The organism is Streptomyces sp. NRRL B-1140 (assembly GCF_001280065.1).
Taxonomy (GTDB): Bacteria; Actinomycetota; Actinomycetes; order Streptomycetales; family Streptomycetaceae; genus Streptomyces.
This window is the reverse complement of sequence record NZ_LGEA01000036.1, coordinates 115,343-229,107: the sequence shown is the minus strand read 5'-3', so window position 1 is coordinate 229,107 and position 113,765 is coordinate 115,343. Positions and strand designations below refer to the sequence as shown.

Genomic DNA, 113,765 nt, shown 5'->3' with positions numbered 1-113,765 from the left:
CCAGGAGCAGCAGCATCGCGGGCAGGTTGACCAGGAAGACCGAGCCCCACCAGAAGTGCTCGACGAGCACCCCGCTCATCACCGAGCCGAGCGCGATGCCGGCCGTCATCACCCCCGACCACACGCCGATCGCCTTGGTGCGCTGGGCGGGGTCGGTGAACATCGTGCGCACGAGCGCCATCGTGGAGGGCATCAGGGTCGCGCCGCCGATGCCGAGGACCGCGCGGGCGGCGATCAGGGTCTCGGCGCTGTTCGCGTAGGCCGCGACCAGGGAGGCCGTGCCGAAGGCCGCGGCGCCGATCAGCAGGAGCCTGCGGCGGCCGACGCGGTCGCCGAGGGAGCCCATCGTCATCAGCAGGCCGGCCAGCACGAAGCCGTAGATGTCGAAGATCCACAGCTGCTGGGTGGCGCTCGGTTCCAGGTCGGCGCTGATCGCGGGGATCGCGAAGTAGAGGACGGAGACGTCCATCGAGACCAGCAGCAGAGGGAGCATCAGCACGCCGAGGGCCGTCCATTCACGGCGGCCGGCGAGGACGGGAGGGGGCGGGTTCGTCGTCATGAGCAGGACTGTACGAGCGTATTAAACGCTTGTCTAGTACGACTGTTTAATACGTCCGTCTGGATCCCGGGATAGGGTGGCGGGCCATGGGACACCGTGAGGATCTGCTGGAGGGCGCCAAGCGCTGCCTGCTGGCGAAGGGCTTCCTGCGCACCACCGCGCGCGACATCGTCAAGGAGTCGGGGACCAACCTGGCCTCGATCGGCTACCACTACGGCTCGAAGGACGCACTGCTGGCGCAGGCGTACGTCGAGATGGTGGAGGGCATGTCCGACGCCTTCGAGGGCGGCGGTGAGCTGCGGGGCGAGCCGGGGTCACTGGAGCGCTTCACCGACGTGTGGGCGAACATCATCGCGACCATGCGGGAGCCCGGCTCGCTCTGGCGGCTCAGCATGGAGATCGTGGCCATGGGGGATCAGCTGCCAGAGGTGCGGGAGCACCTCGTGCGGGCTCAGCGGGAAGCGGCGCGCGGCATCCTGCCCCTTTTCCAGGGCGGTTACGAGGACGACGTGACGGACGAGCAGGTGGACACCCTCGGGTACTTCTATCTCACCGTCATGATGGGCCTGATGGCGCAGTGGTCCTTCGACCCGGAGCACGCTCCGGAGGCCGAGCAGCTCGCGGCGGGGCTCCGCCGGGTCATCGAGGCAGCCGAGGGGAAGTGACGCCTCACCCGGGCGGGCCGGCCCTCACAGCCGGTGTGCCTTGAGGACCATGTGCAGCAGCAGGCGGTCCTCGCCGTCGTCGAGGTCGAGGCCGGTGAGCTTCTCGATCCGGGACAGGCGGTAGTACAGGGTCTGGCGGTGGATGCCCAGCTCGGCGGCGGCACGGGCGGCCTGGCCCGCGCAGTCGAGGTAGACCTCGGCGGTCCGGGCGAGTTCCTGGTGGACCGGGGCGAGCAGGGTGCGGGCGACGGGGTCCTGGGCGACTTCCGGGGGCAGGGCGGTGAGCAGCCGGAACGGCCCGATCGACGCCCACTGCGCGACCGGCCCGAAGCGTGCCTCGGCCAGTGCCGCCCGGGTCGCCGCCGAGGCCTCCCGCCAAGCGGTCGCCGACTCGGCGAGGCCGGAGCGGGGGGTGGCGATACCGGCGGCCCGTGCCGGTGCCGGGTCCGAACCGCCACCGCCCGGCCCGCCGGCCTCCGGGCCGCCTCCTCCTCGTGCCCGCTCCAGCAGCCGTCCCGCCGCCGTGGTCGCCGGAGTCAGGACGTCCGGGGAGCGCAGGCGGATCAACACCGCCAGGCACTGCGCCGTCGCCCCCCACGGCACGGTGCACAGCGCCGTCGCACCCGGGATCGCGCGCACCGACGGAGCCTCGTCCGGGTCGGCCGAGGGCCAGGGGGCGACGCACACCAGGGCGTGGAGGCCGTCGGCGCGGGGGCCGAGGGCGGTGCGGAGCTCGGCGACGGCCATGTCGCCCTGCCAGCCGGGCTCGGCGGTCAGGACGGCCCGGAGTTCGCGGCTGAGGTCGGCACCGTGCTGCGCCTCGTCCGCGAGCAGGGCGCCTATGCGGGCCGTGACCCGCATGGCGGCGGACAGCTGCCGCTCGCTCGGGCCGGGATCGTCGTCCAGCAGCCAGACGTAGCCGTGCACCACACCCCGGTGGCGGACGGGGAGACAGATCCGGCCCCGCAGGACCCCGGCCTCGGGTGTCGGCGGGATACGGACCGGTTCCGTCGCGCGGGTGATGCCGAAGCCCTCGAACCAGGCCCGGACCGCCGCCGTCGAACGGCGGGTGAGGATCGAGCGGGTACGCACCGGGTCCAGGGCCGACGGATCGAGGTCGCCCTCGCTGTCGTAGGCCCCGAAGGCGATCAGCTCGAAGTCCCGGTTCTCCAGGGTCGCGGGCGCGCCGAGCAGCTCCGAGATCTCGTCGACCAGCTCCTCGTAGTCGCCCCTGTGTTCCGACGTCACCGGGGCATTGTCGCGCACTTCCCGGGCCCTTCATACATCTGTCTGAGATCTGTGGCACGGATGCGTGACAGCTGTCGATGGCCGACGATCGGAGGGATCCTTAGGTTTCACGGTGGTTCTCCGTGCCGTACCCGACGCGTCGTCCGCGAGGGGTCCGGCCTTCACGTTGCTGGTGCTTGGAGGTGCCCCGTGCTGGGTCCCGTGATTCTCGCCGCGTCTCGCAGCGACCGGATGCGACGCCTGATCTCGGCGGCCCCGGTGACCAAGCAGGTCGTCGACCGCTTCATCCCGGGCGAGGACGTCGACGACATCGTCCCCGTCGTCCGCGACCTGACCGAGCAGGGGCTGGAGCTGACGATGGACGTCGTCGGCGAGGACATCACCAACCCCGCGCAGGCCGCCGCCGCCCGGGACGCCTACCTGGAGCTCGTCGACCGCCTCAAGCCGCTGGAGCTCGGCACCCGCGCCGAGATGTCGGTGAAGCTGTCGATGTTCGGGCAGGCGCTGGAGGGCGGCCACGAGCTGGCGCTGAGCAACGTCCGCCCGGTCGTCGAGGCCGCCGCCGAGATCGGCACGACGGTCACGCTGGACGCCGAGGACCACACCACCCTCGACTCGATGTTCGCCATCCACGAGGAGCTGCGGAAGGACTTCCCGCAGACCGGCTGCGTCATCCAGGCCTACCTGTTCCGCACCGAGGCCGACGCCCGCCGCCTCGCGGAGAGCGGCAGCCGGGTCCGCCTGGTCAAGGGTGCGTACAAGGAGCCCGCCTCCGTGGCCTACCAGGACAAACACGAGATCGACCGGGCATATGTGCGCGTTCTGCGGACGTTGATGCGGGGGGAGGGGTACCCGATGATCGGGTCCCACGACCCGCGCCTGATCGCGATCGGCCAGGAACTCGCCCACCAGGCCGGGCGAAAGCCCGACGCGTACGAGTTCCAGATGCTCTACGGCATCCGCACCGAGGAGCACCTGCGGCTGGCCGCCGAAGGCCACCGGATGCGCGTCTACACCGCGTACGGCACCGACTGGTACGGCTACTTCATGCGCCGTCTCGCGGAGAAGCCGGCCAACCTGCGCTTCTTCGCACGCAGCATGCTCACCAAGGGCTGACAGCCCTTAAGGGCCGAGACCGACACACCGCTCAGTAAGGAGTTACGGAAAACATGGACGCTGTGACCCAGGTCCCCACCCCCGTCAACGAGCCGGTGCACGGCTACGCCCCCGGCTCGCCCGAGCGGGCCCGGCTGGAGGCCAAGCTGAAGGAGCTGGCCGACAATCCCGTCGACCTGCCCTGCACCATCGGCGGCGAGAAGCGGATGGGCGGCGGCGAGGCCTTCCAGGTCGTCCAGCCGCACAACCACCGGGCCGTGCTCGGCACGTACCGCAACGCCACGCAGGCGGACGCCCAGGACGCCATCGACGCGGCCCTGGCCGCCGCGCCCGCCTGGCGCGCCCTGTCCTTCGACGACCGCGCGGCGATCATCCTGCGCGCCGCCGAGCTGCTGTCCGGCCCCTGGCGTGAGACGCTCGCCGCCTCCACCATGCTCGGCCAGTCCAAGACCGCCCAGCAGGCCGAGATCGACACGCCCTGCGAGCTGATCGACTTCTGGCGCTTCAACGTCTCCTACGCCCGCAAGCTCCTCGCCGAGCAGCCCCCGGCCAACTCCCCGGGCGTGTGGAACCGTCTGGACCACCGCCCGCTTGAGGGCTTCGTCTACGCGATCACGCCCTTCAACTTCACCGCCATCGCGGGCAACCTGCCGACGGCCCCCGCCCTGATGGGCAACGTCGTCGTCTGGAAGCCGTCCCCGACGCAGACCCACGCCGCCGTGCTGCTGATGCAGCTGCTGGAGGAGGCCGGTCTGCCCAAGGGCGTCATCAACCTCGTCACCGGTGACGGCATCGAGGTCTCCAAGGTCGCCCTGGAGCACCGCGACCTCGCCGGCATCCACTTCACCGGCTCGACCAAGACCTTCCAGTACCTGTGGAAGACGGTCGGCAACAACATCGAGAAGTACCGCACCTACCCGCGCCTCGTCGGCGAGACCGGCGGCAAGGACTTCCTCGTCGCCCACCCGTCGGCCGACCCGGCGATCCTGAAGACGGCGTTCACCCGTGGCGCGTTCGAGTTCCAGGGCCAGAAGTGCAGCGCCACCTCCCGCGCGTACATCCCGGCCTCGATCTGGAACTCGGGCTTCAAGGAGGAGCTCGCGGCCGAGGTCGACGGCATCAAGATGGGCGATGTCACCGACCTGTCGAACTTCATCGGCGCCGTCATCGACGAGCGTGCCTTCGCCAAGAACAAGGCCGCCATCGACCGCGCCAAGGAGGACGCCACCTGCACGATCGTCGCGGGCGGCACCTACGACGACTCCGAGGGCTATTTCGTCCGCCCGACCGTCATCGAGTGCACCGACCCGGAGAACGAGGTCTTCCGCACCGAGTACTTCGGCCCGATCATCGCCGTGCACGTCTACGAGGACGACACGTACGACGAGATGCTGACCCAGATGGAGTCCGTCTCCGACTACGCCCTCACCGGCTCGGTCATCGCGAACGACCGCGCGGCGGCGGCCTACACGGCCGACAAGCTCCGCTACGCGGCCGGCAACTTCTACATCAACGACAAGTCGACCGGTGCCGTCGTCGGCCAGCAGCCCTTCGGCGGCGGCCGCGCCTCCGGCACCAACGACAAGGCCGGCGCCCCGCAGAACCTGATGCGCTGGACCCTGACCCGTGCCATCAAGGAGACCCTGGTCCCGCCGACCGACTACACGTACCCGCACATGGGCTGACACCCCCTGCGCACCGACGGGCCAGGTCGAAAAGACCTGGCCCGTCGGCGTGTGCGCGGGGAAGACTGGTCCGGTGACCACCCGCACCCGCACCACCCACACGGCCGACCTCGCCGCCGCCGAACTCCGCGCCGTACGGGCGCTGCTGGACGCCGCGTTCGACGGCGACTTCGGCGACGAGGACTGGGACCACGGTCTCGGCGGTATGCACGTCCTCGTTCATGACGGCTCGGGGCTCGCCGCGCACGGCGCGGTCGTGATGCGCCGGGTGCGGCACCGCGGCCGGTGGCTGCGGGCCGGGTACGTCGAGAACGTCGCCGTCCGCGCCGACGTCCGGCGCACCGGCCTCGGCGGGCAGGTCATGGCGGAGCTGGAACGCGTCGTCGACCGTGCCTACGACTTCGGCGCCCTATCCGCCAGCGACCAGGGCGCCCGCCTCTACACGTCCCGGGGCTGGCGGCTCTGGGACGGCCAGGTGCACGCCCTCAGCCCGCTCCACGGCATCATCCGTCTGCCGGAGGAAGAGGACAGCACGTACGTGCGGCCCGCCCTCGCAGGTCCGCTCGTTTCCGTGCACGAGCTGGTCTTCGACTGGCGCGACGGCGACGTGCTCTAGAGATCACCGCAGGTCAGCACGGTGGGACCCAGTCCACCGTCTCAGATAGTAGGAAGTCCGAGTAATTGTGGAGACAGACGCTCCACGCTCCCTTACTTTTGTAGGAGCCGAACGTCTCGCTCGACCAAGCGAATGGCGGTCGTGAGCCGGGCCCTGTGCAGGCAATCCCTGCGGCACCGCTCCCCGCCCCTTCCGGCGTCTCGTATCTCTCCCTGTGCACTCCGTGCTGTCGAAGGAGTCGATTTCCCATGGCCGAGACGACCGTCCGCCGCCGAGTCCGTCACGTCTCCCGCACGACCGAGTCCGACCGGAAGAACGCCGCCGCAGCGCTCCAGCGCGCCCTCGACCGCAGGGACAACGGCGGATCCAGCGGTCACTGAGCCGCAGCATCGCCGCAGGTCCGGGAGCCGCCCCGACGAGGCGCGGTGCGGGGCCTCACGCCCCGCGCCGCACCTCGAAGTGGTCGATGCGCTCACCGTCCGACGTCAGCGCCGACACCTTCAGCCCCGGCCTGGTGCCGCTGACCGCCTCCACCGAGAGGAACGAGAAACCGCGGTAGCGCACCCGTGACCACTGCGCCGATTCCGCCTTCGTGCCCTGCGACTTGGTCCACCGGAACGTGGCGACCGACTCGTGCTCCGCGGTGTTGCCCTCGTAGCTCTCCTTCACGCCGTCGGGGAAGCCGTACAGCTCCTTGCCGCCGCCCCCCGCGGTGACGTACACGATCCCGTCCCGCCTCGGGTCCGTCGTCCCGCCGACCGGCACCGGCCGGCCCACCTCGCCGCCCTTGATGGCGTCGGTGCGTTCGTAGACGTGGTTGTGCCCGTTGATCACCAGGTCCACCTCGTGCCGGGCGAACAGCGGCAGCCACTCGGCGCGCACCCCGCCGTCGGAGGCGTGTGTGGACGTCGAGTACGCGCAGTGGTGGAACAAGACGACGATGAAGTCGACGTCCTTGGAGGACCGCAGTTCGCCGAGCTTCGCGTCCAGCCACTTCGTCTGCCGCCCCTCGGTGTAGCCGAAGTTGGCGGGGATCTCGTGCGACACGTCGTTCGCGTCCAGCGCGACCACGCCCACGTTGCCGTAGGTGAAGGCGTACACGCCCGGTGCCGTACGTGCGTCGAAGCCGCTGTCCGGCAGGGAGAACCGGGCGAGCTGGCCGCCGTAGCCGTCCGGTGAGTACCAGGCCTCCATGTCGTGGTTGCCGGTCGTCACCATCCACGGCACCGACCGTGCCACCGGCTCGGTCTGCTCGAGGAACCGGTCCCACTGGCTCGCGTCGAAGACGTCCGACTCCTTGCCCTTGCCGGTGGGGTCGGCGTAGCAGATGTCGCCGGCATGCAGGTGGAAGGCCGGCTCACGGCGCAGCAGCGTACGGTCGTTGAGGGCCGCCTCGTCGCCGACGCCCTGGTCTCCGAACGCGGTGAACACGAAACGCCCGGGCGGGCTCGCCGGTGCCGTGCGGAAGGACGTGACACTCGACCGATGCCGTGGGGAGGCCGGGTCGAAGCCCTCGTGGCCGACGCCGTAGTAGTACGTCGTGCCGGGGCGCAGCCCGTCCAGCGCGGCGTGCAGGTAGTACTGCTCGACCGCCGCCCGCACGCCCTTCAGCTCCGGGGTGCGCAGGTCGCGCAGCTCCGCCTCGACCTTCTGGCCGAGGTCGTCGGGGCGCAGACCGACCCGGACGTACGGCTTCTTCACCGCGAGCGGCACCTGCCAGGAGATCCGCATCTGGGTCTTCGGATCGGCGCCGAAGGCCAGATGGCGGCCGAAGGGCGTGATCAAGGAGCCGGGGGCCTTCGACGTGGCGGGCGACGGGCTTCCGGTCGCCGTGGCGCCGCCCTGCCCCGAACGGGAACCGGATCCGGAGCCGCAGCCGGTCAGCAGGCCGCTCGCCACCGCGCCCGCGGTCACCAGGGTGCGCCGCCGCGTCAGCCGCGTCCGCAGGTACTCGTGCTGCTCCGCCATGCTCATCCGGCGCGCGAGTTCGGGCGGGATACCGAAGTGGGGGATCTCCATGGGAAGTGAATGTCCCAGCAAAGGCCGACAGCCACACCACATACGGGTGAACGGCACCGGACGGACGCGTGCCGTCCCCCCGGGTGGGTGCCTGCCGGGGTGTCCGCATCACGGACACCGTGTGTCATCCCATGGGACGAGGAGTAGGGTGCCCGCATGTCTCGCAGCATCAATCTCGCAGTGATCCCCGGTGACGGCATCGGCCAGGAGGTCGTGGCCGAAGGCCTGAAGGTCCTCTCCGCCGTCCTTCCGCAGGATGTGAAGCTGGAGACCGAGGAGTACGACTTCGGCGCCCGGCGCTACCACGCCACCGGTGAGACCCTCACCGACGCCGACCTCGACGCCCTCAAGCGGCACGACGCCATCCTGCTCGGCGCGATCGGCGACCCGACCGTGCCCTCCGGCGTGCTGGAGCGCGGTTTCCTGCTCAAGCTCCGCTTCGCCTTCGACCACCACGTCAACCTGCGCCCCTCGAAGCTGCTGCCGGGTGTCGCCACCCCGCTCGCCGGCGAGCCGCAGATCGACTTCGTCGTGGTCCGCGAGGGCACCGAGGGTCCGTACACCGGCAACGGCGGCACCATCCGCAAGGGCACCGAGCACGAGGTCGCCACGGAGGTCTCCGTGAACACCGCCTTCGGTGTCGAGCGCGTGGTGCGCGACGCCTTCGCCCGTGCCCAGGCCCGCCCCCGCAAGAAGCTCGCACTGATCCACAAGAACAACGTGCTGACCTTCGCCGGGCACCTGTGGACGAACATCTTCAACAAGGTGGCCGAGGAGTTCCCCGAGGTCACCACCGAGTACATGCACGTGGACGCGGCGACGATCTACCTCGTCACGCAGCCCGAGCGCTTCGACGTGATCGTCACGGACAACCTCTTCGGCGACATCGTCACCGACCTGGCCGCGGCCGTCTCCGGCGGCATCGGCGTCGCGGCCTCCGGCAACATCAACCCCTCCGGTGAGTTCCCGTCCATGTTCGAGCCCGTGCACGGCTCGGCCCCGGACATCGCCGGGCAGGGCAAGGCCGACCCGACCGCCACCGTGCTGTCCGTCGCCCTGCTCCTGCGCCACCTCGGCTACGAGGCCGAGGCCGCCCGCATCGACGAGGCGGTGGCCGCCGACCTCGGCGAGCGCACCGACAAGCCCGCCCGTACCACCTCGGAGATCGGCGACGCGCTCGCCGTACGCGTAGCCGGCTGACCCGCCGCCGCTTTCACGCAAGCCGCCGGGTCGCATCCGCGCCCGGCGGCTTCCGCATGTTCCCGCCGGGTGCCACCATCGACCACCGGGCCGCAGTCACCCCGTTCCTCCCGCCGCCGCCCCCGGGCGATAATCGAACGCGAGGCCGCGCAATGAGGGAGTGCTCGGACGTCCTAGCACTGGTCACCATCAGAGCAGTACCGAGCGCGGCCCGTCACTACAACCGGTGAAGGACATCAACCCATGACGACGCCCACGATCGAGCTCAAGCCCTCCGCCCATCCGCTCTCCGCCGCCGAGCGCGAGCAGATCCTGGCCAACCCCGGGTTCGGCCGCCACTTCACCGACCACATGGTGACGATCAAGTGGACGGAAGGCCGCGGCTGGCACGATGGTCAGCTCGTGCCGTACGCGCCGATCTCCCTCGACCCCGCCACCACGGTCCTGCACTACGCACAGGAGATCTTCGAGGGGCTGAAGGCCTACCGGCAGCCCGACGGGTCCGTCGCCACCTTCCGCCCCGAGAAGAACGCCGAGCGGTTCCAGCGCTCCGCCCGCCGGCTCGCGATGCCCGAGCTGCCGGTCGAGACGTTCATCGAGGCGTGTGACGTCCTGGTGCAGCAGGACAAGGCATGGGTGCCGGCGCACGGCGGCGAGGAGTCCCTCTACCTGCGCCCCTTCATGATCGCCACCGAGGTCGGGCTGGGTGTGAAGCCCGCCAACGAGTACCTGTTCCTGGTGATCGCCTCCCCGGCCGGGGCCTACTTCCCCGGCGGTGTGAAGCCGGTGTCCATCTGGGTCTCCGAGGACCGGGTCCGTGCCGTTCCCGGCGGCATGGGTGACGCGAAGACGGGCGGCAACTACGCGGCGTCCCTGCTCGCGCAGGCCGAGGCCGCCACGAAGGGCTGCGACCAGGTCTGCTACCTCGACGCCGTCGAGCACACGTGGGTCGAGGAGCTGGGCGGCATGAACCTGTACTTCGTGTACGGGAACAAGATCGTCACGCCGTCCCTCACCGGGTCGATCCTGGAGGGCGTCACCCGGGACTCCCTGCTCGCCGTCGCCCGTGACCTCGGGTACGAGGCCGAGGAGGGCCGGGTCTCGGTCGAGCAGTGGCAGCGGGACTCGGAGAACGGGTCCCTGACCGAGGTCTTCGCCTGCGGTACGGCCGCGGTGATCACTCCGGTCGGTACGGTGAAGCGGGCTGCGGCGGAGTGGAAGCAGAGCGGGGGAGAGCCGGGCGAGGTCACGCTCCGGCTCCGCCAGGCGCTGCTCGATATTCAGCGGGGTACGGCCTCGGACGCCCACGGCTGGATGCACAAGCTGGGCTGAGCACCCCTGGCACCCGGGGGCTCCGCCCCGGGACCCCCGGGCCTATGCCCACCCACCGCCCGCATCGGTCGGGCAAGACGCCTGACCGGCGGCGGTGCCCGAATCGGCCGGGCGGGAAGCCGTGCTCGCCACGTCCCCGGGCCCCGTCGTCACCGAGCCCGGGGACGTCAGCGTGTACACCACCCCTCCCACCACCCCCGAGAGCAGGAAACTGCAGTCCACCCCGCCGGTCAGGGACAGCAGCGGCCCCTCGTACGACGGCAGGGACACCGCCAGGACGCCCACCGTCGCCCCGGCCGCCCAGGACAGGGTCGCCGGCACGTTCCAGCCGGCGCGGTACCAGTACGCGCCGCCCCGGGCGCGGCGGTTGAAGACCTGGAGGGCGTCCGGGTCGTAGACCCCGCCGCAGCGGGCGAAGCCGATGAGGGTGATGACCGCCCAGGGCGTGCCGATGGCGGTCAGCAGCAGCACGAAGGACGTCATCGCGTCCTGCGCGGTCGAGTAGTAGTGCCCGGCGAAGACGCACCCCGTGGCGACGGCCGCGACCACGTACGTCGCCCGGGCCCGGGAGGCGCGCGGCAGGATCGCGTCCAGGTCGAGGCCCATCGAGTACAGCATCAGCCCCGCGTTGCCGACCGATCCGGCCGAGGCCGCGAGGAGCAGCGGGACGAGGTACCAGGACGGGGCCGCCTCGACCAGCGGGCCGGCGTAGTCGAGGGCCGCCCCGGTCGCGTACGCCGTGAACGTGCCGAAGAGCTGCGGCACCAGCAGGCCCAGCGTCAGCCCGAGCCAGGTCGCGTGCAGGACCCGGCGGGAGGAGTGGCGGGCCGGGGAGATGTAGCGGGTGTAGTCGCCGAGCAGCGTGATGAACGCGACCGGCCCGGACAGTCCGGCGGCCACGGCCGCGAGCAGCCAGGTCGGCCAGAAGCCGCCCAGGAGATAGCCGCCGGCCTCCGGGAGCGCGGCGGTGGTGAAACCGGGGGCGTAGGCGATCACGCCCAGCGCCAGCAGGGCCGTCATGCCGAACGCCAGCAGCCGTGACATCGCGAGCAGCACCCGGTAGCCGTACACCGCGCCCGCGACCGTGGCCGCGGCGAGCAGCCCGTAGACGATGCCGTACGACACCCCGCCCTGCGGCAGCCCGGCCAGCCGGCCCAGGACGCTCACCATCACGTCCCCTCCGATCCACACGGTCAGCGCCGTGTAGCCGAGAGCCAGGAGCAGACCGACCACCGAGCCGACCAGCCGCCCGCGCACCCCGAACTGGGCGCCGGAGGAGGTCGACAGGTTGGTGCCGGTGCGCAGCGAGACCAGGGCCAGCGGGGCCGTGAACAGCACGCCCACCACGGTGCCTGCCAGCACCGCGCCGACCGACGACCACCAGTCCAGGCCGAAGGAGGGCGGCAGCCAGCCGAAGACGATCACGCCCAGGCAGAGGTTCGACCCGAGCAGGATCGAGACGAGGTCGCGTGGCCCGCTGCTGCGTTCCTCCTCCGGGATGGTGTCGACTCCGTGCTGTTCGATCGGCATGCTGGTCTCCCTCGATTAGAACGACGTTCAATGTGATGTGTGCATTGGTCTATCGTCAACCTTTCGGCAGAGGGAATTTCGCGTTTAGAGTGGTGCTCTAACTGGAGGGAGTGACATGCGACTGACCCCGACCGAACGCGACCGGCTGCTGCTCTTCGGCGCCGCCGAACTCGCCCGCGCCCGCCGGGCCAGGGGGCTGAGGCTCAACGTGCCCGAGGCGACCGCGCTCATCGCCGACACGGTGTGCGAGGCCGCCCGGGACGGCAGGCGGCTCGCGGAGGCGGTCGAGGCCGCCCGGTCCGTCCTCGGGCCCGAAGACGTGCTGCCCGGCGTCGCCGACGTCGTGACGGAGGTGCATGTCGAGGCCGTCTTCGACGACGGCTCCCGGCTCGCGGTCGTGTCCGGCCCCATCGGCGGCGGCTCGGGACCGGACGCGCCCGGCGCGCTGCTGCCCGGGCCGGAGCGGCCCGAGCGCGAGCCGGCCGAGCGGCTCACGGTCACCAACACCGCGACCGTGCCCGTCTCCGTGACCTCCCACTTCCACTTCTTCGAGGCCAACCCCCGGCTCGACTTCGATCGCGGCCGGGCCTACGGCATGCGGCTCGCCGTGCCCGCGGGCTCCTCCGTCCGGTTCGGGCCGGGGGAGAGCGCCGAGGTCGGGCTGGTGCCGATCGGGGGCGAGCGGATCGCCATCGGGTTCGCCGGGCTCGTCGACGGGCCGCTGGACGCACCGGGGGCGAAGGAGGAGGCGCTGCGCCGGGCCGCCGCCTGCGGCTATCTCGGCGTACCGGGCACCGCTGATCAGGAGGCCGTGCGATGAGCCGTCCAGGAGGCCACCCCGCCCAGGCCCGTCGCCTCACGCCGTACGAGTACGCCGCTACCCACGGGCCCCGTGCCGGTGACCGCATCCGTCTCGGCGACTCCGGGCTGGTCGTCCGGGTCGAGTCCGACTCCCAGCTCCAGGACGACGAATTCCTCGCCGGGTTCGGCAAGACCGCCCGCGACGGACTGCACCTCAAGGCCGCCGCGGTCCGCGAGACCTGTGACGTCGTCATCAGCAACGTCGTCGTCATCGATGCCGTGCAGGGCGTCCGGAAGGTCTCCATCGGCATCCGCCAGGGCCGCATCCACGCGATCGGGCGGGCCGGCAACCCCGACACCCTGGACGGGGTCGACGTCGTCGTCGGCACGGGCACCTCGATCGTGTCCGGCGAAGGCCTCATCGCCACCGCCGGGGCCGTCGACACCCACGTCCACCTGCTGTCGCCGCGCATCATGGAGGCCTCGCTCGCCTCCGGCGTCACCACGGTCATCGGGCAGGAGTTCGGACCGGTGTGGGGCGTCGGCGTCAACTCGCCCTGGGCGCTGCGGCACGCGTTCGGCGCCTTCGACGCCTGGCCCGTCAACATCGGCTTCCTGGGCCGGGGTTCGTCCTCGCACGAGGCACCCTTGGTCGAGGCCCTCGCCGAGGGCGGGGCGAGCGGCTTCAAGGTGCACGAGGACATGGGCGCCCACACCCGGGCGCTGGACACCGCCCTGCGCGTCGCCGAGGAGCACGACGTCCAGGTCGCCCTGCACAGCGACGGGCTGAACGAGTGCCTGTCGGTGGAGGACACCCTGCGCGTGCTGGAGGGCCGGACCATCCACGCCTTCCACATCGAGGGCTGCGGCGGCGGGCACGTTCCCAACGTGCTGAAGATGGCGGGCGTGCCGAACGTCATCGGCTCCTCCACCAACCCGACCCTGCCCTTCGGCCGGGACGCCGTCGCCGAGCACTACGGCATGATCGTCTCCGTCCACGACCTCAAGACCGACCTGCCCGGCGACGCCGCCATGGCCCGGGACCGCATCCGGGCCGGAACCATGGGCGCCGAGGACGTCCTGCACGACCTCGGCGCGATCGGCATCACCTCGTCGGACGCGCAGGGCATGGGACGCGCGGGCGAGACCGTCCGCCGCACCTTCGCCATGGCCGGGAAGATGAAGGCAGAGTCCGGCGCTCCGGACGAGGGCCACGACAACGAGCGCGTCCTGCGCTACATGGCGAAGCTGACCATCAACCCCGCCCTCGCACACGGGCTCGCGCACGAGGTCGGGTCCATCGAGACCGGCAAGCTCGCCGACATCGTGCTGTGGCGGCCCGAGTACTTCGGCGCCAAGCCGCAGCTGGTACTGAAGGCCGGCTTCCCGGCGTACGGCGTGGTCGGCGACCCGGGCGCGGCGACCGACACCTGCGAACCCCTCGTCCTCGGACCGCAGTTCGGCGCGTACGGGGCGACACCGGCCGACATCTCGGTGGCGTTCGTCGCACAGGCCGCGCTCGACCAGGGGAACGACACCATGCCGACCCGGCGCCGCAGGGTCGCCGTGCGCGGCACCCGCGGTATCGGCCCGGCCGACCTGCGCCTCAACTCCCGCACCGGAGCCGTCGACGTCGACCAGCGCACCGGTCTCGTCACCCTCGACGGCGAGCCGCTGCGCTGCGAACCCGCCGAGTCCGTCTCCCTCAACCGTCTCTACTTCCTCTGAGGATCAACGATGTCCGCAGCCGCCGACGGCTTCCGCATGCCCGCCGAATGGGCTCCGCACGAGCGCACCTGGATGGCCTGGCCCGGCCCGAACCAGACCTTCGGCGACCCCGGGGAGCTGGCCGCCGCCCGGCTCGCCTGGGCCGCGGTCGCCCGGGCCGTCCGCCGCTTCGAACCGGTGACGGTGGTGTGCGGCCCGGGGCAGTCGGTCCAGGCGCGTGCCCTGCTGGGCGACGGCGTCGACACGGTCGAACGTGACCTCGACGACGCCTGGATGCGCGACATCGGCCCCACCTTCCTGACCGACGGGAAGGGCGCACTGGCCGCCGTCGACTGGACGTTCAACGGCTGGGGCGCCCAGGAGTGGGCCCGCTGGGAGCACGACGCGAAGATCGCCGCGCACGTCGCCGACCTGGCCGGGGCCCGGACGTACGCCTCGGAACTCGTCAACGAGGGCGGGGCGATCCAGGTCGACGGAGAGGGCACCGTCCTGCTGACCGAGACCGTCCAGCTCGGTCCGGAGCGCAACCCGGGCTGGTCCCGCGAGCGGGTCGAGGCCGAGATCCACGCCCAGCTCGGCACCCGCAAGGGCATCTGGCTGCCGCGCGGCCTGACCGGCGACTATCCCCCGCACGGTTTCGGCACCCTCGGCCACGTCGACATCGTCGCCTCCTTCGCCCGCCCCGGTGTCGTCGTGGCGCACTCCCAGCCCGACCCCGCCCACCCCGACCACGAGATCACCCGGGAGGTCATCGGTCTGCTGAAGGCGCAGACCGACGCGCGGGGCCGCCGCCTGGAGGTCGTCGAGGTCCCCGCCCCGACCGTCCTGGAGGCCGACGGTCACTGGGCCGACTACTCGTACATCAACCACTACCTCTGCAACGGCGGGGTGGTGCTGTGCGGCTTCGACGACCCGCGCGACGAGATCGCGGCCGGCATCTTCCGCCGCCTGTTCCCCGAACGGACCGTGACCCTGGTGGACGCCCGTACGATCTTCGCGGGCGGTGGCGGCATCCACTGCGTCACGCAGCAGCAGCCGAGGATCTAGGAGTTGCACATGGCCGGTGGGCGAAGGCAGGCCCCGCCCCGCGAGGACGTCCTCGCCGCCGCCATGGAGATGATCGCCGAGCGCGGCCTGGAGAAGCTCACCATGGCCGCCCTCGGCCGCGAGGTCGGGATGAGCAGCGGCCATCTGCTCTACTACTTCGGCTCCAAGGACGAGCTGCTGCTGCGCACCCTGGAGTGGAGCGAGGGCCGGCTCGGGATCGAGCGGGGGCGGCTGCTGACCCGGACCGTGCCCGCCCGTGAACGCCTCGACGCCTACGTCGACCTGTACGTCCCCGACGGCCACCGCGACCCGCACTGGACGCTGTGGCTGGAGGTCTGGAACCGCTCGCAGAACGCCGATGAGGACGCCCGCGACCGGCAGGCCGCCATCGAAGGCGCCTGGCACCGCGACCTGGTCGCCTTGCTCGCCGAGGGCATCTCGCGGGGCGAGTTCCGCCGCGTGGACCCGGACCGGTTCGCCGCCCGCCTGCGGGCCCTGCTGGACGGCTTCGCCATCCACGTCGCGATCGGCCTGCGCGGCACCGACCGGACGCAGATCCTCCGGCACGTGAGCGAGTTCCTCGCCGACAGCCTCCTCGCGGACGGCTGAAGGCCCGCCCGGGTCGTGCCCGTCCGCGTCCGTCACTTGAGGTGACCGACCGCATCCTGAGACGGCGGTGAGTGGAGCGCGGGGGTGTGGCACACTTCCCCCGTGCTCTCGTTCGCCATGATTATTGGCAGCAGGCGCGCCGGTCCGCAGTGACCACACGTACGACCAGGTACGGGTGGACACCGTCGTCCTCGACCCGCGCGCAGACCTCTCGCACCCGCGAGAGGTTTTTCGCATTTCTGGCCCACCCACAGCCGGAGGCGAGAGCGCGAGGGAGTATGTGAGGGCGGTGGAGCCGGTCATTCCGGTACGACCGAGATCCCCTTCTCAGGAGCCTTGAGACCATGACCGAAACCAGCGAGCTCGACGATTCGTTCCACGTCTTCGACACCACCCTGCGCGACGGCGCCCAGCGGGAGGGCATCAACCTCACCGTCGCGGACAAGCTGGCCATCGCACGGCACCTGGACGACTTCGGCGTGGGCTTCATCGAGGGCGGCTGGCCGGGCGCCAACCCCCGGGACACCGAGTTCTTCGCCCGCGCCCGGCAGGAGATCGACTTCCGGCACGCCCAGCTCGTCGCGTTCGGCTCCACCCGCCGCGCCGGCACCACCGCCGACCAGGACCCCCAGGTCAGGGCGCTCCTGGAGTCCGGCGCACCGGTGATCACGCTTGTCGCCAAGTCGCACGACCGCCACGTCGAGCTCGCGCTGCGCACCACCCTGGACGAGAACCTGGCGATGGTCCGCGACACGGTGTCCTTCCTCAAGGAGCAAGGCCGCCGGGTCTTCATCGACTGCGAGCACTTCTTCGACGGCTACCGCGCCAACCCCGAGTACGCCAAGGCGGTCGTCCGTACGGCCTCGGAGGCCGGCGCGGACGTCGTCGTGCTGTGCGACACCAACGGCGGCATGCTCCCGGCCCAGATCCAGGCCGTCGTCGCCACGGTCCTCGCCGACACCGGCGCCCGGCTCGGCATCCACGCCCAGGACGACACGGGCTGCGCGGTCGCCAACACCCTGGCCGCCGTCGACGCCGGCGCCACGCACGTGCAGTGCACGGCCAACGGCTACGGCGAGCGCGTCGGCAACGCCAACCTCTTCCCGGTCGTGGCGGCCCTGGAGCTCAAGTACGGCAAGAAGGTCCTGCCCGAGGGCCGTCTGCGCGAGATGACCCGCATCTCGCACGCCATCGCCGAGGTCGTCAACCTCACCCCCTCCACGCACCAGCCCTACGTCGGCCTCTCGGCCTTCGCCCACAAGGCCGGACTGCACGCCTCGGCGATCAAGGTCGACCCGGACCTGTACCAGCACATCGACCCCGAGCTGGTCGGCAACACCATGCGGATGCTGGTCTCCGACATGGCCGGGCGGGCGTCCATCGAGCTCAAGGGCAAGGAGCTCGGCGTCGACCTCGGCGGCGACCGCGAGCTGGTCGGCCGGGTGGTCGAGCGGGTGAAGGAGCGCGAACTCGCGGGCTACACCTACGAGGCCGCCGACGCGAGCTTCGAACTCCTGCTGCGCGCCGAGGTCCAGGGCAGGCCGCTGCGCTACTTCGAGGTCGAGTCCTGGCGGGCCATCGTCGAGGACCGGCCCGACGGCTCCCATGCCAACGAGGCCACGGTCAAGCTGTGGGCCAAGGGCGAGCGCATCGTCGCCACGGCCGAGGGCAACGGACCGGTCAACGCCCTCGACCGGTCCCTGCGCGTGGGCCTGGAGAAGATCTACCCCCAGCTCGCCAAGCTGGAGCTGGTGGACTACAAGGTCCGCATCCTGGAGGGCAAGCACGGCACGAACTCCACGACCCGCGTGCTGATCTCCACGTCCGACGGCGCGGGCGAGTGGTCGACGGTAGGCGTCGCCGAGAACGTCATCGCCGCGAGCTGGCAGGCCCTGGAGGACGCGTACACCTACGGGCTGCTGCGCGCGGGGGTCGATCCGGCGGAGTAGCAGCGGGCCGGCCGGGGCCCCGGGGCGCGTGTCACATCGCCGTGTCCCGGGACCTCGGCCCCGGGACCTCACCGCCGCGGTCGCGGCCCGGGGTCCGGTCGAGGCGGAAGAGGCCCGCGGTGTGGGCGCGCTGGCCGGTGGCGGTGCTGCTGGTGGAGCGCGTGAGCTCCTCGACGCCGTCGGCCAGGTAACCGACCCACGCCGTGCCCTCGTCCTCGATGATCCGCTGCGCGTCGGTCCGCAGCCGTTCGATCACCCCGAGCAGGGCGGCCTGCTCCTTGTCGCTGGGGGAGTCGGTGGTCCTCAGGAACGCCTGCGCCCAGTCGGACTGCGCCTTCTTCAGGATCTGCTGCAGCGCCATCTCAGCGCGGATGTAGCGGGTCCAGGACGCCGAGAACCCGAAGATCCGGTCGAAGAGCACACAGCCCGCCCCGCCGGCCAGGAACACGAACCCCCACTCGGGCTGCACGGTCGTGGGCGAGGCCGCGTGCACCAGCGGCGTTATCGTGCCGACGATGCCCAGCAGCGTGGCGAGCGCCCGCAGCGAACGCGACCACAGCGACGGCCCCCGGCGGCGGGCCAGATACCAGCCGATCGCCGACGTCACCTCCGCCTCGGCATGCCGGAACAGCTCCCACAGCAGGTCGGCGCGCGTACGCGACCGGTCCAGCTCGGTCAGTTCGGACACCGTCATGTCCGCAGCCCTGCGTCGTCCGAACATGTTCCGCTCCCGCCCCTCTGGATGGCCAGGGGCATCCTAGGCGCAGCCGCGCCGGTAGATGCCCCTCTCGACGGATAACCCTTTCTGTACCGTTTCGGGTACTTTCGAACATATGAGGGCCGCACTGGTGCGTACCGTCGTACGTCTGCTGATCGTGCCGTTCGCCGCCGTACTGGCGGTGCTGCTGGCCGGTGCGCCGGGCGCGCACGCGGCCACCGACGTCTCCCAGGTCGCCCGGGAACTGCGCGAGAATCCCGTCTACGTCGATCCGGCCGCCTCCGGGCAGCTCGCGGAATCGGACGCCGAGGCGCTCGCCGACAAGATCAAGGACGCGGACAAGCCCGTCCTCGTGGCGGTCCTCCCGGCCGGCTACCCCACACAGGACCTCTTCCGGAACCTGCGGACCCAGACCGGCATCACCGGCCTGTACGGCATCCACCTCGGCGACCGGTTCGACGCCCGCGCCGACAGCTCCGTGATGAGCAGGCAGGCGGTGTCCAACCTGGTCGCGGCGGCGCAGGACGGGGGTGACACCAAGGCCCAGCTGAACGACTTCGTCGACGACGCCCTGCGCAACGTGGGCGGTTCGGCGCCGAGCAGCTGGAGCGACGGCTCGGGCACGGACGTGCCGGTCGGCGGCCTGATCACCATCGGAGCCCTGGTCGCGGCAGGCGGCGCGGGCGCCTACGCCGTGGTCCGCCGCAACCGGCGCCGCCACGAGGAGGAGCAGCGGGCCGCGCTGGAGAAGCTGCGGGTGGTCGTCGACGAGGACATCACCGCGTTCGGCGAGGAACTCGACCGGCTCGACTTCCACCCCGGGGAGCCGGGCGCCGACGACGCCATGCGCACCGACTACGAGCGTGCCCTGGACTCCTACGAGCAGGCCAAGTCCCTCATGGCGGCCGCGACGAAACCGGAGGACGTCCGGGCCGTCACCCAGGCCGTGGAGGACGGCCGGTTCTCCCTGGCCCGGCTCGCGGCCCGCCGCGAAGGCGGGGCCCTGCCGGAGCGCCGTCCCCCGTGCTTCTTCGACCCGCGCCACGGCCCCTCCGTCGCCGACGCCACCTGGACGCCACCGGCGGGCACCGCCCGCGAGGTCCCCGTCTGCGCTGCCGACGACAGGCGCCTGGCCGAGGGCCGCGACCCGGAGATCCGCGAGGTCGACACCGACCACGGCCGCCGCCCCTACTGGGAGGCCGGACCGGCGTACGGCCCCTGGGCGGGCGGCTACTTCGGCGGCGGCCTCCTGCCCGGCCTCCTCGTCGGCACCATGCTCGGCAGCATGATGGCCGGCCCCGCCTACGCGGCCGACTACGGCTCCGGCTACGGCGACTTCGGCGGCTACGGCGGTGGCGACGTCTCCGGCGCGGACTTCGACCCCGGCGACTTCGGGGGCGGCTTCGGAGGGGGGTTCGGAGGCGGGGACTTCGGAGGGGGCGGGGACTTCGGGGGCGGGTTCTGACCAGGGCCTGATCTGCGCGGCAGGTGGAGCGCCCGGCCAGGGCTTGATCTGCGGGGCCGGTGGGCGGTGACGCCGGGGTCCGCCCGCGAGCTCAGCGTCGTAGCGGCGCCCCTTGTCCCGCGGCCCGCTCCCGCGCCCGCCCCGTCACTCCGGCGACCGCGAACGCCAGCCCCACCAGAACCGCGCTGACCCACACCGGCGCCCGGTACCCGAAACCGGCGCCGATCACCGCGCCTCCTGCCCAAGGGCCCAGCGCCGCGCCCACGTTGAACGCCGCCGTCGCGAAACCACCGGCCAGGGTCGGCGCGCCCTGCGCCGCGTACAGCGCCCGGGCGATCAGCCGCCTCACCGCGTGCTTCCCCGACGCCATCACACTGGCGCGCGAAAAAAGCCGCGCACTGCCCGGGCAGCGGACAGAAGCTGTCCTGCTTCCGCCCTACCGTGGTGCCATGACCGGCTCCGAGGACATCGGCCCCCTGTCGTTCGAGGACGCGACCGATCTGGACTCCTGGCTCTCCGCCCGTCCGGCTCCGCATCCCGGCCTCTGGGTCAGGATCGCGAAGAAGGGCTCGGGCATTCCCTCCGTCAGTGCCGCGGACGTCAACGACCTGGCCCTGTGTCACGGGTGGATCACCGGGCAGCGCAAGGGACTGGACGAGGCGTACTACCTCCAGCGGATCACGCCGCGGCGTCCGGGCAGCCTCTGGTCACTCGTCAACGTCCGGCGGGTGGAGGAGCTGACCGCCGCCGGGCGGATGCGGCCCGGCGGGCTCGCGCAGGTGACGGCCGCGCGGGCGGACGGGCGGTGGGAGGCGGCGTACGCGTCGCAGCAGGAGGCCGAGGTTCCCGAGGACCTGGCGGCGGCGCTGGAAGAAAGCCCTCGGGCCGCGGCGGAGTTCGCGGCCCTCGGGCGGACGGACCGGTACCTGGCGATGCTCGGCGTGCTGCGGGCCAGGACGGCGCGGAGCCGGGCCGCACACGTGGCGGCGGCGGTGCGGAAACTGGAGTCGGCGGGCCCGGACGGCTGAAACCCCAGCAGACCGAGCGGGCCCGGCGCCCCTCGGTGCCGGGCCCCGAAGCCGCGTGTCAGAGGGTCGACGCCGCCGAGGCGATGGCGGAGGCGAAGGTCGAGACCTCCGTGTAGACACCGGGAGCCTTGGGCCGGGCGCAGCCCTCACCCCAGCTCACGATGCCGACCTGGATGAAGTTGCCGGCGTTGTCCTTGCGGAACATCGGGCCGCCGGAGTCGCCCTGGCAGGTGTCGACACCGCCCGCGTCGAATCCGGCGCAGATCTCCTCGTTGGCGACGAGGCCGCTGTAGAGGCCGCCGTAGGCCTTGCACGCGGCGTCGCTGACGAACGGCACGGTCGCTTTGAGGAGGTAGCGCTGCTGGGAGCCGCCCTCGCGGTTCGCGCCCCAGCCGGCGACGGTGAAGTCACCGGTGTTGTACTGCGTCGTGGTGGCGATCTTCAGCGTCGGCAGATTGATGGGCTGGGCGAGCTTGATGAGCGCCCAGTCCTTGCCGGTGCCGTTGTAGCCGGGAGCACGCAGCACCTTGGTGGAGCGGACCTGGATCCGGCCCGTGGTGGACTGCAGGTCGACGACCCCCGCGGTGGCGGTGATGCCGGTGTTGTTGCCGGAGCTGCCGACGCAGTGCGCGGCCGTGAGCACGATCTGCTGGGTGTAGAGCGCGCCGCCGCAGCCCATGGAGAGCCGGACCATGAACGGGAATTCGCCCTGTGCGGCCCGGGTCCCGCCGACGACGGGCGACGGGGCGGCCTGTGCGGCGGAGACGGGCTGGAGACTGGCGATCGCGAGCGCGGCGGCGCCGAGGACCGCGCATCTCTTGAGGGCTGTGAGAAGTCTCTTCAACGTGATGCCTTCCGTGGGGGGTTGACTGGGGAGGTGCAACCGAAGCATCAGATTGACGAGCGCATGACAGCAGCAAGGGCAAAAAGAACGTCCATGTGCTGGCATGGACTGGTCAAAATATTGCTGCTGGATTATGGGAACGCCGACCGTCTTCGCACAAGGGGCGGGAACCGGCCAGACCGGCCCGGCGATGATTCACCGGGCCGGTCCCGCGGGACTCACGCGTTCCTGATGGCCGAGATGTCGAAGTTCAGCTTGATCTTGTCCGAGACCAGGACACCGCCGGTCTCCAGCGCGGCGTTCCACGTCAGGCCCCACTCGGAGCGCAGGATCTCCGCCTTGCCCTCGAAGCCGACACGCTCGTTGCCGAACGGGTCCTTCGCGGCGCCGTTGAACTCGAGGTCGATGGCGAGCGGGCGGGTGGTGCCGAGGATCGTCAGATCGCCGGTGACCCGGTAGTCGTCACCGCTCAGGGCCTCCACGCCGGTGGAGCGGAAGGTCATGGCCGGGAACTCGTCCGTCTTGAAGAAGTCCGCGCTCTTGAGGTGGCCGTCCCGGTCGGCGTTGCCGGTCTCGATGCTGTCCATCACGACGTCGAGGGAGGCCGTCGAGCGCGACGGATCGGTGCCGTCGAGGCGGAGCGTTCCGGTGAAGTCCTGGAAGCCGCCCTTGACGTTCGTGACCATGGCGTGCCGGGCGGTGAAGCCGATCGTCGAGTGCGCGGGGTCGATCGTGTAGTCGCCGGTCAGAGCGGCCAGCTCGGGGTTCACGGCGGTCGCGGCGGTGGCGGTGCGGGTGTCGGTGCGGCCGAAGATGCTCATGGTGTACGCCTCCTGTGCGTGATGTTGAATCTTTAACTACTCCAACGCGACCCACCGTAGACCTATTCCGTTCAATGTTCAACATCTTCGGGAGGGGGCGTTCCCGGCGGGCCTTGCCGCGCTGTCCCGTTCCACCGCTTGGCGCAATCCCACGGTCCGCGAGGGTGAGTCGCCGCGCGTGGTGCACGACGGCCCGGCTTCGGGCGGCCCGGGGGCCGAGGGCCCGTCGCAGCCGGAGCGCCTGGCCCCCCGGCCGGTGCCCGGTGCGGTGGCGGTGTCCCGCGAGACGGGGTTCCGTGTCAAGGGAGCACATGGAGACAGCCGAGACCACGGCGGACGCCCAGCGCAGGGAGAGCGACTCGTGACACTCACCGGCTCCGGCTCGGCCTTCGACCCCCCGGCGGATCCCGCTCCGCGACGCTCCACGGCCCCCGTCCCCGCCCGCGTGCACCAGTACGGGCCACCGCGACGGCTCGACCGGCCCGTGGCCCTGGTCACCGGCGCGTCCTCCGGCATCGGGGCGGCCACGGCCCGGCGTTTCGCGATGGACGGCTGGCACGTCCTGCTCAGCGGACGCGACCGGCACCGCCTGGAGCAGACGGCGTCCGGAACCTCGGCCGTCGTGCTGCCCGCCGACCTCGCCGCGCCGGAGGGGCCGCGTCTGCTGGCCCAGTCCGCGCTGCACGCCACCGGCCGGATCGACGTTCTGGTCGCCGGGGCGGGCATGGGCTGGGCGGGCCCCTTCGCCGCCATGCCGCACACCGACATCGACCGGGTCCTGACCCTCGACCTCAACGCCACGCTGCACCTCGTACGGGAGGTGCTGCCCGCCATGATCGCCGCCGGGCGGGGCCGCGTGGTGCTGCTCGGTTCGCTCGCGGGGTGCGTGGGCCTGCGCGAGGAGGCGGTCTACTCCGCCGCCAAGGCAGGGCTCGCCGCCTTCGCCGAGGCGCTGCGCCAGGAACTGCGCGGCACGGGCGTGGGCGTCACCTTCGTCGTGCCCGGAGCCGTGGACACGGCCTTCCACACCCGCCGCGGCAGGCCCCACGACGGCACCCGTACCGGTCTCCTCTCGCCTGGCTGCGTGGCCGGCACGATCCGGGAGGCCGTCCAGCAGAACCGCGACGAGGCCTACGTCCCCACCTGGCTGACCGTCCCGGGCCGCGTCCGCGGCCTCGCCCCGGGTCTCTACCGCCGCCTGCTGAACCGCTTCGGCTGACCGGCGAAGAACTCGTGTCGCGGTCGGGGCCGGCGTGCCTGGCCGTCTGACCGGCCTCGGGTCCGTGCCGTCGCCCGGTGAGCCGTTTCGGGACCGGCGCCCGGGCGCACGGCGCCGAGCTGCTCGGCGGACTCGTGGACGGAGGTTCTTCAGCCGCTTCCCGAGCGGCGTCGTCGGGCCCGTTCCGCGCCACTGCGACCGACGGGCTTCGGGTTCGCGCCGCCTGCCGAGTGGCTTCGGCTGACCCGCCCCGGGCTTGTGCGACCCCTGCCGAACCTCTGCTGAACCGCTTCGGCAGCCCCGTGCCGGGCTCGTACCGCCGCCCGCCGCCCGCCGCCCGCCCCCGCTGCCCCGGCCCGCCGAACCACCCGGCGCCCCCGCCCGCCGCACGGCTCACCGGCGTCGGGCCCTTCCTCCGTTCCGGTCACCCCGGCCGGATCCGTCGTTCAGGTGACCGGATCCCCGTGGTAGGGCATGAGCATGGCTCCCCAGCGTCGCGTCTTCACCCGCCGAGGGGCCGGGGCCACCGCCCTCCGGCCCGGCCGCCGCGCCCTGCTGCTGGCGGCCGCCGCCCTCGCGGCGGCCGCGGCGCCCGTGCGCAGAGGCGCCGACCTGCCCGGTGACCCGTACGACACCCTCCGCCGCCGCTGGCTCGGCATCTCCCTCGGCACCGGCTACGACCCGGCCGCCGAACCCTACGCGGCCCGGCTCGCTCAGACCGGCGCACTCGCCCGCGATCTGCACGCGAGCATGGCGCCGACGGCGCGTTCCCTCTGGACAGGCCACCCCTTCGACCCGCCGGCCGGCATCACCCTCGCCTACAGCCGCCTGTGGACCATGACGCAGGCCTACGTCCAGCAGGGCACCGGCTCGACCGCGGACCCCGGCCTGCTCGCCGGCATCCTGCGCGGCCTCGACCACCTCACCGCCACCGTCTACAACCCTTCCACCACCCGCTACGGCAACTGGTGGGAGTGGCAGATCGGCAGCCCCCGCCTGCTCACCGACATCACCGCCGCCCTGTACGACGAGCTGGGGGAGTCCCGCGTCGGCGCCGCCTGCGCCGCCGTCGACCACTTCGTCCCCGACGCCGCCCTCCGCGACTACAGCGGCACCTCCACCGGTGCCAACCGCGTCGACCTGTGCCGCTCCGTCGCCCTGCGCGGCGTCCTCGGCCGCGATCCCGCCAAAATCGCCCTCGCCCGGGACGCACTCTCCCCGGTCTTCCCCTATGTCACCCGGGGCGACGGCCTCCACGCCGACGGCTCCTTCGTCCAGCACACCTGGGTCGCCTACTCGGGCACGTACGGCCAGGTCATGCTCGACGGTCTCGGCCGGCTCCTCGCGCTGCTCGCGGGATCCGCATGGGAGGTCACCGACCCGAACCGGAGCATCGTCCTCGACAGCGTCGAGCGGGCCTACGTGCCGCTCCTCCACGACGGACTGGTCATGGACAGCGTCAACGGCCGGGCCATCAGCCGCGGTCTCCTCACCGCCGACGACCGCAAGATCCTGCGCAGCGACCACTACCACGGCCACCAGCTCATCGCCGCGATCGCCCTCCTCGCGGCCGGCGCGAGCCCGGCGGCACGGGACCGCTGGCACGCTCATGTCAAGGGCTGGATCGAACGGGACACCGTCAGCCCGATCCTGACGGCGCCCCAGTTCGGTGTCGCCGACCTGGCGCGGCTGCACGGCATCGCCGCCTCACCCGCCCCGGCCGCGCCCGAACCCGCCGGGCACCACCTCTTCGCCGCCATGGACCGTGCCGTCCACCGCGGGCCCGGCTTCACCGTGAACATCGCCATGGCCAGCGACCGCATCGCCTACTACGAGTGCGGCAACGGTGAGAACCCCCGCGGCTGGCACACCGGCGCGGGCATGGTCGCCTGGTGGTCCGGCACCAGCGACCAGTACACGGACTGGTTCTGGCCGACCGTCGACTGGTACCGGCTGCCCGGCACCACCGTCTCCACCAGACGGCTCGCCGACCGCGAAGGCGGCGAGTGGGGCACGGCCCGCCCGGACACCCGCTGGGTCGGCGGCACCACCGACGGCACGTACGCGGTCCTCGGCCAGCACCTCAAGGGCCTCGGCTCCACCCTTCGGGCCCGCAAGTCCTGGATCTGCGTGGAGGACGCGGTGATCTGCCTCGGCGCCGGGATCACCTGCTCCGACGGCGTCCCGGTCGAGACGATCGTCGACAACCGCAACCTCGGCGCGTCCGGCACCCAGCGCTTCGTCACAGGTCCGCACTGGGCCCACCTGGAGGACCACGGTGGCTGGCTCCTGCCCGGCCATGAGCCGAAGACGCTGCGCGAGGACCGCACCGGCGCCTGGTCCGACATCAACACCGGCGGCACGCGGGAGCGGCGCACCCGCCGCTGGCAGACCCTGTGGCTCGACCACGGCATCGACCCCGAGGACGCCACGTACGCCTATGTCCTCATGCCCGGCGCCTCCCGCCGGGCGGTCGCGCGCCGGGCCGCCGACCCCCACTGGATGTCGGTGCTCGCCAACGACCCCGGCCGCCAGGCCGTCACCGTGCCCTCGCTCGGCTGCACGGCCGCGAACTTCTGGGAGCCCGGCACCGCGGGCCCCCTCACCGCGTCCGCCGCCGCCAGCCTGCTGACCGTCGTCAGGGGCCGCACGGCTACCCTCTGCGTGAGCGAACCGCCCCGCACCGGCGAGCCGCTGGAGATCGCCTGGGACCGCCCGGTCCGACGGGTGAGCCGGGTGGACGAGACCGTCGAGGTGCTGTCAGCCGGCCCTGTGCTGCGTCTGCGTGTCACTCCGGGGACGGTATGCGCCACCCATGTGTGTGAGCTGACTCTCGCCTGACCGCTTTGTGCGACCCCTACAAGCGACACGCCCTCTGAGCAGTCAGAAAGGGTCAACCCCGTCAGAGTTCTGTTCAGGGGTACCAGGAAAACACGCCGGAGACTGTGAGGAGTCGACGGCCCGCATTCCACGGTTGACTTCGTAAGGTCACTACATGACCGTTTTGGATGAGGCGCCGGGTGAGCCGACCGACGCGCGCGGACGCGTGGCCGAACTGCACGAGATCCGTGCGCAGGCGGTGGCCGGACCGAGCGAGAAGGCGACCGCGGCGCAGCACGCCAAGGGCAAGCTGACCGCGCGGGAGCGCATCGAACTCCTCCTGGACCCGGAGTCCTTCCGGGAGGTCGAGCAGCTGCGCCGACACCGCGCCACGGGCTTCGGCCTGGAGGCCAAGAAGCCGTACAGCGACGGTGTGATCACCGGCTGGGGCACGGTGGAGGGCCGTACGGTCTTCGTCTACGCCCATGACTTCCGTATCTTCGGCGGCGCCCTGGGCGAGGCCCACGCCACGAAGATCCACAAGATCATGGACATGGCCATCGCGGCCGGTGCCCCGCTGGTGTCGCTCAACGACGGCGCGGGCGCGCGGATCCAGGAGGGCGTCTCGGCGCTCGCCGGCTACGGCGGCATCTTCCAGCGCAACACCAAGGCCTCGGGTGTGATCCCGCAGATCTCGGTGATGCTCGGCCCGTGCGCCGGCGGCGCGGCCTACAGCCCCGCCCTCACCGACTTCGTCTTCATGGTCCGCGAGACCTCGCAGATGTTCATCACCGGTCCTGACGTCGTCAAGGCGGTCACCGGCGAGGAGATCACACAGAACGGCCTGGGCGGCGCCGACGTCCACGCCGAGACCTCCGGTGTCTGCCACTTCGCCTACGACGACGAAGAGACCTGCATCGCCGAGGTCCGTTACCTCCTCTCCCTGCTCCCGCAGAACAACCGCGAGAACCCGCCCCGCTCGGAGTCCTCGGACGCGCCCGACCGCCGCTCGGACGTCCTGCTGGACCTGGTCCCCGCGGACGGCAACCGGCCGTACGACATGGCCAAGGTCATCGAGGAGATCGTCGACGACGGCGAGTACCTCGAGGTCCACGAGCGCTGGGCCCGCAACATCATCTGCGCGCTGGGCCGGATGGACGGCCAGGTCGTCGGCATCGTGGCGAACCAGCCCCAGGCCCTGGCGGGCGTACTGGACATCGAGGCCTCCGAGAAGGCGGCCCGCTTCGTTCAGATGTGCGACGCGTTCAACATCCCGATCATCACTCTTCTGGACGTACCCGGCTTCCTGCCCGGCGTCGACCAGGAGCACGGTGGAATCATCCGCCACGGCGCGAAGCTGCTGTACGCCTACTGCAACGCGACCGTGCCCCGGATCTCGCTGATCCTGCGCAAGGCCTACGGAGGTGCGTACATCGTCATGGACAGCCAGTCCATCGGTGCCGACCTCACCTACGCCTGGCCGACCAACGAGATCGCCGTCATGGGCGCCGAGGGTGCCGCCAACGTCATCTTCCGCCGCCAGATCGCCGAGGCCGAGGACCCCGAGGCCATGCGGGCCCGCATGGTCAAGGAGTACAAGTCCGAGCTGATGCACCCGTACTACGCGGCCGAACGCGGCCTGGTCGACGACGTCATCGACCCCGCCGAGACCCGCGAGGTGCTGATCAAGTCCCTCGCCATGCTCCAGACCAAGCACGCGGACCTGCCGTCCCGTAAGCACGGCAACCCGCCGCAGTAACCCGGCGGACATCTTCCTCACGGAGACTGACACCCATGGAATCGCCTGACATCCGCGTCGAGAAGGGCCACGCCGAGCCCGAGGAAGTCGCCGCCATCACGGCCATCCTCCTGGCCCGCGCCGCCGCCCGTCCCACCGACCCGGCCCCGGCCCACCGAGGCCGCATCAAGGCCGGCTGGCGCCGCCTGGAACGCGAGCCGGGCTTCAGGGCCCCGCACAGCTGGCGCTGACCCACAGCTCGAAAAGAGGCCCCTCCACACGGAGGGGCCTCTTTTCCTTTTCTGGCGACGCCCAGGGGTGCATGCCTCAGGGGCGCGGGGAACTGCGCGACAAGCCCCCACCAACCCGCACCCGGCAACGCAACAGCCCCCGGCAGCCCAGAGGCCGCCAGGGGCTGTCCCACAGCAGGAGAATTAACGCAGTCGTGCCATCAGAGCGTGCTCGACCAGCGTGATCAACGCCGACTTCGCGTCCGCGCGGTGACGGGCGTCGGTCGTGATGATCGGGGTGTCAGGACCGATCTGGAGCGCCTCGCGCACCTCGTCCGGCGTGTACGGCTGCTGTCCGTCGAAGCCGTTCAGCGCGATGACGAAGGGCAGGCCGCTGTTCTCGAAGTAGTCGACGGCCGGGAAGCAGTCGGCGAGCCTCCGCGTGTCGACCAGCACGATCGCGCCGATGGCGCCGCGCACCAGGTCGTCCCACATGAACCAGAAGCGGTCCTGGCCCGGCGTACCGAAGAGGTACAGGATCAGGTCCTGGTCCAGGGTGATACGGCCGGTCGATGCCGGCCGAAGCGGACGTCATGACGGCCTCGGTGCGCAGCGGGTTGATCTCCGAGACGGCACCCACGAACGTGGTCTTGCCCACGCCGAAGCCGCCAGCCACCACGATCTTCGCGGACGTGGTGGAGCGGGAAGGCCCTCCGCTAGAGCTTGCGAAGTCCACTGAGCACCCTTTCGAGCAGTGTCACGTCTGGCTGGCCGCCGGCGTTCTCGTCGCCGCCGGGCTGATGGATGGCGACCAGTCCCGCCTCCGCCAAGTCGGCGACGAGGATCCTGGCCACGCCGAGAGGGATCGTGAGGAGCGCCGAGATCTCGGCGACCGACTTGATTTCCCGGCAGAGGTTGCAGATCCGCTGATGCTCGGGCAACTGGCCCTGCATCTGGTGCGGCTGCGCAGTGGTGTGCACCAGCGCCTCGATGGCGAGCTGGTAGCGGGGGCGGGTCCGGCCGCCGGTCATGGCGTACGGACGCACCAGGGGGTTGTTCGACGCCCCGGCGGGCGCCGGCTCGGGGGTGCGGCGCTGCGGCTGCACAGGCTGGATACGCGGGGCCGGCGGCTGGTCGTACGGCGAAGGGCCGGGGCCCTGCGGCGCGTACGGCTGCCGGTGGCTCGGTGCGGAGGGGAAGTTGTAACGGTTCGGGTTCTGACCACCGTCGCCCTGGCCCTGGGCAGGGCCGTACGACCAGTTGCCCGAAGACGAACCGCCTGGGGGTGTTGCCACTTTCTCCTCCTCCGACTGTGCCTGGCACCCATCGCTGTGGAGCCGCGTCCCGAAACCTTACGGCCCCGGGACGCCAAAACGCACCGTCCGTCTACTAGTTGAGCAGGCTCCCCTGGAGCTCTGCACGAAGGTCCGGTGTCAGGACCGTACCGGCTCGGTCCACCAGCAGCGCCATCTCGTACCCGATGAGGCCGATGTCCGCCTCCGGGTGAGCGAGCACGGCCAGCGACGAGCCGTCGGATACGGACATGATGAAGAGGAATCCCCGCTCCATCTCCACAACCGTCTGGTTCACCGCGCCTCCCTCGAAGATCCGGGAGGCGCCTGCCGTCAGAGACGTCAGACCGGAGGCGACGGCCGCGAGCTGGTCGGCGCGGTCGCGGGGGAAGCCTTCGGACATCGCCAGAAGGAGTCCGTCGGCGGAGACCACCACCGTGTGGGACACCCCCGGGGTGTTGTCCACGAAGTTGGTGATCAACCAGTTCAGGTTCTGTGCCGCCTGGCTCATCGGGCTCACACTAACGCTCCTGGTTGTAGGTGCTGTCAGGACCGAAGCCCTGGCCGTTCGTTTCACTGCCTGCGCTGCGTCCGCGCTGGACGCCTCGACGCAGGTTGCTCAGCCTGCCCCGGACGTCCTCCGGGGCGCGGGAGACCTGTGGGCCTCCCTGGTGGGTGCTTTCGGCGGCACCCTCGATCAGGTTGGCCTTGGGTACCCGCCTCGGCAGGCCGGAGGAGGTGACCCCGCCCGCCTTGGGCTTCCGGAGCTGCGAGGCCTGCTGCCACCGCTCGTCGTTGGCCGAGCGCCAGTCGTCGCCGTTGCTCTCCGGAGCGGAGGCCGGCGGCTCCTGGCTCACGTGCCGTGCGCCACCCGTACCGTTCGCGCCGCTCGCGGCGGGTCCACGGCGGGGAAGCCCGGCGTCGGTCATCGTGTGAGCGGCGGAGGGGCTCGATCCCGGACGGTCGAAGCCTACGCGGTCCTGCTCACTTGCGTCAGCGGCCTGCGCAGATTCCGTTTCCTGGGCCTGAGAAGGGTACTGGTTCGGGTAGCCGTTCCGGTAACCGTCCTGCTGGGGCCAGTCGTCCTGGTGACGCCGCTGCTCGAACGCGGCGAAACCGCCCGCGCCGCCCGCACCCTGCCCCGAGGGCTCCTCCTGCGCCGGCTCCGCATAGGAGGGCTCCGGGTAGCCGCCGTTCGGCGAGAAGGTGTCGTTCTGCGGCGCGCTGCCGTTCGGCGCGTAGTACTGCTCGTCGTAGGCAGAGCGCTGCGGCTCCTCGTACGCCGTGTGCCGCTGCTCGTCGTACGACTGCTGCTGCTGCTCGTACGGCGCCTGGCGGTCGTACGCGGACGGCTGCTGCTCCGGGTAGCCGCTCTGGCCGGCGTCGTAGGCCTGCGGGGCCTCGTAGCCCTGCTGCTGTCCGTTGTACTCGTCGCGGTAGCCGGTCGCCTGGCCGGACTCCTGGCTGCTCTGGCCGGGGAGCGCGGGCTGCTCGTGCGACTGGGACTCCAGGGCCGCCCGGCGCTCCTCGCGCATCAGGGAGCGGCCTACGGGGTCCAGCTCCCGTATGTCGTCGGGGACGTCGGAGTAGCGGCTGTCGTCGAAGCCGAGTTCCGCGGCCGTGCGCATGGGCTGCTGGTTGAAGTTCTCGCCGCCGCCACCGAAGTTCTGCTCCGGGATGATCTGCGAGACGGTGAACTCGTCGCGGTCCACGTGCTGCTCGCCGCCACCACCGTGGGTGATCGCGTCCGGCAGCATGACCAGCGAGGTCGTGCCGGCCTGCTCGCCCGAGGGGCGCAGCTGGACGCGGATGCCGTGCCGGTCGGAGAGCCGGCCGACCACGAACAGACCCATGCGCTGCGAGATCGCGGCGTCGACGGTCGGCGGGTTGGCCAGCTTGTGGTTGATGTCCGCGAAGTCCTCGGCGGTCAGGCCGATGCCCTTGTCGTGGATCTCGATCATGACGCGGCCGTCGGGAAGACGGGTCGCGGTCACGCGGACCTTGGTCTGCGGGGAGGAGAACGTGGTGGCGTTCTCCAGCAGCTCGGCGAGCAGGTGCACGAGGTCGGTCACGGCGCGGCCGTGGATCTCGGCCTCGGGGACGCCGGAGAGCTCGATGCGCTCGTACTGCTCCACCTCGGAGGAGGCGGCGCGCAGGACGTCGACCAGCGGGACCGGCTGGTCCCAGCGGCGGCCGGGCTCCTCGCCGGCGAGGACCAGGAGGTTCTCGCCGTTGCGGCGCATACGGGTCGCGAGGTGGTCCAGGCGGAAGAGGTTCTCCAGCTGGTCCGGGTCGGCCTCGTTGTTCTCCAGGTCGGTGATCAGGGTCAGCTGGCCCTCGATCAGCGACTGGTTGCGGCGCGAGAGGTTGGTGAAGATCGCGTTGATGTTGCCCCGGAGCAGGGCCTGCTCGGCGGCGAGCCGGACGGCCTCGCGGTGGACCTGGTCGAAGGCCCGGGCGACCTCGCCGATCTCGTCCGTCGTGGCGATCGGGATGGGGGCGACGCGGGTGTCGACCCGGCCGGGGTCGGTGCGCGAAAGCTGGTCGACCAGCATCGGCAGACGCTGCTCGGCGATACCGAAGGCGGCGTTGCGCAGCTGTCGCATCGAGCGGCTCATCTGGCGGGCCACCGCACCGGCCAGGATGAAGGCCAGGAGCAGGGCGACCACGACGGCGGCACCGGTGATGTAGGCGTCACGCTGGGCGTCGCCGGCGATGTCGGAGGCCTCGCTCACCGCGCGGTCGGCGAGCTCGGTCTCGATCTTGTCGTACGCGTTGTACTTCAGCGTGGTGACGGCCCACCAGTTCTGCGCGGTGATGCCCTGCTGGGCGAGGGCGGCGCGCTCGCTGGGGTCCGTGGAGGGCAGCGACGCGATCCTGGCCACCATCGTGGTGGGGCTGGCAGGCGGCGGCACGTAGTCCGGGTCCTTGGCCTTGGCCTCGGCGGCCATCCTCGCGCCGTCGGCCTTGATCTGCTTCTCGGCCGCCGTCAGCTTGGCGAAGTCCGCCTCGGTGCCGCCGCTCTCGTACTCCTGGATGGCGATGCGCTCCAGGTAGGCGTACGAGGACAGGGCGATGCGCTGGCTGGCCAGGTTGCCGCCGTCCGGACCGGGCTTGATCAGGATGTGCATGCCGATGGAGCGCTGGAGGGACAGCGCGCCCTTGGTCAGCGAGATCGCGTAGACGGTACGGCCGTAGCTGGTGATGTTGCCGGTCCCCAGGCCGAGTTCGTTGGCGAACTCCAGCAGCCTGTGCTCGACCTCGACGTAGCCCTCTTCGGTCTGCACGCCCTTGAGCTGGCTGGTGTAGGCGGCCGCACGCAGCTGCGCCAGCCTCGGTTCCGCCTCACGGAAGCGCTCCAGGCGCCGCTCGAGGCCCGGCCGGTCGGGCATGTTCTTGACGGCCTCGTCGAAGGCGTCCGCGGCCTTGTCGGTGTTCGCACGGGCCTTGACGACCGTCGGGTCCTTCGTGCCCTTGCCCTGCAGCAGGGGCGCGGCGGTCACGTCGCGCTCGGTGAGCAGTTCGTTGCCGTAGGCCAGGGCGGCGCGGACCAGGCGCGCGGTGTTCTCCGCGTCCTCGGCCTCCTGCCAGGTGTCGATCGAGCTCTTCACCTGGAAGCCGCCCATGACGAGGCCGACCACCACGGGTATGAGCAGGATCGCGTTCAGCCTGGTCGCCACACGCCAGTTGCGCGGGGAGAGACGGCCGCCGCTCTCGGCGGGCGCGGCCGTCGGTTCCGAACCGGGCACGGGGGCGGGCGCCGCTGTGCGCGGCGGCGGGGTGAAGTTGCCCCGGGCCGACGGCTCGGGACTGTTCTTGCTTCGCCTCACTCGACCAACAACCTCTCGGCGGTCGGCACCAACGTTGTGCCGCAGTGTTCAGAGCCCAAGACGCCAGCGACGGACGAGGGCGTCATTGACTATTGGGCAGTTCAGGCATTCCAGCACGACGACCTGCGCTCTTCCAAACAGTCCGAGGCGGGGAATCGATGGGATGTAAGCCCCAGATAAAACGGTCATAAAGAGCGAGCCCCGCCAAAAGGCGGGGCGATTGTGCGCGCAGCGAGACCGGATGTGCGCGACGCGTGGCCGTACCACCCGATTCCTCTGCCGAAACGTTATGAACACCGTGGCCGACCGTGTCAAAGGACACAGTCGGCTCCGGTGTATCTACGACAACTGCCGTACAGCGCTTCTGAATTGTGCTACCTCAGCCGTGCCATCAGGGCGTGCTCGACCAGCGTGATCAGGGCAGACTTCGCATCGGCCCGGTGTCGGGCGTCCGTCGTGATGATCGGGGTGTCCGGTCCGATCTGCAGTGCCTCACGGACCTCTTCGGGCTGGTAGGGCTGCTGGCCGTCGAAACCGTTCAGCGCGACGACGAAGGGCAGGCCGCTGTTCTCGAAGTAGTCGACGGCCGGGAAGCAGTCGGCCAGGCGCCGGGTGTCCACGAGCACCACCGCGCCGATGGCGCCGCGCACCAGGTCGTCCCACATGAACCAGAAGCGGTCCTGGCCCGGCGTACCGAACAGGTACAGGATCAGGTCCTGGTCCAGGGTGATACGGCCGTCGATGCCGGCCGAAGCGGACGTCATGACGGCCTCGGTGCGCAGCGGGTTGATCTCCGAGACGGCACCCACGAACGTGGTCTTGCCCACGCCGAAGCCACCGGCCACCACTATCTTCGCGGACGTGGTGGACCGTCCCGCGTCAGAGCTTGCGAAGTCCACTGAGCACCCTTTCGAGCAGTGTCACGTCCGGCGCGCCGGTGGCGTCGTCGCCGCCCGGCTGGTGGATCGCGACGAGACCGGCCTCGGCGAGGTCCGCGACCAGGATCCGGGCCACCCCCAGCGGCATGTTGAGCAGTGCGGACACCTCGGCCACCGACTTGACCTCACGGCACAGGTGGCAGATCCGCTGGTGCTCCGGGAGCAGTCCCATGAGCGCGGCGGGGTCCGCGGTCGTACTGATGAGTGCCTCGATCGCCAGCTGGTAGCGCGGCCGGGTCCGGCCGCCGGTCATGGCGTAAGGCCGGACCAGCGGCTGGTCGCCCTCGTCCTCGTACGGCTCCGCGTACGGATCATGAGAGGCGGGGGGCGGGGTCATGGGTCCTCCGGGCGGGACAGCAAGTCGGTCAGCAAGCCGTCTGACGGGGCCTGTGTGGGGTATGTGGCAGCCGGACGGTGATGTGGTGAGACGGGTGGTGCCGGGGCCGATCAGTGGAGCAGACTGCCTTGGAGCTCAGCCCTGAGGTCGGGGGTGAGGACCGCGCCCGCGCGGTCGACCAGGAGCGCCATCTCGTAGCCGACGAGGCCGATGTCGCACTCGGGGTGGGCCAGTACCGCGAGGGACGAGCCGTCCGAGACGGACATGAGGAAGAGGAATCCCCGCTCCATCTCCACGACCGTCTGCGCGACCTCGCCCCCCTCGAAGATCCGGGAAGCGCCTGCCGTCAGGGACGTCAGACCCGAGGCGACGGCCGCGAGCTGGTCCGCACGGTCGCGCGGGAAGCCCTCCGACATCGCCAGGAGGAGACCGTCGGCGGACACGACGACGGTGTGGGACACCCCGGGGGTGTTGTCCACGAAGTTGGTGATCAACCAGTTGAGATTCTGTGCCGCCTGGCTCATCGGACTCAACTAACGCTCCTGCTGGTGAGTGGGCCGTGGGTGGCTGCCGGTCTGGGTGGACCCGGCCTGACGACCCTGTGCGATTCCCCGACGGAGATTGGTCAGCCGGCCGCGCACGTCATCGGGCGCACGCGAGACCTGGGGACCGCTCTGGTGGGTTTGCTGCTGCGCCGTGCCCGGGACGAGGTTGGCCCGGGGTACCCGGCGCGGCAGGCCGGAGGTGGTGATGCCCCCCGCGGCGGGCTGACGGACTCGCTCGGCCTGGCGGACGAGGTCGTCGTTCGGCGAGGTGCGCCAGCCGGCGGGGGCGGACCGCTGCGGACCGGTGGGTCCCTGCGGTTGCTGCGGGGCGGCAGGGGCGGAGCCGTTGTTCTGCGGCGGCTGCTGCTGCTCCTCCTGCTGGCCGTGGAACCAGTTGGTTTCCAGCGTGTCGTACAGCGGTGTGCGACCGTCGCCCGGTCCGGGCGCCGGCGGCAGGGCCTCGGGCTCCTGCCGGACCGGCCGCGCCTGCGGGGCGGGCGGACGCGGGGCACCGAAGTCGGCCGGGCCCCGGTCGCCGCCCGGCTGCGGCCGGTCGAACCGGCCCGTGCCCGCGGGGTCGGCCGGCGTGGCCGGACCCGGAAGGGTGGGCCGCCCGGAGCCGTTGTCCTGACGCGGGGCCGGGTACTGGCTGCCGTTGTCCTGGCGGGGTGCCGGGTACTGACCGGTCGAGCCGTTGTCCTGGCGCGGGGCCGGGTACTGGCTGCCGTTGTCCTGGCGGGGCGCGGGGTACTGACTCGCCGAGCCGTTGTCGTAGGCCTGCGGCGCCGGGTACTGGCCCGACGCGGACGAGGTGTCGGGGCGACCGCCGGGGGTGCCGAAGACGTCCGGGCGGACGAACTGGCCCTGGCCCTGCGAGGTGTTCGCGCCGGGGCCGAACGGGTCCGCCTGCTGGGAACCTCCGAAGTCACCGGGCGATCCGAAGCCCTGCCGGTCGTCGTCCCGCGGCACGGCCGGCATCTGTGCCGTCGCGCCGAAGCCCTGCCGGTCGTCGCCGCGCGGCAGCGACGACGTACGGGAGAGGTCGGGCTCCTCGTGCCCGCGCGGGGCGTCCAGCGAGGCGCGCGGCGCCGGCGGCTGGGCGTTCTCGTCGCTCCAGCTCGGCACGCGCGGCTGCGCGTCACCGCCGGGCAGCTCGGCACGCGGTCCGCCGCGCGGCGGCAGCTGCGGCCTGCGGCCCGTGCCCTGCTCGGGGTCGCCGCCCTGCTTCTTGCGGCTCCGGCCTCCGCCGAAGGCGTCCTGGCCCTGCGGCCCGTTGGTGCCGGCCGCCTGCAGACCCTGCGGGGCACCCGGCGCCTGCTGGCCGAACCCGGTGCCCGCCGGAGCGGGACGGCCCTGCGGGGAACCACCCTGCTCGAACGACGAGGTCCCCGGACCCTGCGGCCCGCGCGCTCCACCGGGCGCTCCCGGACGGCCGCCGTCCGCGTCGCGCCCGGGCAGCGCGGCCCGCGGGCCCTGACCGGAAGCGAGCCGGCCGCCGCCGGAGGCACCGCCACCGAAGGCCCCGCCGGACGCACCGGCGCCGAGAGCACCGCCGCCCTGACCGGACCCGGCGGCACGCCGGGCCGCGGCCGCACCGGCGGCGGCCTGCGCGGCGGCGGGACCACCACCGACGGGAGGCTGACCGGCCTGCTTGGGCTGGGGCTTCCTGCCGCCCTGGGCGACATCGACGGGCAGCATGACCAGCGCGGTCGTGCCGCCGGAGTCCGACGGACGCAGCTGGATGCGGATGCCGTGCCGCTGGGACAGCCGGCCGACCACGAACAGACCCATGCGGCGGGAGACGGAGACGTCCACCGTCGGGGGAGAGGCGAGCCGCTCGTTGATCGCCGCCAGGTCCTCCGGCGACAGACCGATACCGGTGTCGTGGATCTCGATGAGCACCCGGCCGTCGGGCAGGGCGTGACCGGTGACCTTGACCTTGGTCTGCGGCGAGGAGAAGGAGGTCGCGTTCTCGAGCAGCTCGGCGAGCAGGTGCACGAGGTCGTTGACCACGCGGCCCGCCACTTCGGTGGTGGGCACCGAGGCCAGCTCGATGCGCTCGTACTGCTCCACCTCGGACGCGGCGGCGCGGAGCACGTCGACCAGCGGGACCGGACGGGTCCAGCGGCGGCCGGGCTCCTCACCCGCGAGGACGAGGAGGTTCTCACCGTTACGGCGCATACGCGTGGCGAGGTGGTCGAGCTTGAACAGCGAGGACAGCTGGTCCGGGTCGGCCTCGCGGGACTCCAGCTCGGAGATCAGCGACAGCTGGCGCTGGATCAGACCCTGGGAGCGGCGCGAGAGGTTGGTGAACATCGCGTTGACGTTGCCCCGCAGCAGGGCCTGCTCGGCGGCGAGGCGGACCGCCTCGCGGTGCACGTCGTCGAAGGCCGCGGCCACTCGGCCGATCTCGTCCCGGGAGTGCACACCGACCGACTCCACGGACGTGTCGACGTCCTGCGGGTCGGACTCGGAGAGCTGCTTGACCAGCTCGGGCAGACGGTCGGAGGCGACCTTGGTGGCGGTGTCCTCCAGGCGGCGCAGCGAGCGGATCATGGACCGCGCCACGACGAAGGCGCCGACCAGCGACACACCGAGCACGATCAGGATCAGGACACCGGAGATGATCGCGTCGCGCTCGGTGGCGCTGCGCAGCTCGCGGGCCTTCTGTTCCATCTCCTCGAGCAGGGTGTGCTCGATGTTCTTCATCTGCTGGATCTTGGTGGAGCTGTCGTCCAGCCAGTCGCGGTAGGACCGCTTGTCCTGCTGGGCGAGACCGCTCGCGGATTTCAGGGCGCGACCCGCGTAGGTGTCGGTCGCCTTGATGGTGGAGTTGCCGCCGTCCTCGATCGGCTTCAGCAGCTCGGCGGCGGCGTCCTCGCCGTAGATGCTCTTGAAGCTGCGGATCTCGGAGTTCTGGCTCTCCAGGGCCGACTCGGCGTAGAGCCGGTCGTTCGGCGAGAGCTTGCCGGCCGTGGTGTTGCTCGCGGGCAGGGCCGCCGCGAGGGCCGCGCGCTGGATCGAGGAGTACTCCTTGGCGGAGGAGAACGCCGCGAGCGCACGCGTGCGCTGGATCATGTCCGGGTTGCTGGTCGCCTCGGCCATGTCCTGGGAGAGGTCGATCAGGTTCTCGATCAGACGGTGGTACGCCTCGACCGTCTGCGTGGAGTTGCCCTCGGAGGCGTAGGCGCTCTTGCGGATCTGCTCCAGGTCGCCCAGTTCGCCGGCGAGCTGCACGAGGTACTCGCGGACGCCCTTGAGGTTGCCGTCCTTGCTGGCGCCGTCGATCTCCTCGGAGCTGTCGAGGAAGTTCTTCCTCGCCCGGTCGGTCTTCTCGCGAAGCCCCTTGACCGTGAAGTCGCTCGCTTTGCCGCCGTGCGCCAGCGGGCCGGCCGACTGGTCGCGCTCCTCCTGGAGCGCGGCCGACAGCTCGGTGGCCTGCTTGGTCATGTCGGTCAGCAGCTTCATGTTGTCGAGCTGCTGGATGTCGTCCATGGACTGGTCGATACGCAGCGCGCCCAGCGAGGTGGCCGCGACCACCGGGAGGGCGAGCAGCGACACCAGTCGCGTGGAGATGCGCCAGTTGCGCAGGGCTATTCGCGACCCCGGGCCGGTCGGGCCCGTCGGCGGCTTCAGCGCCGGGGAAGAACCCGCGGCTCCCGACGGGGCCGACGCACCGGCGCGTGCGGAGCGCTCACCGCCGTCACCTGCCGGGCCCTGGTTCTGGGCGTGCTGGGGCGCGGGGCCGCCTTTCACGGGGCCAGTCCCGCCGTGCGGCTCCGGCTCCGCCGAAGCGCTGCCATCCCTCTTGAAACGTCCCTGCACTAGCGTCGCAACCTCTGGACCAGGCACCCCGTCGCCTGAACGGCGGGGCACGGTGTCGGCGTTCTGGGGACGCCCTGAAAACGCCCCCGTGGTGGTCGTGAGTGACCGGCGCCGGTTTCCCCTTCTCACCGCCACTCGGCGCGTCTGTGCGCCCCCTGTGCGCCGGCTCGATCCTGCGGCGGTCCGTGAGATTCCAGCACAGCACAGGATCTCCAACAAGGCCCGTAGGCCGAGCCGTGATGTAGGTGACACCACGTGAGTGACGGATCACCGGTCGTAGAAAGCGAGTTCACCCATTTCGGGCAGAAACCCGCGAGTCGACAGGCCGTGCCCGGTGTCCCGGTCGTGTCCCAGTCGCCATGATCAGCAGCGGAATGATGGCTTCAGTGGGCCAATGTCCGTTTCGTTGGGGTGAATCGCGAGTCCGAATTGACCGATTCGCCCTCTGATTCGTGAGAAAACTCACATGCCGATCATGACCCCTGCGCGACAGGGCCGGGGAATCGGATGTTTAGCCTGACGCTTTACAGCGATGGCACAACCGACAACCCGCGCCCGTGCGGGGGTTCAGCACCCTCCGGGCGCCCGTCACAGGACAGGGTCAAGTAAACAGTGAAGACGACGACGATGTTCCACAAGATCGCCAACCCGCGACGCACGACGCTGGCACACCTGAACGACGCCGACGAACTGCAGACGCCGGAGCAGCCGGAGCACCCCGTCGACCTGCCGGCCCAGACCGCAAACCCCAAGCGCACCGTCCTCATGGAGATCCCCGTCGCGGCCGCCGCGGCCGCGGAGTGACACCTGCTAGTACGCGTGCCTGCCGCCGGATGCTCACGGCGGCGGGACCGGATTTCCGAGGGGCGCCCCCTGTGACGGGGGCGCCCCTCCGTGCGTGCACGGGCGCCCCGTGTAATGCGCGGGGCGAGTCCGCCTCCCCGCGTTAGCCTGGACCGTCAGACTCCAGCCGCTTCAGTCAAGGGGCCAAGCAACCCGTGCGCATCGCCAGGTTCTCCATCGACGGGAACGTCGCCTTCGGCGCCATCGAGGGCGACAAGCAGGACGAACTCGTCCTGAACATCATCAAGGGCATCCCGTTCGCGGACTTCGAGCTCTCCGGCACGAAGGTGCCCGTGAGCAAGGTCAGGCTGCTGCCGCCGGTGCTCCCCAACAAGGTCGTGGCCTTCGGCCGCAACTACGCGGAGCACGCGCGCGAGCTGGGCAACGAGGTGCCCGACGCCCCCTTCGCCTTCTTCAAGCCCTCCACCTCGGTGATCGGCCCCGGCGACGAGATCCAGTACCCCTCCTTCTCCGAAGAGGTGCACCACGAGGCCGAGCTGGCCGTGGTGATCGGCCGGATGTGCCGCGAGGTCCCGCGTGAGCGCGTCAAGGACGTGATCTTCGGCTACACCTGCGCCAACGACATCACCGCCCGCGACGTGCAGAAGCGCGAGAAGCAGTGGGCCCGGGCCAAGGGCTTCGACAGCTCCTGCCCGCTCGGCCCGTGGGTGGAGACGGACCTGGACGCGAGCGACCTCACCATCCAGCTCACGGTGAACGGCCAGCAGCGCCAGCTCGGCCGCACCAGCGAGATGATCCACTCTGTCGAGGACCTGATCGTCAACATCTCCGAGGCCATGACGCTGCTCCCCGGCGACGTCATCCTCACGGGCACCCCGGCTGGGGTCGGCCCCCTCAACGTCGGCGACGAGGTCGCCGTCACCATCGAAGGCATCGGCACTCTCACCAACAAGGTTGTCAAGCGTGGCTAGCGCACCCGGCACTCCAGTACGCGTCCGTTTCTGTCCCTCGCCCACCGGAAACCCCCACGTGGGCCTGGTGCGCACCGCCCTGTTCAACTGGGCGTTCGCCAAGCACCACCAGGGCACCCTGGTCTTCCGCATCGAGGACACCGACGCCGCCCGCGACTCCGAGGAGTCGTACACCCAGCTGCTCGACTCGATGCGCTGGCTGGGCTTCGACTGGGACGAGGGCCCCGAGGTCGGCGGCCCGCACGCGCCGTACCGCCAGTCGCAGCGCATGGACCTCTACAAGGACGTCGCGCAGAAGCTGCTCGACGCCGGCCACGCCTACCGCTGCTACTGCTCCCAGGACGAGCTGGACACCCGCCGCGAGGCCGCCCGCGCCGCCGGCAAGCCCTCCGGCTACGACGGCCACTGCCGTGAGCTGACCGCCGCCCAGGTCGAGGAGTACCAGGCCCAGGGCCGCGAGCCGATCGTCCGCTTCCGGATGCCCGACGAGACGATCACCTTCACCGACCTGGTCCGCGGCGAGCTGACCTTCACCCCGGAGAACGTCCCGGACTACGGCATCGTCCGCGCCAACGGCGCCCCGCTGTACACCCTGGTCAACCCGGTCGACGACGCCCTGATGGAGATCACCCACGTCCTGCGCGGCGAGGACCTGCTCTCCTCCACGCCGCGCCAGATCGCCCTGTACAAGGCGCTGATCGAGCTGGGCATCGCCAAGGAGATCCCGTCCTTCGGCCACCTGCCGTACGTGATGGGGGAGGGCAACAAGAAGCTCTCCAAGCGCGACCCGCAGTCCTCCCTCAACCTGTACCGGGAGCGCGGCTTCCTCCCCGAGGGCCTGCTCAACTACCTCTCGCTGCTCGGCTGGTCCCTCTCGGCCGACCAGGACGTGTTCTCGATCGACGAGATGACCGCGGCCTTCGAGATCTCCGACGTGCAGCCCAACCCGGCGCGCTTCGACCTCAAGAAGTGCGAGGCGATCAACGGCGACCACATCCGCATGCTGGATGTGAAGGACTTCACGGAGCGCTGCCGCCCCTGGCTCCAGGCGCCGTTCGCCCCCTGGGCCCCGGAGGCCTTCGACGAGACCAAGTGGCAGGCCATCGCGCCGCACGCGCAGACCCGCCTCAAGGTCCTGTCGGAGATCACCGACAACGTCGACTTCCTGTTCCTGCCGGAGCCGGTTGAGGACGAGGCCTCCTGGACGAAGGCCATGAAGGAGGGCTCGGACGCCCTGCTGCGCACGGCCCGCGAGAAGCTCGACGCCGCCGACTGGACCTCGGCCGAGTCACTCAAGGAGGCCGTCCTGGCTGCCGGCGAGGCACACGGCCTCAAGCTCGGCAAGGCCCAGGCCCCCGTCCGCGTCGCCGTCACCGGCCGCACGGTCGGCTTGCCGCTCTTCGAGTCCCTGGAGGTCCTGGGCAAGGAGACCACCCTGGCCCGGATCGACGCGGCGCTGGCGAAGCTGGCCCCGTAGAGCGGAGCACCACACGGCGAGGGCGGCGTCCGGTCCCGGGCGCCGCCCTCGCCGCGTCCGCCCGCCGGTCACCCGGGGTCGGGCCCGCTCCCGCCCCCCTCGTGACGACAGGGACGGACCTCACCCTCACCGGCACCATGACCCCGGGCTGAGCCGGGGACGCGGTGGGTACGGTCACGGCATGAGCATCCAAGCCGTGGTCTGGGACGTCGACGACACCCTCTTCGACTACACCACCGCCGACCGCCTCGGCATGCGCGCCCACCTCACGGCCGAGGGCCTGCTCGACGGCTACGACAGCGTCGAGCAGGCCATCGAGCGCTGGCGGGAGATCACCCACCTGCAGTGGGCCCGCTTCTCGGCCGGCGAGGCCACCTTCGAGGAGCAGCGGCGCGACCGCGTACGGGTGTTCCTCGACCGGGACCTCTCCGACGCCGAGGCCGACGCGTGGTTCCAGCGGTACGTCACTCACTACGAGGCGGTCTGGACCCTCTTCCCGGACGTCCTGCCGGTCCTCGACGCCCTCTCCGCGAGCCACCGGCACGCCGTGCTCTCCAACTCCAGCCTCCACGTCCAGGACCGCAAGCTGCGCGCCCTCGGCGTCCACGACCGCTTCGAGACCATCCTGTGCGCGGCCGAGCTCGGCGTCTCCAAGCCCGAGGCCGGGGCGTTCCTCGCGGCCTGCGACTTCCTCGGGCTGCCGCCGCACCAGGTCGCCTACGTCGGCGACCACCCGGAGATCGACGGCCGGGGCGCCGCCGACGCGGGACTGCTGTCGGTGTGGATCGACCGCGGCGGCCGGTACGCCACGATCGAACCGCCCGTCGGGCCGCACCGCATCGCGTCCCTGGGTGAACTGCCTTCCCTCCTCGGCCCGGATAGTCGTTTTGGAGCCCCGTCCACCTTCGGGTAATGTTCTTCCTGCGCCGCGGGAGCGGGCCGGAAGGCCGGAACCCCAGGCGCACAGCTAGAACACGAACCCCCACGGGGATTGCGTTCCAGTGGCCTATGGTGTAATTGGCAGCACGACTGATTCTGGTTCAGTTAGTCTTGGTTCGAGTCCAGGTAGGCCAGCTCGCAGAGCTCATCTGCATCGCCCCCGTTGTGTAGCGGCCTAGCACGCTGCCCTCTCAAGGCAGTAGCGCCGGTTCGAATCCGGTCGGGGGTACTGGTTCCGAAGATCGGCAGATCGACGATCATCTCGGGACTGCTAGGGCCCCCGTTGTGTAGCGGCCTAGCACGCCGCCCTCTCAAGGCGGTAGCGCCGGTTCGAATCCGGTCGGGGGTACTGACTGGTCTAAACCACATTGGTCTATGGTGTAATTGGCAGCACGACTGATTCTGGTTCAGTTAGTCTTGGTTCGAGTCCAGGTAGACCAGCTCGGACCTGCGGCGGTGTAGTACAAACGCCTGCAGAGTCCACGCCCCCGTTGTGTAGCGGCCTAGCACGCCGCCCTCTCAAGGCGGTAGCGCCGGTTCGAATCCGGTCGGGGGTACAACAGGGAAGGCCCTCCACTTCGGTGGAGGGCCTTCTTGGCTTTCAGTGGCGCGGGGAACTGCGCGAGCAACCGCCACCGGCCCGCACGCGACGATCAAACCGTCGTGCCATGGCGCGTGGTGGGGAAAGGCCTGCCGCGGCGTTGAGGCCGACCTCTCCCGAAACGCTCCGTCGGTTCAGCCGGTACGCCGCAACGCCTCGGAGAGGCGTCCTGCGGCGTCGATCACAGCTTGCGCATGCATCCGCCCCGGGTGCCGGGTCAGCCGCTCGATCGGCCCGGACACGGACACGGCCGCCACTACGCGGTTAGAAGGCCCCCGCACCGGTGCGGACACCGACGCGACGCCCGGCTCCCGCTCACCGATCGACTGGGCCCAGCCCCGCCGCCGCACACCCGACAGGGCCGTCGCCGTGAAGCGCGCCCCCTGCAGGCCGCGGTGCAGCCGCTCGGGCTCCTCCCAGGCCATCAGGATCTGGGCCGAGGAGCCGGCCTTCATCGTGAGCGTGGAACCGACCGGGACCGTGTCCCGAAGGCCGGACAGGCGCTCCGCCGCGGCGACGCAGATGCGCATGTCGCCCTGACGGCGATAGAGCTGCGCGCTCTCACCCGTGATGTCCCGCAGGTGCGTGAGCACCGGTCCGGCGGTGGCGAGGAGACGGTCCTCGCCCGCGGCCGCGGCAAGCTCGGCCAGGCGAGGGCCGAGAATGAAACGACCCTGCATGTCGCGCGCCACCATGCGGTGGTGCTCCAGGGCCACGGCCAGGCGGTGGGCCGTGGGTCGTGCCAGTCCGGTGGCGCCGACCAACCCCGCGAGGGTGGCCGGACCGGACTCCAGAGCGCTCAGGACGAGGGCCGCCTTGTCCAGAACGCCGACGCCGCTACTGTTGTCCATGAAACGATACTCGCGTCTCACTCTGTGAAACGCAAGTTCAATTTTCCGTGGAACGCGCCACCCTGGAATCACGAAGTCACAACGGCCCGTGACGTAAGGGCCTGGCGGTGTGTGCCCGGAATCAGGGGTACGGGCACTGCCTCCTCAAGATCTCTAGTTGGGTCGGCGGACCGTCGCCGGCCGGAGGGAACAGCGATGGGTAGGACACTCGCGGAGAAAGTCTGGGACGACCACGTCGTCCGGCGCGCGGAGGGCGAGCCCGACCTTCTCTTCATCGATCTGCACCTGCTGCACGAGGTGACCAGCCCGCAGGCCTTCGACGGTCTGCGCAAGAGCGGCCGCACGGTGCGGCGTCTGGACCTCACCATCGCCACCGAGGACCACAACACCCCCACCCTGGACATCGACAAGCCGATCGCGGACCCGGTCTCGCGGGTGCAGCTGGAGACGCTGCGCAAGAACGCCGCCGAGTTCGGCGTGCGTCTGCACCCGCTGGGCGACGTCGAGCAGGGCGTCGTGCACGTGGTGGGCCCGCAGCTGGGTCTGACCCAGCCGGGCACCACCGTGGTGTGCGGTGACTCCCACACCTCGACGCACGGTGCCTTCGGCGCGCTGGCGTTCGGCATCGGCACCTCCCAGGTGGAGCACGTGCTGGCCACCCAGACGCTGCCGATGTCCCGCCCGAAGACCATGGCGATCACGGTCGACGGGGAACTGCCCGACGGCGTCACCGCCAAGGACCTGATCCTGGCGATCATCGCGAAGATCGGCACCGGCGGCGGCCAGGGCTACGTCCTGGAGTACCGCGGTGAGGCCATCGAGAAGCTCTCGATGGAAGCCCGCATGACCATCTGCAACATGTCGATCGAGGCCGGCGCCCGCGCCGGCATGATCGCCCCGGACGAGACCACCTTCGCCTACCTTCAGGGGCGTCCGCACGCTCCCGAGGGCGAGGACTGGGACGCGGCCGTCGCGTACTGGAAGACGCTCAGGACCGACGAGGACGCCGAGTTCGACGCCGAGGTGGTCATCGACGCCGCCGAACTGTCGCCGTTCGTCACCTGGGGCACCAACCCCGGGCAGGGCGCACCGCTTTCGGCGTCCGTCCCCGATCCTGCTTCGTACGAAGACGCATCGGAGCGCTACGCCGCCGAAAAGGCCCTGGAGTACATGGGGTTGGAGGCCGGGCAGCCGCTGCGCTCCATCAACGTGGACACCGTCTTCGTAGGCTCCTGCACCAACGGCCGCATCGAGGACCTGCGGGCCGCCGCCGAGCTGCTGAAGGGCCGCAAAGTCGCCGACGGCGTACGGATGCTCGTGGTCCCGGGCTCCGCGCGGGTCGGTCTGCAGGCCGTCTCCGAGGGCCTGGACGTGGTGTTCAAGGAGGCCGGCGCCGAATGGCGGCACGCGGGCTGCTCGATGTGCCTGGGCATGAACCCCGACCAGCTGGCCCCCGGTGAGCGCTCCGCGTCCACCTCCAACCGCAACTTCGAGGGCCGGCAGGGCAAGGGCGGACGCACCCACCTGGTGTCGCCGCAGGTCGCGGCCGCCACCGCCGTCCTCGGTCACCTGGCCTCCCCGGCCGACCTGTCCGACGCCGCAACCCGTACGCCCGCTGGAGTCTGATCAGTCATGGAAGCCTTCACCACCCACACCGGCCGGGCCGTCCCGCTGCGCCGCTCCAACGTGGACACCGACCAGATCATCCCCGCCCACTGGCTCAAGAAGGTCACGCGCGACGGGTTCGAGGACGGGCTGTTCGAGGCCTGGCGCAAGGACGCGTCGTTCGTGCTCAACCAGCCCGAGCGGCAGGGCGCGAGCGTCCTGGTCGCCGGCCCCGACTTCGGCACCGGCTCCTCGCGTGAGCACGCCGTCTGGGCACTGCAGAACTACGGCTTCAAGGCCGTGATCTCCTCCCGCTTCGCCGACATCTTCCGCGGCAACTCGCTCAAGAACGGCCTGCTCACGGTCGTTCTGGAGCAGAAGACCGTGGACGCGCTGTGGGAGCTCACCGAGAAGGACCCGCAGGCGGAGATCACCGTCGACCTCCAGGCTCGCGAAGTGCGCGCCGAGGGCATCACCGCCGCCTTCGAGCTGGACGAGAACTCCCGCTGGCGGCTGCTGAACGGCCTCGACGACATCTCGATCACCCTGCAGAACGAGGCGGACATCGCCGCCTACGAGGCCAAGCGCCCCGCCTTCAAGCCGCGCACCCTCCCGGTCTGACCCCGGACACGGTCCGCCGCCTGAGAGCAAGGCGACTTTCGGCCAGAGCAACATCCCCTCTGTACCCCCGATCAGCCCGATCGGGGGTACAGCCGTCTCTGCACCCGAACGGCCCTGCCCACCCGCTGTTCGGCTGCCAACTTCCCGCGTTAAGCCCGTGGTTGCTGGGGTAAGCGAGGGGTACAGCCGTGACTTCCACGTGTGCCGGGAAGGCCGTTCGAGGCGGCAGTTGTCCCCTGCGCAGGCGACAACTCGCCCCAGATGGCACAATCTGTGCATGGAACACGACGGCCAACTCGAGCTCTATGCGGCAGTCGCGGACCAACTCAAGGAAGCGCACACAAGAGTGCGCGCACTGCAAGTCCCGGAGGGCGTACGGATGGCGCTGACCCGGAAGCTGCTGGTCATTACGGCCGCGGCCAAGCACGATCTCGCCGACGCGGCAAGGCGGCTTGAGCGGTTCAATACGGACCTCGACGAGGGACGTCTCCCCGTCGAGGAACGCTGAGCCTCTCGGCACCGTCGAGTTCGCTGCGGCACAAGGGTGATAAGCCCGTTTCGTGTTTGATTTGCGGTATATATCTGCCTAACGTGCGAAAAGCTTGAACAGTTTCGTTCTGGCGATGTCTCCGAAGGGGAAGACGTGAACAAGGCGCAGCTCGTAGAAGCGATTGCCGACAAGATGGGCGGCCGCCAGCAGGCCGCCGACGCTGTCGACCATGTACTGGACGCCATCGTCCGAGCGGTCGTCTCGGGTGAGCGGGTCTCGGTCACCGGCTTCGGTTCGTTCGAGAAGGTCGACCGCCCGGCCCGGTACGCCCGTAACCCCCAGACGGGCGAGAGGGTTCGGGTCAAGAAGACCTCCGTTCCGCGCTTCCGCGCCGGTCAGGGCTTCAAGGACCTGGTCAGCGGCTCGAAGAAGCTGCCCCGTGGCGGCGAGGTCTCCGTCAAGAAGGCGCCGAAGGGCAGCCTGAGCGGCGGTGCCGGCGCGACGGTCAAGAAGGCCGCCGCGAAGAAGGCGACCACCAAGTCGGCCGCCGCGAAGAAGACCACCGCCAAGAAGACGACGGCGAAGAAGGCCACGACGAAGACCGCGGCCGCGAAGAAGACCACCGCGAAGAAGGCGCCCGCCAAGAAGACCACGGCGGCGTCCAAGACCACCGCCGCGAAGAAGACGACCGCGAAGAAGGCCCCGGCGAAGAAGGCCACGGCCAAGAAGGCGCCCGCCAAGAAGTCGACGGCGCGCAAGACCACCGCCAAGAAGACCACCGCCCGCAAGAAGTAAGGGCAACGGGGTACTCACGCGCCGGGCCGGACTCCGCACGGAGTCCGGCCCGCGGCGTGTTCAGCACGTGGTCAAAGGGTCTGCAGGGTCACCAGAGTGATCCGGAGGGCGTCCTGCGCCCCTTCCACCTCGATGCGTACCCGCTGGCCCGGGCGCAGCAGTCTGAGGCCACCGGCGTCGAAAGCGGCCGCGTCGAAGGGCACCGGGGTGCCGTCGTCCAGGAGCACCTGCCCGCTGCGGCTTTCGGGGTCGTACGTGTACGCGGTCGCCTGCATGTCCGCAGCCTACTGCCCGGGTATCAGCAACCGCGCGGCGGCCGAGGCCGTATGAGGACCGACCCCCAGGGCCAGCGCGCTGCGCAGGTCGTCGCCGGTGTCCACGTCCTGGCGTACGGAGTCGACCGCGGTCAGGGGCAGTTCCACGGCCCCGGACGCCCGGTGGCGGGCCCGGGAGTCCGTGCCGAATGCGGGGCGCAATTCCCGGCCCGGGGCGGCGGACAGCAGGGTCGTTCCGATTGCGGCCGCGTCCGGGAGAAAAGCGCGCGGGAATTCGGCGGCGGCATCGAGCACCCGGGACAATTCCGCCGGACGCAGGGCGGGCAGATCGGCGTTCAGTGCGGCCACCGCCCGGTCCGGGCGGACGGACCGTACGGCCCGCGTCGCGTGTGCGAGGGCGGCGTTGAGGCCGCCGCCCGGCTCGTCGGGGATGATCGCGGCGCCCAGCGCGGCCAGCTCGCGGCCCGCCCGGAGATCGTCCGTGACGACTGCCACATCTCCCACCCCGGGGCAGGCCAGCGCGGCCGCCACCGTGTCCTGGGCGAAGGCCAGCGCCAGGTCCGGCCGCAGCCCGTCGTCCGCGGTGTCCGCAAGCCTGCTCTTGGCCTGGGCCAGGGGCTTCAGGGGTACGACCAGGGTCCACTGCACGGGTGTTCCGTCCTCCTCTTGTCGCGGTCATTGTCACCCGGGGCCTCGGGCGGGCGGCGTGCCGGGGCGTACGGTGTTCTCGACAGACCGGCGGCCTGGGGCGACACTTGTGCGGCCCCCCGTGGCCCCGGCTTCAGGCCCTAGAGGAAGGTGTCCGCGTGCCCCGCCGCAGAATCGGCTTCTGGTACCGCTTCGCCGCGGTGATCTGCAAACCGCCGCTGGTGGTTCTGCTCAGGCGGGACTGGCGTGGAATGGAGCACATTCCGGCCGAGGGCGGATTCATCACCGCGGTGAATCATAATTCGCACGTCGACCCCTTCGCTTACGCTCACTTTCAGTACAACACCGGGCGCGTCCCGCGATTCCTCGCGAAGAGCGGGCTTTTCAAGAAGGGATTCGTCGGAGCCGCGATGCGGGGCACCGGGCAGATCCCCGTCTACCGCGAGAGCACGGACGCGCTGAGCGCCTTCCGGGCCGCGATCGACGCCGTGGACCGCGGGGAGTGCGTGGCCTTCTACCCGGAGGGCACCCTCACGCGCGACCCGGACGGCTGGCCCATGACCGCCAAGACCGGGGCGGCACGCGTCGCCCTGCAGACCAGGTGCCCGGTCATCCCCGTCGCCCAGTGGGGCTGCAACGAGTTGCTGCCGCCGTACGCGAAGAAGCCGAACCTGCTGCCGCGCAAGACGCACCACGTGCTCGCCGGGCCGCCCGTGGACCTCGCGCGGTTCTACGACCGGGAGATGACCGCGGAGCTGCTGAAGGAGGCCACGGAGGTCATCATGGCCGCCGTCACCGCCCAGCTGGAGCTGATCCGCGGGGAGAAGGCACCCACGGTGCCGTACGACCCGCGCCGGGAGCGGATCGAGCAGCGGCGCCGCACACAGGCACAGACACATACGCACCGGGAGGCCGGGCAGACCGTGCAGGAAGAGGGGCTGGGCAAGTGAGCAAGCCGGTCAAGGCGGCGGTTCTGAGCGCCGGTTCGTGGGGTACGGCCTTCGGCATGGTGCTCGCCGACGCGGGGTGCGAGGTCACCTTGTGGGCGCGCCGCCCGGAGGTCGTGGAGGCGATCAACTCCACGCGGACCAATCCCGACTACTTCCCGGGCGTCGAGCTCCCGGAGAACGTGCGGGCCACCACCGATCCCGCCGAGGCCGCCGCGGACGCCGACTTCACGGTGCTGTCGGTCCCCTCGCAGACCCTGCGCGGCAACCTCGCCGAGTGGAGCCCGCTGCTGGCCCCCGACACGGTCCTGGTGTCGCTGATGAAGGGCGTCGAGCTCGGCTCCGCGATGCGGATGAGCGAGGTCATCGACGACGTCGCCAAGGTCGGCCCGGAGCGGATCGCCGTGGTCACCGGGCCCAACCTGGCACGGGAGATCGCCGCGCGGATGCCGGCCGCGGCCGTGGTGGCCTGCACCGACGAGGCCGTCGCCCAGCGCCTCCAGGCCGCCTGCCACACGCCGTACTTCCGCCCCTACACCAATACGGACGTGGTGGGTTGTGAACTGGGCGGGGCCGTGAAGAACGTCATCGGTCTCGCCGTCGGCATCGCGGACGGCATGGGCCTGGGCGACAACGCCAAGGGCTCGCTCATCACCCGCGGCCTCGCCGAGACCACCCGGCTCGGCATGGCCCTCGGCGCCGACCCGCTGACCTTCTCCGGGCTCGCGGGTCTGGGCGACCTCGTGGCCACCTGCTCCTCGCCGCTGTCGCGCAACCACACCTTCGGCACCAACCTCGGCAAGGGCATGACCCTGCAGGAGACCATCGCGGTCACCAAGCAGACCGCCGAGGGCGTCAAGTCCTGCGAGTCGGTGCTCGATCTGGCCCGGCGGCACGGCGTCGACATGCCGATCACGGAGACGGTCGTCGGCATCGTGCACGAGGGCAAGCCCCCGGTGGTGGCCCTCAAGGAGCTGATGTCGCGCAGCGCGAAGCCCGAACGACGCTGAGCGACGCGAGGCCGGCGGCGCTTACCAGTGGCCCTACCAACGGGTACTCTCAACCCGATATGAGCACCGAGAACCTCCCCCAGAGCCCCGAGCAGCCGCCTCGTAAGCCGCGTGTGGCCGTCGTGTTCGGCGGGCGCAGCTCCGAACACGGGATCTCCGTGGTCACCGCCGGCGCCGTCCTCAAGGCCATCGACCGGACGAAGTACGACGTCCTGCCGATCGGCATCACCCAGGACGGGCGTTGGGCGCTCACGGCGGACGAACCGGAGCGGATGGCGATCGTCGACCGGCGCCCGCCGAGCGTCGACGCCCTCGCCGAGTCCGCCGAGGGCGGAGTGATCCTCCCGGTCGACCCCGCCAGCCGCGAAGTCGTCTACAGCGAGCCGGGATCGGTGCCCAAGGCGCTCGGCGAGGTCGACGTGGTCTTCCCGGTGCTGCACGGCCCGTACGGCGAGGACGGCACCCTCCAGGGCCTGCTGGAGCTCTCCGGCGTCCCGTACGTGGGTTCGGGCGTGCTCGCCTCGGCCGTGGGCCAGGACAAGGAGTACATGAAGCGGGTGTTCACCTCCTTCGGGCTGAAGGTCGGCCCGTACGTGGTGGTGCGCCCGCGCGAGTGGCAGCAGGACCAGGCGGCCGCCCGCAAGAAGATCGTCGACTTCGCCGGCGAGCACGGCTGGCCGCTGTTCGTGAAGCCCTCGCGGGCCGGCTCGTCGATCGGCATCACCAAGGTCGACGACCTCTCCGGCCTCGACGAGGCCATCGCCGAGGCCCAGCGGCACGACCCGAAGATCCTCGTGGAGGCCGCGCTGCACGGCCGTGAGATCGAGTGCGGTGTCCTGGAGTTCGAGGACGGCCCCCGCGCCTCCCTCCCCGCGGAGATCCCCCCGCCCCAGGCCCAGGCGTACTACGACTTCGAGGCCAAGTACATCGACTCGACCCCGGGGCTCGTCCCGGCGCCGCTCACCCCGGAGGAGACGGCCGAGGTCCAGCGCCTGGCGGTCGACGCGTTCGACGCGGCGTCCTGCGAGGGCCTGGTCCGCGCGGACTTCTTCCTCACCGAGGACGGCGAGTTCGTGATCAACGAGATCAACACCATGCCCGGCTTCACGCCCATCTCGATGTATCCGCAGATGTGGCAGGCGAGCGGGGTGAGCTACCCGGAGCTGATCGACCGGCTGGTGCAGGCGGCGCTGCGGCGCTCGACGGGCCTGCGCTGAACCGACCAGCGAGGGGCGCGGGGAACCGCGCGATCAGCCACGGACGCCCCGCGGACTTGGAGACGAGGGCACCGGCACGGCGCTCAGGAGGCGATCCCCTTGGGGATCGCCTTCTTCACTGCCGCGGCAAGATCGATCAGCACACCCGAACTGTCCGCGCCCTCGGGCGCCCGGACCTCGACGTACGCCTCCCGGTTGGCGGTGGTGAACACGTACCCCCCGCCGTCCTGCTCCTCCATCAGCCAGTCGACCCCGTTCACGCCCCCGGCGACGGCATCCGGATCCCGTCCCTCGGCGACCTTCGGGTCGACCATCTTCGGCGGCTGCGGCACACCGCAGCGCAGTATGATCGCCGGGCTGCCCCAGCCCGCCGTCAACGCCGACGCGGGCTCGGGATCCGCACGGCGCTCACCGTCCACCTTCGCGGGCAGTACCTTGTCCAGGTTCCGGCACAGTCCCGCGACCTTCGCGTCCGGACTGGGAACCGCCGCCGACGCGCTGTCGTCTGCTGAGGAGCAGCCCGCAGCAGTGATCAACAGCGCGACAGCGGGCAGGCGGAACACGCGGAAGACACAACGGTGCCGGTGACGGAAAGAGTTCACCGGCACAGGGTAGACGGGGGCTACAGATGGACGACCGGGCAGGTCAGGGTGCGGGTGATGCCGTCCACCTGCTGGACCTTGGCGACCACCATGCGGCCGAGATCGTCGACGGTGTCGGCCTGGGCCCGCACGATCACGTCGTACGGTCCCGTCACGTCCTCGGCCTGGATCACCCCAGGGATCTTGCCGATCGTCTCGGCGACGGTCGACGCCTTGCCGACCTCCGTCTGGATCAGGATGTACGCCTGTACCACGGAACCTCCAGGGCGGCCACGAGGATCATGTGGGGAAAAGGAACGCCACGGTATCGCGTCGCCGCTCGCCGCGGGGAGACCCACGGGGACCGGGTTGTGCGCGCCGGGGTGCAGGTCCGGCAGAACTTGACGGTCACTTCGACCGTAACGAGGACCGAGATGCCTCGCGACCGGGCACGGACAGGGACAGAAGGGGAGCAAGGGCAATGAAGGGCACTGTTGGTGAGCTCGGTGAGTTCGGGCTCATCAGGGAGCTCACCTCCCGTCTGACCACCACCCCGGCGGTCCGGGTCGGCCCCGGCGACGACGCCGCCGTGGTGGCCGCGCCCGACCGCAGGGTCGTGGCGAGCACGGACATCCTGGTGGAGGGCCGGCACTTCCGGCGTGACTGGTCCACGGCCTACGACGTGGGCCGCAAGGCGGCCGCGCAGAACCTCGCCGACATCGCCGCCATGGGCGCCGTGCCGACCGCGCTGCTGCTCGGCCTCGCCGTCCCGGCCGAACTGCCGGTGACGTGGCCGAGCGAGCTGATGGACGGCCTGCGCGACGAGTGCCAGGTGGCGGGCGCCGCCGTGGTCGGCGGGGACGTCGTACGCGGCGACTCGATCATGGTGTCGATCACCGCGCTCGGCGATCTGCGCAACCAGGAGCCGGTGACGCGGGCGGGTGCCCGGCCCGGTGACCGTGTCGCGGTGACCGGCTGGCTGGGCTGGTCGGCCGCCGGGTACGCGGTGCTGTCGCGTGGGTTCCGCTCACCGCGGGCGTTCGTGGAGGCCCACCGGCGCCCGGAGCCGCCGTACCACGCGGGTCCGGCCGCCGCCGGCCTCGGGGCGACCGCGATGTGCGATGTGAGCGACGGGCTGATCGCGGACCTCGGGCACATCGCCGAGGCGAGCAAGGTGCGGATCGACATCCGCTCCGGGGCGATCGACATCCCGTCCCAGATGAACGACATCGGGCAGGCCGTCGGGGTCGACCCCATGCAGTGGGTGCTGACCGGGGGAGAGGACCACGCGATCGTGGCGACCTTCCCGCCGGACGTGAAGCTGCCCGCCCGCTGGAAGGTCATCGGCGAGGTCCTCAACCCCTCGGCGCTGCCCCAGGTGACGGTCGACGGGGCGCCGTGGACCAGCAAGGGCGGCTGGGACCACTTCGGGGACATAGAGTCATGATCCCGGGCGTCCTGACGGTGGCGGGCTCCGACTCAGGCGGCGGCGCGGGCATCCAGGCCGACCTCAAGACGATGCTCGCGCTCGGCGTGCACGGCATGAGCGTCGTGACGGCGGTGACCGCGCAGAACTCCCTCGGCGTGCGGGGGGCTTGGGAGCTGCCCGTGGAAGCCGTGCGGGCCCAGTACCGCAGTGTCGTCGACGACATCGGCGTGCAGGCGGTCAAGACGGGCATGCTGGCCTCGGCGGAACTCGTCGAAGCGGTCGCCGACTTGATCGCGGGGACGGACGCACCGGCGGTCGTCGACCCGGTGGGCGTCTCCAAACACGGCGACGCCCTGCTCGCCGCCTCCGCGCTGGACTCCGTCCGCACGAAGCTGCTGCCGGCGGCGACGGTCGCCACCCCCAACCTCGACGAGGTGGCCCAGATCGCGGGCGTACGGGTCGAGGCGGAACGCGACATGCGCACGGCCGCCGAGGCCGTGCTGGCGTACGGGCCGCGCTGGGTGCTGATCAAGGGCGGCCACCTTCCCGGGGACGCCGTCGACCTGCTCACCGACGGCTCGGAGGAGCACTGGCTGCGGGCGCCGAGGCATGACAACCGCCACACGCACGGCACCGGCTGCACCCTCGCCTCCGCGATCGCCTCCCAGCTCGCCAAGGGACAGTCCGTGCCGGAGGCGGTGGCCGCGGCGAAGGACTACGTCACGGAGGCCGTCGCGGCGGGGTTCGCGCTCGGCGGGGGGATCGGGCCGGTGGATCACGGCTGGCGCTTCCGGACGGGCACCGAACGCTGACGACGTCGACGACCAGGCCCGGAGCGCGGCCCGCCCGCCGGAGGCAGGCACGGCAAAGAGCCGGTCCACCAGAAGTGGACCGGCTCTGCAGCGAACCAGCAGTGGCCGCGCGCTAGCTGAGCGTCAGCGCGAGACCTTGCCGGCCTTGATGCACGAGGTGCAAGCGTTCACGCGCTTCGGCGTCCCGCCCACCACGGTACGCACACGCTGGATGTTCGGGTTCCAGCGACGGGGCGTACGGCGGTGCGAGTGCGAGATGTTGTTGCCGAAGCCCGGCCCCTTGCCGCAGACGTCGCAGTTGGCAGCCACGGGTCACTCCAAAGACTTCAGATGCACTTACGGTTGATCCCGGCAGGCCGGGATCAAGACTCTCGGGCTGTGAACAGCCGGTCGAAATCTGAGTGGCGTTGCCAGGGGGAAGGCCCGATCAGATCGGGCAACTGGAGCAGCATACAACGGCTGCACCCGTAGAGCGAAACTACCATGGCAGCTCAGGGGCCCCGTCCCCTCCCACTTCCGGTGAACACGGCCCCGGGGTCTACGCTGCCAGCCACGTCCGGCAGCTCAGGGAGGCGTAGTGGCGCAGGTGCCGCAGACATTCTTCGATGCTCTCGCGGTGCGCACCTGGTGCGGTCTCGCGCTGGAGACACTGGGGCGGGCGCGTGAGGAGATCGACGCGATCAACGTCTACCCGGTGGCGGACGGCGACACCGGCACCAACCTCTATCTGACCGTGGAGTCCGCGGTCGCGGCCGTCGAGGCGGTGTTCGCGGGGCACGCGGCGGGATCCGACGCCACAGGAGGCCCGGGCGCCACGCGCTCGGGTGCCACGGGCTCCGAGGGCCCGACGCTCGCCGACGCGGCCCGGGCGATGGCGCACGGTGCGCTCATCGGCGCCCGCGGGAACTCCGGGACGATCCTCGCCCAGCTGCTGCGCGGCATGGCCCAGGTACTGGCCGAAGGCGAGATCGCCCACGCCGACGGCCGGGGGCTGGGGCTCGCCCTGCGCCGCGCCGCCGACTCCGCCCGCCAGGCCGTCGCCCATCCCGTCGAGGGCACGGTCCTCACCGTCGCCTCGGCCGCCGCCGACGCCGCCGGCGGTGCGGAGGGCGACTGCGGAACCGTGGCCCGGGCGGCCTACGAGGGAGCCTGCAGCGCCCTCGCCGAGACCCCGGGCCGGCTGCCCGTCCTGGAGCGCGCCGGGGTGGTCGACGCCGGCGGACGAGGGCTGGTCGCGGTGCTCGGGGCGCTGGTGGAGACGTTCACGGGGGAGAAGGCGAAGGGCCCGCGCCGGGACCCCCACGCGCGCGTGCATCCCGCCGCGGGCCTCCTGCCCGGCGACGGCGTCCCGGGCGAGTGCACGGACGGCGCCGCCGCCCCGTCCGGCGAGGAGGGGCCCGCCTTCGAGGTGATCTACCTCCTGGACGCCGAGGACGCGGCCGTGGAGCGGCTGCGGGAGCGGCTCGACGCCCTCGGGGACTCCCTGGTCGTGGTCGGCGGCGACGGGCTGTGGAACGTCCACGTCCATGTGGACGACGCGGGCGCGGCCGTCGAGGCCGGCATCGAGGCCGGGCGGCCCCACCGCATCCGCATCACCCACTTCGGTGCTGGCGACGTGCACACCACCGGCGCCGAGCGGCCGCCCCGGGAGCGCGCCGAACGGGCGGTCGTGGCCGTCGTACCCGGCGAAGGCCTGGCCGGGCTGTACGCCGAAGCCGGGGCGACGACCGTGCTCGCCCGCCCCGGGGAGCCGCCGGCGAGCGGCGAGCTCGTCCAGGCCGTACGGCGGGCCCACGCGCGCGAGGTCGTGCTGCTGCCCAACGACGCCGACCTGCGCCACACCGCCGCCGCGGCCGCCGAGCAGGTCCGCGCCGAGGGCATCCGGGTGGCCCTGATCCCGACCCGATCGGCGGTCCAGGGCATCGCGGCGCTGGCCGTCCACGCACCGGACCGCCGCTTCGACGAGGACGTCGTGTCCATGACCTCGGCCGCCGGCGCCACCCGCTACGCCGAGGTCACCGTCGCCGAACGGCAGTCCTGGACGATGGCCGGCATCTGCCAGGCCGGTGACGTCCTGGGCCTGATCGACGGGGACGTGGCCCTGATCGGCTCGGACGTCGCGGTGACCGCCGAGACCGTCCTGGACCGCATGCTCTCGGCCGGGGGCGAGATGGTCACCCTGGTCCTCGGCGACGACGTGCCCGACACCGTCGCCGAGCGTCTGGAGAACCGGGTCCGCGAGGGGTACCTCGCCGTCGACACGGTCCTGTACCGGGGCGGACGGCAGGGGGCCCTGCTCCTCATCGGCGTCGAGTGAGCGGCGGCGGTCAGTCCTCCGACGCGAGGCGGAGCATGTGCTCCGCCTCGGCCCGCCGGGCCCTCACCGTCGAGCGGCCTTCGCCGTCACTCCCGGTCGCCGCGTCGCCGTCGGCGTCGCCGTGGCCGTCGTAGGCCGACAGCACCACGCGCGCCCGTACCCTCGCGTCGGCCGGGCGGTCCAGCTCGATCTCCAGCCAGCCCGCGGTGAGTTCGGCGCCCGTGCGGTGGTGCAGGGCGCCCTCCCCGAGTGAGGCGAACACCTCGGCGGCCCGCTGCAGCCGCCTCAGGGCCTCCTCGAACACGGCCCGGACAGCGGGGCCTTCGGAGCCCTCGGAGACGGACCGGGTCAGCAGGTCGGCGAACTGCCGGTGCGTGTCGCCGAGTTCGACGGCCGCCCGCTGCCGGGACTCCTCGTCGGACGCCTCCTCCCGTGCCGTCTCGCACGCGTGAACTGCTTCCGTCATCAGGGCACGTGCCTCGTCCGCGCCGCCCTCCGTCTCCAACGCCAGCCAGGCGCGGGCGCGCAGGGAGCGGATCAGTCCGGGGGCGTCGCCGAGCGCACGCCACAGGTCGCCCGCGCGGGCGTAGGCCCGGTCCGCCTCGACGGGCAGTCCGGCCTGCCCGAGGGACTCCCCGGCCAGGTGGGCGAGGGTCGCGTGGTCGTGCTGCTCGGGCCAGTGCCGGGCGATCCCGGCCGCCCGCAGACGATGTTCCGCGGCCGCGCGGTGCTCGCCGAGCTCGCTCACGCAGTCGCCGAGCCACCACAGCGTCTGCACGAGAGCCCCGTCGCCGTGCGTCTCGGCGGTCAGGTTGAGCAGCGCCGACTCCAGCACCTCCGCGGCCTCCGCCCACCGCCCCTGCCGCAGCAGGAACCCGCCCAGTTGCTGTCGCGCCCAGGCACCCAGGGTCGCCGACTCACCCGCCTCGTCGGCCCAGTGGGCGGCCTCCAGGGCGTGCCGGGCGGCCTCCACGGCATCACCCCGGCCGGCCACGACCTCGGCGAGCTGGAGGTACAGCTGGGCCCGGCCCGGTGCCTCCAGGTGCGCTCCACCGTGCTCCAGGGCCGCACGCAGCGCCCGCTCGGTCTCCGCCGCGTCGCCGAGGTGGTGGGCCAGGGTGGCGAGGCGGGCCTCGTACTCCACCGCGTACCACGGCAGTCCCGCCGCGACGAACGCCGCCGCGCCCCGCGCGAACAGCTCCGCGGCCCTCTCCAGGTCCCCGGCGAGCCCCGCCAGCTCCCCGAGCATCGCCCGCGCCTCGGCGACCCGCGCGGCCAGCCGTACGTCCTCACCGGTCCGGCCGTCGACGAGCGCGAGAACCTCACGGACGGCCGCCTCGGCCTCGGCGAGAGCGGGCCCGTCGCCCTCGCCCTCGTGCGCCCGGCGGGTCAGGATCCGCGCCCGGCTCATCACGACGGACGCCGTCTGCCGCATCCCCGTGCCCTCCGCGGCGTACAACGCGAGGATCTCGTCGTACAGGCCGGTCACCGCGGCGACGGCGCCGTCCACGTCACCCGCGAGGGCACGGACGTACGCCCCCCGCGCGCGGGCCGCGAGTGCCTCGCCCGGGTCGCCCGCCTCGGCGTAGAGGTCCGCGGCCCGCTCGAAGAGCCCGGTGCCCTCGGGGCCGAGGGACATCGCCTCGTGGTCGGCCATCTCGGCACGGTCGCGCGGGTCCAGGTCGGAGCCTTCGGCGGCCTCGGCGGCCGCCGCCCACGCCTCCACCGCGTTCGGCCGCAGGGTGTCCGACAGCCGCCGCGCCTCGGCCAGCAGGGCGGGCAGATCCGGCTGCCCGGCGGCGCGGACCGCAGCGGCAGGCGGAACGGGCGGAGGAGCCGGACGCACCGACCGCACGCCCAGCGGCAGCCGCTGCGCGAGCGGCTGCCGCGCCATGCGCGCGCGTGCCCGCTCGCTCACGTACGACGTCCCGTTGCGCTCGTCGAAGCGCGCCGCCAGGGCGAGGGCCTCGCCGCGCGCGTGCACCCCGAGTTCACGGGCGGTCCACTCCCGCCCGGCCGGACCCGGCACCTGCCGCTCGCCCAGCCCGAGCCCGGTCAGCCGGTCCATGAGCAGGGCCACCACGCTCAGGAAGTCCAGCCTGCTCTGCGGATGCCCGTCGTCGGTGAAGTACGCCGGCCGCTCCGCGAGCAGCTCAAGGCCCCGGGCCTCGTTGCCGGTCAGCGCGCAGAACTCCACGTGTTCCGCGTACGCACCGCGCATGCTCTCCATCGCCCGGACGAGCCGGAAGCCCCGCAGGTGGTTGGCCCGGGCCTCGTCCGGGCGGCCCAGCCGCAGCAGCGGCACGAGGGAGGACGCGAGGGCCGTGTGCGGCTCGTGGGCACAGGTGTACTCGCCCTCCAGCACCGGCCGCCACAACTCCAGCGCCTCCGCGTCCCGCCCCAGCTCCGCCTGCCACCAGCCCTGCCCGTGCAGCTCACAGGCGTGACAGTCGGCCATGGTGTCCCGGTCGGCGGCCAGCCAGGCCGCGTACGCCCGCTCAGCCCGCGCCACGTCCCCGATGTGCGCGGCCACACTGTGCTCGGCGCTGCGCACGGCCCGCTCGGAGTGCCCGGCGAGCCGGTAGCGGTGCTCCATCTCGCCGAGCCACTTCTCGATCGACGCGAGCGGGATGTGCGGCTGGTCGAGCATGCCGGCCGAGACCCACTTGAAGACCCAGTGCAGGGAGTGGGTCTCGTACTCGTCGAAGTCCTCGGGCCGTTCGTCCCACAGGCGCAGCAACCGGGCGAAGGGGACGAACATCTTCCCCTTCTCGGAGCTGTAGTTGTAGACCTTCAGCTGGTGCCCGAGCGCCTCGATCACGGCGAGCGGGACGTTCAGCTTCTCGGCCGCTTCCAGCAGCTGCTCCGCGCGGGCGTTGCGGGCCGGCCCCTCCGGCTGCCCGGAGTTGTCCGCCATCGCCTCGCGCAGGGCGTCGAAGTCCGTGATCTCCGTCATGCCTGACCGTCCTCGCTGTGCGTGGCCCACTCCAGGAGGCCGATGAACGCGCGGTTGAGCAGCGCCGAGTCGGTCGGCCTCAGCGGCCGCTGCGCCATCAGCAGGGCCTGCCCGTACAGAGACTCGGTGGCGGTGCCGATCAGCTCCGGGTCGGGCAGCGCGCCGATCCGACGCACCAGGGGGTTGAGATGGTTGAGCACCAGACGCGCGCGGGGTGCACTGCCGCGCAGGGAGCCGAGGATGCCCGCCCACAGGTCGTCCGCCCGCTCCTCGGCGTCCGCCCGGGCCTGCTCGTGCCGGGCGTCCCGGTCGTCGAGGTGCAGCGCGGGCACGGAGAGCGGGTGGAAGGCCCGCAGGACGACGTCACAGCCGAGCGGGTCCAGCCGGGCCCGGGCCGCCGCCAGGAAGCCGGACAGGGCCAGCTCCTCGGCCGGGTCGACCGCGTCCAGGTGCGCGGTGACCGTCTCCCCGTCCAGCTCGGCGACCACGGTGCCCGGCCGCACCGACGGCAGCGCCTGCACCAGCTCGCTGTCGTAGGTGTAACCGCCGTTGACCACGCCGATGCCCTGGGCGGAGGCGATCGGCGCGACCTGCCGGTACTCCTCGACGGTCCGCGTGAAGTGCACCACCGGGTGCCGCTGCGCGAACTCCTCCAGGGACAACCGCCCGTCGGTCGTCTCGAACGGCAGCCACGGCAGCATCGTGCGCAGCATCTCCCGGTCGTGCCGGGCCAGCGACTTCACGCCCAGGTGGTGCACCGACAGGAACGCGGCCAGCCGTTCCGGATCACCGGCCGCCAGCCCCGTCAGCCAGGCCCGGATCCGCTCGCCCAGCGCCTCCCGTACGGCCGCCAGCGTCTCGTCCTCGTACAGCGACTCGCGGGACGCAGTGGGCCGCAGACTGTCCGTGTCGAGCACACAGCGCACGAAGAACGCCCAGTCGGGCAGCAGCTGTTCGGCCCGCTCGGTCAGCAGCATGCCCTTGAGGTGCACCCGGTGACCCGCGCGCCGGGCCGGGCTCACCGCCGACGGCAGCACGTACGCCACCCCGCGGATGCCGGCCAGCGGCACGGACAGGTCGATCGTGTCCAGCGGGGTGAAGCCGAACAGGTCGTGGCAGTGCCGGGCGAGGGCCACGCGGCGGGCGGCCGGGCCGGGGTACGCACGGTCCCAGGGCGCCGGGAGGCCGGTGACCGCCTCGCCGCCCACCCGGACGTCGTACGGCAGCAGCGACCCGAAGTCCCGGGCCAGCGCCTCGACCCGTTCGGGCGCGAGCCACTCCGCGGCACCCGCCCTGGCCACCAGGTGCACCGTCGTGCCCGGTTCGGGCCGCTCGGCGTCCGGCAGCGTCCGCACCGTGTACGAACCGTCGTCGGACGCCGTCCACTCCACCGGCGGCGCCCCGGGTGTACGGGCGCTGCGGCTGACGACCCGGATCCGCTCGGCGACGACGAAACAGGCCAGCAGTCCGATGCCGAACTGCCCGAGGAAGTCGGACCGCGCCTCTTCCAGCCCCTCGGCCCGCTTGGAGCTGCGCCCGATGGTGGCCAGGAGGCTGTGCACGTCCGCCTCGGTGAGCCCCACGCCGGTGTCCTCCACGCGCAGGGCCCCGCCCTCGGCGTCCAGCCGGACCCGGGCAGGGGCGTCAGGCTCGTCCACCAGCCGGGCCGTGACGGCGTCCACCGCGTTCTGCAGCAGCTCGCGCAGATAGACCTTGGGGCTGGAGTAGAGGTGGTGGGAGAGCAGGTCCACCAGACCACGCAGGTCGACCTGGAACGAATGAGGTGACGGGGGCGAATGAGGTGCCGGGGAGGGCTGTGAGGTCTGGGAGTCCATCATCACGGCGCCGGTGGGGGACTCGCGACGGCGCGGGGTAGGGCGGTCCCGGTGGGGCGGTGACCGCGAAGAGGGCCGGGAGCGCGTCATCCTAAGGCCCTGACGAGCCGCCTGACCAGGGGTTTCCGGGATCTTTACGGCGGTACGGCCGCGGCCTGGAAGCCATTGTCAGTGGCGTGGTGTGCAATGGATCTCGTGCCCGCACTGGAAGAACCCCTGCGACAGCCGCTGAAGTCGGTGCTCGGCCCCGCCACCGCCAAGGTGATGGCCGAGCACCTCGGCCTGCTCACCGTCGGCGACCTCCTGCACCACTACCCGCGCAGATACGAGGAGCGCGGCCAGCTCACCCACCTCGCCGACCTCCCCATGGACGAGCATGTCACGGTGGTCGCACAGGTCGCCGACGCCCGCCTGCACACCTTCGCCTCCGCCAAGGCCCCGCGCGGCAAGGGCCAGCGCCTGGAGGTCACGATCACCGACGGCAGCGGCCGGCTCCAACTGGTCTTCTTCGGCGCGGGCGTCCACAAGCCCCACAAGGAACTCCTGCCGGGCACCCGCGCGATGTTCGCCGGCAAGGTCTCCGTCTTCAACCGTCGCCTGCAACTCGCCCACCCAGCCTACGAGTTGCTGCGCGGCGACCCGGAGGAGTCCGTCGAGACCTGGGCGGGCGCCCTGATCCCGATCTACCCCGCCACCGCCAAGCTCGAGTCCTGGAAGATCGGCAAGGCGATCCAGACGGTCCTGCCCACCGCCCAGGAGGCCGTCGACCCGCTCCCGGACTCCCTGCGCCAGGGCCGCGGCCTGGTCCCGCTCCCCGAAGCCCTCCTCAAGATCCACCGCCCGCACACCAAGGCCGACATCGAGGACGCCCGCTCCCGCCTCAAATGGGACGAGGCCTTCGTCCTCCAGGTAGCCCTGGCCCGTCGCCGCCACGCGGACGCCCAACTCCCCGCCGTGCCCCGCAAGCCCGCCCCCGACGGCCTCCTCACCGCCTTCGACGCCCGCCTGCCCTTCACCCTCACCGACGGCCAGCAGCGCGTCTCCCGCGAGATCTTCGACGACCTGGCCACCGACCATCCGATGCACCGGCTGTTGCAGGGGGAGGTGGGTTCCGGGAAAACGATGGTCGCGCTGCGCGCCATGCTCGCCGTGGTCGACGCCGGCGGTCAGGCCGCCATGCTCGCGCCCACCGAAGTGCTCGCGCAGCAGCACCACCGGTCCATCGTCGAGATGATGGGCGAGCTGGCCGAGGGCGGCATGCTGGGCGGCGCCGAGCAGGCCACCAAGGTCGTGCTGCTCACCGGTTCCATGGGGGCGGCCGCCCGGCGGCACGCCCTGCTCGACCTCACCACCGGCGAGGCCGGCATCGTCATCGGCACCCACGCGCTGATCGAGGACAAGGTGCAGTTCCACGACCTGGGCCTGGTCGTGGTCGACGAACAGCACCGCTTCGGCGTCGAGCAGCGCGACGCCCTGCGCGGCAAGGGCAAGCAACCGCCGCATCTGCTGGTCATGACCGCCACGCCCATCCCGCGCACCGTCGCCATGACCGTCTTCGGCGACCTGGAGACCTCCGTCCTCGACCAGTTGCCGGCCGGCCGCTCGCCGATCGCCAGCCATGTGGTCCCGGCCGCCGACAAGCCCCACTTCCTGGCCCGCGCGTGGGAAAGAGTCCGCGAGGAGGTGGAGAACGGCCACCAGGCGTACGTCGTCTGCCCCCGCATCGGCGACGAGGAGGACGACCCGAAGAAGTCCGCGAAGAAGAAGTCCCCCGAGGACGAGGCGGAGAAGCGCCCGCCCCTCGCCGTCCTGGAGGTCGCCGACCAGCTCACCAAGGGCCCCCTCCAAGGGCTCAAGGTCGAGGTGCTCCACGGCAGGATGCACCCCGACGACAAGGACGCCGTCATGCGCCGCTTCGCCGCGGGCGAGACCCATGTCCTGGTCGCCACGACCGTCATCGAGGTCGGCGTCAACGTCCCCAACGCCACCGCCATGGTGATCATGGACGCCGACCGCTTCGGCGTCTCCCAGCTCCACCAGCTGCGCGGCCGCGTGGGCCGCGGTTCGGCTCCCGGCCTGTGCCTCCTGGTCACCGAGATGCCCGAGGCGAGCCCGGCCCGCCAGCGCCTGGGCGCGGTGGCCTCCACACTCGACGGATTCGAACTGTCCCGCATCGACCTGGAACAGCGCCGAGAAGGCGACGTCCTGGGCCAGGCCCAGTCCGGAGCCCGGACCTCCCTGAAGGTCCTCGCGGTCATCGAGGACGAGGAGATCATCGCGGAGGCGAGGGAGGAGGCGACGGCGGTGGTGGCGAACGACCCGGAGCTGACCAACCTCCCGGCCCTGCGCACGGCCCTGGACGCCCTCCTGGACGAGGAGCGGGAGCAGTACCTGGAAAAAGGGTGAGGGGGACCGACCTTCTCTCAGGGACGCGGGGAACTGCGCGACCAGCCACAATGAACCTGAAGCCGCCCACGACCAAGGACCACAGATGACCCGCGTGATCGCCGGCACAGCCGGCGGACGTCGACTCGCCGTACCCCCCGGCACCGGCACCCGCCCCACCTCCGACCGCGCACGCGAAGGCCTCTTCTCCACCTGGCAATCCCTCCTCGGCGGCCCCCTGGACGGCGAACGCGTCCTCGACCTCTACGCCGGCTCCGGCGCCGTAGGCCTTGAGGCTCTCTCCCGAGGCGCGAGCCACACGCTCCTCGTGGAGGCCGACGCGCGAGCGACCCGCACGGTCCGCGACAACGTGAAGAACCTCGGACTCCCCGGCGCCGAGGTCAGATCGGGCAAAGCGGAGCAGATCATCCGCACCCCGCCTCCCGGCGACCCGTACGACCTCGTCTTCCTCGACCCCCCGTACGCCGTCACGGACGACGATCTTCGGGAGATCCTCCTCACACTCCGTACGGAAGGCTGGCTCGCAGAGGAAGCCCTCGTCACCGTGGAGCGCAGCACCAGAGGCGGTGAATTCCGGTGGCCCGAGGGTTTCGAACCCCTCCGGGCCCGTCGCTACGGCGAGGGAACGTTTTGGTACGGTCGCGCCGCCTCTACGTGCGAAGACGCACGATGACCGGACCGGAGAGCGAGGGATCACAAGTGCGCCGCGCCGTATGTCCCGGGTCGTTCGACCCGATCACCAACGGACATCTCGACATCATCTCCCGCGCCTCCAGGCTGTACGACGAGGTCTACGTCGCGGTGATGATCAACCAGGCCAAGAAGGGCCTGTTCGAGATCGAGGAGCGGATCGACCTGATCCGCCGGGTCACCGCCGAGTACGGCAACGTCCGCGTGGAGGCCTTCCACGGCCTGCTCGTCGACTTCTGCAAGCAGCGCGACATCCCCGCCATCGTCAAGGGCCTGCGCGCGGTCAGCGACTTCGACTACGAACTGCAGATGGCCCAGATGAACAACGGCCTCTCGGGCGTGGAGACCCTCTTCATCCCCACCAACCCCACCTACAGCTTCCTGTCGTCCTCCCTCGTCAAGGAAGTCGCGACCTGGGGCGGCGACGTGTCCCACCTGGTCCCGGCCGAGGTCCTCGAAGTCCTCAACGAGCGTCTGCGCAAGGACTGACGGGACTGGGGACTACAGTCGTCCCGTCCGTCTCCAACGCATCTGTAGAGAGTGGCGAGCACACGGTGGACGTGCAGAAGAAGCTCGACGAGATCGTCTCCGCGATCTCCGGCGCCCGGTCCATGCCCATGTCGGCCTCGTGCGTGGTCAACCGCGCCGATCTGCTCGCGATGCTGGACGAGGTGCGCGCGGCGCTGCCCGACTCCCTCGCCCAGGCCCAGGAGCTGATCGGCGGCCGCGAGCAGATGGTCGAGCAGGCCCGCCAGGAGGCCCAGCAGATCATCGAGAGCGCGCACGCCGAGCGCGGGTCGCTGATCTCGGGCACCGAGGTCGCCCGCCGCTCCCAGGCCGAGGCCGACCGGATCCTCGCCGAGGCCCGTCAGGAGGCCGAGGAGATCCGCGCGGAGGCCGACGAGTACGTCGACTCCAAGCTCGCCAACTTCGAGGTCGTCCTCACCAAGACCCTGGGCTCCGTCGGCCGCGGCCGCGAGAAGCTCCTGGGCACCGGCCCCGGCACCGACGAGCAGGGCTACGAGGACGAGGACGCCCCCGAGCGCAGCCACGACCCGCAGACCCAGCGCCGCAGCGCCGACGAGTACGTCGACGTCAAGCTCGGCGCCTTCGAGGCGGTCCTCGCCAAGACTCTGGAGGCCGTCGGCCGCGGCCGGCAGAAGCTGCACGGCAGGATCGCCACCGACGACCTCGGCTCCCTCGCCGACGACGCGAGCACCGTCCAGCACTCCAGCGACGCCGACTACCTCGCGGACCTGGCCGCCCTCGCCGAACAGAAGCCCCCGGCCGGGCAGCCCGCCCAGCAGCAGGACTACGCGCAGTCGCAGCCGGCGTACGCCCCGGCCGCCGGCTATGCCCCGGCGGGAGAGGCCCCCGTCCAGCAGCCCGACCCTTACGGCGGCTACCAGCAGCAGGCCTACGCGGCCCAGCAGGACCCCTACGGCTACCAGCACGCCGATCCGTATGCCTATCAGGGCTACGACCCCCAGCAGGCCGCCTACGACCCGAACCAGGTCCAGCAGCAGCCGCAACAGGGCCACCACGCCCAGCAGGGGTACGCCCTCGACGAGACCAGTCTCTTCGACACCGGCATGATCAGCGCCGAGCAGCTGCGGGCCTACGAACAGGGCCGCGGTCAGGGCTGAGCCCCGGATTGGGCCGAGAGCGAAAGGTCCAGTATCCTGGCTCTTCGGTCGCGTGTACGTCCGCGATCAACGCTGCCCGGGAACAACGAAGGGCAGCGTCCCCCCAGAGCTCAGCAGACCGAAAGTTGGAATGGCCCTGAACGCCCGCCTCGACCACCGCAACCCCCTCGTGTTCGACACACACGAGCTGGGCCGGCGGCCTGGTGCGCTGCAGCGCCTGACCCGCACGGTCGACGCTCCCAAGGACTTCGGTATCAAGGGAGTCATCGGAGTGCCGGAAGGCGCCCCGGTGGAGCTCGAACTCCGCCTGGAGTCGGTCATGGAAGGGGTGCTCGTCACAGGCACCGCCCGTGCCGCGGCCGAGGGGGAGTGCGTAAGGTGTCTGGAGCCGCTCGAGCAGGAGCTCGAAGCGGAGTTCCAGGAGATGTTCTCGTACCCTGACGCCGACGACCGGGGCCGCGTGATCGCGGAACCGGGCGACGACGCCGAGGACGACGAGGACAGGCTCTTCCTCGAGGACGGCTTGTTCGACCTCGAGCCCGTGCTGCGTGATGCGGTGGTGCTCGCACTGCCGATGCAGCCGGTGTGCCGGGAAGACTGCCCCGGGCTGTGCGCCGAGTGCGGCGCGCGGCTGGCGGACGACCCGGAGCACCACCACGACGCCGTCGACATCCGTTGGGCGGCATTGCAGGGACTCGCCGGCACCATGAAGGACGGCGAGAAGGACGAGATGAGCGGCGCTGACGCGGAAGCGGGCGTCGACGAGAAGCAGGAGAAGTAGCCGTGGCTGTTCCGAAGCGGAAGATGTCGCGCAGCAACACGCGCCACCGCCGGTCGCAGTGGAAGGCTGCGGTCCCCACCCTGGTTGCGTGCGAGCGCTGCCACGAGCCCAAGCAGCAGCACATCGCGTGCCCGTCGTGCGGCACCTACAACAAGCGCCAGGTCCTCGAGGTCTGAGCGGCTGGTGAGAGGCACTGTGTCCACGCCTAAGAACAAGTCTTCCCGTGCGAGCGGGAGTGCTCCGGCGGACAACCAGGCCTCGTCCCACACGCTTCTGGAAGGGCGGCTCGGGTACAAGCTCGAGTCCGCCCTTCTGGTGCGCGCACTGACCCACCGGTCGTACGCATACGAGAACGGCGGTCTGCCGACCAACGAGCGCCTGGAGTTCCTCGGGGACTCCGTCCTCGGCCTCGTGGTCACGGACACGCTGTACCGCACCCACCCCGACCTGCCAGAAGGCCAGTTGGCCAAGCTGCGGGCCGCGGTGGTGAACTCGCGTGCGCTCGCCGAGGTGGGCCGCGGGCTCGACCTGGGCTCCTTCATCCGGCTCGGCCGGGGTGAAGAGGGCACGGGCGGCCGGGACAAGGCGTCCATCCTCGCCGACACCCTCGAAGCGGTGATCGGCGCGGTCTACCTGGACCAGGGACTGGACTCGGCGGCGGAGCTCGTGCACCGCCTGTTCGATCCCCTGATCGAGAAGTCCTCGAACCTCGGAGCCGGCCTGGACTGGAAGACCAGTCTCCAGGAGCTCACCGCGACCGAGGGGCTCGGTGTCCCCGAGTACCTGGTCACGGAGACCGGTCCCGACCACGAGAAGACCTTCACTGCTGCCGCCCGCGTCGGAGGCGTCTCGTACGGCACCGGCACCGGCCGCAGCAAGAAGGAGGCGGAGCAGCAGGCCGCCGAGTCCGCATGGCGGTCCATCCGTGCCGCCGCGGACGAGCGCGCCAAGGCGGCGAAGGACGCCGAGGCGACGGCGACGGCCGCAGCTCAGGCCGCCCAGACGGTCACCGACGGCAGCGCCGGCGGCTGACCGCCCGCCGCCCGCACCCGGGCGGCACACAGCGCACCCGAGCGCCCGCCCCTGCCCGGGGCGGGCGCTCGCGTCATCCACAGGTCCGTGACGGGGGAGCCCATGCCCGAGTTGCCCGAAGTCGAGGTCGTGCGGCGCGGTCTCGAGCGGTGGGTCGCCCACCGCACCGTCGCCGAGACCGAGGTGCTGCACCCGCGCGCGGTACGCCGCCATCTCGCCGGCGGCGACGACTTCGCGCACCGCCTCAAGGGCCACCGCATCGGCGTCCCCAGCCGACGCGGCAAGTACTTGTGGCTGCCCCTGGAGGACACGGACCAGTCGATCCTCGCCCACCTCGGCATGAGCGGTCAGCTTCTGGTCCAGCCGAACACCGCGCCGGACGAGAAGCACCTGCGCATCCGTGTCCGCTTCACCGACACCCTGGAGACCGAACTCCGCTTCGTCGACCAGCGCACCTTCGGCGGCCTCTCGCTGCACGACAACACCCCCGAAGGCCTGCCGGACGTCATCGCGCACATCGCCCGCGACCCGCTCGACGAGCTCTTCGACGACGAGGCCTTCCACCGGGCGCTGCGCCGCAAGCGGTCCACGATCAAGCGGGCCCTGCTCGACCAGTCGCTGATCAGCGGTGTCGGCAACATCTACGCGGACGAGGCCCTGTGGCGCGCCCGCATCCACTACGAGCGCCCGACCGCGACCTTCACCCGCCCCCGCACCCTGATGCTCCTGGGGCATGTACGGGACGTGATGAACGCGGCCCTCGCGGTGGGCGGCACCAGCTTCGACAGCCTGTACGTCAATGTGAACGGCGAGTCGGGCTACTTCGACCGGTCGCTCGACGCGTACGGACGCGAGGGCCTGCCCTGCCGGCGCTGCGGCACCCCTATGCGGCGACGGCCCTGGATGAACCGGTCGAGCTACTACTGCCCGAAGTGCCAGCGGCCGCCCAGGATCACGCCCTAGCGGAGTCGTACCGCTCGCGGGCGGCCAGCACCTGCTCCATGCTGCCCTCCACGCAGTGGATCAGGGCGAGCAGCCGCTCGGCCACGTCCCGCCCGAGCGGTGTCAGTTCGTAGTCCACCCGGGGCGGGTTGGTCGGCTGGGCCTCACGGTGGACCAGACCGTCACGCTCCAGGGCCTGCAACGTCTGGGACAGCATCTTCTCGCTGACCCCGTCGACGCGGCGGCGCAACTCGTTGAAGCGCAGCGACCCCTCGTACAGGGCGCCGAGCGCGAGGCCGCCCCAGCGGCCCGTGACGTGCTCCAGCGTGCCCCGCGACGGGCAGGCCTTGGCGAACACGTTGAAGGGGAGGTCGTCGAGGCCCTCCGTGAGTCCCTGGGTGGTGGTCATACGACCAGCGTACGCCAGCGCAGCGCTAACCAATAGGTTGCACTAACCACAAGTTAGCGCCAGTGTGCTGCGGCTTCTCAGGCCGGCCGGTGGCGTCAGCAGGGCCTAGTATCCGAAGTTCTGCGTCCACCAGGGGCCGCCGGAGCCGAACTCGACTCCGACGCCCAGCGTCTTGAAGTCGCAGTTCAGTATGTTGGCGCGGTGGCCGGGGCTGTTCATCCAGGCGTCCATCACGGCTGCGGCGTTCGCCTGGCCGCGGGCTATGTTCTCCCCGCCCAGGTTGGATATCCCGGCCTTCTCGGCTCGGTCCCAGGGGGTGCGGCCGTCCGGGTCGGTGTGGTCGAAGAAGCCCCGTGCGGCCATGTCCTCGCTGTAACTCTGGGCCAGGTCGGTGAGAGCGCTGTTGGCCGCGACCGGGCTGCAGCCCACCTTGGCCCGCTCCTCGTTCACGAGGCTGAGCACCTGGGCCGCGGCGGCCGACTCCCCGGACAGGGCGGCGGAGGCGTTGGGGGTCCTCGGCGCCTTCGTGGCCGTACGGGAGGGCGTGGTGTCCGGCTTCTTGCTCGGGGTGGCCGTCGGCTCCTTCTTCTCCGGAGTCTTCTCCTGCGTCTTCTCGGGCTTCTCCGGCGTCTTCGGCGTCTTCGTCGGCGCGGCCGAGGTCTTCGAGGCGGACGGCGAAGGCGAGGCGGAACGCTCGGCGTCCCGGCTGGTGGACGTCTCGTCCCGGCTCTCGGCGCTGCCGGCGGTGCCGCCCTGCTCGATCGGGGCGTTCGTCGGCGTGTCCCCGGCCTGGACCTTGTCGGCCCCGCCGCCCCCGCCGAGCTTGTAGTTGTCGAGGCCGGGCACCGCGCCCGTGGCGACCGCGACCGTGCCGAGGGCGACAGCGGCGGAGACGCCGAGCAGGCCGGTGCGCACCGGCCGGGCGGCCTTCTTGCGGCGGCGGTGGGAGCCGGCGCGCCGGGATCGGCCGTCGGGGGTGAAACCGTCGGAGCCGAAACCGTCGCTCGCGAACACGGCCGTGTCCGTGAAGCGGTCGCCGGCCGCGGAGGCCTCCGCCCCGAACAGATAGGCCTCGCTCCTGGCGCTGGTCTCGGCGTACGCCTCGGGGTTCAGATAGGGCGCGATGCCCATCGTCGGGGCGTCGTCCGCGGTGGGGTACAGCGGATCGTGCCCCTCCGCGAAGCCGTCGGCGTGGGTGATTCCCGTGGCGCGGCCCGTGGCGGCGCGGCCGGCGTCGGAGCGTCGGTGGCGTCCCATGTCCTGGCCTTCCTCGTCCTGGCGGTCGACTCGTCCTCGAGATCAACACCAAACTCACTCGATCGTGTGAGTTTCATATGAGATTCGTTGAGGGGGGACGGTACCGCATGGCGCAAGTGGAGGAAGTGCCCGGAGAGAGTTTGGGCGGTTAGGTTGCAGTCATGAGCGAGGATGTGCGACTGGTCGCCTGGGTGCGTGGACGCGTCCAAGGTGTGGGTTTCCGCTGGTTCACGCGGGCCAAGGCATTGGAGATCGGCGGCCTGAGTGGCTTTGCTCTCAATTTGGGCGACGGCCGTGTCCAGGTGGTCGCCGAGGGCGGGCGCGAGGGCTGCGAGGGCCTGCTCGAGTGGCTCCAGGGTGACGACACGCCCGGCAGGGTGGACGGCGTCACCGAGATCTGGGACACACCGCGCGGTGGGTACGACGGCTTCGCCATCCGCTGATCACGCCCGCCGGGCCGCTTCCGAGGCGGCCTCCGGGCGGCGTACCGACGGCCACCCGGAGAGGAAACTCCCTGGTGATTGCCGGAACCGCTTGCCTTGGCACGCTCCACACGCAAGGATGATCGCCACGCCCCGAGGGCCCCGCAGAAGCCGCAGTACGGCCGTTCCAGGCCGCGCGTGCCTGGGCCGCCCCCCAATACGGGGCGTGATCGTGTTGACCGTCAAACTTTTTGGTGAGACGCTGAAAGCCCCGCGCACCTTAGCTGTTTGGCATGGCTGAACGGCAGTACAACTCCAGGCCCTGCCAAGACTGCGGGTGCGAATCCCTCACGACCCACACCGCAGCGGTCGGTCACGCATTGTGGAGGACCATCCATCATGGCAAAGGCGCTTCTCGGTTACGTCGGCGGCTCCGACCCGCGACTCCTCGCCGAGATGCGACGGCTCCAGCAGCGCGTCCAGGACCTGGAATCCGAGCTCGGACGAATCCAGGCTGAGAACGAGGCGCTCACGGCTGCCGCTTCTCACGACAGGATCATGGAGAGCGTTGACGCACACCAGGCGGAGCCTGCGCTCACCTGATCACTGCACCGCTCCACAACAGCACAGCAGTGGTTGGGCCGCCCGTCACAACCGCCTAGTTGTCAGAAGTGCAAGGGACGCCCTGTCGGCGTCCCTTCTTTCTTGCCCCCGCATCCTTTCACCGTCTTTAACGTCTGATGTGCCCTGAGCGTTCAGCGGCGAAACCGCGGGTTCATGGAGTGAGACACACCCGGGCGGTAGAGTCCGGCGGCGTGCACCTCAAGGCCCTGACCCTCCGCGGGTTCAAGTCGTTCGCCTCGGCGACCACCCTTCGGTTCGAGCCGGGGATCACGTGCGTCGTCGGACCGAACGGCTCGGGCAAGTCCAACGTCGTCGACGCCCTCAGCTGGGTCATGGGCGAGCAGGGCGCCAAGTCGCTGCGCGGCGGCAAGATGGAGGACGTCATCTTCGCCGGCACCACCGGCCGCCCCCCGCTGGGCCGCGCCGAGGTGTCCCTGACCATCGACAACTCCGACGGGGCCCTGCCCATCGAGTACGCCGAGGTCACCATCACGCGGATCATGTTCCGCAACGGCGGCAGCGAGTACCAGATCAACGGCGACACCTGCCGCCTCCTCGACATCCAGGACCTCCTCTCCGACTCCGGCATCGGCCGCGAGATGCACGTGATCGTCGGGCAGGGCCAGCTCGACTCCGTGCTGCACGCCGACCCCATGGGCCGCCGCGCCTTCATCGAGGAGGCCGCGGGCGTCCTCAAGCACCGCAAGCGCAAGGAGAAGGCGCTGCGCAAGCTGGACGCGATGCAGGCCAACCTCGCACGCGTGCAGGACCTCACCGACGAGCTCCGGCGCCAGCTCAAGCCGCTCGGCCGCCAGGCCGCCGTCGCCCGCAGAGCCGCCGTCATCCAGGCCGACCTGCGCGACGCCCGCCTGCGCCTGCTCGCCGACGACCTCGTGCGGCTCCGGGAAGCACTCAAGGCCGAGATCGCCGACGAGGCCGCGCTGAAGGAGCGAAAGGAGTCCGCCGAGCAGGAGCTGCGCACGGCGCTCCAGCGTGAGGCCCTCCTGGAGGACGAGGTCCGCCGTCTCGCGCCGCGCCTCCAGCGCGCCCAGCAGACCTGGTACGAGCTCTCCCAGCTCGCCGAGCGGGTGCGGGGCACGATCTCACTGGCCGACGCCCGCGTGAAGAGCGCCACCTCGACGCCACCCGAGGAGCGCCGCGGCCGCGACCCGGAGGACATGGAGCGCGAGGCCGCCCGGATCCGTGAGCAGGAGGCCGAGCTGGAGGCGGCCCTGGAGGCGGCCGAACGCGCCCTGGAGGACACGGTCGCCCACCGCGCCGAGCTGGAGCGGTCGCTCACCGAGGAGGAACGGCGCCTGAAGGACGCCGCCCGGGCCATCGCCGACCGGCGTGAGGGCCTGGCCCGCCTCAGCGGCCAGGTCAACGCCGCCCGCTCCCGCGCGGCCTCCGCCCAGGCCGAGATCGAACGCCTGGCCGCCGCCCGCGACGAGGCCCAGGAACGCGCCGTCGCCGCCCAGGAGGAGTACGAGGCACTCAAATCCGAGGTCGACGGTCTCGACGCCGGTGACGCGGAGCTCTCCGAGCAGCACGAGACGGCGAAGCGGCAGCTGGCCGAGGCCGAGGCCGCCCTCTCGGCGGCCCGCGAGGAGGCCACGGCGGCGGAGCGGAAACGCGCCGCCACCCAGGCCCGCCACGAGGCGCTGGCACTCGGCCTGCGGCGCAAGGACGGCACCGGGATACTGCTCGCGGCCAAGGACCGCCTCTCCGGCCTGCTCGGCCCGGCGGCGGAGCTCCTGACGGTGACCCCCGGCCACGAGGTCGCTCTGGCGGCGGCGTTCGGGGCCGCCGCCGACGCCCTGGCCGTGACGTCCCCGTCCGCGGCGGCCGAGGCCATCCGCATGCTGCGCAAGCAGGACGGAGGCCGGGCCACCCTGCTCCTGGCCGGGGACCATCTCCCTAGGGGCGCGGGGAACTGCGCGACCGGCCACGACCAACCGGCAGACGTACGACACCCCTACGCCGCCGACCTGGTCCGCGGCCCCACCGACCTCATGCCGGCAGTCCGCCGCCTGCTCCACGGCATCGTCGTCGTCAGCACCCTCGAAGACGCCGAAGACCTCGTATACAGCCACCCCGACCTCACCGCGGTGACCGCCGAAGGCGACCTCCTGGGCGCCCACTTCGCCCACGGTGGCTCCGCGGGCGCCCCCAGCCTCCTCGAAGTCCAGGCCTCCGTCGACGAGGCCGCCGCCGAGCTGGAAGAGCTCGCCGTCCGCTGCCAGGAGCTGACCGAGGCCCAGCAGGCAGCCGTAGGGCGGCGCAAGGAAGCAGCCGCCCTGGTCGAGGAACTGGGGGAGCGGCGCCGGGCGGCCGACCGCGAGAAGTCGGGCGTCGCCCAGCAGCTCGGCCGTCTCGCCGGACAGGCGCGAGGCGCGGCGGGCGAGGCCGAGCGGTCCGCCGCAGCGGCGGCCCGAGCGCAGGAGGCCCTGGACAAGGCGCTCCAGGAGGTCGAGGAACTCGCCGAGCGGCTCGCCGTCGCCGAGGAGATGCCGATCGAGGAGGAGCCCGACACCTCCGCACGGGACCGGCTCGCCGCCGACGGTGCCAACGCGCGCCAGACCGAGATGGAGGCCCGGCTCCAGGCCCGTACGCACGAGGAACGGGTCAAAGCGCTGGCCGGACGGGCCGACTCCCTGGACCGGGCCGCCCGCGCGGAACGCGAGGCACGCGCGCGTGCCGAGCAGCGGCGGGCCCGGCTGCGGCACGAGGCGGCCGTCGCCGAGGCCGTCGGCGCCGGTGCCCGGCAGCTGCTCGCCCACGTCGAGGTCTCCCTGGCCCGCGCCGACGAGGAGCGCACCGCCGCCGAGGCCGCCAAGGCCCGCCGCGAGCAGGAACTGGCCGGCGCCCGCACCGAGGGGCGTGATCTCAAGGGCGAGCTCGACAAGTTGACGGATTCGGTCCACCGTGGCGAGGTACTCGGCGCCGAGAAGCGGCTGCGCATCGAGCAGCTGGAGACCAAGGCGCTGGAGGAGCTGGGTGTCGAACCGGCCGGACTGGTGGCGGAGTACGGACCGCACCAGCTCGTGCCGCCCTCGCCCCCCGCCGAGGGCGAGGAGCTGCCGGAGGACCCGGAGCACCCGCGCAACCGGCCCAGGCCGTATCTCCGGGCCGAGCAGGAGAAGCGCCTCAAGGCCGCCGAGCGTGCCTACCAGCAGCTCGGCAAGGTGAACCCGCTCGCCCTGGAGGAGTTCGCCGCGCTGGAGGAACGCCACCAGTTCCTCAGTGAGCAGCTCGAGGACCTGAAGAAGACGCGGGCGGACCTCCTGCAGGTGGTGAAGGAGGTCGACGAGCGCGTCGAGCAGGTCTTCACGGAGGCCTACCGCGACACAGCCCGGGAGTTCGAGGGCGTCTTCAGCCGGCTGTTCCCCGGTGGTGAGGGGCGGCTGATCCTGACCGACCCCGACAACATGCTCACCACGGGCGTGGACGTCGAGGCGCGTCCGCCGGGCAAGAAGGTCAAGAGGCTGTCGCTGCTCTCGGGCGGCGAGCGGTCGCTGACCGCGGTGGCGATGCTCGTGTCGATCTTCAAGGCGCGGCCCAGCCCGTTCTACGTCATGGACGAGGTCGAGGCCGCCCTCGACGACACCAACCTCCAGCGGCTCATCCGGATCATGCAGGAGCTCCAGGAAGCCTCCCAGCTGATCGTGATCACCCACCAGAAGCGCACCATGGAGGTCGCCGACGCGCTCTACGGCGTCTCCATGCAGGGCGACGGTGTGTCGAAGGTCATCAGCCAGCGCCTCCGCTGAATAGGTGTCACCTACATCGGTCTCACCTGCGTGATCCTGTGGCTTCAACACTTGAACACACAGCCGACACATCCCTGCCTCAGATTCTCAGGTCCTGACCTATTGACTTCGAAACTTGAAGGCATAGTCTCGGCAACGTTCCTTTTACCTTCAGGTACCTTCAGGTGGCACCTCGAAGGGCTGATCCCCTCCGGCAGCGTTGCCGGTGGCCCGAGGAGTACACGTGACCAGCACAGCGCAGGCACCCAAGTCAGGAGCCAGGACGGCTCACCCCGATCATCTCGGGCACGTCATCTTCATCGCGGCGGCGGCCGCGATGGGCGGTTTCCTCTTCGGCTACGACAGCTCCGTGATCAACGGCGCCGTCGAGGCCATCCGTGACCGCTACGACGTCGGATCCGCGGCCCTCGCCCAGGTCATCGCCATCGCCCTCATCGGCTGCGCCGTTGGCGCCGCCACCGCCGGCCGCATAGCCGACCGCATCGGCCGCATCCGGTGCATGCAGATCGCCGCGGCGCTCTTCACCGTCAGCGCCGTCGGCTCCGCGCTGCCCTTCGCGCTGTGGGACCTCGCCTTCTGGCGGGTCGTCGGCGGCTTCGCCATCGGCATGGCCTCCGTGATCGGCCCGGCCTACATCGCCGAGGTCGCCCCGCCCGCCTACCGCGGCCGGCTCGGCTCCTTCCAGCAGGCCGCCATCGTCATCGGCATCGCCGTGTCGCAGCTGGTCAACTGGGGTCTGCTGAACGCCGCCGACGGTGACCAGCGCGGCAAGCTGATGGGCCTGGAGGCCTGGCAGGTCATGCTCGGCGTCATGGTCGTCCCGGCCGTCCTCTACGGCCTGCTCTCCTTCGCCATCCCCGAGTCCCCGCGCTTCCTCATCTCCGTCGGCAAGCACGAGCGCGCCCGGGAGATCCTCACTGAGGTCGAGGGCAAGGACGTCGACCTGAACGCCCGTGTCGCCGAGATCGAGGGCGCCATGAAGAGCGAGCACAAGTCGAGCTTCAAGGACCTGCTCGGTGGCGGCTTCTTCTTCAAGCCGATCGTCTGGATCGGCATCGGCCTGTCGGTCTTCCAGCAGTTCGTCGGCATCAACGTCGCGTTCTACTACTCGGCGACGCTGTGGCAGTCGGTCGGCGTCGACCCCGCGGACTCGTTCTTCTACTCCTTCACCACGTCGATCATCAACATCGTCGGCACCGTCATCGCGATGATCTTCGTCGACCGCATCGGCCGCCGGCCGCTCGCGATCATCGGCTCGGTCGGCATGGTCGTCGGTCTGGCGCTGGAGGCCTGGGCGTTCTCCCACCACCTCGTCGACGGCAAGCTGCCGGCCACGCAGGGCTGGATCGCCCTGATCGCCGCGCACGTCTTCGTCCTCTTCTTCGCCCTGTCCTGGGGCGTGGTCGTCTGGGTCATGCTCGGCGAGATGTTCCCGAACCGGATCCGCGCCGCCGCCCTGGGTGTGGCCGCCGCCGCGCAGTGGATCGCCAACTGGGCCATCACCGCGAGCTTCCCGTCGCTGGCCGACTGGAACCTCTCCGCGACCTACGTGATCTACACCGTCTTCGCCGCGCTCTCGATCCCGTTCGTCCTGAAGTTCGTCAATGAGACCAAGGGCAAGGCCCTGGAGGAGATGGGCTAGTCCTCCCGAGACTCGGGGAGAAGGGCCAAGTCCCCGCTGCCCCTCTCCCCGTGACCCGCCGCCGCCCCGGTTCGGCCACTGCCCGAGCCGGGGCGGCGGTCCGTCGTCTCACCCGGCCAGCCGGGGCAGCACCTCCTCGCAGAACAGCTGCAGGCTGCGCCACCCCTCCTCCACCGGCATCCCGCCCGCCAGCGGATGCAGGACATAGGACTCCAGCCCCAGCGCCGCGCACGCCTGCGGGGTGAGGATCCGGTACACGCCCTCCGCGCGCAGCTCCCCGACCGTCGCCGCGGCCGACTTCACCGCCGAGCGCATCCCGCCCGGCTGCCAGGAGGCGTACGTCCGGGCCTCGTGCAGGAAGTGCCGGCCGTACCGCGCCCAGGCCCGGTCCGGATCCTCCGCCACGTGCAGCAGGGGCGTCTCGGCGGCGGGCATCATCACCCAGCCCTCGGTGCCGTACTCGACCAGCCGCTCCTTGTAGTACGCCTCCAGCTCCGGCAGGTGCGCGCTCGGGAAGAACGGCAGCCCGAGCCGGGCGGCGCGGCGGGCGGCCGCCCGGGACGAGCCGCCGACCAGGAGCAGCGGGTGCGGTTCGGTGCAAGGGCGCGGGGTGACACGGACCGTGCGACCCCGGTAGGAGAAGGGCTCGCCCGTCCACGCCGCCAGCAGCGTCTCCAGCAGCTCGTCCTGGAGTTTCCCGCGCCGGGCGAAGTCCACGCCGAACTGCTCGTACTCCTCGGGCCGGTATCCGATCCCGGCGACCGTCACCAGCCGGCCGTCGCTCAGCAGGTCCAGCACGGCGATCTCCTCGGCCAGCCGCAGCGGGTCGTGCAGCGGGCCGATGACCGCCGAGACGGTCACCGCGACACGCCGGGTCGCGCCGAAGACCGCCCCCGCGAAGGCGAACGGCGACGGCAGCCAGTTGTTGTCCGCCCCGTGGTGTTCCTCCGTCTGCACGGTGCTCACACCCCGGTCGTCGGCGTACGCGGCCATCTCCAGGGCCGCCCGGTAGCGGGCACCGAGCTCGGCGGGCGTCGCCCCGGGGGCGACGAGATTGAAGCGTGCGACCGTGACGGGCATGGGGGCGTCTCCCTCCGCCGGGCGGGTGTCCGGGGGACGTTAGCTGACGATGCGTCAGACATCCAGGGGTGCGCAGATCCGGCGGCGCCCGGCCCGGTGGGGCGGTGCGCGCGGGGTGACCCGCGGGCCCATGACTGATACTGGACCCGTTATGGACATCGTCATCCTTGCTGTAGTCATCGCCGTGGTCGTGCTCGGCGCGCTCGGCGGGCTCATCGTCGGCAGCCGGCGCAAGAAGCAGCTGCCCCCGCCCCCGCCCGCAGCGCCCGACATCACCGCCCCACCGGCCGAGCCGCACGTCGGCGACGAGGCCGAGACGCCGCGGGAGGAACCGCGGCGCACCATCGAGGAGGTGGATCTCCCGGACGGCTCGGCTCCGGTCGTAGTCGAGGAGCCGCCCGCCGAAGCTCCCCAGATCGAGATCCCGGAGCCCACCGCCGGCCGCCTGGTCCGGCTGCGGACCCGGCTCTCCCGCTCGCAGAACGCCCTCGGCAAGGGGCTGCTCACCCTGCTGTCGCGTGAGCACCTCGACGAGGACACCTGGGAGGAGATCGAGGACACGCTGCTCACCGCGGACGTCGGCGTGCAGCCCACCCAGGAGCTGGTCGAGCGGCTGCGCGAGCGTGTGAAGGTGCTCGGCACCCGCACACCCGAGGAACTGCGCACGCTGCTCCGCGAGGAACTGGTCACGCTGGTCGGCCGCGACCTGGACCGTGCGGTCAAGACCGAGCCGGAGGACCGCAAGCCGGGCATCGTCATGGTCGTCGGCGTCAACGGCACCGGCAAGACCACCACCACCGGCAAGCTCGCCCGCGTCCTGGTGGCCGACGGCCAGAGCGTCGTGCTCGGCGCCGCCGACACCTTCCGTGCCGCGGCCGCCGACCAGCTCCAGACCTGGGGCGAGCGCGTCGGCGCCCACACCGTGCGCGGGCCGGAGGGCGGCGACCCGGCCTCCGTGGCCTTCGACGCGGTCAAGGAGGGCAAGGAGATGGGTGCGAACGTCGTGCTCATCGACACCGCCGGCCGCCTGCACACCAAGACCGGACTCATGGACGAGCTCGGCAAGGTCAAGCGGGTCGTGGAGAAGCAGGCCCCCGTCGACGAAGTGCTGCTCGTCCTGGACGCCACCACCGGTCAGAACGGCCTGGTCCAGGCCCGCGTCTTCTCCGAGGTCGTCGACATCACCGGCATCGTGCTCACCAAGCTCGACGGCACGGCCAAGGGCGGCATCGTGGTCGCGGTCCAGCGCGAGCTGGGCGTCCCGGTCAAGCTCGTCGGGCTCGGCGAGGGCGCGGACGACCTGGCGCCGTTCGAGCCGGAGGCGTTCGTTGACGCCCTTATCGGAGAGTGAGCTCGGCACCCACCGAGGATTCACCTACGAAAGTCGTACGTGCACGGCGAAGCGCCCGCCCCCGGGATCCGGTCGGGGCCGGGCGCTTCGCCGTGCGTGTCCGTTCGCCGTGCGGGCCTGTGTCGTGGCGGGCTAGGCCCGCGACCGGTGGGCCACGTACGCCAGCGTGCCCAGCATCAGACGGGCCTCCGGCGGCCGGGACGCCGAGTCGAGGGCGGGGGAGCGCAGCCAGCGCACGGGGCCCAGGCCGCCGCGGTCGGAGGGCGGTGCCGTGATGTACGCGCCCGGGCCGAGGCCGCGCAGGTCGAGGGAGTCCGGGTCGTCCCAGCCCATGCGGTAGAGCAGCCCGGGCAGATCGGCGGCGGCGCCGGGGGCGACGAAGAAGTGCGCACGACCGTCCGGGGTCGCCGCTACCGGGCCGACGGGCAGGCCCATGCGCTCCAGCCGGGCCAGCGCGCGGCAGCCGGCGGGCTCGGCCACCTCGATGACGTCGAACGCCCCGCCGACCGGCAGCATCACCGAGGCGCCGGGGAACTCGCCCCACGTCCGTGTCACGACGTCCAGCGTCGCCCCGGCCGCGAGAACCGGCGCGAAGTCGAGCGGATGGGCGCCCGGCTCGGGGCAGTCGCCGCAACCGCAGGAGCAGGTACCGGCCGAGGCCCGGGCGCCCGGCACCACGTCCCAGCCCCACAGTCCGGTGTACTCGGCCACGGCCGTGCAGTCCGACGCGCGGCGGCGGCGTGAGCCGGACCGGATGTCGCGCATGCCACGGTTGCTGCCGATCGTGAAGCCCATGCCCCCTCCAACGGGTCCGGCGCCCGGTGGTTACGCAGCGGACGCGGTGCGTGACTCTCTGTTTCCGCCTTCCCGGTGGCGGCCCGCCCACTCGGCGCCCGGATGCGCTCGGGGTGGCGTGTTCGGTGACACGCGCCCCCGAGTGCATCGCTGCACCCACTCCTGGGAGTGCTGTGTCAAGTGAATCGCGCCCAGGCGTACATGAGTTCATTCGAAGGGGTGGCGAATGGTGGCGTTTCCGCATGAGCCGTGGTTGGACGGGTGATCGTAGGATTACTGTGTGTGCACGAGCCCTGGGGGTACATCCGCTCGTGGGTATGCCGGAGGCAAGTCGTCATTCCGTTCGAAGGGTGACAAGGGGCGGACGGACGGCCGTACGAACCGGCATGCTGATGGGGCTTGGCGCACTCGGCGACAAGTGGTCTCAGGGATGGGGGCGTTCCAGTGAGCGGCAACGGCGGAAGCGGAACGAACGCTGCGAGCGCGACGCACACTGACAAGCGCCCCAACGAGCTGCTCACCTCGTGGTTCGTGCGCAGCGGCTGGTCCAAGGGCGAGCTCGCCCGCCAGGTCAACCGCCGGGCACGGCAATTGGGCGCCAACCACATCTCCACGGACACCTCGCGGGTGCGCCGCTGGCTCGACGGAGAGAACCCCCGCGAGCCGATCCCCAGGATCCTGTCCGAGCTGTTCTCCGAACGCTTCGGCGTCGTCGTCTCCGTCGAGGACCTGGGCCTGCGCACCGCGCGCCAGTCGCCCTCCGCGACCGGCGTCGACCTGCCCTGGACGGGCCCGCAGACCGTGGCTCTGCTCAGCGAGTTCTCGCGCAGCGACCTGATGCTGGCGCGGCGCGGCTTCCTCGGGAGCTCGCTGGCCCTCTCCGCGGGCCCGGCCCTCATCGAGCCCATGCAGCGCTGGCTCGTCCCCTCACCCCCGGCCCCGCGTTCCGAGCCCGGGTCCGCGGGCGGCTCCGGGCGCGCCCGCGGCCGGCTCTCCAAGCCGGAGCTGGACCTCCTGGAGTCCACGACGGTGATGTTCCGCCAGTGGGACGCCCAGTGCGGCGGTGGCCTGCGCCGCAAGGCGGTCGTCGGACAGTTGCACGAGGTGACGGACCTCCTTCAGGAGCCCCAGCCGGAGTCGACCACCCGGCGCCTGTTCAAGGTCGCCGCCGAGCTCGCCGAGCTGGCCGGCTGGATGTCGTACGACATCGGGCTCCAGCCGACCGCGCAGAAGTACTTCGTCCTCGCGCTGCACGCCGCCAAGGAGGCCGGTGACCGGCCGCTCGGCTCGTACGTGCTGTCCAGCATGAGCCGCCAGATGATCCACCTCGGCCGGCCCGACGACGCGCTGGAGCTGATCCACCTCGCGCAGTACGGCAGCCGCGACTGCGCCGGCCCGCGCACTCAGTCGATGCTGTATGCGATGGAGGCCCGCGCCTACGCCAACATGGGCCAGCCCGGCAAGTGCAAGCGGGCGGTGCGGATGGCCGAGGACACCTTCTCCGAGGCCGACGAGTGGGACGAGCCCGACCCCGACTGGATCCGCTTCTTCTCCGAGGCCGAACTGCACGGCGAGAACTCCCACTCCTACCGCGACCTCGCCTACGTCGCCGGCCGCAGTCCCACGTACGCCTCGCTGGCCGAGCCCCTGATGAGCCGGGCCGTGAAGCTCTTCGCCGAGGACGGCGAGCACCAGCGCTCGTACGCACTGAACCTGATCGGCATGGCCACGGTGCACCTCCTCCAGCGTGAGCCCGAGCGGAGCACGGTCTTCGCCACGGAGGCCATGCAGGTCGCCAAGAAGGTCCGCTCCGAGCGCGTCAACACCCGGATCCGGAAGACGGTCGACACCGCCGCCCGCGAATTCGGCGACCTCGGCGAGGTCGTCGACCTCACCGAGCGGCTCGCGGCGGAACTGCCCGAGACCGCCGAGGCGGTCTGAGAAGCCGTCCGACCTCCTGAACCCCGGCCGCGGCCGGCCCTCCCGAACTGCCCGACTCGGCTCCCCCATGCCAGGTCATCGGAAGGCCTGCCGCGGCCGGCCTGTGCGCCCACGGCTGCCTGAAAGCCGAAGGTTGCGCCACGATAACGATCGGCTCGCCCGCCATCCGGCAGTTCATCGACGCGTAACACAGAACGCGCCTTCGTCACGGTCGCGAAACAACGAGGGGCTCCGACCGAAACCGCGCTGCGTCAATCTCGTGGCGCATAACCGGCCCACCCCTCATTCCGCTCGAGGCTTCGCCCGCACGGGGCCGTACCAATGACGAGGAGACGCCGATGGCACCAGCCATCACCCTTGCCGCAGAGGCGCCCAAGCTGTCTGCCGCGAACACAGGGTTCATGCTCATCTGTTCCGCCCTGGTGATGCTCATGACGCCGGGCCTGGCCTTCTTCTACGGAGGCATGGTCCGCGTCAAGAGCACCCTGAACATGCTGATGATGAGCTTCATCAGCCTCGGGATCGTCACCATCCTGTGGGTGCTGTACGGCTTCTCCATGGCGTTCGGCACCGACTCCGGAAGCCTCATCGGCTGGAACTCCGACTGGCTCGGCCTCGACAAGATCGGCCTGACGGAGCTGTGGCCCGGCTACACCATCCCGGTGTTCGTGTTCATGGTCTTCCAGCTGATGTTCGCGATCATCACCCCCGCCCTGATCAGCGGTGCCCTCGCGGACCGTGTGAAGTTCAGCGCGTGGGCGCTGTTCATCGCCCTGTGGGCCACGGTCGTCTACTTCCCGGTCGCGCACTGGGTCTGGGGCACCGGCGGCTGGGCCTTCGAGCTGGGCGTCATCGACTTCGCCGGTGGTACGGCGGTCCACATCAACGCGGGTGCCGCGGCACTCGGCGTGATCCTCGTCATCGGCAAGCGCGTCGGCTTCAAGAAGGACCCGATGCGCCCTCACAGCCTGCCGCTGGTCATGCTCGGCGCCGGTCTGCTGTGGTTCGGCTGGTTCGGCTTCAACGCCGGCTCCTGGCTCGGCAACGACGACGGCGTCGGCGCGCTGATGTTCGTCAACACGCAGATCGCCACCGCCGCCGCCATGCTGGCCTGGCTGATCTACGAGAAGATCCGCCACGGCGCGTTCACCACGCTGGGCGCCGCCTCCGGCGCGGTCGCGGGCCTGGTCGCCATCACCCCGTCCGGTGGCGCGGTCACCCCGCTCGGCGCGATCGCGGTCGGCGCCATCGCCGGTGTGCTGTGCGCCATGGCCGTCGGCCTGAAGTACCGGTTCGGCTACGACGACTCCCTGGACGTCGTCGGTGTCCACCTGGTCGGCGGTGTCATCGGCTCCCTGCTGATCGGCTTCTTCGCCAGCGGCAAGGGCCAGTCCACGGCCGAGGGCCTCTTCTACGGCGGCGGCCTGACCCAGTTCTGGAAGCAGTGCGCCGGTGTCTTCGCGGTCCTCGCCTACTCCCTGATCGTCTCCGCGATCCTCGCCTTCATCCTGGACAAGACCATGGGCATGCGGGTCACCGAGGACGAAGAGGTGGCCGGCATCGACCAGGCCGAGCACGCCGAGACCGCATACGACTTCAGCGGCGCCGGTGGCGGCGCCGCCAAGACGGCCGTCACGGCCCCCGTCGCCGCAGCCGCGAGCAAGAAGGTGGACGCATGAAGCTCATCACCGCCGTCGTGAAGCCGCACCGGCTCGACGAGATCAAGGAAGCCCTGCAGGCCTTCGGCGTACACGGCCTGACGGTCACCGAGGCCAGCGGCTACGGTCGTCAGCGGGGCCACACCGAGGTCTACCGGGGCGCCGAGTACACGGTCGACCTGGTCCCCAAGATCCGCATCGAGGTCCTGGTCGAGGACGACGACGCCGAGCAGCTGATCGACGTCGTGGTCAAGGCGGCCCGCACCGGCAAGATCGGTGACGGCAAGGTCTGGTCTATCCCGGTCGACACGGCCGTACGGGTCCGGACCGGCGAGCGCGGTCCCGACGCGCTCTGAAGACCCTCGAGGCAGGCAACGGAACAGGAGTCGCTGGGTGACGGGTACGGACGTGCAGAAGGAAGCAGAGGACTCGGGACCCAGCGGCTACGCGGCGGCCCGGCTGCGTCTCCTCACCGAGGAGACGCGGTCCGGGCCGCCGCGCCGTGCGGCCCTGGCCGAACTCACGGACGACTGGCTCACCGGTCTGTTCTCGGCGGGCGCCGAGGGGCTGCGCGGGGCCTCGCTCGTCGCCGTCGGCGGCTACGGGCGCGGCGAGCTGTCCCCGCGCAGCGACCTCGACCTGCTCCTGCTGCACGACGGCAGCGACACCAAGGCGGTCGCCACCCTGGCCGACCGGCTCTGGTACCCCGTCTGGGACCTGGGCCTGGACCTCGACCACTCCGTCCGCACCCCCGCCGAGGCCCGCAAGACCGCCGGTGAGGACCTCAAGGTGCAGCTCGGACTGCTGGACGCCCGGCACATCGCCGGCGACCTCGGCCTCACCTCATCGCTGCGCACGGCCGTCCTGGCCGACTGGCGCAACCAGGCCCCCAAGCGCCTCCCCGAACTGCAGGAACTGTGTGCCGAACGCGCCGAGCGCCAGGGCGAGCTGCAGTACCTGCTGGAACCCGATCTGAAGGAGGCCCGCGGCGGACTGCGCGATGCCACCGCGCTGCGCGCCGTCGCCGCCTCCTGGCTCGCCGACGCGCCCCGCGAGGGCCTCGCCGACGCCCGGCGCCGGCTCCTGGACGTCCGGGACGCCCTGCACCTGGCCACCGGGCGCGCCACCGACCGGCTCGCCCTCCAGGAGCAGGACCAGGTGGCCGCCGAGCTGGGCCTGCTCGACGCGGACACCCTGCTGCGGCAGGTGTACGAGGCGGCCCGTGTCATCTCGTACGCCAGTGACGTCACCTGGCGCGAGGTGGGGCGCGTCCTGCGGTCGCGCGCTGTGAGGCCCCGGCTGCGCGCCATGCTCGGTGGCGGGAAACCGACCGCCGAGCGGTCCCCGCTGGCCGAGGGCGTGGTCGAGCAGGACGGCGAGGTGGTGCTCGCCCGCGCCGCGCGCCCCGAACGCGACCCCGTACTGCCGCTGCGCGCCGCGGCCGCCGCCGCGCAGGCCGGCCTTCCCCTCTCGCTGCACGCCGTACGGCGCCTGGCGGCCACCGTGCGCCCGCTGCCCACGCCCTGGCCCGCCGAGGCCCGTGAACAGCTCGTCACCCTGCTCGGCTCCGGGCGTCCCACCATCGAGGTCTGGGAGGCGCTGGAGGCCGAGGGGCTGATCACCCGGCTGCTGCCGGACTGGGAGCGGGTCCGCTGCCGCCCGCAGCGCAACGCCGTGCACCTGTGGACCGTCGACCGGCACCTCATCGAGACCGCGGTGCGCGCCTCCGAGTTCACCCGCCGGGTCAGCCGCCCCGACCTGCTGCTGGTCGCCGCGCTGCTGCACGACATCGGCAAGGGCTGGCCCGGCGACCACTCGGTGGCGGGCGAGATCATCGCCAAGGACGTGGCCACCCGGATCGGCTTCGACCGCCACGACGTGAACGTGATCGCCACCCTGGTACGGCACCACCTCACGCTCATCGACACCGCCACCCGGCGCGACCTGGAGGACCCGGCCACCGTGCGCTCCGTCGCGGAGGCCGTCGGTTCCGAGGGCACCCTGGAGCTGCTGCACGCGCTCACCGAGGCCGACGCCCTCGCCACCGGCCCGGCCGCCTGGTCGTCCTGGCGCGGCTCACTCGTCGCCGACCTGGTCAAACGGGTCTCGGCGGTGCTCGCCGGGGACGCCCCGGACGACCCCGAGGAGGCCGCGCCGACCGCCGAGCAGGAGCGGCTCGCCCTGGAGGCCGCGGCGACCGGCAGCCCGGTGCTCTCGCTGCGGGCCCAGACCGAGCCGCCCGCCGGTCAGGAGCCGTCCGGCGACCCCGAGCCCCTCGGCGTGGAGCTGCTCATCGCCGTACCCGACCAGCCCGGGGTGCTGCCCGCGGTGGCCGGCGTCCTCGCCGTGCACCGGCTGACCGTCCGCACCGCCGAGCTGCGCTCCCTGCACCTCCCGGACGGCGTGGACGGTTCCGTCCTGCTGCTGGACTGGCGCGTCGCCGCCGAGTACGGCTCGCTGCCGCAGGCCGCCCGGCTGCGCTCGGACCTCGTCCGGGCCCTGGACGGCTCCTTGGACATCGCCGGCCGCCTCGCCGAACGGGACGCGGCCTACCCGCGCCGCCGGGGCGTGGTCGCCCCCGCGGCCCGGGTGTCGGTCCACCCGGCCGCCTCCCGGCTCGCCACGGTCATCGAGGTCCGCTCCCAGGACGCCCCGGGGCTGCTGTTCCGCATCGGCCGCGCCCTGGAGGACGCGAACGTGCGGGTGCGCAGCGCCCACGTCTCGACACTCGGCGCCAACGCGGTCGACGCCTTCTACGTGACCGGCCCGGAAGGCGCGCCGCTGCCCGGGGACGAGGCGGCGGCCGTGGCGCGGAAGCTGGAGGAGACACTGCGGGGGTGAGGCCGACCCGGCGACTTGTCGCGCCGGGATACCCTGGAGGGCGATTCCCTGTAGCCACCGACCCCGAGGACCGCGAGCGCCGTGTTCGATACTCTTTCCGATCGCCTCTCAGCGACCTTCAAGAACCTGCGCGGCAAGGGACGGCTCTCCGAGGCGGACATCGACGCCACGGCGCGCGAGATCCGGATCGCGCTGCTCGAGGCGGACGTGGCGCTGCCCGTCGTCCGGGCGTTCATCAAGAACGTCAAGGAGCGCGCCCTCGGCGCCGAGGTCAGCAAGGCGCTGAACCCGGCCCAGCAGGTCCTCAAGATCGTCAACGAGGAACTGGTCACGATCCTCGGCGGCGAGACCCGGCGCCTGCGCTTCGCCAAGCAGCCGCCCACCGTGATCATGCTGGCGGGTCTGCAGGGTGCCGGTAAGACCACCCTCGCGGGCAAGCTCGGCCGCTGGCTGAAGGAGCAGGGTCACTCGCCGCTGCTGGTCGCCTGTGACCTCCAGCGCCCCAACGCCGTGAACCAGCTGAGCGTCGTCGCCGACCGCGCGGGCGTCAGCGTCTACGCCCCCGAGCCGGGCAACGGCGTCGGTGACCCGGTCAAGGTCGCCAAGGACTCCATCGAGCACGCCAAGTCCAAGGTCCACGACATCGTGATCGTGGACACCGCCGGCCGTCTGGGCATCGACCAGGAGATGATGCAGCAGGCCGCGGACATCCGCGACGCCGTCTCCCCGGACGAGATCCTGTTCGTCGTCGACGCGATGATCGGCCAGGACGCCGTCAACACCGCCGAGGCCTTCCGTGACGGCGTCGGCTTCGACGGCGTGGTGCTCTCCAAGCTCGACGGTGACGCGCGCGGTGGTGCGGCCCTGTCGATCCGGCAGATCACCGGCAAGCCGATCATGTTCGCCTCCAACGGCGAGAAGCTCGACGACTTCGACGCCTTCCACCCTGACCGGATGGCCTCCCGCATCCTCGACATGGGTGACCTGCTCACCCTGATCGAGCAGGCGGAGAAGACGTTCAGCCAGGAAGAGGCCGAGAAGATGGCCTCCAAGCTGGCGTCCAAGAAGGGCCAGGACTTCACCCTGGACGACTTCCTGGCCCAGATGGAGCAGGTCCGCAAGATGGGCTCCATCTCCAAGCTGCTCGGCATGCTGCCGGGCATGGGCCAGATGAAGGACCAGATCGCCAACCTCGACGAGCGGGACGTCGACCGCACGGCCGCCATCATCAAGTCGATGACCCCGGCCGAGCGCCAGGAGCCGACGATCATCAACGGCTCGCGCCGTGCCCGTATCGCCAGGGGCTCCGGCGTCGAGGTCAGCGCGGTGAAGAACCTCGTCGAGCGGTTCTTCGAGGCCCGCAAGATGATGTCCCGCATGGCCCAGGGCGGCGGCATGCCCGGGATGCCGGGGATGCCCGGCATGGGCGGTGGCCCCGGCCGGACGAAGAAGAAGCAGAAGCAGGCCAAGGGCAAGCAGCGCTCCGGCAACCCGATGAAGCGCAAGCAGCAGGAGCAGGAGGAGGCCGCCCGCCGGGCCGCCGCGGCCGAGGGCGGCAGCGCCTTCGGGCTGCCGCAGCAGGGCGGCAAGGACTTCGAACTGCCCGACGAGTTCAAGAAGTTCATGGGCTGAAGCCCCGTCCGAACGGCACTGAGGGCGCCCCCTCCTTCGGGAAGGGGCGCCCTCAGTGGTGTGCCGGTGCTTCGCCGGTCAGCCGTTCGGGAACTTCCAGACGTACGGCTCGCCGTCCTCCTCGGACCAGTGGACCTCGACGCTCTCGGCGTTCGCCGGGACCACGTACGTCTCGCAGAAGACATGGCTCTCGCCTTGCTTCCAGCTCTCGACGTCGTACGGGTCCTCGCAGCCCGCGGCGTCCTCGGACGCGCCGATGAGGACCGAGCCACGCTGCCCGTCGGCGAAGACCGTGGTGCCGTCGTGCACGTCCGAGCCATCGGTGAGGGCGGGCCCGCTCTTGTGCGTGTACTTCACGTACGCGACGGCCAGCACCTTGCCCTTGACCTTGTCCGGCTCGGAGACGGCCTTCGCCGCCTCCGCCTCGGTGCCCACCTCGACCTTCTGCGCCAGGACCTCGTAGGTGACCGCGCCAGGGTCCTCCGCGACCTTGCCCGTGGCGCTCTCGCCGGCGCCCATCTCGCCGCCGGAGGCGGGCTCCGGCGACGGCGAGGCCTTGGCCTGGGCGGTGCCCGTGCTCTTCGCGTCGGCCGTGTCGTCGCCGCCCCCGCAGCCGGTGAGCGTCAGGGCGAGGACGGCGACGGGCGCGACGAGGCGCAGCGCGGTCTGGTGGTGCGGCACAGCAGCTCCTGTATGCAGATGTGATGGTTCACCGAGCGGTGGATCACATTAAGCGTTCATGATCCACTTGGTGGAACCAAAAGCTTCCCTTGGTGTTTTCTTCACACCATTCACACCTGCATCGAGCACGATTCGTCAGGGTGTCCGCGCGATGAGATAGCGGAACACGTTCGGCATCCACACCGTCCCGTCCTGCCTCCGGTGCGGATGGAGGGCCTCGGTCAGCTCCTTGTCGACCTGCACCTGGTCCGTCGCCGTCATCGCCGCGTCGAACAGACCCGTCGATTTCAGGCCCCGTACCGCGCTCTCCACGTCGGCGTAGCCGAACGGGCAGGCCACCCGCCCCGACCCGTCCGGCCTGAGCCCGGCCCGGTGGGCGACGTCCTCCAGGTCGTCACGGCAGGCGGGGCGCCAGTTGCCCGGGGTGCGCAGCGGCTCGGCGAGCTTCGTGGCCACCCGCATCACGGACGCCGTGGCGCAGCGCTCCGGCGGGCCCCAGCCCGCCAGCACCACGGCCGCACCCCTCCGGGCGAGCGGCGTCGCCTCCGCGAGGAGTCCGGCCAGCCCTTCCGAGTCGCCCGCCAGGCACCCGATCGGCTCGAAGGCGGTCACCAGGGTGTAGCCGGGAGCGCCCGGTTCCGCGGTGTCCCGGGGCGAGCCGTCGACCAGCCGGGTCTGTGGACGCGTGCGCGTGCCCGACGCCTCGGAGAGCAGCCGCTCCCGAGCCAGGGTCATTCTTTCGGGGGAAGCGTCGACACCGGTGACCGCCGCTCCCCGGGCGGTGGCCATCAGCAGGGAGAGCCCGGAACCACAGCCGAGGCCGAGCAGCCGTGTCGCGGGACCCACGTCCAGTCGCTCGTAGACGGCCTCGTAGAGCGGTACGAGCATCCGCTCCTGGATCTCGGACCAGTCACGCGCGCGTGCACGCAGGTCCACGCGGGGTGCGGCCCCCGCGTGAGGCAGGTGCTGCCGCACGAGCGTAGGTGTCATAAGTAAGCGCCCCAATCCGCCGAGAGTTGCCTCTTGCCCGATTCCATGGCCCCCGTGACAGTGCGCTCGCACTACCCCCGTATGCCAGGAAACTCCCCCCTCGACGCGTCGTCCAGTGGAATGCGGCAGGGCATGCGAGATGTCATGTGCCGGTGGCGAGATTTCACATGCCGGCAATCCGGGCCCGTAGCATCCCGCCATGGCGAAGGCACCTGTTCTCACTCCCCGGGCGGACGATTTCCCGCGCTGGTACCAGGACTTGATCACCAAGGCGGAGCTCGCCGACAACGGTCCGGTGCGCGGCACCATGGTCATCCGGCCGTACGGGTACGGGCTGTGGGAGCGGATGCAGGCGGAGATGGACGCCCGCATCAAGGAGACGGGCACCCAGAACGCGTACTTCCCCCTGCTGATCCCCGAGTCGTATCTCGCCCGGGAGGCCGACCACGTCGAGGGCTTCGCGCCCGAGCTGGCCGTCGTCACCCACGGCGGCGGCAAGGAGCTGGAAGAGCCGGCCGTGGTCCGGCCCACCTCCGAGATGATCGTCAACGAGTACTTCTCGAAGTGGGTGCAGAGCTACCGCGATCTGCCGCTGCTCATCAACCAGTGGGCCAACGTCGTGCGCTGGGAACTGCGCCCCCGCCTGTTCCTGCGGACCTCCGAGTTCCTCTGGCAGGAGGGCCACACCGCGCACGCCACGTACGAGGAGGCGCGTGACTTCGCCGCGCACATCCACCGGCGGGTCTACGAGGACTTCATGCTGAACGTCCTCGCGATGGACGTCGTCCCGGGCCGCAAGACCGTCAGGGAACGGTTCGCGGGCGCGATCAACACCCTCACCCTCGAAGGCATGATGGGCGACGGCAAGGCCCTGCAGATGGCCACGAGCCACGAACTCGGCCAGAACTTCGCGAAGGCCTTCGACACCGGCTACCTCTCGAAGGGCGGCCGGCGGGAACTGGTCTGGCAGACCTCCTGGGGCTCCACCACCCGCATGATCGGCGCTCTGGTGATGGTGCACGGCGACGACGACGGCCTGCGCGTCCCGCCGCGGCTGGCGCAGATCCAGGCCGTCGTGCTCGCGATCAAGGGTGACGAGGCGGTTCTGGCCAAGGTCCGCGAGGTCGGCGACCGGCTGAAGGCGGCCGGTGTCCGCGTCCACGTCGACGACCGCACCGACATCCCCTTCGGCCGTCGCGCGGTCGACTGGGAGCTCAAGGGCGTGCCGGTCCGGATCGAGATCGGCCCGCGCGACCTGGAGAACGGCACCGCGATGCTGGCCCGCCGCATCCCCGGCGGCAAGGAGCCGGTGTCGCCGGACGGCCTCGCCGGACTGCTCCCGAGGATCCTCGAAGAGGACCAGGCGCTGCTGCTCCGGCAGTCCCGCGAGCGCCGCGAGTCCCGCACGACCGAGGTCTCGACCCCGGCGGAGGCCGTCGAGGCCGCCACGACGGGAGGCTGGGCGCGCATTCCATGGGCCGCGCTCGGCCCCGAGGGCGAGGCCCGGCTGGCCGATCAGGCGGTGACCGTACGGTGTCTGGTCGCCGAGGACGGGTCGGTGCCGGATGCCGACGACGCACCCGGTAACGTCGCGGTCGTCGCACGCGCTTACTGAGTGAGGCGCAAGCGGCCGAAACGCCCCTTGCGGATTCACAGACCTCTGTCGCCCCGGCGCGCGGACGTGTCTTACGTGCCGGGGCGTACGCGGGACTACGCACCACCTTGTGGTGAGCTGTGAGGCTTCTCCACAGATCGGCGCACCCGCCCTCGTCGGGACGCATCAGAGGCAACTGACGGGTACGTGCAAATTATTTGGGATGGCCCGGAATCGGAACACTGGGGCACCCCGGCTCGTTGTCATTACGTGAGCACGACACAGACACCACCTGTTCTCGCCGCAGAGCTGGCACAGGCGTGGGCCGACATTCAGCGGTACCACCCCGAGCTGCCCGACCTTGCCGCGCCAGAGTCCCTGATCGGGGAGTCGTCGTCCGCGTGCGGTCACGAGCTCTCCTTCGAGCGACTGCTCCATGAGGCAGTCCATGGCATCGCCGCCTCGCGCGGCGTCCGCGACACCTCCCGTGCCGGCCGCTACCACAACCGCAGATTCCTCGCGATCGCCGAGGAGATGGGCCTGGACCACCCCGAGGAACCGCATCCCAGCAGCGGCTTCTCCCTGGTCACGCTCACCCCCGAGGCGAAGCGCCGTTACCGCCCGACGATGGAGCGCCTCCAGCGCGCCCTGAAGGCCCACACCGCCGCGACCTCCTCCGACACGTCCCGCACCTTCCGGGGCCCGGCCGCCCGGCACGGCTCCTCGGGCGGCGGTGTACGCGTCAAGGCGGTCTGCGACTGCGGCCGCAACGTCCGGGTCGTCCCGTCCGTCCTGGCCCAGGCCCCGATCGTCTGCGGTGGTTGCGGGAAGCCGTTCCGGATCCCGGACATCGTGGGAGCCGTAGCGAGCTGACGCCCGGCACCGGCATCTCGTGGCTGCCGGTCGAGGGCGCAGGGCTCGGGCCGCCGGCGCACCCGACGTGCTCACCTCTCACGCCGGGTGCGTCTTCGGCGTGCCCGCTCAGCGGATCAGGGCCCCGGCCCGGAGCGACTCGCCGCGTGTGGCACAATGGCTAGCTGTACTCGACAGTCGCACAGGACCCCTCTCTCCTCCGGCTGACGCGTCCATCGGGCACTCGGGTACCGCAACCCCACGCGGCATTTCTCGCCGTGCCCAACCACGTCAAATCCAGGAGAACCCACTCCCGTGGCAGTCAAGATCAAGCTGAAGCGTCTGGGCAAGATCCGTTCGCCTCACTACCGCATCGTCGTCGCCGACTCCCGCACCCGCCGTGACGGTCGTGCGATCGAGGAGATCGGCAAGTACCACCCGACGTACAACCCGTCGGTCATCGAGGTCGACGCGGACCGCGTCGCGTACTGGCTGGGTGTCGGCGCGCAGCCGACCGAGCCCGTGATGGCCATCCTCAAGAAGACCGGCGACTGGCAGAAGTTCAAGGGCGAGCCCGCCCCGGCTCCGCTGCTCACGCAGCCGGAGAAGGCCGCGCGCCCGTCGTTCGAGGCCATCGGCGGCGACGACGAGGGCAAGGGTGAGGCGATCACCCAGAAGAAGAAGGCTGAGAAGAAGGACGAGGCGGCCGCCGAGTCCGCTTCGACCGAGGCCTGAGCATGCTCGAGGAGGCTCTCGAGCACCTCGTGAAGGGCATCGTCGACAACCCTGACGATGTGCAGGTCGCCTCGCGCAACCTGCGTCGCGGTCGCGTGCTCGAGGTCCGGGTCCACCCGGACGACCTCGGCAAGGTGATCGGCCGCAACGGCCGCACCGCGCGCGCCCTGCGTACCGTCGTGGGCGCCATCGGCGGCCGGGGCGTCCGTGTCGACCTCGTCGACGTGGACCACGTCCGCTGACGCTTTCGCAGCAGCACCGGCTCGGGCCGGGGAGGGCCACTGGGCCGTCCCCGGCCCGCAGTCGTATGACAGGAGAATGGACACGTGCAGCTGGTAGTCGCACGGATCGGCCGTGCCCATGGAATCAAGGGTGAGGTCACCGTCGAGGTACGGACCGACGAGCCCGAGCTGAGGCTCGGCCCCGGTGCCGTACTCACCACCGACCCCGCGTCCGCGGGACCGCTCACCATCGAGACGGGCCGCGTCCACAGCGGCCGTCTCCTGCTGCGCTTCGAGGGCGTCAGCGACCGCACCGCCGCCGAAGCACTGCGCAACACCCTCCTGATCGCCGAGATCGACCCGGAGGAACTGCCCGAGGGCGAGGACGAGTACTACGATCATCAGCTCATCGACCTCGACGTGGTCACCGCGGACGGCACCGAGGTCGGCCGGATCACGGAGATCTCGCACCTGCCCACCCAGGACCTGTTCATCGTGGAGCGTCCCGACGGCAGCGAGGTGATGATCCCCTTCGTCGAGGAGATCGTCGCCGAGATCGACATCGAGGAGCAGAAGGCCGTCATCACCCCGCCGCCGGGCCTGATCGACGACCGCGCCGAGATCGCGTCCAGCCGGGACGAGTCCTGATGCGCCTCGACGTCGTCACGATCTTCCCCGAGTACCTGGAACCGCTGAACGTCTCCCTCGTGGGCAAGGCACGCGCGCGCGGACAGCTCGACGTACACGTCCACGACCTGCGTTCCTGGACCTACGACCGTCACAACACGGTCGACGACACCCCCTACGGCGGCGGCCCGGGCATGGTCATGAAGACCGAGCCGTGGGGTGACGCACTGGACTCCGTCCTCGCCGACGGTTACGAGACGGGCTCCCGGGCGCCCGCCCTCATCGTGCCCACGCCCAGCGGCCGGCCCTTCACCCAGGAACTCGCCGTCCACCTCTCCGAGCGCCCTTGGCTGATCTTCACCCCGGCCCGCTACGAGGGCATCGACCGCCGCGTCGTCGACGAGTACGCGACCCGGATACCGGTGTACGAGGTGTCCATCGGGGACTACGTCCTGGCCGGCGGCGAGGCGGCCGTCCTCGTCGTCACGGAGGCCGTGGCGCGGCTGCTGCCCGGCGTCCTGGGCAACGCCGAGTCCCACCGGGACGACTCCTTCGCACCGGGCGCCATGGCGAACCTGCTCGAAGGCCCCGTCTACACCAAGCCCCCCGAGTGGCGCGGCCGGGACATCCCCGACGTGCTGCTCAGCGGCCACCACGGGAAGATCGCCCGCTGGCGCCGCGACGAGGCCCTCAAGCGCACCACCGCCCACCGGCCCGACCTCATCGAGCGGTGCGACCCCAAGGCCTTCGACAAGAAGGACCGGGAGATGCTCTCCATCCTGGGCTGGTCGCCCGACCCGGCGGGGGAGCCGTACGGCCGATTTTGGCGCAGGACCGACGGCGTGGAAGAATAGCCAGCTGTTGTGCGTCCGTCCGGCGTGCGCCCCTGCCACAGGGGGAGACGACGTCCGCCCCGACCCGCACACATCTGACCCCGAAACCTAGTTTCCGTTGATGACCTGTGGCATCAGCGAGGAAAGCAGACGAAATGTCTCACCTGCTCGACACCGTCGACTCCGCGTCGCTGCGCAGCGACGTCCCCGCCTTCCGTCCGGGCGACACCGTCAACGTCCACGTCCGCGTCATCGAGGGCAACCGCTCCCGTGTGCAGCAGTTCAAGGGCGTTGTCATCCGTCGCCAGGGCGCCGGCGTGCGCGAGACCTTCACGGTCCGCAAGGTCTCCTTCTCCGTCGGCGTCGAGCGCACCTTCCCGGTGCACACCCCGATCGTGGAGAAGATCGAGCTCGTCACCAAGGGTGACGTCCGCCGCGCCAAGCTGTACTACCTGCGCGAGCTGCGCGGCAAGGCCGCGAAGATCAAGGAGAAGCGCGAGAGCTGAGCGCTCTCCGGGGTTCGCGTCGGGGCCGGATACCATCTGGCTCCGATGGACACCGAAGCACAGCCCACGGAGCGCGACCGCTCCTCCCGCCCTTCCGGCTCCGAGACGACCTCGGAACCCGCAGGGCCGGAGGACCGGTCGCGTTTCGCGTTGCCGGCGCGTGTCGGCTCCTGGGTCCCGGGCGGCCGGATCACCCTCACCCTGCTCCTCTGCCTGGTGTTCCTCCTGCTGCTCAGCACGTTCGTGCTGCGGCCGTTCCAGATCCCCAGCGGATCCATGGAACCCGGATTGAGGATCGGAGACCGGGTTCTCGTAAATAAGTTGGCATACCGTTTCGGTGCCGTGCCGCAGCGGGGAGACATCGTCGTGTTCGACGGGACCGGGTACTTCGGGCACGCGGACTACATCAAACGCGTTGTCGGTGTGGGGGGAGACCATGTGGTCTGCTGCGACGGGGAGGGGAGGATCCAGGTGAACGGCCGGCCGGTCGACGAGTCGGGCTTCCTGCATCCCGGCGACAGTCCGTCCGCGGTGCCCTTCGACGTCGTCGTCCCCGGCGGCACCCTGTTCGTCCTCGGCGACCACCGCAGCGACTCCAGCGACTCCCGCGACCACCTCGGCTCGCCCGGCGGCGGCATGATCCCCGTCGGCGACGTGATCGGCCGGGCCGACTGGATCATCTGGCCGTCCGCTCACGCCACCCGGCTGCACCGGCCCGACGCCTACGCGCGCGTGCCCGACGCCGGCAGGGCGGGCGCCCATGGGTAACCGCGGCAAACCGCGCGGCGTCCCTGCGGGCCCCGCGGAGAACCTGCTGCCCACCGGCGCCCGGCGCGCCGCCGGACCGTCCGGCAGCGGCCGGACGCGGGCCGAGCGCCGCAAGCTCCAGCGCAAGGTCAAGCGGCGCCGCAGGCGCGGCGCCGTGAAGGAGATACCGCTCCTCGTGGGCGTGGCGGTCCTGATAGCGCTCGTGCTGAAGACGTTCCTCGTCCAGGCCTTCGTGATCCCGTCCGGCTCCATGGAGCAGACGATCCGGATCGGCGACCGCGTCCTGGTCGACAAGCTCACCCCGTGGTTCGGTTCGGAGCCGCAGCGCGGGGACGTCGTGGTCTTCAAGGACCCCGGCGGCTGGCTCCAGGACGAGCAGACCACCCCGAAGAAGGACGACCCCATCGTCGTCAAGCAGGTCAAGGAAGGGCTCACCTTCATCGGCCTGCTGCCGTCCGAGAACGAGAAGGACCTCATCAAGCGGGTCGTCGGCGTCGGCGGCGACCGCGTCAAGTGCTGCGACACCCAGGGGCGGGTGACCGTCAACGGCGTCCCGCTGAACGAGGACTACCTGTACCCCGGCGCCGCCCCCTCCGACACGCCGTTCGACATCACGGTCCCCCAAGGACGGCTGTGGGTGATGGGCGACCACCGGAACAACTCGGCGGACTCCCGCGCACACCAGGACACCGGCTACGGGGGCACGGTCTCCCTCGACGAGGTGGTGGGCCGCGCCATGGTCATCGCCTGGCCCCTCGGGCACTGGAACATGCTGGACGAGCCGAATACGTACGCCACCGTGTCCGACTCGGCCACCGGGTCGACCGCTGCTCCCGAACTGTCGCATAGGGTTGCCTCCTACGATCCGAACGGAACGATCCAGCTCCCGACCCCTGCGGAACTCCCGCTCGTTATGGGAGTGGTGGGCCTGCGCCGTGTATGGGGCAGGCGGCGGCACAGAGTGAGGAGTTGGCGTGGGGGATGTGGCGGTTGGCGCACGGTCCGGACACGACGGCGAGGAGCACCGCGGACGCCCCGCGGAATCCACCGTCCCTGCCGCGGACAGCGCCGTGACCCCCGGGAATGACTCCGGGGCGGCCGAGGACGGCAGGGTGACGGGCGAGCACACGACAGCCGAGAGCCAGGGACCGGGCGGCACGGCGAAGACGCCGAAGAAGCCGCGTTCCTTCTGGAAGGAACTGCCCATCCTGATCGGCATCGCCCTGGTGCTGGCGCTGCTGATCAAGACGTTCCTCGTGCAGGCGTTCTCGATCCCTTCCGACTCGATGCAGAACACCCTCCAGCAGGGCGACCGGGTCCTGGTCGACAAACTGACCCCGTGGTTCGGCTCCGAGCCCGAACGCGGCGAGGTGGTCGTCTTCCACGACCCGGGCAACTGGCTCAGGGGTGAGCCCACGCCCGACCCCAACGCGATGCAGACGTTCCTCAGCTGGATCGGCCTGATGCCGTCGGTGGAAGAGAAAGACCTGATCAAGCGGGTGATCGGGGTCGGCGGAGATACGGTCGAGTGCAACAAGACCGGTCCGCTGAAGGTCAACGGCAAGGCGCTGAACGAGCCGTACGTCTACCCGGGCAACACGCCGTGCAGCGTCGACGACCAGGGCGGCCAGTTCAAGGTCAAGGTCCCGAAGGGCTACATCTGGGTCATGGGAGACCACCGGCAGAACTCGCGTGACTCGCGCTACAACCAGGGCGAGAAGTACCACGGCATGGTCCCGGTCAAGGACGTCGTCGGACGCGCCATCGTGAAGGCCTGGCCGATCAACCGCTGGGGCACGCTGCCCGTGCCCGACACGTTCGACCAGGCCGGGCTGAACCCCTGAGTGTCCGGCCGGTGGGGTCGCGTCGGTGGGGCGGCTACTTCGGTGCCTGCGGCTGCGGCGCGGCCTGATTCCCCCCTTCGACGCCCCTCGTGGACGTGGCGCTACCCGGGAGGACCGGCCGGTCAGGAAGACCGGCGCGGTTTCCCCGTTCGGCATTCGACCCCATGAGCGGGCTGACCCCGGCCCGTACCCCCGGGTAGGGTGCGGACCCATGGGTGGCGAGAGCATGACGCACACGGCCCCGCGCAGCGGCGGCTCGGGCACGGGCCCGGTGGGCAGCCGGACCGGACAGCGGTTGTCCGGGCTGGCCGTCGCACTGGGCCTCGTGCTGTTTCTCGGCGGGTTCGCCTGGGGAGCGGTGGTCTACCGGCCGTACACCGTGCCCACCAGTTCGATGACCCCGACGATCGACGCGGGCGACCGGATCCTGGCCCAGCGCGTCGACGGCGGCGAGGTGCACCGCGGGGACGTCGTCGTCTTCAAGGACGCGACCTGGGCCAACGCGCCGATGGTCAAGCGCGTGGTCGCCGTCGGCGGTGACACGGTCTCCTGCTGCCAGGACGGCAGGCTGAAGGTCAACGGCAAGGAGATCGACGAAACGTACCTGCCCAAGGGCACACCGGCCGAGATGAGCAACTTCCCGACCGTGACCGTGCCCAAGGGACGCCTCTTCCTGCTCGGCGACGAGCGGGGCAATTCCGTGGACTCCACGGCCCACCTGACCGACGCGGCCAGTGGCACGGTGGCACGCTCCGCCGTGGACGCCCGCGTGGACAGCGTCGTGTGGCCGATGAAGGGCATGCTGCAGCGCCCCACCGGCTTCGAGCCGCTCGGCCCCCTCTCCTCGCCCGGACCGCTGCTGACGATCACCGTCCTCGTGATCGCCGGCGCCGTGCTCGTCCTGGGCGGAGGTGCCTACGGGCCCCTCGCCAAGCGCGCGGGCGCCGGCCGGGCCCGGCGGGAGAGCGCCGCGGAGCCCTCAGGTGTCCGCTGAGGCCGTGGGAGCGGGCCAGGACACCTACGAGGGCGGACTGCGCAGGGTCGCCCGGGTGGTGCTGCTCGACCCGCAGGACCGCATCCTGCTGCTGCACGGGCACGAGCCGGACGACCCGGCCGACGACTGGTGGTTCACCCCCGGCGGCGGCGTGGAGGGCGAGGAGACCCGTGAACAGGCCGCTCTGCGGGAACTCGCCGAGGAGACGGGCATCACCGAGGTCGAGATCGGCCCGGTGCTGTGGCGGCGCAGGTGCTCCTTCCCCTTCGCGGGCCGTCGCTGGAACCAGGACGAGTGGTACTACCTCGCGCGTACGGAGCGCACGGCGGTGGCCGCCACCGGGCTGACCGAACTGGAGCGGCGCAGTGTCGCCGGAGCGCGCTGGTGGACGTGTCCGGAACTGAGCCGGGCACATGAGACGGTGTATCCGACCAGACTCGCCGGGCTGCTGCGCACGCTGCTCGACGAAGGTCCCCCGGCCAGGCCAGTGATCCTTGACCCGGAAATCGTCTAGCGGCTCACGGGACTGGCGCACAATGGGGGGATCGCACGGCTGAAGGGGAACATGCCATGAGCGCCGAGGACCTCGAGAAGTACGAGACCGAGATGGAGCTGAAGCTCTACCGGGAGTACCGCGATGTCGTCGGTCTGTTCAAATACGTGATCGAGACCGAGCGGCGTTTCTACCTCACCAACGACTATGAGATGCAGGTGCACTCGGTCCAGGGTGAGGTGTTCTTCGAGGTCTCCATGGCGGATGCCTGGGTCTGGGACATGTACCGGCCGGCGCGGTTCGTGAAGCAGGTGCGGGTCCTCACGTTCAAGGACGTGAACATCGAGGAGCTGAACAAGAGCGATCTGGAACTGCCGAGCGGATGAGGTCCGCTCCTCGTGTGGGTGACGGAGTTGTCCACAGTCGCTGAGCCGTCCACCAAGATCCACTTCGCGGGGGCGGGTGCGTGATCGTTGGCGCCGGAGGTGGCGCCGACATGACCGCACATCTGGCACGCAGTGCCATGGGCAAGTACGGAGAGAACCTGGCCGCACGGCGGCTGGCCGAGGCCGGTATGACGGTCCTGGAGCGCAACTGGCGCTCCGGCCGGACCGGCGAGATCGACATCGTGGCCCGGGACGGGGACGTCCTGGTCGTCTGCGAGGTGAAGACCCGCAGGGAGGGGCCCTTCCAGCACCCGATGGCGGCCGTGACCCCGCAGAAGGCGGAGCGGTTGCGGGGCCTGGCCGAGCGATGGATCCAGACGCACGGGGGCGCACCGCCCGGCGGGGTCCGCATCGACGTGGTCGGCGTGCTGCTGCCGGCCCGCGGCGCCGCCGTGGTCGAGCATGTGCGGGGGGTGGCCTGAATGGCATTCGCCCGTACGTGTTCGGTGGCGCTGGTGGGCGTCGAAGGCGTGGTCGTCGAGGTCCAGGCCGACCTCGAACCCGGCGTCGCCGCGTTCACGCTGGTGGGGCTGCCCGACAAGAGCCTCACGGAGAGCCGGGACCGGGTGCGCGCCGCGGTCGTCAACTCGGGCGCGGCCTGGCCCCAGAAGAAACTCACCGTCGGCCTGAGCCCGGCCTCGGTCCCGAAGTCCGGCAGCGGCTTCGACCTGGCCGTGGCGGCGGCGGTCCTCGGCGCGGCGGAGCGCATCGACCCCAGGGTCCTGGCCGACATCGTGATGATCGGCGAACTGGGGCTGGACGGGCGGGTGCGACCGGTGCGGGGAGTGCTGCCCGCGGTGCTCGCGGCGGCTGAGGCGGGCTATGAGCAGGTGGTGGTGCCGGAATGTGCGGCCGCCGAGGCTTCCCTCGTACCCGGCGTGTCGGTGCTGGGCGTGCGCAGTCTGCGGCAGCTGATCGCCGTCCTGGCCGACGAACCGGTGCCCGACGAGGAACAGGACGAACCGGGCCGCCCGGACCCGCTCCTGGCCGGCCTCCGGGTGCCGGGCAGCGGCGCGGCCACGGGCATGCACGGCATCGGAGCGGCCCAGCACGACCACGGACACGACCTGGCCGACGTCGTCGGACAGATCTCGGCGCGCACGGCTGTGGAGGTGGCCGCGGCGGGTGGGCACCACCTCTTCCTCGAAGGGCCGCCCGGCGCCGGCAAGACGATGCTCGCCGAGCGGCTGCCGGCCATCCTGCCGCGGCTCGGCCGGCAGGAGTCGCTGGAGGTGACCGCGGTCCACTCGGTCGCGGGCCTGCTGCCGCCGGGCAAGCCGCTGATCGACGCCGCGCCCTACTGCGCTCCGCACCACTCCGCCACGATGCAGGCACTCGTCGGCGGCGGCCCGGGCGTCGCGCGGCCCGGAGCGGTGTCGCTGTCCCATCGAGGAGTGCTCTTCCTGGACGAGACGCCTGAATTCGGCAGCCAGGCCCTGGACGCGCTCCGCCAGCCGCTGGAGGCCGGGCATGTGGTGATCGCGCGCAGTGCGGGAGTCGTGCGCTTCCCGGCGAAGTTCCTCATGGTGCTCGCGGCCAACCCCTGTCCGTGCGGCCGGTTCTCGCAGCGGGACGACCTCTGCGAGTGCCCGCCCTCGGCCGTCCGCCGCTATCAGGCCAGGCTTTCCGGGCCGCTGCTCGACCGCGTCGACCTGCGCGTGGAGGTGGATCGCGTCACCCGCTCCCAGCTGGCCGCTTCCGCCGCACCGGGCGAATCGACCGTGACGGTCGCCGACCGGGTGCGAGCAGCCCGGGAGCGAGCCGCGGAGCGCCTGGCCGGGACGCCCTGGCGCACGAACTGCGAGGTGCCCGGCCGGGAGCTGCGCAGCCGCTGGTCCGCCGTGCCCGGCGCGATGGACGAGGCCGAGCGAAGCCTGGAACGGGGCGTCCTGTCCGCCCGTGGCCTCGACCGCGTCCTGCGTGTGGCCTGGACCGTCGCCGACCTCGTGGGTCACGACCGGCCCGACGCCACGGACGTCGCCCTCGCACTCCAGCTGCGCACCGGTGTTCCGCGCGGCGTACCCATGGCCATCGGGGCGCTGACGTGAGCCTCCTCGACGAACCGGACGACGACCTGCTCTCCCGGGTCCTCCTCACGCGTGTCATCGAGCCGGGGGACGAGGCCGGGGGGCGGTGGGTGCGGGAGTACGGGGTCCGGGAAGTGGTCCGGCGGCTGAGGGACGGCGGGGCCGCTCTGCCGGGGGCGAGCCGTAAGCGCTGGGCCGGGCTCGTGGCCAGGGCCGAGGCCGCCCGGCCGCGCCGGGATCTCGCGGCCGCCCGGGACGCCGGGGTGCGGTTCGTGCCCCCCGGGGACGCGGAGTGGCCGGGCCAGCTCGACGATCTCGGGGACGCCCGGCCCCTGGGGCTGTGGGTGCGCGGGCGGGCCGGTCTGCGCATGTGGGCGCTGAAGTCGGTCGCCGTGGTCGGCGCCCGGGCCTGCACCGAGTACGGGGCCCACATGGCCGCCACCCTCGCGGCGGGGCTCGCCGAGCGGGGCTGGGTCGTGGTGTCCGGCGGCGCCTACGGAGTCGACGGTGCCGCCCATCGCGGAGCCCTCGGAGCCGGCGGCGCCACCGTCGCCGTCCTCGCCTGCGGCGTCGACCGCCCCTACCCCCGGGGCCACACGCAGCTGATCGGCAGAATCGCCGAACAGGGACTGGTGATCGGCGAATTGCCGCCCGGGGATCACCCCACGCCGAGCCGGTTCATCCTGCGCAACAGAGTGATCGCCGCGCTCACTCGCGGCACGGTCGTCGTCGAGGCGGCCCACCGCAGCGGCTCCCTGGTCACCGCGCGGGCGGCACAGCGCCTCGGCCGGCACACGATGGGCGTGCCGGGCCCGGCCACCAGCGCCCTCTCCGCCGGGGTGCACGATCTGCTGCGCGGGGAGGCCGTCCTGGTCACCGGCGTCGCGGACGTGGTGGAACTGGTCGGTGGGATGGGAGAGCTGGCCCCCGACCGGCGAGGCCCCGTCCTGCCCCGGGACCTGCTGGAGCCGGCCGCCCGGCAGGTGCTCGACGCGCTGCCGGGACGCGGCACGGCCGCGCCGGACGAGATCGCGCGTTCCGCACAGACCGCGCCGGACGACGCGATCGCGAGACTGTACGAACTCCGAGCACTCGGTTACGTCGAACGACATGGCGACGGCTGGAAGTTGACACGCCAGGCGGTGATGTCGGTCCGGGACGGTCGCGGACCGTGTTGACGTTCTGTGTTCGGCCGTCCGGGGGAACCCCGACACCCCTTGGAAATGCGCCCAGTTGAGGCTCGCGGCGATCACACGGAGCGACTGCGCCACCCCGCGGGGGCGTCCTGAGGAACGTATCTGCGCCCACTCCGGCCTCCGCCCTTCGCTCACCGCGACACCGCAGTCACGCTACGCTCGCGAGGATCCCGACACGGACAGGCAACTCGACATCAGACAGACAGCTCACCCCGGCAGCACCACTTCGCAGCAGAACGGCACAAGGCGACGAATGCCCCAGCACACCTCCGGGTCCGACCGGGCGGCGATCCCCCCAGCCGCCCGTGACGGTGGCAGCGTGCGGCCGCCCGCTCCCTCGACGCTCGACGAGCTGTGGCGGTCGTACAAGGCGACGGGGGACGAGCGGCTGCGGGAGCAGTTGATCCTGCACTACTCGCCGCTCGTGAAGTACGTGGCGGGCCGGGTCAGCGTGGGCCTGCCGTCCAACGTGGAGCAGGCCGACTTCGTCTCGTCCGGGGTGTTCGGGCTGATCGACGCGATCGAGAAGTTCGACATCGACCGGGAGATCAAGTTCGAGACCTACGCGATCACCCGGATCCGCGGCGCGATGATCGACGAACTGCGGGCGCTGGACTGGATCCCCCGGTCGGTGCGGCAGAAGGCGCGCAACGTGGAGCGGGCGTACGCCACGCTGGAGGCGCGGCTGCGGCGGACGCCGACGGAGGGCGAGGTGGCCGGCGAGATGGGCATCGCCGTCGAGGAACTGCACGCGGTGTTCAGCCAGTTGTCGCTGGCCAACGTGGTGGCCCTGGAGGAGCTGCTGCACGGGGGCGGTGAGGGCGGCGACGGGCTCAGCGTCATGGACACGCTGGAGGACACCGCCGCCGACAACCCCGTCGAGGTCGCCGAGGACCGGGAGCTGAGGAGGTTCCTGGCACGGGCGATCAACACGCTGCCCGACCGGGAGAAGACCGTGGTCACGCTGTACTACTACGAGGGCCTCACCCTGGCCGAGATCGGGAACGTACTGGGGGTGACCGAGAGCCGGGTCAGCCAGATCCACACCAAATCCGTACTCCAGCTGAGAGCGAAACTGGCGAGCTTCGGCCGCTGACCTGGCCGCACGCCGTCGGGCCGGCTTCAACCACTCCCGCGTGGCGGGACGCGTCCGTAGAGTGTTGACGTGCCAAGGATTCGAGCGGCCTCCGTGGCCGAGCACCGGTCGATGCAGCGAGCCGCCCTGCTGGACGCGGCTCGTTCCTTGTTGTCCGAGGGCGGTACGGAGGCGCTGACCTTCCCGGCCCTCGCCGAGCGGACGGGCCTCGCGCGCTCGTCCGTCTACGAGTACTTCCGGTCACGGGCGGCCGTCGTCGAGGAGCTGTGCGAGGTCGACTTCCCCGTGTGGGCGGCGGACGTGTCGGCCGCGATGGAGCGGGCGGAGACGGCCGAGGCCAAGGTCGAGGCGTATGTGCGCCGGCAGTTGGAGCTGGTCGGGGACCGGCGGCACCGGGCCGTGGTCGCGATCTCCGCGAGTGAACTCGACGCGGGCGCGCGGGAGAAGATCCGGGCGGCGCACGGCGGGCTGGTCGCGATGATCGTCGAGGCGCTGGGCGAGCTGGGGCACCAGCAGCCCCGGCTCGCGGCGATGCTGGTCCAGGGAGTGGTGGACGCGGCGGTACGCAGGATCGAACTGGGGGCGGCGGAGGAGCCCGCGACCATCGCGGAGGCGGCGGTGTCCATGGCGTTGCGGGGTGTGCGGGGCTGAGCCGCGGCGGGCACCCACCCCGGGGCGGCTGGATCCGCGGCCCGGCGGAGTCAGGCGCGCCGCGCCCGCCCTCACCCGAGCCCACGGCTTCGCTCGAGGAGGCCCCCGCCGCCTCCTGGGGCATGACTGCCCGCGGCCGTGTCAGTACACCGGCAGCAGCCTGGAGGGCCCCAGGCTGAGCAGCCACCAAGGCAGGAGCGACAGCGGGTTCAGGTAGGTCTCCCCGCGTCGCAGGCCCCAGTGCACACACGCAGCCGCGCAGTGCGAGCCGGTCGCGTCCACCGTGCCGATCACCTCGCCCGGTTCCACCTCGTCGCCCTCCGCGACCGACGCCGTCACGGGTTCGTGGGTCGTGCGCAGAGGCGGGTCGCCGGTGCCCGTCAGCTCCACCGAGACCACCCCCTTCCCGGCCACCCTGCCCGCGAAGGAGACCCGGCCCGACGCCACCGCCCGCACCGGCGTTCCCGGCGCCGCCGCCAGGTCGACACCCCGGTGGCCGCGGCCGTAGACCGTCGCCGGGGGTTCCCAGCCGCGCAGGATGGGAGGACGCAGGCCGACGGGCCAGGCGCGGCCGACCGCCGGCACGGCGGGGTCATCGAGGGGGGAACCCGCCGCGAGCAGCCGCGGCGGCGGGGCCAGCAAGGCCCACGCCGTGAGGAGCAGCAACAGGATCAGACGCACACACACGCGGACACACCGGTTCACTCGCATGGGCAAAGCGTCCCGGAACATCACCCTGCGCAGCCCCCGGCTGTGGATCACCCGCCGGTTGTGGACAACGGCGTCACCCGGCGCCCCGCGGGTCCCGTACACTTCTGGTGGCGACCCGAGCCATCGGGTCGACTTCGCACGCCCCGACACGAACCCCGGCAACGGGCCCGTGTCAGCGCCCCTCGGTCCCTCGTGGAACGGCGCGCAGTGGGCGTCAGGCGCGGAAGCCGTCCGGCATCCGCGGCACAACCGAGAAAATCAAGGAGATACGGCCATGGCCGTCGTCACGATGCGGGAGCTGCTGGAGAGCGGCGTCCACTTCGGTCACCAGACCCGTCGTTGGAACCCGAAGATGAAGCGCTTCATCTTCACGGAGCGCAACGGCATCTACATCATCGACCTGCTCCAGTCGCTGTCGTACATCGACCGCGCCTACGAGTTCGTCAAGGAGACCGTCGCCCACGGCGGCACGGTCATGTTCGTCGGCACCAAGAAGCAGGCGCAGGAGGCCATCGCCGAGCAGGCCACCCGCGTCGGCATGCCCTTCGTCAACCAGCGCTGGCTGGGCGGCATGCTCACCAACTTCTCGACCGTCTACAAGCGTCTGCAGCGCCTCAAGGAGCTCGAGCAGATCGACTTCGAGGACGTCGCCGCGTCCGGTCTGACCAAGAAGGAGCTTCTCGTGCTCTCGCGCGAGAAGGCCAAGCTGGAGAAGACCCTCGGCGGTATCCGCGAGATGCAGAAGGTGCCCAGCGCCGTCTGGATCGTGGACACCAAGAAGGAGCACATCGCCGTTGGTGAGGCCCGGAAGCTGAACATCCCGGTCGTCGCGATCCTCGACACCAACTGCGACCCCGACGAGGTCGACTACAAGATCCCGGGCAACGACGACGCGATCCGCTCCGTCACCCTGCTCACCCGCGTCATCGCCGACGCCGTCGCCGAGGGCCTCATCGCCCGCAGCGGTGTCGCCACCGAGGGCAAGGGCGAGAAGGCCGCGGGCGAGCCGCTGGCCGAGTGGGAGCGCGACCTGCTCGAGGGCGAGAAGAAGGCCGACGAGGCCGCCCCCGCCGCCGAGGCCACCGAGGCTGCTCCGGCCGCCGAGGCCCCCGCCGCCGAGGCCGAGAAGCCGGCCGAGGGCGACAAGCCGGCCGAGGCCGAGCAGGCCTGACCCCGTCAGTCCCGTGGTGACGGCGGGAGCGGCACCGCAACCAGCGCCCCCGGCGCGGTGAAGTCCGCTCCCGCCGTTCACCCGTAGGTCAGCGGAAGGACAGCGCGCTCCTGCTCCATGGAGCGCATCCGCAGATCTTCGATCTTCCAGACTTCGAGAGAGATTCACAGACTCATGGCGAACTACACCGCCGCCGACGTCAAGAAGCTCCGTGAGCTCACGGGCGCCGGCATGATGGACTGCAAGAAGGCGCTGGACGAGGCCGAGGGCAACGTCGAGAAGGCTGTCGAGGCGCTCCGCATCAAGGGCCAGAAGGGCGTCGCCAAGCGCGAGGGCCGCTCCGCCGAGAACGGCGCCGTGGTCTCGATCATCGCCGACGACAACTCCTCCGGCGTCATCGTCGAGCTGAAGTGCGAGACGGACTTCGTCGCCAAGGGCGAGAAGTTCCAGGCCGTCGCCAACCAGATCGCGCAGCACGTCGCCAAGACCTCCCCGGCCGACCTCGACGCCCTGCTCGCGTCCGAGATCGAGGCCGGCAAGACCGTCCAGGCGTTCGTCGACGAGGCCAACGCCAACCTGGGCGAGAAGATCGTCCTGGACCGCTTCGCGCAGTTCGCCGACGGCTACGTGACGGCGTACATGCACCGCACGATGCCCGACCTGCCCCCGCAGATCGGTGTCCTCGTCGAGCTGGACAAGCCGAACGCGGAGATCGCCAAGGGCGTCGCCCAGCACATCGCCGCCTTCGCGCCGAAGTACCTCTCCAAGGAGGACGTCCCGGCCGAGGTCGTCGAGTCCGAGCGCCGCGTCGCCGAGGAGACCACCCGCGCCGAGGGCAAGCCCGAGGCCGCCCTGCCGAAGATCGTCGAGGGTCGCCTCAACGGCTTCTTCAAGGACGCCACGCTGCTCGGCCAGCCGTACGCGCTCGACAACAAGAAGTCCGTCCAGAAGATCCTGGACGAGGCCGGTGTCACCCTGAAGCGCTTCACGCGCATCAAGGTCGGCATCTGAGTCCGTACCGCGCTCGACGCCCGACCCCTATAGGGTCGACAGCAGTCGTCCGCGTACGCCGTCACACCAGTGGCGGACGACAGCAGATCTGACGAGGAGGCCATTGCCGTATGGGATGCGAAACACGCCCCACCGGCAATGGCCTTCTTGGTATGTGCAACACGTGAAAGAGGCGGGATCCCCCATGACCACCAAGGCCCAGAAGAGCGACGACGGCAAAGTGAGCGGCCGGTTTCTGCTGAAGCTGTCCGGAGAGGCCTTCTCCGGTGGCGGCGGCCTGGGCGTCGACCCCGACGTGGTGCACAAGATCGCCCGCGAGATCGCGGCCGTCGTGCGCGACGGCGCCCAGATCGCGGTCGTCATCGGCGGCGGCAACTTCTTCCGCGGTGCCGAACTCCAGCAGCGCGGCATGGACCGGGCCCGCTCCGACTACATGGGCATGCTCGGCACGGTCATGAACTGCCTCGCCCTCCAGGACTTCCTGGAGAAGGTGGGCGTGGACTGCCGCGTGCAGACCGCCATCACCATGGGCCAGGTCGCCGAGCCGTACATCCCGCTGCGCGCCGTGCGGCACCTGGAGAAGGGCCGCGTGGTCATCTTCGGCGCCGGTATGGGCATGCCGTACTTCTCCACCGACACCACCGCCGCCCAGCGCGCCCTGGAGATCGACGCCGAGGCGCTGCTGATGGGCAAGAACGGCGTGGACGGGGTCTACGACTCCGACCCCAAGACCAACCCGGACGCGGTGAAGTTCGATCATCTCGGCTACGGCGAGGTCATCACGCGCGATCTGAAGGTCGCCGACGCCACGGCCGTGACCCTGTGCCGCGACAACAAGCTTCCGATCGTGGTCTTCGAGCTGCTGGCGGAGGGCAACATCTCACGTGCCGTCAAGGGTGAGAAGATCGGCACGCTGGTGGGGGACCCCGGCAGCCGGGACTGACACCCGGGTACAACCCCGTCCGGGGGACGGACGGGACGGAGCCGGGCCGGGGGATGGACAATGTCCCGCCGGTCGGGAACCGTGCAGGAAGAAGACGCGACGCAGCCGGCCGCCGCCCCACAGGAACCGCAGCCGGGCCTACTCAAGACACGCAGGAGCAAGTGGTGATCGAAGAGACCCTCCTCGAGGCCGAGGAGAAGATGGAGAAGGCCGTCGTGGTCGCCAAGGAGGACTTCGCCGCGATCCGCACCGGCCGTGCGCACCCGGCGATGTTCAACAAGATCGTGGCGGAGTACTACGGCGCGCCGACGCCGATCAACCAGCTGGCCTCGTTCTCCGTGCCCGAGCCGCGCATGGCCGTGGTGACCCCGTTCGACAAGACCGCGCTGCGGAACATCGAGCAGGCGATCCGCGACTCCGACCTGGGCGTCAACCCGAGCAACGACGGCAACATCATCCGTGTGGTGTTCCCCGAGCTCACCGAGGAGCGCCGCCGCGAGTACATCAAGGTCGCCAAGGGCAAGGGCGAGGACGCGAAGATCTCGATCCGCTCCGTGCGCCGCAAGGCCAAGGAGGCCATCGACAAGCTGATCAAGGACGGCGAGGTCGGCGAGGACGAGGGCCGCCGTGCGGAGAAGGAGCTCGACGACACCACCGCGAAGTACGTCGCGCAGGTGGACGAGCTCCTGAAGCACAAGGAAGCGGAGCTGCTCGAGGTCTGATGAACGACTCTTCCTGGGGGGCGCCGCCACAGGCCGGGTACTGGGGGCCCACCGACCAAGGGCATGGTCACGGGCACGTCCAGGGCCCGGGCCAGGGGCACGTCCAAGGGGCCGCTCCGGCGGGTCCCGCATACGATGCGTATGAAGCGCCTCAGACTCGCCCCATGCCCATCGTGCCCGACGTGACCGAATTCGGCGGAAACCAGGATGACGACCGGGGGGCTGCTCGGCTGAGCGGCACCCCGGTCCGAAACGACACGAATCCGGAGCCCATGCCCGACGCCTCGCAGCCGGCGCCCAAGCCGCCGAAGAAGAGCGCGGGCCGCGACCTGAGCGCCGCGATAGGGGTCGGTGTCGGGCTCGGTGTGGTGATCGTCGCCTCGCTGTTCGTCGTCAAGGCCGTGTTCGTCGGCGTCGTCGCGGTGGCCGTGGTGGTGGGCCTGTGGGAGCTGACCAAGCGGCTGGAGGAGCGCAAGGGCATCCGGGCGCCGATCGTGCCGCTCGCGCTCGGCGGTGCCGCGATGGTCGTCGCCGGGTACGTGCGGGGCGCCGAGGGCGCCTGGGTGGCGATGGCGCTCACGGCACTGGCCGTCCTGGTCTGGCGCATGACCGAACCGCCCGAGGGCTACCTGAGGGACGTCACCGCGGGTGTCTTTGCGGCGTTCTACGTGCCGTTCCTGGCGACCTTCGTCGCGATGATGCTCACCGCGGACGACGGGCCGCAGCGGGTGCTCACGTTCCTGCTGCTGACGGTCGTCAGCGACACCGGGGCGTACGCGGTCGGCTGGCGGTTCGGCCGGCACAAGCTCGCCCCGCGCATCAGCCCCGGCAAGACCCGGGAGGGCCTGCTCGGCGCGGTGTCCTTCGCCATGGTCGCGGGGGCGCTGTGCATGCAGTTCCTCATCGACGACGGTGCCTGGTGGCAGGGACTGGTGCTGGGGCTCGCGGTCGCGGTCACCGCAACGCTCGGCGACCTCGGCGAGTCCATGATCAAGCGGGACCTCGGTATCAAGGACATGGGCACGCTCCTGCCGGGGCACGGCGGCATCATGGACCGGCTCGACTCGCTGCTGCCCACGGCTCCGGTGGTGTGGCTGCTGCTCGTGCTGTTCGTCGGGTCCGGCTGAGGCGACTTCTCCGGCAGCGAGCCCCCGCCCTTTCGGGTGGGGGCTCGCTGCCGTCTCGGGGAGACGTCCGAGGGCCTGAAGTGGGACGATGCACATGTACCTCCCAAAGGAGGCCATCATGGCCATCATCCGAGAGAGCATCGACGTCGACCGCCGCCCCGAGGAGGTCTACGACTACGTCATGGACGCCGGACGCATGCCGGAGTGGCAACTGAGCGCCGTGTCCGCGGAGCGCTTGGACGAGGGGCCCGTGGGCATCGGCAGCAAGGTCCGGGTCAGCCGGCACGTCGGCCGCCGTGTCATGCCGATGACCATGGAGGTCACCGAGTACGACCCGCCGCACAGCTGGGGCATGCGCGGTGTCGACGGCCCCGTCCGGGCCCAGGTGCACGGCGAGGTCGAGCCCTACGACGAGGGCCGCCGCTCCCACGTCACGATCGACATCGACTTCGAGGGCCACGGCATGGGCAAGGTCCTGGTCCCGCTGGTCGTGCGCCCCCAGGTCCGCAAGGAACTCCCACGCAACGAGCAGCTCCTCAAGGACCGGCTGGAGCACACGGCCGAGTAGGCGCGCCCCTGCCTCCGGCGGCAGGGCTCAGCGCCGCCGGGGGAACTTCCAGCCGTTCTGCCGCAGCTTGAACAGGACGAACACACCGCAGAGGGCCCACACGCCGAGGAAGGCCCACTTGAACCACGGGGGGCCTTGCCATCTCTCTGCGAGCTGGACAGGGGCCGAGTGGGCCGCGTGGGCCACGTAGAAGGACGTCATGGCTCGCGCGTGCCCTGCCCCTTGGGGGGAACACGCGGTTCCGCCGGCCGGGGTCCCGGCCCGGGTCGCGACGGTGCTGCTAGTCGTCACCGCTGCTCTGCTGCGAGCGGGAACTCCGGCTCGCACTGCGGGCGATCTCACTGCCGAGCAACGTCACCTTGGCCACACCCCGCGCCCACCGCGGCGCGTCGCCCCGGGCTGACCAGTACACACAGACACAGCCGCCGATGAGAAGCAGCACGACAACCGACAGTATGAGCACGACCATGCTCGCCCCCCCGCTTCCTGTGATGGTCGGCCCATCTTGCCAGGCCCTTCTCGCTGCGGGTGGCCTGCCGGCTGCGCCAGCCGCTGACGGCAGCCGTAGCCACTTGACGACCGACGGCTGCGGGGCACCCGAGTGGATCTGCGACACTGGGAGGGTTATGCCTGCACCCGGAGAACTCACTTTCGTCGCCCCCCGCGGAGCCAAGAAGCCGCCGCGGCATCTTGCCGATCTCACTCCTGCCGAGCGCAAGGAGGCCGTCGCCGCGGTCGGGGAGAAGCCGTTTCGTGCCAAGCAGCTCTCGCAGCACTACTTCGCGCGGTACGCGCATGATCCGGAGCAGTGGACCGACATCCCGGCCGGCTCCCGGGGGCGGCTGCAGGAAGCGCTGCTGCCCGAGCTGATGACCGTCGTGCGGCATCTGTCGACCGACCAGGGCACCACCCGCAAGACCTTGTGGCGGCTGTTCGACGGGACGCTCGTCGAGTCCGTGCTGATGCGCTACCCGGACCGGGTGACCATGTGCATCAGTTCGCAGGCCGGCTGCGGGATGAACTGTCCGTTCTGTGCGACCGGCCAGGCGGGGCTGGACCGGAATCTGTCCACCGCCGAGATCGTGCACCAGATCGTCGACGGCA

At 71.1% G+C, this 113,765-nt stretch carries 106 protein-coding genes, 5 tRNA genes and 2 pseudogenes (2 of these 113 running past the window's edge); 80 read left to right on the top strand and 33 right to left on the bottom strand.

What is annotated here, in order from left to right; all coding sequences use genetic code 11:
- Positions 1–559 carry the beginning of an MFS transporter gene (locus tag ADK65_RS06350; RefSeq protein ID WP_053668805.1) on the bottom strand. Its footprint begins 983 nt before the window's first position, so the window shows 559 of its 1,542 coding nt (coding positions 1–559); its start codon is at positions 557–559; the stop codon falls past the left edge of the window.
- Positions 560–645: 86 nt separating this feature from the next.
- Between ADK65_RS06350 and ADK65_RS06345 the strand changes: the two genes are divergently transcribed.
- Positions 646–1,224, top strand: coding sequence for a TetR/AcrR family transcriptional regulator (locus tag ADK65_RS06345; protein ID WP_053668804.1), 579 nt, complete (start codon positions 646–648; stop codon positions 1,222–1,224).
- 24 nt (positions 1,225–1,248) lie between these two features.
- Here ADK65_RS06345 and ADK65_RS06340 read toward each other — a convergent pair whose 3' ends face one another.
- Positions 1,249–2,472 carry a PucR family transcriptional regulator gene (locus ADK65_RS06340; RefSeq protein ID WP_053668893.1) on the bottom strand — a complete coding sequence of 408 codons (1,224 nt, stop codon included), beginning with the start codon at positions 2,470–2,472 and terminating at the stop codon, positions 1,249–1,251.
- Between the two features lie 189 nt (positions 2,473–2,661).
- Here ADK65_RS06340 and ADK65_RS06335 point away from each other — a divergent pair, with 189 nt between their 5' ends.
- The 4 genes from ADK65_RS06335 to ADK65_RS39585 all read left to right on the top strand — a co-directional run bounded on the left by ADK65_RS06335 (position 2,662) and on the right by ADK65_RS39585 (position 6,269).
- Entirely contained in the window at positions 2,662–3,588 is a 927-nt protein-coding gene (locus ADK65_RS06335) for a proline dehydrogenase family protein (RefSeq protein WP_053668803.1), read from the top strand.
- Positions 3,589–3,641: 53 nt separating this feature from the next.
- The gene (pruA, locus tag ADK65_RS06330) at positions 3,642–5,273 is read left to right on the top strand and encodes an L-glutamate gamma-semialdehyde dehydrogenase (RefSeq protein WP_053668802.1); all 1,632 of its coding nucleotides are present in this window, start codon (positions 3,642–3,644) and stop codon (positions 5,271–5,273) included.
- Positions 5,274–5,346: 73 nt separating this feature from the next.
- Positions 5,347–5,889 (top strand): GNAT family N-acetyltransferase, encoded by a 543-nt coding sequence (locus ADK65_RS06325; RefSeq protein ID WP_053668801.1) that lies wholly within the window; start codon positions 5,347–5,349, stop codon positions 5,887–5,889.
- 248 nt (positions 5,890–6,137) lie between these two features.
- Positions 6,138–6,269, top strand: coding sequence for a hypothetical protein (locus ADK65_RS39585; RefSeq protein ID WP_104781486.1), 132 nt, complete (start codon positions 6,138–6,140; stop codon positions 6,267–6,269).
- A 55-nt stretch (positions 6,270–6,324) separates the two neighbouring features.
- On the opposite strand, the gene ADK65_RS06320 is transcribed toward ADK65_RS39585, so the two are convergent.
- On the bottom strand, positions 6,325–7,908 hold the full coding sequence (locus tag ADK65_RS06320) for a purple acid phosphatase family protein (RefSeq protein ID WP_053668800.1): 1,584 nt from the start codon (positions 7,906–7,908) through the stop codon (positions 6,325–6,327).
- A 156-nt stretch (positions 7,909–8,064) separates the two neighbouring features.
- On the opposite strand from ADK65_RS06320, the gene ADK65_RS06315 reads away from it, so the two are divergent.
- Positions 8,065–9,108: a 3-isopropylmalate dehydrogenase gene (locus ADK65_RS06315; RefSeq protein WP_053668799.1), complete on the top strand. Its 1,044-nt coding sequence runs from the start codon at positions 8,065–8,067 to the stop codon at positions 9,106–9,108.
- A gap of 243 nt (positions 9,109–9,351) precedes the next feature.
- A complete protein-coding gene (locus ADK65_RS06310) occupies positions 9,352–10,440 on the top strand; it encodes a branched-chain amino acid aminotransferase (protein WP_053668798.1) in 1,089 nt (362 codons plus the stop codon).
- 42 nt (positions 10,441–10,482) lie between these two features.
- Here the strand turns inward: ADK65_RS06310 and ADK65_RS06305 are convergent, their stop codons facing one another.
- Positions 10,483–11,970: a cytosine permease gene (locus ADK65_RS06305; protein ID WP_053668797.1), complete on the bottom strand. Its 1,488-nt coding sequence runs from the start codon at positions 11,968–11,970 to the stop codon at positions 10,483–10,485.
- Between the two features lie 115 nt (positions 11,971–12,085).
- Between ADK65_RS06305 and ureA the strand changes: the two genes are divergently transcribed.
- From ureA to cimA, 5 genes are all read left to right on the top strand, one after another.
- Positions 12,086–12,790, top strand: coding sequence for an urease subunit gamma (ureA, locus tag ADK65_RS06300; protein WP_053668796.1), 705 nt, complete (start codon positions 12,086–12,088; stop codon positions 12,788–12,790).
- Positions 12,787–14,499: an urease subunit alpha gene (locus tag ADK65_RS06295; protein ID WP_053668795.1), complete on the top strand. Its 1,713-nt coding sequence runs from the start codon at positions 12,787–12,789 to the stop codon at positions 14,497–14,499. The genes ureA and ADK65_RS06295 overlap by 4 nt, the downstream gene beginning before the upstream one ends.
- Positions 14,500–14,508: 9 nt before the next feature.
- Positions 14,509–15,546, top strand: coding sequence for an agmatine deiminase family protein (locus tag ADK65_RS06290; RefSeq protein ID WP_053668794.1), 1,038 nt, complete (start codon positions 14,509–14,511; stop codon positions 15,544–15,546).
- Positions 15,547–15,555: 9 nt separating this feature from the next.
- Positions 15,556–16,155, top strand: a complete 600-nt coding sequence (locus ADK65_RS06285; RefSeq protein ID WP_053668793.1) for a TetR/AcrR family transcriptional regulator — start codon at positions 15,556–15,558, stop codon at positions 16,153–16,155.
- 344 nt (positions 16,156–16,499) lie between these two features.
- Positions 16,500–18,104, top strand: a complete 1,605-nt coding sequence (gene cimA / locus ADK65_RS06280; protein ID WP_053668792.1) for a citramalate synthase — start codon at positions 16,500–16,502, stop codon at positions 18,102–18,104.
- A 31-nt stretch (positions 18,105–18,135) separates the two neighbouring features.
- Here cimA and ADK65_RS06275 read toward each other — a convergent pair whose 3' ends face one another.
- The gene (locus ADK65_RS06275; protein WP_159038730.1) at positions 18,136–18,825 is read right to left on the bottom strand and encodes an SLATT domain-containing protein; all 690 of its coding nucleotides are present in this window, start codon (positions 18,823–18,825) and stop codon (positions 18,136–18,138) included.
- A 112-nt stretch (positions 18,826–18,937) separates the two neighbouring features.
- Here ADK65_RS06275 and ADK65_RS06270 point away from each other — a divergent pair, with 112 nt between their 5' ends.
- Entirely contained in the window at positions 18,938–20,287 is a 1,350-nt protein-coding gene (locus ADK65_RS06270; RefSeq protein WP_053668790.1) for a hypothetical protein, read from the top strand.
- 91 nt (positions 20,288–20,378) lie between these two features.
- Here ADK65_RS06270 and ADK65_RS06265 read toward each other — a convergent pair.
- Positions 20,379–20,627, bottom strand: a pseudogene (locus tag ADK65_RS06265) (Cmx/CmrA family chloramphenicol efflux MFS transporter); the annotation flags it as partial.
- Between the two features lie 109 nt (positions 20,628–20,736).
- Between ADK65_RS06265 and ADK65_RS06260 the strand changes: the two are divergent.
- On the top strand, positions 20,737–21,315 hold the full coding sequence (locus ADK65_RS06260) for a YdeI/OmpD-associated family protein (RefSeq protein ID WP_053668788.1): 579 nt from the start codon (positions 20,737–20,739) through the stop codon (positions 21,313–21,315).
- A gap of 58 nt (positions 21,316–21,373) precedes the next feature.
- Here ADK65_RS06260 and ADK65_RS06255 read toward each other — a convergent pair whose 3' ends face one another.
- Both ADK65_RS06255 and ADK65_RS06250 read right to left on the bottom strand, forming a co-directional pair.
- Positions 21,374–22,159 (bottom strand): S1 family peptidase, encoded by a 786-nt coding sequence (locus ADK65_RS06255; protein ID WP_053668787.1) that lies wholly within the window; start codon positions 22,157–22,159, stop codon positions 21,374–21,376.
- A 218-nt stretch (positions 22,160–22,377) separates the two neighbouring features.
- Positions 22,378–22,980, bottom strand: coding sequence for a YceI family protein (locus ADK65_RS06250; RefSeq protein ID WP_053668786.1), 603 nt, complete (start codon positions 22,978–22,980; stop codon positions 22,378–22,380).
- 361 nt (positions 22,981–23,341) lie between these two features.
- Between ADK65_RS06250 and ADK65_RS06245 the strand changes: the two genes are divergently transcribed.
- From ADK65_RS06245 to ADK65_RS06230, 4 genes are all read left to right on the top strand, one after another.
- Positions 23,342–24,199 (top strand): SDR family NAD(P)-dependent oxidoreductase, encoded by an 858-nt coding sequence (locus ADK65_RS06245; protein ID WP_053668785.1) that lies wholly within the window; start codon positions 23,342–23,344, stop codon positions 24,197–24,199.
- Positions 24,200–24,679: 480 nt separating this feature from the next.
- Positions 24,680–27,040 carry a polysaccharide lyase 8 family protein gene (locus ADK65_RS06240; protein WP_053668892.1) on the top strand — a complete coding sequence of 787 codons (2,361 nt, stop codon included), beginning with the start codon at positions 24,680–24,682 and terminating at the stop codon, positions 27,038–27,040.
- A 154-nt stretch (positions 27,041–27,194) separates the two neighbouring features.
- Positions 27,195–28,778 (top strand): acyl-CoA carboxylase subunit beta, encoded by a 1,584-nt coding sequence (locus ADK65_RS06235; protein WP_053668784.1) that lies wholly within the window; start codon positions 27,195–27,197, stop codon positions 28,776–28,778.
- A gap of 35 nt (positions 28,779–28,813) precedes the next feature.
- On the top strand, positions 28,814–29,008 hold the full coding sequence (locus ADK65_RS06230) for an acyl-CoA carboxylase subunit epsilon (protein WP_053668783.1): 195 nt from the start codon (positions 28,814–28,816) through the stop codon (positions 29,006–29,008).
- 183 nt (positions 29,009–29,191) lie between these two features.
- Here the strand turns inward: ADK65_RS06230 and ADK65_RS06225 are convergent.
- The 8 genes and pseudogenes from ADK65_RS06225 to ADK65_RS06190 all read right to left on the bottom strand — a co-directional run bounded on the left by ADK65_RS06225 (position 29,192) and on the right by ADK65_RS06190 (position 39,754).
- Positions 29,192–29,723, bottom strand: a pseudogene (locus ADK65_RS06225) (GTP-binding protein).
- Positions 29,704–30,282 carry a DUF742 domain-containing protein gene (locus tag ADK65_RS06220; protein WP_029181511.1) on the bottom strand — a complete coding sequence of 193 codons (579 nt, stop codon included), beginning with the start codon at positions 30,280–30,282 and terminating at the stop codon, positions 29,704–29,706. Before ADK65_RS06220 ends, ADK65_RS06225 begins: the two are co-directional and overlap by 20 nt.
- Before the next feature lie 94 nt (positions 30,283–30,376).
- Complete coding sequence (locus tag ADK65_RS06215) at positions 30,377–30,790, bottom strand: roadblock/LC7 domain-containing protein (RefSeq protein ID WP_003993185.1); 414 nt, start codon at positions 30,788–30,790, stop codon at positions 30,377–30,379.
- 10 nt (positions 30,791–30,800) lie between these two features.
- Entirely contained in the window at positions 30,801–34,109 is a 3,309-nt protein-coding gene (locus ADK65_RS06210) for a nitrate- and nitrite sensing domain-containing protein (protein WP_053668782.1), read from the bottom strand.
- A 374-nt stretch (positions 34,110–34,483) separates the two neighbouring features.
- Positions 34,484–35,008 (bottom strand): GTP-binding protein, encoded by a 525-nt coding sequence (locus ADK65_RS06205; RefSeq protein WP_053668781.1) that lies wholly within the window; start codon positions 35,006–35,008, stop codon positions 34,484–34,486.
- Positions 34,989–35,384 (bottom strand): DUF742 domain-containing protein, encoded by a 396-nt coding sequence (locus ADK65_RS06200; protein WP_053668780.1) that lies wholly within the window; start codon positions 35,382–35,384, stop codon positions 34,989–34,991. Before ADK65_RS06200 ends, ADK65_RS06205 begins: the two co-directional genes overlap by 20 nt.
- A gap of 110 nt (positions 35,385–35,494) precedes the next feature.
- Entirely contained in the window at positions 35,495–35,908 is a 414-nt protein-coding gene (locus ADK65_RS06195; RefSeq protein WP_030851929.1) for a roadblock/LC7 domain-containing protein, read from the bottom strand.
- Between the two features lie 9 nt (positions 35,909–35,917).
- Complete coding sequence (locus ADK65_RS06190; protein WP_053668779.1) at positions 35,918–39,754, bottom strand: nitrate- and nitrite sensing domain-containing protein; 3,837 nt, start codon at positions 39,752–39,754, stop codon at positions 35,918–35,920.
- 612 nt (positions 39,755–40,366) lie between these two features.
- On the opposite strand from ADK65_RS06190, the gene ADK65_RS06185 reads away from it, so the two are divergent.
- The 9 genes from ADK65_RS06185 to ADK65_RS06145 all read left to right on the top strand — a co-directional run bounded on the left by ADK65_RS06185 (position 40,367) and on the right by ADK65_RS06145 (position 44,502).
- The gene (locus ADK65_RS06185) at positions 40,367–40,558 is read left to right on the top strand and encodes a hypothetical protein (protein WP_053668778.1); all 192 of its coding nucleotides are present in this window, start codon (positions 40,367–40,369) and stop codon (positions 40,556–40,558) included.
- 194 nt (positions 40,559–40,752) lie between these two features.
- Positions 40,753–41,529 (top strand): fumarylacetoacetate hydrolase family protein, encoded by a 777-nt coding sequence (locus ADK65_RS06180; RefSeq protein ID WP_053668777.1) that lies wholly within the window; start codon positions 40,753–40,755, stop codon positions 41,527–41,529.
- Positions 41,522–43,006, top strand: a complete 1,485-nt coding sequence (gltX, locus tag ADK65_RS06175) for a glutamate--tRNA ligase (RefSeq protein WP_078955830.1) — start codon at positions 41,522–41,524, stop codon at positions 43,004–43,006. The genes ADK65_RS06180 and gltX overlap by 8 nt, the downstream gene beginning before the upstream one ends.
- Positions 43,007–43,187: 181 nt before the next feature.
- On the top strand, positions 43,188–43,919 hold the full coding sequence (locus tag ADK65_RS06170; RefSeq protein ID WP_053668775.1) for an HAD family hydrolase: 732 nt from the start codon (positions 43,188–43,190) through the stop codon (positions 43,917–43,919).
- 89 nt (positions 43,920–44,008) lie between these two features.
- Positions 44,009–44,080 (top strand) — tRNA-Gln (locus tag ADK65_RS06165).
- Positions 44,081–44,101: 21 nt separating this feature from the next.
- Positions 44,102–44,174, top strand: a tRNA-Glu gene (locus ADK65_RS06160).
- 47 nt (positions 44,175–44,221) lie between these two features.
- A tRNA-Glu gene (locus tag ADK65_RS06155) sits at positions 44,222–44,294 on the top strand.
- A 20-nt stretch (positions 44,295–44,314) separates the two neighbouring features.
- Positions 44,315–44,386: transfer RNA gene (locus ADK65_RS06150), tRNA-Gln, on the top strand.
- Between the two features lie 43 nt (positions 44,387–44,429).
- Positions 44,430–44,502: transfer RNA gene (locus ADK65_RS06145), tRNA-Glu, on the top strand.
- Positions 44,503–44,680: 178 nt separating this feature from the next.
- Here ADK65_RS06145 and ndgR read toward each other — a convergent pair.
- Positions 44,681–45,397 (bottom strand): IclR family transcriptional regulator NdgR, encoded by a 717-nt coding sequence (gene ndgR, locus ADK65_RS06140; protein WP_003993203.1) that lies wholly within the window; start codon positions 45,395–45,397, stop codon positions 44,681–44,683.
- 195 nt (positions 45,398–45,592) lie between these two features.
- Between ndgR and leuC the strand changes: the two genes are divergently transcribed.
- From leuC to ADK65_RS06120, 4 genes are all read left to right on the top strand, one after another.
- Positions 45,593–47,023, top strand: a complete 1,431-nt coding sequence (gene leuC / locus ADK65_RS06135; protein WP_053668774.1) for a 3-isopropylmalate dehydratase large subunit — start codon at positions 45,593–45,595, stop codon at positions 47,021–47,023.
- Positions 47,024–47,029: 6 nt separating this feature from the next.
- On the top strand, positions 47,030–47,623 hold the full coding sequence (leuD, locus tag ADK65_RS06130) for a 3-isopropylmalate dehydratase small subunit (RefSeq protein ID WP_053668773.1): 594 nt from the start codon (positions 47,030–47,032) through the stop codon (positions 47,621–47,623).
- Positions 47,624–47,900: 277 nt separating this feature from the next.
- A complete protein-coding gene (locus tag ADK65_RS06125) occupies positions 47,901–48,131 on the top strand; it encodes a hypothetical protein (protein WP_053668772.1) in 231 nt (76 codons plus the stop codon).
- Positions 48,132–48,266: 135 nt separating this feature from the next.
- Positions 48,267–48,908, top strand: coding sequence for an HU family DNA-binding protein (locus ADK65_RS06120; protein WP_053668771.1), 642 nt, complete (start codon positions 48,267–48,269; stop codon positions 48,906–48,908).
- Positions 48,909–48,979: 71 nt separating this feature from the next.
- Here ADK65_RS06120 and ADK65_RS06115 read toward each other — a convergent pair whose 3' ends face one another.
- Together ADK65_RS06115 and cofC are read right to left on the bottom strand one after the other, a co-directional pair.
- The gene (locus tag ADK65_RS06115) at positions 48,980–49,183 is read right to left on the bottom strand and encodes a hypothetical protein (protein ID WP_053668770.1); all 204 of its coding nucleotides are present in this window, start codon (positions 49,181–49,183) and stop codon (positions 48,980–48,982) included.
- 9 nt (positions 49,184–49,192) lie between these two features.
- Positions 49,193–49,831, bottom strand: coding sequence for a 2-phospho-L-lactate guanylyltransferase (gene cofC / locus ADK65_RS06110; RefSeq protein ID WP_053668769.1), 639 nt, complete (start codon positions 49,829–49,831; stop codon positions 49,193–49,195).
- 158 nt (positions 49,832–49,989) lie between these two features.
- Between cofC and ADK65_RS06105 the strand changes: the two genes are divergently transcribed.
- Genes ADK65_RS06105 through ADK65_RS06095 form a run of 3 tightly spaced genes read left to right on the top strand, consistent with a single transcriptional unit; the run spans position 49,990 to position 53,005 of the window.
- Complete coding sequence (locus ADK65_RS06105) at positions 49,990–50,781, top strand: lysophospholipid acyltransferase family protein (protein ID WP_053668768.1); 792 nt, start codon at positions 49,990–49,992, stop codon at positions 50,779–50,781.
- Positions 50,778–51,788 (top strand): NAD(P)H-dependent glycerol-3-phosphate dehydrogenase, encoded by a 1,011-nt coding sequence (locus ADK65_RS06100; RefSeq protein ID WP_053668767.1) that lies wholly within the window; start codon positions 50,778–50,780, stop codon positions 51,786–51,788. The genes ADK65_RS06105 and ADK65_RS06100 overlap by 4 nt, the downstream gene beginning before the upstream one ends.
- Before the next feature lie 59 nt (positions 51,789–51,847).
- Positions 51,848–53,005 (top strand): D-alanine--D-alanine ligase family protein, encoded by a 1,158-nt coding sequence (locus ADK65_RS06095; protein WP_053668766.1) that lies wholly within the window; start codon positions 51,848–51,850, stop codon positions 53,003–53,005.
- 83 nt (positions 53,006–53,088) lie between these two features.
- Here the strand turns inward: ADK65_RS06095 and ADK65_RS06090 are convergent, their stop codons facing one another.
- Positions 53,089–53,607, bottom strand: a complete 519-nt coding sequence (locus ADK65_RS06090) for a DUF3515 domain-containing protein (RefSeq protein WP_053668891.1) — start codon at positions 53,605–53,607, stop codon at positions 53,089–53,091.
- Between the two features lie 20 nt (positions 53,608–53,627).
- The gene (locus ADK65_RS06085) at positions 53,628–53,861 is read right to left on the bottom strand and encodes an Lrp/AsnC family transcriptional regulator (RefSeq protein WP_029384521.1); all 234 of its coding nucleotides are present in this window, start codon (positions 53,859–53,861) and stop codon (positions 53,628–53,630) included.
- Positions 53,862–54,067: 206 nt separating this feature from the next.
- On the opposite strand from ADK65_RS06085, the gene ADK65_RS06080 reads away from it, so the two are divergent.
- Entirely contained in the window at positions 54,068–55,033 is a 966-nt protein-coding gene (locus tag ADK65_RS06080) for a thiamine-phosphate kinase (protein ID WP_053668765.1), read from the top strand.
- Complete coding sequence (gene thiD / locus ADK65_RS06075; protein ID WP_053668764.1) at positions 55,030–55,827, top strand: bifunctional hydroxymethylpyrimidine kinase/phosphomethylpyrimidine kinase; 798 nt, start codon at positions 55,030–55,032, stop codon at positions 55,825–55,827. The genes ADK65_RS06080 and thiD overlap by 4 nt, the downstream gene beginning before the upstream one ends.
- Positions 55,828–55,950: 123 nt before the next feature.
- Here thiD and rpmB read toward each other — a convergent pair whose 3' ends face one another.
- Positions 55,951–56,136 (bottom strand): 50S ribosomal protein L28, encoded by a 186-nt coding sequence (rpmB, locus tag ADK65_RS06070; RefSeq protein ID WP_004924906.1) that lies wholly within the window; start codon positions 56,134–56,136, stop codon positions 55,951–55,953.
- A gap of 268 nt (positions 56,137–56,404) precedes the next feature.
- Here rpmB and ADK65_RS06065 point away from each other — a divergent pair, with 268 nt between their 5' ends.
- Positions 56,405–58,144 (top strand): DAK2 domain-containing protein, encoded by a 1,740-nt coding sequence (locus tag ADK65_RS06065; RefSeq protein ID WP_053668763.1) that lies wholly within the window; start codon positions 56,405–56,407, stop codon positions 58,142–58,144.
- A gap of 10 nt (positions 58,145–58,154) precedes the next feature.
- Here ADK65_RS06065 and ADK65_RS06060 read toward each other — a convergent pair whose 3' ends face one another.
- A complete protein-coding gene (locus ADK65_RS06060) occupies positions 58,155–61,100 on the bottom strand; it encodes a hypothetical protein (RefSeq protein ID WP_053668762.1) in 2,946 nt (981 codons plus the stop codon).
- Positions 61,097–62,935, bottom strand: a complete 1,839-nt coding sequence (locus ADK65_RS06055; protein WP_053668890.1) for an HSP90 family protein — start codon at positions 62,933–62,935, stop codon at positions 61,097–61,099. The genes ADK65_RS06060 and ADK65_RS06055 overlap by 4 nt, the downstream gene beginning before the upstream one ends.
- A gap of 186 nt (positions 62,936–63,121) precedes the next feature.
- Between ADK65_RS06055 and recG the strand changes: the two genes are divergently transcribed.
- The 8 genes from recG (at position 63,122) to mutM (ending at position 70,453) form a co-directional block, all read left to right on the top strand.
- Positions 63,122–65,341 carry an ATP-dependent DNA helicase RecG gene (gene recG, locus ADK65_RS06050; protein WP_053668761.1) on the top strand — a complete coding sequence of 740 codons (2,220 nt, stop codon included), beginning with the start codon at positions 63,122–63,124 and terminating at the stop codon, positions 65,339–65,341.
- A gap of 85 nt (positions 65,342–65,426) precedes the next feature.
- Positions 65,427–66,014: a 16S rRNA (guanine(966)-N(2))-methyltransferase RsmD gene (rsmD, locus tag ADK65_RS06045; RefSeq protein WP_053668760.1), complete on the top strand. Its 588-nt coding sequence runs from the start codon at positions 65,427–65,429 to the stop codon at positions 66,012–66,014.
- Positions 66,015–66,040: 26 nt separating this feature from the next.
- Positions 66,041–66,520 carry a pantetheine-phosphate adenylyltransferase gene (gene coaD, locus ADK65_RS06040; protein ID WP_053668759.1) on the top strand — a complete coding sequence of 160 codons (480 nt, stop codon included), beginning with the start codon at positions 66,041–66,043 and terminating at the stop codon, positions 66,518–66,520.
- A 65-nt stretch (positions 66,521–66,585) separates the two neighbouring features.
- Positions 66,586–67,677, top strand: coding sequence for an ATP synthase F0 subunit B (locus tag ADK65_RS06035; protein ID WP_053668758.1), 1,092 nt, complete (start codon positions 66,586–66,588; stop codon positions 67,675–67,677).
- A 130-nt stretch (positions 67,678–67,807) separates the two neighbouring features.
- Positions 67,808–68,458, top strand: a complete 651-nt coding sequence (locus ADK65_RS06030) for a YceD family protein (RefSeq protein WP_053668757.1) — start codon at positions 67,808–67,810, stop codon at positions 68,456–68,458.
- 2 nt (positions 68,459–68,460) lie between these two features.
- Positions 68,461–68,634: a 50S ribosomal protein L32 gene (rpmF, locus tag ADK65_RS06025; RefSeq protein WP_003951102.1), complete on the top strand. Its 174-nt coding sequence runs from the start codon at positions 68,461–68,463 to the stop codon at positions 68,632–68,634.
- A gap of 7 nt (positions 68,635–68,641) precedes the next feature.
- Positions 68,642–69,490: a ribonuclease III gene (gene rnc / locus ADK65_RS06020; protein WP_078955828.1), complete on the top strand. Its 849-nt coding sequence runs from the start codon at positions 68,642–68,644 to the stop codon at positions 69,488–69,490.
- Between the two features lie 102 nt (positions 69,491–69,592).
- On the top strand, positions 69,593–70,453 hold the full coding sequence (mutM, locus tag ADK65_RS06015; protein WP_053668755.1) for a bifunctional DNA-formamidopyrimidine glycosylase/DNA-(apurinic or apyrimidinic site) lyase: 861 nt from the start codon (positions 69,593–69,595) through the stop codon (positions 70,451–70,453).
- Here the strand turns inward: mutM and ADK65_RS06010 are convergent.
- Both ADK65_RS06010 and ADK65_RS06005 read right to left on the bottom strand, forming a co-directional pair.
- Positions 70,443–70,841 (bottom strand): winged helix-turn-helix transcriptional regulator, encoded by a 399-nt coding sequence (locus ADK65_RS06010; protein WP_053668754.1) that lies wholly within the window; start codon positions 70,839–70,841, stop codon positions 70,443–70,445. The genes mutM and ADK65_RS06010 overlap by 11 nt on opposite strands.
- Before the next feature lie 105 nt (positions 70,842–70,946).
- Positions 70,947–72,098 carry a CAP domain-containing protein gene (locus ADK65_RS06005; RefSeq protein ID WP_053668753.1) on the bottom strand — a complete coding sequence of 384 codons (1,152 nt, stop codon included), beginning with the start codon at positions 72,096–72,098 and terminating at the stop codon, positions 70,947–70,949.
- A gap of 161 nt (positions 72,099–72,259) precedes the next feature.
- On the opposite strand from ADK65_RS06005, the gene ADK65_RS06000 reads away from it, so the two are divergent.
- From ADK65_RS06000 to ADK65_RS05985, 4 genes are all read left to right on the top strand, one after another.
- Positions 72,260–72,541 (top strand): acylphosphatase, encoded by a 282-nt coding sequence (locus ADK65_RS06000; protein WP_031108009.1) that lies wholly within the window; start codon positions 72,260–72,262, stop codon positions 72,539–72,541.
- A gap of 378 nt (positions 72,542–72,919) precedes the next feature.
- Positions 72,920–73,123 carry a hypothetical protein gene (locus ADK65_RS05995; RefSeq protein WP_030852030.1) on the top strand — a complete coding sequence of 68 codons (204 nt, stop codon included), beginning with the start codon at positions 72,920–72,922 and terminating at the stop codon, positions 73,121–73,123.
- 212 nt (positions 73,124–73,335) lie between these two features.
- Positions 73,336–76,914, top strand: coding sequence for a chromosome segregation protein SMC (smc, locus tag ADK65_RS05990; RefSeq protein WP_053668752.1), 3,579 nt, complete (start codon positions 73,336–73,338; stop codon positions 76,912–76,914).
- 223 nt (positions 76,915–77,137) lie between these two features.
- Positions 77,138–78,556, top strand: coding sequence for a sugar porter family MFS transporter (locus tag ADK65_RS05985; RefSeq protein ID WP_053668751.1), 1,419 nt, complete (start codon positions 77,138–77,140; stop codon positions 78,554–78,556).
- 108 nt (positions 78,557–78,664) lie between these two features.
- Here ADK65_RS05985 and ADK65_RS05980 read toward each other — a convergent pair whose 3' ends face one another.
- Entirely contained in the window at positions 78,665–79,636 is a 972-nt protein-coding gene (locus tag ADK65_RS05980; protein ID WP_053668750.1) for an LLM class flavin-dependent oxidoreductase, read from the bottom strand.
- Between the two features lie 151 nt (positions 79,637–79,787).
- Between ADK65_RS05980 and ftsY the strand changes: the two genes are divergently transcribed.
- Positions 79,788–80,987, top strand: a complete 1,200-nt coding sequence (gene ftsY, locus ADK65_RS05975) for a signal recognition particle-docking protein FtsY (protein WP_053668749.1) — start codon at positions 79,788–79,790, stop codon at positions 80,985–80,987.
- 132 nt (positions 80,988–81,119) lie between these two features.
- Here the strand turns inward: ftsY and ADK65_RS05970 are convergent, their stop codons facing one another.
- On the bottom strand, positions 81,120–81,782 hold the full coding sequence (locus tag ADK65_RS05970) for a bifunctional DNA primase/polymerase (RefSeq protein WP_053668748.1): 663 nt from the start codon (positions 81,780–81,782) through the stop codon (positions 81,120–81,122).
- Between the two features lie 444 nt (positions 81,783–82,226).
- On the opposite strand from ADK65_RS05970, the gene ADK65_RS05965 reads away from it, so the two are divergent.
- From ADK65_RS05965 to ffh, 5 genes are all read left to right on the top strand, one after another.
- Positions 82,227–83,723 (top strand): hypothetical protein, encoded by a 1,497-nt coding sequence (locus ADK65_RS05965; RefSeq protein ID WP_053668747.1) that lies wholly within the window; start codon positions 82,227–82,229, stop codon positions 83,721–83,723.
- 338 nt (positions 83,724–84,061) lie between these two features.
- Positions 84,062–85,402: an ammonium transporter gene (locus ADK65_RS05960; protein ID WP_053668746.1), complete on the top strand. Its 1,341-nt coding sequence runs from the start codon at positions 84,062–84,064 to the stop codon at positions 85,400–85,402.
- On the top strand, positions 85,399–85,737 hold the full coding sequence (locus ADK65_RS05955; protein ID WP_003993253.1) for a P-II family nitrogen regulator: 339 nt from the start codon (positions 85,399–85,401) through the stop codon (positions 85,735–85,737). The genes ADK65_RS05960 and ADK65_RS05955 overlap by 4 nt, the downstream gene beginning before the upstream one ends.
- Before the next feature lie 37 nt (positions 85,738–85,774).
- Positions 85,775–88,222 carry a [protein-PII] uridylyltransferase gene (locus ADK65_RS05950; RefSeq protein ID WP_053668745.1) on the top strand — a complete coding sequence of 816 codons (2,448 nt, stop codon included), beginning with the start codon at positions 85,775–85,777 and terminating at the stop codon, positions 88,220–88,222.
- A gap of 81 nt (positions 88,223–88,303) precedes the next feature.
- Positions 88,304–89,854 (top strand): signal recognition particle protein, encoded by a 1,551-nt coding sequence (ffh, locus tag ADK65_RS05945; protein WP_053668744.1) that lies wholly within the window; start codon positions 88,304–88,306, stop codon positions 89,852–89,854.
- Positions 89,855–89,932: 78 nt separating this feature from the next.
- Here ffh and ADK65_RS05940 read toward each other — a convergent pair whose 3' ends face one another.
- Complete coding sequence (locus ADK65_RS05940) at positions 89,933–90,535, bottom strand: hypothetical protein (protein WP_053668743.1); 603 nt, start codon at positions 90,533–90,535, stop codon at positions 89,933–89,935.
- 135 nt (positions 90,536–90,670) lie between these two features.
- Positions 90,671–91,525, bottom strand: a complete 855-nt coding sequence (locus ADK65_RS05935; RefSeq protein ID WP_053668742.1) for a methyltransferase domain-containing protein — start codon at positions 91,523–91,525, stop codon at positions 90,671–90,673.
- A 199-nt stretch (positions 91,526–91,724) separates the two neighbouring features.
- Between ADK65_RS05935 and proS the strand changes: the two genes are divergently transcribed.
- From proS to ADK65_RS05845, 18 genes are all read left to right on the top strand, one after another.
- A complete protein-coding gene (gene proS / locus ADK65_RS05930; RefSeq protein WP_053668741.1) occupies positions 91,725–93,140 on the top strand; it encodes a proline--tRNA ligase in 1,416 nt (471 codons plus the stop codon).
- Positions 93,141–93,389: 249 nt separating this feature from the next.
- Entirely contained in the window at positions 93,390–93,992 is a 603-nt protein-coding gene (locus ADK65_RS05925; RefSeq protein WP_053668740.1) for a hypothetical protein, read from the top strand.
- 294 nt (positions 93,993–94,286) lie between these two features.
- Positions 94,287–94,706, top strand: a complete 420-nt coding sequence (gene rpsP / locus ADK65_RS05920; protein WP_053668739.1) for a 30S ribosomal protein S16 — start codon at positions 94,287–94,289, stop codon at positions 94,704–94,706.
- Between the two features lie 2 nt (positions 94,707–94,708).
- The gene (locus ADK65_RS05915; protein ID WP_003973401.1) at positions 94,709–94,948 is read left to right on the top strand and encodes an RNA-binding protein; all 240 of its coding nucleotides are present in this window, start codon (positions 94,709–94,711) and stop codon (positions 94,946–94,948) included.
- An 84-nt stretch (positions 94,949–95,032) separates the two neighbouring features.
- Entirely contained in the window at positions 95,033–95,575 is a 543-nt protein-coding gene (rimM, locus tag ADK65_RS05910) for a ribosome maturation factor RimM (RefSeq protein WP_053668738.1), read from the top strand.
- Positions 95,575–96,408 (top strand): tRNA (guanosine(37)-N1)-methyltransferase TrmD, encoded by an 834-nt coding sequence (trmD, locus tag ADK65_RS05905; RefSeq protein WP_053668737.1) that lies wholly within the window; start codon positions 95,575–95,577, stop codon positions 96,406–96,408. The genes rimM and trmD overlap by 1 nt, the downstream gene beginning before the upstream one ends.
- Positions 96,409–96,542: 134 nt before the next feature.
- On the top strand, positions 96,543–96,893 hold the full coding sequence (gene rplS / locus ADK65_RS05900; RefSeq protein ID WP_053668736.1) for a 50S ribosomal protein L19: 351 nt from the start codon (positions 96,543–96,545) through the stop codon (positions 96,891–96,893).
- A gap of 45 nt (positions 96,894–96,938) precedes the next feature.
- A complete protein-coding gene (gene lepB / locus ADK65_RS05895; protein ID WP_053668735.1) occupies positions 96,939–97,661 on the top strand; it encodes a signal peptidase I in 723 nt (240 codons plus the stop codon).
- Positions 97,654–98,748 carry a signal peptidase I gene (gene lepB, locus ADK65_RS05890; RefSeq protein WP_053668734.1) on the top strand — a complete coding sequence of 365 codons (1,095 nt, stop codon included), beginning with the start codon at positions 97,654–97,656 and terminating at the stop codon, positions 98,746–98,748. Before lepB (ADK65_RS05895) ends, lepB (ADK65_RS05890) begins: the two co-directional genes overlap by 8 nt.
- A complete protein-coding gene (gene lepB, locus ADK65_RS05885; protein ID WP_078955827.1) occupies positions 98,636–99,505 on the top strand; it encodes a signal peptidase I in 870 nt (289 codons plus the stop codon). Before lepB (ADK65_RS05890) ends, lepB (ADK65_RS05885) begins: the two co-directional genes overlap by 113 nt.
- Before the next feature lie 211 nt (positions 99,506–99,716).
- Entirely contained in the window at positions 99,717–100,499 is a 783-nt protein-coding gene (gene lepB, locus ADK65_RS05880; RefSeq protein ID WP_053668733.1) for a signal peptidase I, read from the top strand.
- Positions 100,489–101,013: an NUDIX hydrolase gene (locus ADK65_RS05875; protein ID WP_053668732.1), complete on the top strand. Its 525-nt coding sequence runs from the start codon at positions 100,489–100,491 to the stop codon at positions 101,011–101,013. The genes lepB (ADK65_RS05880) and ADK65_RS05875 overlap by 11 nt, the downstream gene beginning before the upstream one ends.
- Before the next feature lie 56 nt (positions 101,014–101,069).
- Positions 101,070–101,378 carry a DUF2469 domain-containing protein gene (locus tag ADK65_RS05870; RefSeq protein WP_003993268.1) on the top strand — a complete coding sequence of 103 codons (309 nt, stop codon included), beginning with the start codon at positions 101,070–101,072 and terminating at the stop codon, positions 101,376–101,378.
- Between the two features lie 80 nt (positions 101,379–101,458).
- Positions 101,459–101,860, top strand: coding sequence for a YraN family protein (locus tag ADK65_RS05865; RefSeq protein WP_078955826.1), 402 nt, complete (start codon positions 101,459–101,461; stop codon positions 101,858–101,860).
- Positions 101,861–103,486: a YifB family Mg chelatase-like AAA ATPase gene (locus ADK65_RS05860; protein ID WP_053668730.1), complete on the top strand. Its 1,626-nt coding sequence runs from the start codon at positions 101,861–101,863 to the stop codon at positions 103,484–103,486.
- Positions 103,483–104,643, top strand: coding sequence for a DNA-processing protein DprA (gene dprA, locus ADK65_RS05855; protein ID WP_053668729.1), 1,161 nt, complete (start codon positions 103,483–103,485; stop codon positions 104,641–104,643). Before ADK65_RS05860 ends, dprA begins: the two co-directional genes overlap by 4 nt.
- A 271-nt stretch (positions 104,644–104,914) precedes the next feature.
- Positions 104,915–105,757 (top strand): RNA polymerase sigma factor WhiG, encoded by an 843-nt coding sequence (gene whiG / locus ADK65_RS05850; protein WP_053668728.1) that lies wholly within the window; start codon positions 104,915–104,917, stop codon positions 105,755–105,757.
- 93 nt (positions 105,758–105,850) lie between these two features.
- Entirely contained in the window at positions 105,851–106,408 is a 558-nt protein-coding gene (locus ADK65_RS05845) for a TetR/AcrR family transcriptional regulator (protein ID WP_053668727.1), read from the top strand.
- A gap of 141 nt (positions 106,409–106,549) precedes the next feature.
- Here ADK65_RS05845 and ADK65_RS05840 read toward each other — a convergent pair whose 3' ends face one another.
- Complete coding sequence (locus ADK65_RS05840) at positions 106,550–107,119, bottom strand: M23 family metallopeptidase (RefSeq protein ID WP_053668726.1); 570 nt, start codon at positions 107,117–107,119, stop codon at positions 106,550–106,552.
- A 274-nt stretch (positions 107,120–107,393) separates the two neighbouring features.
- Between ADK65_RS05840 and rpsB the strand changes: the two genes are divergently transcribed.
- From rpsB to ADK65_RS05810, 6 genes are all read left to right on the top strand, one after another.
- Entirely contained in the window at positions 107,394–108,290 is an 897-nt protein-coding gene (rpsB, locus tag ADK65_RS05835; RefSeq protein ID WP_053668725.1) for a 30S ribosomal protein S2, read from the top strand.
- A gap of 174 nt (positions 108,291–108,464) precedes the next feature.
- Positions 108,465–109,301, top strand: coding sequence for a translation elongation factor Ts (tsf, locus tag ADK65_RS05830; RefSeq protein WP_053668724.1), 837 nt, complete (start codon positions 108,465–108,467; stop codon positions 109,299–109,301).
- 184 nt (positions 109,302–109,485) lie between these two features.
- Positions 109,486–110,244, top strand: a complete 759-nt coding sequence (gene pyrH, locus ADK65_RS05825) for a UMP kinase (RefSeq protein WP_053668723.1) — start codon at positions 109,486–109,488, stop codon at positions 110,242–110,244.
- Positions 110,245–110,408: 164 nt separating this feature from the next.
- Entirely contained in the window at positions 110,409–110,966 is a 558-nt protein-coding gene (gene frr, locus ADK65_RS05820) for a ribosome recycling factor (protein ID WP_053668722.1), read from the top strand.
- Entirely contained in the window at positions 110,966–112,093 is a 1,128-nt protein-coding gene (locus ADK65_RS05815; protein WP_078955825.1) for a phosphatidate cytidylyltransferase, read from the top strand. The genes frr and ADK65_RS05815 overlap by 1 nt, the downstream gene beginning before the upstream one ends.
- Positions 112,094–112,211: 118 nt before the next feature.
- A complete protein-coding gene (locus tag ADK65_RS05810; RefSeq protein WP_053668720.1) occupies positions 112,212–112,661 on the top strand; it encodes an SRPBCC family protein in 450 nt (149 codons plus the stop codon).
- Between the two features lie 27 nt (positions 112,662–112,688).
- Here ADK65_RS05810 and ADK65_RS38430 read toward each other — a convergent pair whose 3' ends face one another.
- Both ADK65_RS38430 and ADK65_RS05805 read right to left on the bottom strand, forming a co-directional pair.
- Positions 112,689–112,862 (bottom strand): hypothetical protein, encoded by a 174-nt coding sequence (locus ADK65_RS38430; RefSeq protein WP_159038728.1) that lies wholly within the window; start codon positions 112,860–112,862, stop codon positions 112,689–112,691.
- A 79-nt stretch (positions 112,863–112,941) separates the two neighbouring features.
- The gene (locus tag ADK65_RS05805; protein WP_053668719.1) at positions 112,942–113,130 is read right to left on the bottom strand and encodes a hypothetical protein; all 189 of its coding nucleotides are present in this window, start codon (positions 113,128–113,130) and stop codon (positions 112,942–112,944) included.
- A 157-nt stretch (positions 113,131–113,287) separates the two neighbouring features.
- Between ADK65_RS05805 and rlmN the strand changes: the two genes are divergently transcribed.
- Positions 113,288–113,765, top strand: partial view of a 23S rRNA (adenine(2503)-C(2))-methyltransferase RlmN gene (gene rlmN / locus ADK65_RS05800; RefSeq protein WP_053668718.1) — the start only. 629 nt of this gene lie beyond the right edge of the window; the window shows 478 of its 1,107 coding nt (coding positions 1–478); it begins with the start codon at positions 113,288–113,290; the stop codon falls past the right edge of the window.

Excerpts from the sequence above, each read along its gene's own strand:
- pyrH (WP_053668723.1), top strand. The coding sequence starts at position 109,486 with ATGACCACCAAGGCCCAGAAGAGCGACGACGGCAAAGTGAGCGGCCGG.
- ADK65_RS06195 (WP_030851929.1), bottom strand. The coding sequence starts at position 35,908 with ATGAGCCAGGCGGCACAGAATCTCAACTGGTTGATCACCAACTTCGTG.
- ADK65_RS06060 (WP_053668762.1), bottom strand. The coding sequence starts at position 61,100 with ATGACGGAGATCACGGACTTCGACGCCCTGCGCGAGGCGATGGCGGAC.
- ADK65_RS05980 (WP_053668750.1), bottom strand. The coding sequence starts at position 79,636 with ATGCCCGTCACGGTCGCACGCTTCAATCTCGTCGCCCCCGGGGCGACG.
- ADK65_RS05955 (WP_003993253.1), top strand. The coding sequence starts at position 85,399 with ATGAAGCTCATCACCGCCGTCGTGAAGCCGCACCGGCTCGACGAGATC.
- tsf (WP_053668724.1), top strand. The coding sequence starts at position 108,465 with ATGGCGAACTACACCGCCGCCGACGTCAAGAAGCTCCGTGAGCTCACG.
- ADK65_RS05935 (WP_053668742.1), bottom strand. The coding sequence starts at position 91,525 with ATGACACCTACGCTCGTGCGGCAGCACCTGCCTCACGCGGGGGCCGCA.
- ADK65_RS06230 (WP_053668783.1), top strand. The coding sequence starts at position 28,814 with ATGGAATCGCCTGACATCCGCGTCGAGAAGGGCCACGCCGAGCCCGAG.
- leuD (WP_053668773.1), top strand. The coding sequence starts at position 47,030 with ATGGAAGCCTTCACCACCCACACCGGCCGGGCCGTCCCGCTGCGCCGC.
- ADK65_RS05860 (WP_053668730.1), top strand. The coding sequence starts at position 101,861 with ATGGCATTCGCCCGTACGTGTTCGGTGGCGCTGGTGGGCGTCGAAGGC.
- ADK65_RS06170 (WP_053668775.1), top strand. The coding sequence starts at position 43,188 with ATGAGCATCCAAGCCGTGGTCTGGGACGTCGACGACACCCTCTTCGAC.
- ADK65_RS06055 (WP_053668890.1), bottom strand. The coding sequence starts at position 62,935 with ATGGACTCCCAGACCTCACAGCCCTCCCCGGCACCTCATTCGCCCCCG.
- ADK65_RS06315 (WP_053668799.1), top strand. The coding sequence starts at position 8,065 with ATGTCTCGCAGCATCAATCTCGCAGTGATCCCCGGTGACGGCATCGGC.
- ADK65_RS05805 (WP_053668719.1), bottom strand. The coding sequence starts at position 113,130 with ATGGTCGTGCTCATACTGTCGGTTGTCGTGCTGCTTCTCATCGGCGGC.
- ADK65_RS06250 (WP_053668786.1), bottom strand. The coding sequence starts at position 22,980 with ATGAGCATCTTCGGCCGCACCGACACCCGCACCGCCACCGCCGCGACC.
- ADK65_RS06095 (WP_053668766.1), top strand. The coding sequence starts at position 51,848 with ATGAGCACCGAGAACCTCCCCCAGAGCCCCGAGCAGCCGCCTCGTAAG.
- pruA (WP_053668802.1), top strand. The coding sequence starts at position 3,642 with ATGGACGCTGTGACCCAGGTCCCCACCCCCGTCAACGAGCCGGTGCAC.
- ureA (WP_053668796.1), top strand. The coding sequence starts at position 12,086 with ATGCGACTGACCCCGACCGAACGCGACCGGCTGCTGCTCTTCGGCGCC.
- lepB (WP_053668735.1), top strand. The coding sequence starts at position 96,939 with ATGGACACCGAAGCACAGCCCACGGAGCGCGACCGCTCCTCCCGCCCT.
- ADK65_RS06030 (WP_053668757.1), top strand. The coding sequence starts at position 67,808 with ATGGCCCTGAACGCCCGCCTCGACCACCGCAACCCCCTCGTGTTCGAC.
- ADK65_RS06270 (WP_053668790.1), top strand. The coding sequence starts at position 18,938 with ATGAGGGCCGCACTGGTGCGTACCGTCGTACGTCTGCTGATCGTGCCG.
- ADK65_RS06290 (WP_053668794.1), top strand. The coding sequence starts at position 14,509 with ATGTCCGCAGCCGCCGACGGCTTCCGCATGCCCGCCGAATGGGCTCCG.
- thiD (WP_053668764.1), top strand. The coding sequence starts at position 55,030 with ATGATCCCGGGCGTCCTGACGGTGGCGGGCTCCGACTCAGGCGGCGGC.
- leuC (WP_053668774.1), top strand. The coding sequence starts at position 45,593 with ATGGGTAGGACACTCGCGGAGAAAGTCTGGGACGACCACGTCGTCCGG.
- recG (WP_053668761.1), top strand. The coding sequence starts at position 63,122 with ATGGATCTCGTGCCCGCACTGGAAGAACCCCTGCGACAGCCGCTGAAG.
- lepB (WP_053668734.1), top strand. The coding sequence starts at position 97,654 with ATGGGTAACCGCGGCAAACCGCGCGGCGTCCCTGCGGGCCCCGCGGAG.
- lepB (WP_053668733.1), top strand. The coding sequence starts at position 99,717 with ATGGGTGGCGAGAGCATGACGCACACGGCCCCGCGCAGCGGCGGCTCG.
- trmD (WP_053668737.1), top strand. The coding sequence starts at position 95,575 with ATGCGCCTCGACGTCGTCACGATCTTCCCCGAGTACCTGGAACCGCTG.
- ADK65_RS39585 (WP_104781486.1), top strand. The coding sequence starts at position 6,138 with ATGGCCGAGACGACCGTCCGCCGCCGAGTCCGTCACGTCTCCCGCACG.
- rpsB (WP_053668725.1), top strand. The coding sequence starts at position 107,394 with ATGGCCGTCGTCACGATGCGGGAGCTGCTGGAGAGCGGCGTCCACTTC.
- ADK65_RS06240 (WP_053668892.1), top strand. The coding sequence starts at position 24,680 with ATGGCTCCCCAGCGTCGCGTCTTCACCCGCCGAGGGGCCGGGGCCACC.
- ADK65_RS06235 (WP_053668784.1), top strand. The coding sequence starts at position 27,195 with ATGACCGTTTTGGATGAGGCGCCGGGTGAGCCGACCGACGCGCGCGGA.
- ADK65_RS06115 (WP_053668770.1), bottom strand. The coding sequence starts at position 49,183 with ATGCAGGCGACCGCGTACACGTACGACCCCGAAAGCCGCAGCGGGCAG.
- ADK65_RS06215 (WP_003993185.1), bottom strand. The coding sequence starts at position 30,790 with ATGAGCCAGGCGGCACAGAACCTGAACTGGTTGATCACCAACTTCGTG.
- ADK65_RS06000 (WP_031108009.1), top strand. The coding sequence starts at position 72,260 with ATGAGCGAGGATGTGCGACTGGTCGCCTGGGTGCGTGGACGCGTCCAA.
- ftsY (WP_053668749.1), top strand. The coding sequence starts at position 79,788 with ATGGACATCGTCATCCTTGCTGTAGTCATCGCCGTGGTCGTGCTCGGC.
- ADK65_RS05870 (WP_003993268.1), top strand. The coding sequence starts at position 101,070 with ATGAGCGCCGAGGACCTCGAGAAGTACGAGACCGAGATGGAGCTGAAG.
- ADK65_RS06275 (WP_159038730.1), bottom strand. The coding sequence starts at position 18,825 with ATGTTCGGACGACGCAGGGCTGCGGACATGACGGTGTCCGAACTGACC.
- ADK65_RS05915 (WP_003973401.1), top strand. The coding sequence starts at position 94,709 with ATGCTCGAGGAGGCTCTCGAGCACCTCGTGAAGGGCATCGTCGACAAC.
- ADK65_RS06080 (WP_053668765.1), top strand. The coding sequence starts at position 54,068 with ATGAAGGGCACTGTTGGTGAGCTCGGTGAGTTCGGGCTCATCAGGGAG.
- ADK65_RS06010 (WP_053668754.1), bottom strand. The coding sequence starts at position 70,841 with ATGACCACCACCCAGGGACTCACGGAGGGCCTCGACGACCTCCCCTTC.
- rplS (WP_053668736.1), top strand. The coding sequence starts at position 96,543 with ATGTCTCACCTGCTCGACACCGTCGACTCCGCGTCGCTGCGCAGCGAC.
- proS (WP_053668741.1), top strand. The coding sequence starts at position 91,725 with ATGGCGAAGGCACCTGTTCTCACTCCCCGGGCGGACGATTTCCCGCGC.
- ADK65_RS06305 (WP_053668797.1), bottom strand. The coding sequence starts at position 11,970 with ATGCCGATCGAACAGCACGGAGTCGACACCATCCCGGAGGAGGAACGC.
- ndgR (WP_003993203.1), bottom strand. The coding sequence starts at position 45,397 with ATGGACAACAGTAGCGGCGTCGGCGTTCTGGACAAGGCGGCCCTCGTC.
- ADK65_RS06005 (WP_053668753.1), bottom strand. The coding sequence starts at position 72,098 with ATGGGACGCCACCGACGCTCCGACGCCGGCCGCGCCGCCACGGGCCGC.
- ADK65_RS06200 (WP_053668780.1), bottom strand. The coding sequence starts at position 35,384 with ATGACCCCGCCCCCCGCCTCTCATGATCCGTACGCGGAGCCGTACGAG.
- ADK65_RS06295 (WP_053668795.1), top strand. The coding sequence starts at position 12,787 with ATGAGCCGTCCAGGAGGCCACCCCGCCCAGGCCCGTCGCCTCACGCCG.
- ADK65_RS05815 (WP_078955825.1), top strand. The coding sequence starts at position 110,966 with ATGAACGACTCTTCCTGGGGGGCGCCGCCACAGGCCGGGTACTGGGGG.
- ADK65_RS06125 (WP_053668772.1), top strand. The coding sequence starts at position 47,901 with ATGGAACACGACGGCCAACTCGAGCTCTATGCGGCAGTCGCGGACCAA.
- whiG (WP_053668728.1), top strand. The coding sequence starts at position 104,915 with ATGCCCCAGCACACCTCCGGGTCCGACCGGGCGGCGATCCCCCCAGCC.
- ADK65_RS05810 (WP_053668720.1), top strand. The coding sequence starts at position 112,212 with ATGGCCATCATCCGAGAGAGCATCGACGTCGACCGCCGCCCCGAGGAG.
- ADK65_RS06260 (WP_053668788.1), top strand. The coding sequence starts at position 20,737 with ATGACCGGCTCCGAGGACATCGGCCCCCTGTCGTTCGAGGACGCGACC.
- ADK65_RS05840 (WP_053668726.1), bottom strand. The coding sequence starts at position 107,119 with ATGCGAGTGAACCGGTGTGTCCGCGTGTGTGTGCGTCTGATCCTGTTG.
- ADK65_RS05960 (WP_053668746.1), top strand. The coding sequence starts at position 84,062 with ATGGCACCAGCCATCACCCTTGCCGCAGAGGCGCCCAAGCTGTCTGCC.
- rsmD (WP_053668760.1), top strand. The coding sequence starts at position 65,427 with ATGACCCGCGTGATCGCCGGCACAGCCGGCGGACGTCGACTCGCCGTA.
- ADK65_RS06285 (WP_053668793.1), top strand. The coding sequence starts at position 15,556 with ATGGCCGGTGGGCGAAGGCAGGCCCCGCCCCGCGAGGACGTCCTCGCC.
- ADK65_RS06310 (WP_053668798.1), top strand. The coding sequence starts at position 9,352 with ATGACGACGCCCACGATCGAGCTCAAGCCCTCCGCCCATCCGCTCTCC.
- mutM (WP_053668755.1), top strand. The coding sequence starts at position 69,593 with ATGCCCGAGTTGCCCGAAGTCGAGGTCGTGCGGCGCGGTCTCGAGCGG.
- cimA (WP_053668792.1), top strand. The coding sequence starts at position 16,500 with ATGACCGAAACCAGCGAGCTCGACGATTCGTTCCACGTCTTCGACACC.
- ADK65_RS05995 (WP_030852030.1), top strand. The coding sequence starts at position 72,920 with ATGGCAAAGGCGCTTCTCGGTTACGTCGGCGGCTCCGACCCGCGACTC.
- ADK65_RS38430 (WP_159038728.1), bottom strand. The coding sequence starts at position 112,862 with ATGACGTCCTTCTACGTGGCCCACGCGGCCCACTCGGCCCCTGTCCAG.
- ADK65_RS05970 (WP_053668748.1), bottom strand. The coding sequence starts at position 81,782 with ATGGGCTTCACGATCGGCAGCAACCGTGGCATGCGCGACATCCGGTCC.
- ADK65_RS06345 (WP_053668804.1), top strand. The coding sequence starts at position 646 with ATGGGACACCGTGAGGATCTGCTGGAGGGCGCCAAGCGCTGCCTGCTG.
- ADK65_RS06320 (WP_053668800.1), bottom strand. The coding sequence starts at position 7,908 with ATGGAGATCCCCCACTTCGGTATCCCGCCCGAACTCGCGCGCCGGATG.